This window comes from Halomonas sp. TA22 (genome assembly GCF_013009075.1).
GTDB lineage: Bacteria > Pseudomonadota > Gammaproteobacteria > Pseudomonadales > Halomonadaceae > TA22.
Map to the genome: position 1 here is coordinate 456,404 of NZ_CP053108.1, position 115,343 is coordinate 571,746.

Genomic DNA, 115,343 nt, shown 5'->3' on the forward strand with positions numbered 1-115,343 from the left:
CTGCAAGACGCTTACGCTCAGAGCGGCCCACTGAGCCGTTCGAGGCGCCTGCCACGGTGACAGCAGATCAGATTGAGATCGCAGGTGCGCGCGACTTCCACCGCCAGCGCCGAGGGCAGCGACAGCGTCGCCAGAGTGCCGATACCGGCACGTACGGTTTTCTGTACCAACTCGAGACTGCAGCGACTGGAGAGTAGAACCGCCGCTGGCGTCACGCCGCGCACCAGCGTATCGCCGATCACTCGATCCAGCGCATTGTGCCGGCCGATATCCACGCCACGCGCCAGCACCTGCCCCTCCTCGTCGAGCGCAAGCGCGGTATGCTGCCCACGGACGATGAGACGCTGCAGCGTATCCACGCCAAGCGCAAGCGCCGAAGGCGCCAGAGCCGGCTGAGCCGGCAGGCGCGTCAAGCCCAGCATCAGTTGCGACTCTTCGGCCACGCCACAGGCACCACAGCTCGATACCGAGGCCCCGGCACGCTGCAACGAGGCGGCCCGCTCCACCAGGCGAGGCGCAACGTCCAGGCGCACGGCCAGACCATGCCGAAGCCGGGAGAGGTGAATGCCTTCGACCTGATCGGCACGCTCGATCCAACCGGCGGTGAAGGCATGCCCCATGGCCAATGGCTCCAGCGCTTCGGGCGTGGCCAGCAGAGTCACCATCGCCGTGTCGTTGAGCGACAGCGTCAATGGCTGTTCGTAGGGCCCGTCAAGCGCGCGTAGAGGCCGCTTGCGTTGATCGTCGTAACACGAGACGGCGGGAGGCGCATGACGCATCATCGACTCTAGCGGCATGAGGATATCCAAAGGCAGTAGGTCCACTAACCCTAGCCTGCCCGCGCCGGCAGCGCCAGGAGAGCGGCCAAATGCGGTTAGCCTATCGAGCCATTCGCGCCCTTGTCCACCGCCTCGTCGGCAAGTTTGCTATGAGGTGCGATCGAGCAGCGACAGTGGGGGCTGGGTCTGCTTGACCGTCTTGGTGACGATGTAGGTGAAGTAGCGCTCGATGCCGATCTCCGACATCAGCCAGGCATCGATCAGCCGCTGGTAGGCGTCGATGGAGTCGGCCTCGATCTTGATCAGGTAGTCGACGCCGCCGCCTACCGCTACGCACTCGGTGACCTCGGGCGTCTCCATCACCACCGCCTCGAAGCGCTGGAAACTTTCGGCATTGTGTGTCTTGAGCTCGATCTGTACCCACACCGGAGTGCTCTTGGCCAGTGCGCTGGGATTGAGACGCGCGCCGTAGCCCTCGATGATACCGGCCTTCTCCAGGCGCCGCACCCGCTCCCAGCAGGGGCTGACCGAGAGGTTGATCGCCTCGGCCAGCCTCGACTTGGTGATACGACCGTCCCTGGCCAGAATCTCGAGAATCTTCAGGTCGTATCGATCCAGCTTCATGGTTCTCTCTTACCCCAGCGAGTCGACGATTTCCGCTACCACTGCAATGGTATCGCCCATGTTGACCAGCGAGGGGAAGCGCTTGGCCACCAGCATCCCGTCACGAGCGGCGCGATACTCCACCGGTTCGGCACCGCTGCGCGTCATATCGTAGATGCGCGCAATCACCTGGCCCTTCTCCACCCGATCACCCAGTACCAACTCCAGCTCTAGCAACCCGGTATGCTCACTCTGCAAGTAACAGCTGGCATCGGGCATGTCGAGATAGACCTGGGGCTCGGCGGGCATCTCGACCTCGCCGCCCACCAGGCCATAGTGAATCAGGAAATTGCGAATGCCGCGCTCGGCGATCGCCAGGCGCGCAGGGTCGGTACTGCCCCCGCCGCCCAGCTCGGTGGCCACGAAGATTTTGCCCTGGCTCTCCACCGCGGTATCGAACAGTGTCGCGGCGTCGAGCTCGTACATCATCATCGCGTAGGGGGCGCCGAACGCCTTGGCACCCTCCAGGGCCCGATGATGCTGCTGTGCATCGTCGAGGGCATGCGACGCTCCGAACGGCAGGATATCCAGGGTACGGCCGCCGGAATGCAGGTCAAGCACGACATCGCTCATCGGTACCATGACGCGGGTGAAGTAGTCGGCGATCTTCTCGGTCACCGTACCGTCCGGGTCGCCGGGGAAGCTGCGGTTGAGATTGCCGCCATCCATCGGTGAGGTACGCTTGCCGACCATTGCTGCCGGGGTGTTCATCATCGGCACGATAATCACTCGCCCCGTCACTTCCTCGGCCCGGAGCGAGTTGGCAAGCTTCAAAAGGCCGATGATCCCCTCATACTCGTCACCATGGTTGCCGCCGGTGAGCAGCGCCGTGGGGCCTTCGCCGTTGCTGATCACGGTGATGGGAATCATCACCGCGCCCCAGGCGGAGTCGTCGGTGGAGATCGGCAGCTTGAGAAAGCCGTGCTGTACGCCCTGGGCATCGAAATCGACGGTGGCGGAAATAGGGCTGGGCCGCATCCGATTGCTCACTGCTCGCTCTCCTCTCATTTGACAAATAGCTGGCGTGGAAAATGGGCCAGCGGTTCGGCACCGCTCTCGGTGATCAGGATGCTCTCGGTGATCTCCAGACCCCAGTCGTCCATCCACATGCCGGGCATGAAGTGGAAGGTCATGCCCGGCTGCAGGAGGGTCTCGTCCGAGGGGCGCAGACTCATGGTGCGCTCGCCCCAGTCCGGCGGATAGCTGATCCCGATCGGGTAGCCGCAGCGCGCACCACCCCGGTCGAAGCCATACTTGTCCATCGCCGCGCCCAGCGCCATGGCGATGTCGGCACAGCGGTTGCCCGGCTTGGCCACGGCAAGGCCGTTCTCGATGCCCTCGAGCAGGGCCGATTCGCCGCGCACGAAGTCCTGGGGCGGCTTGCCCAGAAACACCGTGCGCGACAGCGGCGCATGGTAGCGCTTGAAACAGCCGGCGATCTCGAAGAAGGTGCCCTCGCCCTTGCGAAACGGCGTATCGTCCCAGGTCAGGTGGGGAGCGGCGGCGTCGGAGCCGGTCGGCAGCAGCGGCACGATGGCCGGATAGTCGCCGCCGTGGGTCACGCCATGCTCGTCGGTCCATCCCTCGATACCAACCCGATAGATCTCCGAAACCAGCTTGCTCTTGGCCAGGCCAGGTTCGATCATCTCGAGGATTCGGGAATGCATGCACTCGACGATTCTCGCCGCCACACGCATATACTCGATCTCCTTGGGCGACTTGATTGCCCGACACCAGTTGACCAGGGCGTTGGCATCAAGGAAGCGGGCGTGGGGCAGTTCACGCAGCAAACTCTGGTAGGCCTTGGCAGAGAAGTAGTAGTTGTCCATCTCCATGCCCACCACGCCGGTGTGCCAGCCGCGGTCGGGCATCACCGTCTGGGCCAGGTACTCCATGGGGTGCATGTCCGGATTCTGCACGTAGTAATCTGGGTAGTAGGTGATGTTGTCCGGGTCCATCCAGCAGGTACGCAGTGCGCCGTTGCTGTCCTGACGACGGCCATACCATACCGGCTCGCCCTCCAGTCCCAGCAGTACGCACTGGTGCACGTAGAACGACCAACCGTCATAGCCCGTCAGCCAGGCCATGTTGGAGGGATCGCTGATGACCAATACGTCGATACCTCGACTGGCCATCTCCGCACGCACCTTCCATAGGCGTTGCGCATACTCCTCACGAGTGAAAGGCAGGGAAACCTGAATCATGGGCCATTCGCCACTGAAAAATCGCCGAAACCAGCCTAACTTCCCAAGGAAGCTGGCCGAGCCGTTGTTACTTGCCTACCTAGATGGAACTGGCGCGCTGCTGAAAGAATTGTACTGATTGATTATGAAAGAAAGCATGTCAATTGTCAGTCAATGCTCCAAGGGCGATACTAGCACCCACGCCAAGCTCGCCGTCAAAGGCTTTATTGCATCATGACAATTGATCTGACGCCCTACCTCTCGTCACAAGGGCCAAAATATCTGGCCATCGCCCGAGCGCTCTCCGAGGCGATCCGTCAGGGGGAGCTCGTCGTGGGATCGCGGCTCCCGCCCCACCGCCAGCTCGCCGACAGCCTGGGGGTCAGCGTTCAGACGGTATCGCGCGCCTACGCCCAGGCCGAGAAGATGGGCCTGGTACAGGCCCGAGTCGGCAGCGGCACCTGGGTCAACGCGCTCGATGATGGTCGCGAAGCGGCCTATCTGCGCAGCGGCGAGCCCCGTCGCGAAGAGACGTTGATCGATATGTCGATCGCCCACTCGGTATGCCCACCTCGCCACCAGCTTCTCTTCCGCGAGGCTCTGACCACCCTTGCCGAACATGCCAGCCCCGAGGTGATCGCCGCCTGCCGCCCGATCGCCGGCCTGGTACATCAGCGCGAACGCGCCAGCGAGTGGCTGGACCAGCGACTCGGCGTGCCCGGCGATGCCGACGATCGCGTGCTGTGCAACGGCGCGGCCCATGGCTTGATGCTGGCCATCGCCACGGTAGTCCAGCATGGCGATATCGTGCTCACCGAGGCATTGACCGACCATGGTTTGATCGCCCTGTCGCGCACGCTGGGCTTCCAGCTGCGTGGCGTGGCGATCGACGAGGAGGGCATCGTGCCCGAGGCGCTGGCGCAGGCCTGCCAACGCTTCCAGCCCCGTGCGGTGTGTCTGACGCCAACCCAGCTCAACCCCACCGGGGCGACCATGAGCGAGATACGACGCGACGCGGTGGCCGAGGTACTCGCCCAGCACGGCGTATGGCTGATCGAGGATGACGTGCATGCCCTGCTGGAGCCCCCGGGATTGACACCGCTGGCGGCCCGCCTGCCCCGCCACAGTTTTCATGTCACCAGTCTGACCAAGGCGACCCTGCCGGGGCTGCGCGCCGGCTACCTGAGCGTGCCGCGCGGCCAACTTCACCACACCCTGCCGAGACTGCGGGCGACCAGTTGGATGGCCACGCCACTGGTCTTCGAGATCGCTCACCTGTGGATGGCCGACGGCACGCTCGACTGGCTCGCCGGACAGCAGTGCCAGCTACTTCACGAACGCCAGCGGCTGGTCAGTCGCCACCTCGGTCGCCATGGCCTGGCCAGTCGGCAAAGCAGCCTGCATGTGTGGCTATCACTGCCCGCCACCTGGCGTGCCGAAGAGCTTCAGCAGCAGGCCGAGCAGGAGGGGCTATTGATCACCACTGCAGTCCCGTTCATGGTCGAGCAGACACCGCCGCCACGCCGGGTGCGGCTCAGCCTGGGGGCGGAAGCCGATATCGGGCGCTTCGAGGAGGGGCTGACACGCCTAGCCGCCTTGCTAGGCGAAGCGCCGCCACCGATGATGCAGATCGTCTATTGAGCTTTGCTACGGACGTTCGAACAAGCACAACGAGGAGAGACGATGCGAATCCTGATCCATATTGCCAATGCCGAGCAGTGGCGAGATGCCCTGGCGCAACGCCTGCCAGAGGCCACTCTATTCACCAGTGACGACGCACCTCGCGAGGTCGACTATCTGGTGGCATGGAAGCCACCGACCGAGCTGCTCGAGCGCCACGCTGGCGTACGCGGCATCGTCAATCTAGGCGCCGGGGTGGATGCCCTGCTCAACGATCCCGGCCTGCCCGCGGGCGTGCCTATCGTCAAGCTGCGCGATGCCGGCATGGCGGAGCTGATCGCCGACTACACCCTTTATGGCGTGCTGCACTTCCAGCGCGATTTCGACCGCTATCTGGCTCAGGAGCGCAGCGCCCGGTGGCATGAATTCGAGGTCGTGCCCAAGGCCGAGTGGCCCGTGGGCGTACTGGGGCTCGGTGCAATCGGCCGCAAGGTGGCGCAGCGACTGGCGGGAGCCGGCTTTCCCGTACATGGCTGGAGCCGCTCCCCCAAGCAGCTCGATGGGATGACCTGTCATGATGGTGAAGCGGGACTGCGCGCACTGCTCAGCCAAGTCACGACATTGGTGACGCTGCTTCCCGATACCCGCGAGACCCGACATATCGTCAACGCCGAGACGCTGGCCCTGCTGCCCGACGGTGCCAGCCTCATCAATCCCGGACGCGGCACGCTGATCGATGAGCCCGCCCTGCTCGAGGCGCTGGGCAGCCGCCTGCGTGGTGCGATTCTCGATGCCTTTCCCGAAGAGCCGCTACCTAAGTCGAGTGCGCTGTGGACTCATCCACGGGTGCGCATTACGCCCCACATGGCCGGACCGACTTCCATGAGCGAGGCGCTGGATCAGGTCGCCGAGACCCTACGCGCCTGGCAGGCTGGCGAGACGGTAGCGAGTGTCGACCGCGAAGCGGGTTATTGATAGCGAAGCGGGTTATTGGAGGCGTGCCGCGCTGACCCATGTGTCATATCGCGACACTCCAAACCCACGATTCGACGCCCGCTCAGCCCAGCCATCAATGCCGAATAAAATATTAAGTTTTTGATTTGTAATAAATAAAATATTTTTTGGCACAGCTTGGCACAGCCTCTGCAAAAGCTAGGACAAGCAAGACATACTGGCGAGTCGGCATATCAAGGCTCCAAGGTATGAATGTAAGAGAAGCCCCGCTTCTAAAATTCGAAGACCAGCAAGCCTACTAAGGATGGAGGTGCAGCATGATGTCCAAGGAATTTCTCAAGAAGATCGGTATTCTCGGTGTTTCTTTTGGCCTGATCGCCAGCCCGCTAGCGTTCGCCGCGCAAGATGACGAATACGAGCCGATGGATCCGGCACCGCAGGAAGAGCCTGCTCCGGACGTCGACACCAATAGCGAATTCGATAACGACGAATTCGACAACGATGACTTCGAAACCGAATACGAAGATGAAGAGCAGGAGGACACCCTCGACGATGACGAAGAGTGGGATGTTCCTGCCGAAGATGAAGAGCAAAGCTGGTAAGCGCAGCCAACGCTAGCCAAGGATGGCCACTTGCCCAAGGATGGGCAGTAAGCACCAAGGACGGGTTGATGCCTAGGGAAGGGCATGGGACGAATGACGGGAACGCTACCCAAGGATGGGTGACATTCACTTGACAGTCCCGCTAGCAGTGTTGGAAAGCCTTACCATGACAGCCGCTTCCGGCTTTGCCGGAAGCGGCTTTTTTATTTGCCAGCACAACTTGATCACCGGCACGACGCCTTTGCCAATTCCGCACAGCATGCAAGCGGGAACCTTGAAGATGGCTTGGCCTCACAGCAGTGTCGCTCATTGCCGCTCAGGAGTTCACATGCTCTCTTTCTCGAGGCATATCGCACGCTGGCTGTGCCTGCTGCTACCGATGCTGTTTCCTCCTCTGGTGCTCGCCGACCCCCTCGCCTCGCCCCAGCCCTTTTCGGCACGCTATCATCTGATGATCAGTGGCTGGCCCAATGCCAGTATCGAGCACGACCTGACGCGCCAGGGCGAACACTGGCAGAGCCACATGAAGGCGGCAATCGCCGTGGCCCGAGGCAGCGAGACGAGCCGTTTTCGCGTCAATGCCGACGAAACGCGCGCACTGACTTACCATAGCGGCTATTCGCTCTTGGGCATTGGCGGCAACTACCGGCTGGGACATGAGATGCTTGGCGAGCTACCGGACCGGCAGACCGCCCTCTTCGCCCTCTCCCGCCAAGCCATTGGCGGCGAGTGCAGCGGCAGCCGGGCCGCTCCGTGTGAAATGCGCTATGTCGATCATCGCGGGCGTGAGGAGACGCTGCACTACCGCATTCTTACACGTGGGGAAGTCTCGCTGCCCGCAGGTGACTTCGAGGCGGTGAGCATCGAATCATGGAATCCCGACAAGCCGGACCGGCAGCTCTACTTCAGCTTCCATCCCGAACTGCCAGGGCTGCTGCTTTCCGTCGACTACTATCGAGACGGCGAGCGACGCAGTCGCCTGATGCTTACCGAGCTTGCGCACACCTCCTCCTGAACGAGCACTAGCGGCAGTAAAAGTCCTTTTCGTCCGTATCGCCACACCGTAGAGTAGCCACCGGCAGCCCATGCGGCTGCCGTTTTCGTATGTGTAACTGGAACTGACGAGGAGTGAGTGCCGTGCTGTCCGGGCTATTGATCGTGCTATTGCCGCTGTTTCTGGGCTATCTGGTGCCCATTCGTCGCGGCGATCTCATGGCGGGGGTCAATCGCGCCGTGAATGGCTCGGTCTATGTGATCCTACTGATGATGGGAATCGGCCTTGCCGGACTCGATGACCTGGCCAACCAGTTCTCCCGCATGGGTGCTCAGGCAGGTCTCCTGTTCGGAGTCACTGCCGCCACCAATCTGGCCGGCCTATGGTGGCTGTCGCGCCGCCTGCGCCTAGAGGTCGCAGGCTCACCAGTGGTCAAGAATGCCCCGACCAGCAAGCTCGCCGCCATTGCCGGCTCACTGTCGCTGGTGGGCGTGGTCGCGGCGGGAGTGCCCATTGGCCTATTGCTTGGCTGGTTGATCGGCGATGCTGCCTTCAGCGGCGCCGAACGGCTCGCCGAGTGGACGCTCTACGCCCTGCTGATATTGATCGGCTGCCAGCTGCGCAACTCCGGCATGCCACTCAAACAGATCCTGCTCAACCGCCATGGCCTGGCCATCGCCCTTACCGTGGCGATCAGTTCGCTGCTGGCTGGGCTTGTGGCCGCCCCCCTGATGGGACTGGCCTGGAACGAGGGGCTGGCCATGGCATCGGGATTCGGCTGGTACTCGCTATCCGGCATTCTGATCGGCGATCAGTTGGGGCCTCTGCTGGGCGGGGTCGCCTTCTTCAACGACCTGGCCCGCGAACTGCTGGCCTTCGTGCTGATTCCGCTATTGATCCACCGCGCCGCGCCCTTGGCCATTGGCTATGGCGGTGCCACCTCGATGGACTTCACGCTGCCGGTCATCCAGCAGCACGGCGGAGTGGCCTGTGTTCCCATCGCCGTGGTCAGCGGCTTCATCCTGTCGCTGCTTTCACCGCCGTTGATCCTGTTGTTCCTGTCGCTCTCGCCTTGAGGTCAACGCCCTCCTTCCTCACCCAGGGGCTGCATCGTCATGTCGCCATCCCCTACACTCGGGATGGCAAGCCTCTGGGCCCATGTGGCCGTCCAAGCGGCTTGCACGCTTCTTGCACGATTCCTGACCAATAGCTGCATTGCAAAAGACGATGCTACCGATCCCCACCTCCGCCATGAGCCGCCCATGCCCGCTAACGAGGAATACCGCGCTTCACCTCGCCATACCGAGATTCATTGCCCTCGCCCACGCCAGCAGGGTCGCGTACGCATGGGTGCCGTCACCGCGCTGATTGTCCTGGCGATCGGGATGGCCATCGCCTACTGGCTGATCAGCACGCCTCCCCGGGTCGAGCGCCGCCCGGCCCCGGCGGCGCCAGCGCCGCTGGTGGATATCGTCAGTGTCGAGCGCGAAGCGGCGGCCCCGCAGATCCATGGCTACGGACGCGTGCTGGCCGAGCGCGACACCTTGATCTCCAGCCGCGTCTCCGGACGCCTCGAGGCGTTCTCTCCCCAAGCGATTCCCGGCCGGGTGGTTGACGCCGGTGCGTCGCTTCTGCGTATCGACGACAGCGACTACCGCCTGGCGCTGCGCGCCGCCGAGGCCGACCTGGCCCAGGCAGAGGCGGGCCTGGCCAGCGAGCGCGGGGAGCAGTTGCGCGCCCAGAGCGAATATCAATCCTTCGGTCGCGAGCTGCCGGCGGAGCGACGCGCCCTCGCCCTGCGCGAGCCCCAGTTGCGCGCCGCCGAAGCCGAGGTGGAGCGCGCCCGAGTCAACCGCGATCAGGCCCGCCTGGACTTGCAGCGTACCGAGATAGTCAGCCCCTACCGGGCCATGATCCAGGAGCGCTTGGTCGGCAGTGGTAGCGAGGTATCGGCGGGGGCCGACCTGATGCGGATCGTCGACGTGGAGCGCTTCTGGGTCCGCGTATCGTTGCCGGGTGAATCCCTGGCGTGGCTGGATGTAGCGGACCACGACCGCCTTGGCGCCCGGGTCACCCTGACCAGTCGAGGCTGGCCAGCGGGGGCCAAACGACAGGGTCGCGTACTGTCGATCCTGCCGGCACTCGACGAAAACGGCCTGCAGGCGCAGCTGCTGGTCGAGGTCGAGGACCCGCTGGCACTGAGCTCGTCCGGGCCGGCCCTGCATATCGGCGATATCTTGCGAGCCGAGTTCGAGGCCCGTCCGCGGGATGGCCTGATCGCCCTGCCCGCCACCGCTCTGCGTCCCGGCGATGAGGTGTGGCGCCTCGATGACGAAGATCGCCTGCGCCGCGCCAGGGTCGAGGTACTGCACCGTGGCGAGGAGCAGATATTGATCACCGCCGGGCTTGAAAGCGGCGACCGGGTGGTGACCTCTAATCTCGGCCAGCCGCGCGACGGCATGACGCTGCGTACGCGCACTGCGGGTGACGGTGCTGCCTTACGCGCGCCTGCGCTGAGTGACGCGCAACCAACAGAGGCGCGCCAAGGCGGCTCGAGGAGCCGCTCATGATGCGCCAAGGCCCGATCGCCTGGATGATCAACCATGGCGTTGCCCCTCATCTGCTGATGGCGCTGCTGATCGTCGGTGGCTTGATGACCAGCCTGACGATCAAGAAAGAGGTATTCCCCGACTTCGAGATCGAGGTGGTGCAGGTCTCCGTCAGCTACCCCGGCGCCACCCCCGAGGAGGTGGAGCAGAGCATCCTGCTTGCCGTGGAGGCGGAGCTTTCCGATATCGAAGGGATCGACGAGCTCACCTCCAGCGCCAGCGAGGGCAGTGCCAGCGTCTCGGCCACGCTGGTCGACGGCGTCGAAGTGATGCGCGTCTACCAGGACATCCAGCAAGCGGTCAACGCCATCACTACCTTCCCCCCCGCCGCGGATCCGCCACGCATCGCCCTTGCCGGGCGCTCTCGAAGCGTGCTGCAGTTGCAGGTGCATGGCAATGTCGGTGCCCGCGCCCTGCACGATGCCGCCGAGGACGTGCGCGGAGAACTTCAGGCGACCCGAGGTATCTCTCGAGTGGAGCTCTCCGGCAATCTCGAGCGCGAAATCCAGGTGTGGCTCGACGAGGAGGCGATACGCCGCTTCGGCATGAGCCACAGCCAGCTTGCCACACGTATCGGCGAGGAGGCGCTGGATCTCGCCGGGGGCCGGCTCTCCACCCACGAGGGTGAGTGGCTGATCCGCTACCAGGGCCGCCGAGACGATGCGCGCGGCTTCGCCGATCTACCCGTTGCCACCACCGCCAATGGTGGCGTGGTGCGCCTAGCCGACGTCGCCGAAGTGATAGACGGCTTCGCCGAAAGCGACCGGGAGGTGCAATTCAACGGCGAGCCGGGTCTCACCGTGCAGATCTATCAGGTTGGCGACCAGACGCCGCTGGGCATATCCGAGGCCGTGCACGGCGAACTGGAGCGGTTGCGTACCACCCTGCCCGAGGGAATCAGCCTTACCGTCGCCCGGGACAGCTCCGAGATGTATCGAGATCGCCTGGAACTGCTGCTCAAGAATGCCTGGATGGGTCTGGCACTGGTGCTGATCCTGCTCGCGCTGTTTCTCGAGGCGCGGCTGGCATTCTGGGTAACGCTGGGCATCCCCACCGCCTTTCTCGGCGCCATGCTGTTCCTGCCCTGGGCAAATGTCTCCATCAATATGATGTCGATGTTCGCCTTCATCCTGGCGCTAGGTATCGTGGTGGACGACGCCATCATGGTCGGCGAGAACATCTACAGTTATCGAGAGCAGGGTCATTCACTGCGCGAGTCGGCGATACGTGGTACCCGGGAGATGGTGGTCCCGATAAGCTTCGCCATTCTCTCGAACATCGTTGCCTTTTTGCCGCTGTTCTACCTGCCCGGTTTCATGGGCATGATCTACGGCGTGGTGCCTTTGGTGGTGATCACGGTGTTCGTCGCTTCCTGGGTCGAGGCGCTGTTCATTTTGCCCGCTCACCTCGCCCACGGCACCACCCGCCGCCCCACACCGGCCTGGCAGCGTCCCTTGGAGAAGGTGCGTCACACCATGCAGGCTGGCCTCAACCGCTTTACCTATCAGCGCTTCGAGCCCTTCCTGCAACGCACCCTGGATCACCGCTGGCTGACTCTGGCATTGGCCCTGGTGCTGCTTGCCGTATCGCTCTCCTACACCATGAGCGGACGGCTCGGATTTTCGCTAATGTCACGAATAGAGTCCGATCAAGTACAAGCCAGCGTGACCCTACCGGTCGGCAGCCCAGCAGCGGACGACCGGCGCATTCGAGACCAGTTGATGACGGCCGCTGCGCAACTCGCCGAGCGCGAGCAGGGGCTGAGCTTCTCCGGTTCCACCACCCGTCTCGATGGTGACAGTCTGCAGGTGTCGTTGGAGCTGGCGCCGGAAAGTCTCGATGCCTGGCCGCCCTCGCGCGTTGCCCGGGAGTGGCGGGAGCTTACCGGCGAGCTGACCAATGTCCAATCGGTGCGCTTCGAGTCGGACTTCGGCGGTCCCGGCGCAGGCGCCGCCCTGACCTTGCGTCTCTCCCACCCGGACAGCAACGTACTGGAAGCCGCCGCGCCCCGGCTGGCGGAGGAGCTCGCCCACTTCGGCCTCACCGATATCGACGACGGGCTGGGCGACGGCCTGCCGCAACTCGAAATTCGTCTCTCCGCCGAGGGCCGCGCACTGGGATTGAGTGGCGCGGAACTGGCCAGCCAATTGCGCGGCCCCCTGCAAGGCGCCACCGCCGTGGAGCAGCAAGCCGGCCGCAGCGCTATCAGCGTCGAAGTGCGCCTACCGCCCGACGCTCGCGATAGTCTCTCCGAACTCTACATGCTGCCTATCCGCACCCCGGAAGGCGAACTGGTTCAGCTCGCGCGTGTTGCCGATATCGAGGTGGGCCGAGCCGCTCGGGCCCTGCAGCGCCAGGATGGCCGGCGCATCATCACCGTCACCGCCGACCTGGAAGGCGGCGCTCAGATCAATCAGGTCTTGAGCACCTTGCAGGAGGAGGTCTTTCCCAGTCTGGTCGCTGCCTATCCCGGCCTGGAAGTGGGCCTCGGCGGCCGACAGCAGGATACCGCCGACAACGTCTCCTCGCTTACCACCGCCATGTGGCTGACGCTGATCGCCATCTACGGACTGCTGGCGATTCCGTTTCGCAGTTATTTTCAGCCGCTACTGGTGATGGCGGCGATTCCCTTCGGCGTGATCGGCGCCGTGGCGGGCCACGTCATCATGGGTTACAGCCTCACCGTGGTCAGTCTGATGGGTATGCTGGCGCTCTCCGGGGTGGTCATCAACGACGCCCTGGTATTGATCGATTACGCCAACCGGCGCCGTCGCGAAGGCATGGGCGCCCGGGAGGCCATCGTTGCCGCCACCACGCGTCGCCTGCGACCGATCCTGCTGACCACCTTGACCACCTTCTTCGGACTGGCGCCGATGATCTTCGAGACCTCGCGTCAGGCTCGCTTCATGATTCCCATGGCGATCTCGCTGGGCTTCGGGATCCTGTTCGCCACACTCATCTTGCTGGTCCTGGTGCCTTGCCTCTACCTGATGCTCGAGCGGCTGCGTGAGCGCTTCATTCAACCCGCCACCACCGATACGAGCATGGAGACTTCCTGATGCGTCTATCTCTCGACTTTGCCTCGCGTCCCGTGGTGTCGCGCCTGGGCATCAAACTCTTCATCATCATTTTGCTGGTCAATGTGCTGATCTCCGGCCTGGTATTCCTCGCGGTATCGAGAAGCCTGGATCGCGGCTTTCTGGATTACCTGGAAACCACTCAGGCCAGTCGGGCCCAGACGCTCGCCGAGGGGCTCGCCGAGGAGTGGGAGCGGCGCGGCGACTGGCAGTGGTTGCGCAACGACCCGCAGGCCTGGTCGCGGCTGGTGCGCCGCGAGCTGTGGCCCGGCGACGGCCCCTCGCCGCACGGCCTCGACCGGCGCCTCGGCGATGCCGGCGATTTCGTGCTGCACGATGCCCGCGGATTGCCGGTGATCGGCCTGCCGCCACCGCGCCGTAACGACGAGGCGACGCCGGAACTCAACTGGCTGATCATCGAGAGCGATGGCGAGCGCATCGGTGCCCTGGGCTACCGTCCGCCGCAGCAACTGATGGCGCGCATGGATCGTATTTTCCTGTCGCGACAGCAGCGCAACCTGGCGATCATCGTCGTCGCGCTGTCGCTCGCCTCGCTGCTACTGGCCGGCGGGCTCTCCTGGTGGCTGGGCCGCCGTACCGGCAGCATGGCACTGGCCACCCAGCGGCTCACCCAGGGCGATTACAGCATTCGCCTGCCCGAACGGGGCCACGACGAACTGTCGCGACTGGCCCACGACTTCAACATGCTGGCCTCCACCCTCGAGGCCAACCGCGAGGCCCGTCAGCGCTGGGTGTCGGATATCGCCCACGAGTTGCGCACGCCGCTGGCGGTGCTGCGCGGCGAGATAGAGGCGATGCAGGACGGCATCCGTCCCATGAACGAGACCAATCTCGACTCGCTCTCCCAGGAGGTCGGGCAGCTCGAACGTCTGGTTTCCGACCTGCGCCTGCTGGCGCAGAGCGACGCCGGTGTGCTCGATGTCTCCTTGGCACCGCTGGATCTGGCCGAATCGCTAGGCGGCAAGCTCGAGGATGCCAGAGGCCTGCTCGGCGACCATGGCATTACTCTCCAGACGCATATCGCGCCCTCGGTGCCGATTCGCGGCGACCTGCAACGTCTTCGTCAGTTATGGAATAATTTGCTCGACAATACCTGCGCCTATACCGATGCGCCGGGAACATTGCAGGTGACGCTCGACATGGTGGGCGACAAGGCCCGGGTGAGATGGGAGGACAGCTCGCCGGGAGTGCCCAGAAGCGAACTGCCCTACCTCACCGAGCGGCTCTACCGGGTCGAGGGCTCGCGCAACCGTAGAAGCGGGGGAAGTGGGCTTGGCCTCTCCATCGCCAGTGCGCTGGTCAAGGCGCACGGCGGCACCCTGCAGGCTTCCAACTCGGCGCTGGGTGGATTGTGCTGGACCTTCGAATTCCCACTGCTGCAGGACGATCACATGCGTAAGGACACTCCATGAACCATACGGAAGAGACCATCCTGATCGTCGAGGATGAACCCAAGATCGCAAGCCTGGTCGCCGACTATCTGCGCGGTAGCCACTTCGCGACTCACCATATCGACCATGGCGACGCCGTCATGCCCTGGCTCGAGGAGTCCTCGCCAGACCTGGTGCTGCTCGACCTGATGCTGCCGGGCACCGATGGGCTGACCCTATGCCGACAGATTCGCGAACGCTGGCCTCGCCTGCCGGTGATCATGCTGACTGCCAGGGTCGAGGAGGTCGACCGTCTGCTTGGGCTGGAGCTCGGCGCCGACGACTATATCTGCAAGCCCTTCAGCCCCCGCGAAGTGGTGGCGCGCATCAAGGCCGTGTTACGCCGTAGCCAGGCCGTACAGGGCGAGCCTGTCGAGAGCGCCGCCCTCACCCTCGATGACGATGGCTGGCGTGCCCTTGCCGATGGCCAGGACCTGGGATTGACGGCAGTCGAGTTCCAGCTGCTGAAAGTACTGATGAACGCGCCGGGGCGCATCTTCTCCCGCGACCAGCTGATGGATCACATGTATCGCGACCACCGCATCGTCTCCGAGCGCACCGTCGACAGTCACATCAAGAAACTGCGCAAGAAGATCGGTGACATCTGGCCCGAGCGCGAGATCATCCGCTCCGTCTATGGCGTAGGCTACAAGTACCAGCCCGAGGCATGACTGCCGCAAGAGATTAGCGAATTGCGAAATGGTTGCACGTTCTCTGCGCGTTGACTGCACAACCACAGGCGAAACTGATCTCGTACCCAGTCATTGTCCCTAACGGAGATTTCGCCATGATTCGACTGACCACTCGCAAGATGTTGATGCCGGCCCTTCTGGCACTGGCCATCGCTCCGCTGTCGCTTGCCGCGAGTGCCGCCCCCGGGGGGAGCGGCCCACACCACGGCCACGAACAACGCCAGGCCATCTATGAGCGGGCCGGCCTCGACGAAGAGACCCGCAACGCGCTCGAGGAGGTTCACGCCTCTCATCGCGAGGCAATGCGTGAACTGCACCGCGAGCACCGCGCGCAACTCGACGAAAACCTCGACGAGGAGCAGCGCGAAGCCTTGAAGAGCGCCATGCGTGATGCCCGCGAAGAACGTATGCAGGGGCATCGTCAGGCCATGCAAGAGCGCCTCGGCGCGCTGTACGATCGCTGGGAGCTCGACGATAGCGAACGCCAGGCACTCGCAGAGGCTCGCGAAGCAATGATGGCCGACGCCCGCGAACTACGCGAGCGTGAGTTCGAGAACCGTGAGGAGCGTCACGAGGCATGGAAGGAGATCCGCCATGAGCATCATGCAGCGCTGGCCGAGATTTTGAACGATGAGCAGCTCGAAGAGCTCAAGCAGGCGATGAAGCCACGCCACAAACCGCATCATGCCCCGCGCGGGGAAAGACCCAACGCTTGAGATAGCCAATCGGCACCACTGAGGTAGCGCCTCTTTCCTTGATTTGCCCGACGCCGTGTCGGGCTTTTTTATGCCTGCTCTTCCGACACGGCCACAGCGCATACCTATAGTGGGATATTGCTCCCCAAAGTTGCACTTCGATCCAGAAGCACGTATTTTATTTGAACGGTCAAACAATAAAAATTGATTATCAAATTATTAGTCAGCGTTTCCCTAGCGGCCGAATATGGGCCCGTGCGCGAACGCTACGGCTTCAAACCGTCTCGCACCGAGTTTGCGCCCCGGATCTAGGCAAGGATAGCCCCTATCGTTATTTTGATTGTCCGATCAATCAAAATAGCGACAATCATGCATTCACTTCCAAGGACGCCCATCTCCGGCTCGTTTGGCCGCTGCCCAATGGCGAGCGGTGCGTGACATGAGATCGACAATTATGGGAGTCAAACGCAATGGCGCATGATACTTCAGTGCCCGAACGAAGAGATCGCCTCAACCCGGTCGTGTTTCACGGTTCGGTGGCGGGCATCCTAATATTCCTGGTCATCACCATGACCTTCACCGAACAGGCCGGCGCCTTCTTCGATGCCGGCCTTGCCTGGGTGAGTCAGACCTTCGGCTGGTACTACATGCTGGCGGTGGTGGCCTATCTCGTCTTCGTGGTACTGATCGGCTGTTCGCGCTTCGGCAGCATCCGCCTCGGTCCAGACCACTCGCGACCCGAATTCTCGCTGCTCTCCTGGTCGGCGATGCTGTTCGCCGCCGGCATCGGAATCGACCTACTGTTCTTCAGCGTCGCCGAGCCGGTTGCCCACTACCTGGCACCACCCGACCTCGCCCCCGAAAGCCAAGAGGCGATACGCGCCGCAGTGGTTCAGACCTTTCTGCATTGGGGGCTCTCCGGTTGGGGCCTGTATGTCCTGATGGGCATGGCATTGGCTTACTTCAGCTATCGTCACCGGCTGCCACTGGCCATTCGCAGCGCACTCTACCCACTGCTCGGCAAGCGCATCTACGGCCCCATCGGCCATGCAGTGGATATCACGGCCGTGATCTCCACGGTCTTCGGCATCGCCACCAGTCTGGGCATCGGGGTAATGCAGCTCAATTACGGGCTGAATTACATGTTCGACATTCCCGAAGGCATCACCGTACAGATCATTCTGATCGTCATGGTCGTCATTCTGGCCACAGTGTCGGTGGTCAGCGGTGTGGAAAAGGGCATTCGCCGGCTGTCGGAATTCAACATGCTGCTGGCACTGGCGCTGCTACTGTTCGTGCTGTTCCAAGGCAATACCCTGCACCTGCTGGACATGGTGGTGAACAACGCAGGCGACTACTTCAGTGGATTCATCGCCAATAGCTTCGATACCTACGCCTACGCCGGTGAGGAAGCCAATGAGTGGAAGATGTGGTGGACCATCTTCTTCTGGGGCTGGTGGATCGCTTGGACGCCCTTCGTCGGCCTGTTCCTGGCGCGCATCTCACGTGGCCGTACCATCCGCGAATTCGTCGCAGGCGCCCTGGGCATTCCGCTGGCGTTCATGATGGTGTGGATGTCGGTGTTCGGTAACAGCGGGATCGACCTGGTAGCCAACCATGGCGTCATCGAGCTTGGCGAACAGGCCCTCAGCACGCCGCAGACCACGATCTACACGCTGCTCGAGTACTACCCCTGGATCGGACTGACCGCTGCCGTGGTCACCCTGCTGGGTATCGTGTTCTTCATCACGTCAGCGGACTCCGGTGCCCTGGTACTGGCGAACTTCACCTCGATTCTGTCCGACGTCAACCATGACGCACCGGTCTATCTGCGCATCTTCTGGTCGGCAGTGATCGGTCTGATCACCGTCGCGCTGCTGATGGCAGGAGGGCTGGCGGCCCTACAGAGTGCCGTGGTGATCACCGCGCTGCCCTTCTCGCTGGTGATATTTGCCATCATGGTCGGGCTCTATCGAGCCCTGCGTGTGGAGGGCAACAAGCTCGACGCACGCCGTCAGGTGACCGGCACCGCCGCAAGCGGCGACTGGCGCGAACGGCTCGACCGGGCGCTGGATACCTCGACCCGTGCCGGTGCCGCCGCGACCATCGAGTACTCGATCCGTCCGGCGCTGACGCAGTTTGCCCAGGAGCTCGAGAGCCGTGGCCAGACGGCCAACGTCAGCGAGGAGCAGGTGGAGGGCGAGCCTCTGCCACGCCTGACCCTGCAGGTCGATCTCGAGAACGCCGCAAGCTTCGTCTATCAGATTCGCCCGCACCGCATGCGCACGCCAAGCTTCCTGCCGGCCGACGATGACTACTATATGCGTCTTGACGTGTATCTCTCGGAAGGCGGGCTTGGCCAGGACCTCAACGGCTATACCCGTGCCCAGGTGATCGACGACGTGCTCAGCGAGTACGAACGCCATCTGCACTTCCTGACGCTCACCGGTGAAAGCGGCTCCGTTCACGCGATGCCGGGGTCGATCGGCAGCGCACCCTGAACGTTGACCAACCAGAAACGACAAGCCCCGGCCAATTGAGCCGGGGCTTGTCGTTTCTGGTGCCGAGAGGCTTCGCTACTACGTCAGCCGCACGAATTCCGCCAGTTGCGTCGGCTGCCCCAGGTAGGGGTGCATGTCACCGATACCGCTAAATGTCACCCGGTACCCCTTGCGCTTGGCGATACCGCTGGCCCACTGACGAAACTTGGCCCGATCCCACTCGAAGCAGTGATCTGGATCGCGATACTCCCCTGGCGCCAGGTCGAACAGCGGGTTGTACTCCCGATTGGGCGTGGTCATCACCACCACGCGGGGCCGATAGACACCGAATATCGACGACTCGACTTCGGAAAGCCGTTCGGAGGGCACGTGTTCGATGGTTTCCACCATGGCGGCTGCATCGAAACCGGAAAAGCGTGCCTGTCCTTCGGTATAGGAGGCGCAGACCAGCTCGAGGCATCCACCCTCGGTGGCTAGATATTCGCTCAGCCGCTGCTTGGCCTGGACCAGCCCCGCACCCGATTGCTCGAGCCCGAGGATACGCATGAATTGTGGCTCGCGAACCAGATACTGTAACAGGGCACCAGAGCCGCAACCCAGATCCAGTACGCTGGTGGCACCGGCACTCTTCAGCAATTGAGTAACGGTGACCAAACGCAGCTGATGCAACTCCCCCATCGGCATATCGCGATATCCTCTTATATAGGCGCATGTTACGCCCGAGCCGGGAGGGGGGAAAGCGCCGCTTGCGTGGGGCAAAGGGTCATGGAAGACTATCGTTAATTTACCGCTTTCAGACTCGCCAATTTCGGAAATCCTATGCAAAGTATTACCCTGCCACGTTCCAGTAGGGCCAGTGGCAAGCGTATGCATCTCGTCGGTCTGCTCCTGATCTCGTTGATGCTGACAGCCGCCGCCTTACATGCTGGCGAGGAAGAGCCCGAGTGGCCCCAGGGCCACTATCCGCTCGATGACGATACCCATATCGTCGGGGAGTACTACACCGTCGTGGTCGAGGGGGACGAGACCCTGCTCGATATCGCCCGCGACCGCGGCGTCGGCTACGAGGAGATACGCGCCGCCAATCCGGAGATCAGTATCTGGATACCTGGCGATGGCACGGAGGTGGTGATTCCCGCTCGGCACATCCTTCCCGATGCACCCCGTGAAGGGGTGGTGGTCAACTTGGCCGAGCTGCGGCTCTACTACTATCCCCGTGTACGTGACGGCGAAATAGCACGGGTGGAGACGTATCCGATCGGCATCGGTCGCGAAGGCTTCAATACCCCGCTTGGCATAACCAAGACCACCATGCGCCTGGAAAACCCTGCCTGGTACCCGCCCCGCTCGATACGTGAGGAGGCAGCCGCACGTGGCGACCCCGCCCCTGCGGTGGTACCGCCGGGTCCGGACAACCCCTTGGGCCAGCATGCCATCCTGCTCGATATCCCGGGCTACCTGATTCACGGCACCAACCAACCGGACGGAATCGGCATGCGCGCCAGCCGCGGTTGTATCCGCATGTTCCCCGAGGATATCGAATATCTCTTTGGGCGCATCCCCGATGGTACCCAGGTCAATATCATCGATGATCACTTCAAGATCGCCTGGGAGGAGGAGGCGCTCTATGTCCAGGCGTTCGCCCCCGCCGAGCAGCGCGACGATGGCCTGGCCCACCTGCTCTCGCCTTTCGACAGTCTGGTTCAGGCCTTCGATGAAGATCTCCCCGAGATCGACTACGCCTACCTGCGCCAGCTCATGGACACCGCCGACGGTCAGCTGAGCGTGCTCTACCCACGCGACGTGGAGCCGGAACCTGAGCCGGAAGAGGACGGTTTACCAGATATTTATCGCGAACTGGACGCGATGCCGCCGGGTGTTTATGCGGAGCTGCAGCAGAGCTGACCGCAAGGCGTGTTAAGCCGCGCTCACTGAAAAAAAGCATTCGCTTACCTGACGTTGCCCATAACTGCACCTATGTTGATAGGTGTAGTTAAGGGAAACTCACTACAGGGAGGTGAATCATGAAAGCACTATGTTGGCATGGAACCAACGACATTCGTTACGAAACCGTGCCGGACCCCGAAATCGAGCATCCGCGCGATGCCATCATCAATGTCAGCAGCTGCGCCATCTGCGGCTCCGATCTTCATCTCTTCCATCACTTCATACCCACCATGGAGTCCGGCGACGTGGTCGGCCATGAGTTCATGGGCGAAGTGATGGAGGTTGGCTCTGAGAACAAGAAGCTGAAGGTGGGCGACCGAATCGTCGTGCCCTTCACCATCACCTGCGGCGAATGCGATCAGTGCAAGCGCGGCAACTTCTCCGTCTGCGAGCGCTCCAACCGCAACAAGTCGCTGGCCGACAAGATGTTCGGTCATGCGGGCGCTGGACTCTTCGGCTATTCGCATCTCACCGGCGGATATGCCGGCGGGCAGGCGGAGTACGTGCGTGTGCCCTTTGCCGACAGTACCCATATCAAGGTGCCCGACAGCCTCTCCGATGAGCAGGTACTGTTTCTGGGCGATATCTTCCCCACCGGTTGGCAAGCCGCCGCGCAGTGCGATATCGAACCGACCGACACGGTAGCGATCTGGGGGGCGGGGCCGGTTGGCCAGTTCTGCGTCCGCAGTGCAGTGCTGATGGGTGCCCAGCAAGTGGTGGTGATCGACAACGTGCCCGAGCGCCTGGCCATGGCCGAGGCGGGCGGGGCGATCGCCATCAACTTCGACGAGGAGAGCGTACTGGGGCGCCTACAGGAGCTGACCAAGGGCAAAGGCCCGGAGAAGTGCATCGATGCGGTGGGCCTCGAAGCGCATGTGTCTCGCTCTCCCGACTCCGTTTATGATCGTGTCAAGCAGGCGGTAATGCAGGAAACCGACCGTCCCCACGTACTTCGCGAGATGATCTATGTCTGCCGGCCCGCCGGGATACTGTCGATTCCGGGCGTCTATGGCGGGCTGGTCGACAAGATTCCCATGGGTGCACTGATGAACAAGGGGTTGACGGTTCGCTCCGGCCAGACCCATGTCAAACGCTGGAGTGAGGATCTGCTGCGTCGCATCGATGAAGGCCAGATCGATCCCTCGTTCGTGATTACCCATACCGCTGACCTCGCTGAAGGGCCTGAGATGTACAACACCTTTCGCGACAAGCAGGATGGCTGCGTCAAGGTAGTACTCAAGCCTTGAGCGGCATTCCTGATCGCTCTATTTCCATCGACATGGAGGTCGCATATGCATCTTTCCCACAACTCGCATCAATCACGTGGCGCTGCCGACAAGCTGGCGCGCAATCTAGGCTGGCTCGGTATCGGGCTAGGCGTGTGCAAACTGGCAGCTCCTGGAATGTTCACTCGCTCGCTGGGCGCCAACGGTCATGAAGGCATGGTCAGAATGTGCGGCGGGCGCGAAATCGTGAGCGGTGTCATGGCGCTGTCCCACAACCCTAGCCCGGCCATCTGGAGCCGGGTGGCGGGAGATATCGGCGATCTGGTCGGCCTGATGGCGCTCTACAACGACCGCAATCCAAACAAGGCCAATGTAGGCCTGGCGTTGAGTGCGGTGGCCACGACCACGGCGTTGGATATCTATTGCGCCAAGGCGCTCGCCAAGCGGCATGCCTATCAGTCGGGCCCCACGCCTGACTATAGCGAACGCAGCGGCTTCCCCCGCCCGGTAGAGGAGATGCGAGGGGTGGCCAAGGATTACAGGAACGAGGCGTCGCAACAGCCCAAGGCTGCCCTGCCCTCTCCCGCCATGGTCGGCAAGACGCCCGCCGATAAATAACGACACGGAAGCAAGCGCCAGAAAGCCAACAGGTCCGGGCGAATCCGGACCTGTTGGCTGAATGGCACGCTGGCTGGATCGCCAGGCCTAGCCGCCGCCAATCCCCTCGATGATAAAGCCCGTCCCGCCGCAATCGTGACAGAGTTCACCATCCACCCGGCCAGAACCCTGGCACTTTCGGCATATATCCTCCCCGGTTCCCGGTGTTCCCGGGGGCGCTTCATCTCCCGGCTGCTGGGGCCGGTTCCCATCATGTGATGTCATGCTGCCCTCCTTCTACGGTTGAGGCCTGCCAACGGCAGGATCAAGGCATCTCCTTGCCTAGGCTTAACCTAAGCAGCTGAGCGGCATTCCAGCAAGCGGCGCAATACTTATCGATCAAGAGACGGGCTGCTGTCTGAGCCACGCCATATGGGAGTCGGCCTGTTGTTGCAAACGCGCCCGGGTCTCGGCCATCGCCTGCTTCTCCTCCCCCTCCTCCAGGCTTGCCAGGTCGGCATCGACAGTGAACAGTACCGCGCCAAGCCCCGAGTGCAACAATAAGCCGCCCGCAAGTACATCGCTGCGTAACGCTTGCTTGCTATGCGCCAGGCTCTCGACCGTCAACCTCAGGGCGTCGAGACAGGCCTTTGCGGTCTCAAGTGGCACCTCGTTCATCCGCCTAGCGGCCTCACTCGGGTCTCCCTTGGCCTCGCCGCGCTTACTCTGGGCATCGAGATAGGCTTCGAGTGCCTGGGCATCCTCATCGGCGTAACCGTTCAGCGTCTCGATCAGCGCCTGCGCCTCATCGATCAAGGTCTGCCGACGGGAGGCTTCCTCTGTCGACTTTTCCGACCCACGGCGGCCGCTTCCACTGCGCTTGAGTGCCTTGATGACCAGGCCGAGGCCGGACACCGCCGTTACTGCGGCCACGCTGCCGCATCCCGGCGTGGGTTTCGAGACGATCGCTTCTCGATAGTGGGTCAGTGGCATCGACCACAGACTAGAAGAAGCCCTGCCGGAACCGGCGTTGATCCGCTCAGCCTCCTCCAGCACGCCCTCCCGGGACAGACGGTAACGATCGAAGTCGTTGGCGAGAAACAGGTTGCCCTGGTAATGCGCCAACGCCTCGCGCTCGATATCGGTAATGGAGGGCGAGGCATTGCGCCGGTATACGTAGCGTGGGCTGAAGTGGGTCAGTACCAGATTGGCGATCTCCTGCTCGGCACCGAACGTGGCGACTGCCGCTGCGGTACTGTGCTGGTTGTCGGTCCCTAGCCGCTCGACGATCTCATGCGTGTAGGTTGCTTCGTGCACCAGCACGTCGGCGCCCTTGCAGAGCGTCGCGAGCAGGCGCGGAGTATCGTTGTCTCCCCCGACCACCACCCTCCTGGCCCGGCGGGCCGGCAACAGGTAATCGTCGCTTCGCAGCGTGGTGCCATCGTCCAGCGAAACGTCCTCGCCCCGATAGAGCCGGCCCCAGACCGGCCCGCGGGCGATCCCCTGTGCCTCGAGGCGCTGGGTGTCGAGACTGCGTTGCAGATTGCGCTCGGTGAAGGCATAGGCATAAGAGGCCACGCCGTGCGAGAGCGCGCCGGCCTCGAGCGTGAAATCGGGCAGTTCCACGGCCCCTGGCTGCGTATCGACTTCGCTGAAGAGCAGCGGAAAGGTGAGATGTAGTCCACTCGCGGCCTCGATGACCTCGAGAAACCCCTTCACGCTAGCTGGCCCGACGATGGACAATGCTCGCGTACGGCCCGCCATCGAGGCGCTCGCCAGCAACCCAGGCAAACCATAGCAGTGATCGCCGTGTAGATGGGTGATGGCGATGGCCTCTAGCCGATTAAGCGAGAGCGGCGTGCGCAGTATCCGGTGTTGGGTTCCCTCCCCGCAATCCACCAGATACCAACCCTTGGCATTGTGCTTTCTGAGTGCGGTCGCCGATACGTTGCGCGCTCGAGTCGGCACCCCCGCCGAGGTGCCCAGAAAGATGATCTCCATGCGACTCCTAGATCACGTCAACGGCCGTTCCCCTTTTGACAGCCACGCCGCTTCAAGATGGACAAGGCCGCAGCATCACCACAGCAAGTGCCGGTAGCGTCAGCGTCAGGCTGGCGGACTGGCCATGCAGCGGTGCATCTTGCGTATGCAACTCGCCCATGTTGCCGGTGTTGGCGCCACCATAATATTGTGCATCGCTGTTGAACATCTCCTGCCAGCGGCCCGGCGTGGGTACGCCAACCGAGTATCCGCTGCGCGTCACCGGGGTCATGTTGGCCAGCACCAGCAGTGGCTCGCCATCCGCGCTAAAGCGCAACCAAGCGAAGACACTGTTGGCCTGGTCGTCGCCGATCACCCAAGCGAACCCGGCGGGCTCGGCGTCACGCTCATGCAGGGCCGGTAGCTCGCAATACAGCCGGTTGAGGTCACGCACCAAGTGCTGAATGCCAGCGTGACGAGACTCGCCGAGCAGTGCCCAGTCGAGTTCTCGGTCGTGACTCCACTCACGCCACTGCCCGAACTCGCAACCCATGAACAGCAATTTCTTGCCAGGCTGGGTCCACATCACCGAGAGATAGGCGCGCAGATTGGCGAAGCGCTGCCACTCGTCGCCGGGCATCTTGCCAATCAGCGAGCCCTTGCCATGCACGACCTCGTCGTGGGAGATAGGCAGCACGAAACGCTCGGAAAAAGCGTAGACCATGGGGAAGGTCATATCGTGATGGCCGTAGGAGCGGTAAATCGGGTCGTTTGAAATGTACTGCAGGGTGTCGTGCATCCACCCCATGTTCCACTTGTAGGCAAAGCCGAGCCCCCCTTCGGAGGTGGGCTGGGTGACGCCGGGCCAGGCAGTGGACTCCTCGGCGATGACCGCCGCACCCGGTACCTCCTCGGCCACCACGTCATTGAGGTGGCGCAGGAAATCGATCGCTTCGAGATTCTCTCGGCCCCCGTGCTGATTGGGAATCCACTCGCCATCCTTGCGCGAATAGTCGCGGTAGAGCATCGATGCCACCGCATCGACGCGCAGCGCATCGACATGGAAATGCTTCAGCCAGTGCAGTGCCGAGGCGAGCATGAAGCCATGCACCTCGCGCCGCCCCAGGTTGTAGATGAAGGTATCCCAATCCTGATGGAAGCCCTCGAAGGGGTGCTCGTATTCGTAGAGCGCCGTACCGTCGAAGCGCGCCAGGCCATGGATGTCGGTAGGAAAGTGCGCCGGTACCCAGTCGAGAATCACGCCAATGCCGGCGAGGTGGCAGGCGTCGACGAAATAGGCGAAATCCTCGGGTTTGCCGAAGCGCCCGCTCGGCGCGAACTGACCCAACGGCTGATAGCCCCACGAGCCGCCGAAGGGATGTTCCATGATCGGCAGCAGCTCGAGATGGGTAAAGCCCATCTCCTTGACATAGGGGATCAGGTGCTCGGCGAGATCGCGCCAGCTGTAGAGCTCGCCATTGTCGCCGCCATGCTTGCGCCATGAAGCGGCATGCACTTCATAGATCGAGATTGGCCGGGTGGATTCATGCGACTCACCGCGCTGGGCGATCCACTCTTCGTCGTGCCAGGTGAAGGGGGTCGTGTCAGCGACCACCGAGGCGGTGTGCGGCGGCATCTCGGTGGCGAGCGCCACCGGATCCGCGCGGTGCCCAAGCGCCCCGTGCAGATCGAGTATCTCGTACTTGTAGGACTCACCGGGGCCGATGCGCGGCACAAACAGCTCCCACACTCCGGCGGGGTGACGCAGGCGCATCACATGTCGGCGGCCATCCCAGCTGTTGAAGTTACCCACCACCGATACCCGCCGCGCATTGGGCGCCCAGACGGCGAAGCGCACTCCACTTACGCCATCGATCTCCATTGGCTGCGCACCCAGGCAGTGCCCCAGGTTGCGGTGGTTGCCCTCACCGATCAGGTAGAGATCCATTTCTCCCAGCAACAGGCCGAAGCTGTAGGGATCCTCGCTCTCCTGCTCGCCACTCGGCCAGCGAATGCGCAACGAATAGGGGGCCGCATGCGGCAGCTGCGCGGCGAAGAGCCCGGGGATCTGTATCCCGGTCATGCTGCAGCGCACGGCACCGCTCTCTCGGTCGAGCACCTCCACGCCCACCGCACCGGGCAGAAAGACGCGTAGTACGCTGCCCCACTCCGTGTCATGAATGCCGAGAACCGAGAATGGGTTTCGGTGTGACCCGCGAGCGAGCGCCTCGGCATCGTCCGCCGGCAGCCACAGGCTACGGTCCAGCTTGGGGGTGGCGGTCAAATCATTCATTGGGCTCTCCCGCGTTCAGTTGTGCGACGATGGATGCCAGGCCACGCAGTGGCACGCCCAACCAGGCCGGACGGTTGGCGGCTTCGTAGGCGATCTCGTAAGCCGTCTTTTCCAGTACGAACAGGTCTACCGCTGCGGCTGCTCCACTCGCCTGCTTCCATTCGTGGGGCAGCTCGAGGGTGGCCTGCCAGTAGGCGTTCAAGAACTCCTGTCGCCCCTTGATCAGGTACTGCTCGGCGACTTCATGGCCGGTATCGATCTGAGCCTCGTCGCTATCACCTCCAGGGCGCGCCTCCTCTACCTTGGCGCAAGCGTAATCGAAGGAGCGCAGCATGCCGGCCACGTCCCTGAGCGGGCTATCCTTGGCGCGCCGCTCCTCCAGCGGCCTGGCCGGTTCACCCTCGAAGTCAATGATATAGGCATCATCATGCGCCACCAGCACCTGGCCGAGATGCAGATCGCCATGGATGCGGGTCACCATGCTGCCCTCGGCAAGCGCTGACATCTTCCCGATGGAGGAGAGTAGCGTATCGCGCTTGGCCAGGATCTCGCTGGCCAGCTGCTGCTCGGCTTCGCCAGCAGCGCTCTTGTGCCGTTCGAGAAGCGCCAGCGCCTCCTCGACGCGTTCAGTGACGCGTTGCGTCCAGTACGCTACTTGCGCTTCTCCGGCGAGTTCAGGAGTGAAGGCCGGATTATCGGTGGGAGACGCCAGCACCATATGCAATTCACCCAACCGGCGCCCCAGGGTGATGGCGAAGCGTTCGAGCTCATCGCGCGCGCCATAAACGGCATCCTCACGACTCGAGTCACGGCCCGTTTCGTTGTCGGTGACCGCTTCGCGAATCGCCCGTTCCAAGGTAGTTCGGGTCCACGACCAGGCATCACCCTGATTGTCGATGAAACCCTGCAGGATCATCAGCGTCTGCGGTGTGCCCTGCTCATCGAAGCGCGTCACTTCGCCATGCAGCGGTGCTACGTGCTCAAAGCCGTGCTCGGTGAGATAGCGGCCAATTTCGGCCTCCGGGTGGAGTCCCGGCTCCAGGCGCCGGAACAGCTTGAGGACGAGCTGATGGTCGATGATCACCGAGCTGTTGGACTGCTCAGCCGATTGCTGTACCACGCCGGGCTGCTCCGGCAGCTCCAGCTCTGAGAATGCAGACGTGGGAAGGAAGCGTATCTCGCCGACATCGCAGGGCAGGCTCGCCCCACTGCGCATGGCATTGAGTACCGCCAAGGCGAAGGCATCCAGTGTCAGGGCATCCGTCAATAGTCCCACTTCATGGAAGCGACGAACGCGAGCCATGGCGAGTTGCTGGGGCAAGGCACTGGTCTGCTGTTCCTCGCCGAGGAATGCCAAGGGAAGTTGATAACGCTCGATGCCATGGGCATGGGAAACCTCCAGCTCGCTGATCAGCATCGTCTGCTGACCATGCTCGAGCCGCGTCACATAAAGCATGTGCACCTGGTCGATGCGCTCCTGCTTGGCAGCGAACCAGCGCCGCTTGGGTAGGTAGTTGGGTAGCGTCTCGCTTTCGAGCAGATGGCGTGGCGTCGGCTGGAATATCTCATCGAGACGCCGCTTGATGATCAGAGTGACATAGTCCGGCATTGGTTCGGGTACTGGCACGTGCCACTCCGGCATCGCGCTCTCCGGTGCCAGCAGGAACCAGTAGAAGCCGTAGGGGGGAAGCGTGAGCAGGTAGGAGAGCTTGCCGATTGGCGGGAAGGCGCTGCCCCCTACCATCTCCACCGGCACCTGGCCGGCAAAGGCGGAGAGATCGAGTTCCACTGCCTGGGCGGTCCGCGCCACGTTGGCCACGCATAGCAACGCTTCCGTCTCGCCATTGTCGAGCGCCATCTCGCGCAGGTAGGCCAGGATATGTCGGTTGGCCGGATAGAGCGGGCGCATGGTGCCCCGGCTGAAGGCACGATGCTGGCTGCGCACCGCCAGCAACCGTCGCATGCTGTTGAGCAGCGAATGCGGATCGCGCACCTGAGCCTCGACGTTGACGGTCTGGTAGCCGTAGAGCGGGTCCATGATCGGTGGCAGTACCAGGCTCGCCGGATCGGCCCGAGAGAAGCCGCCATTGCGATCCACCGACCACTGCATCGGGGTGCGCACCCCGTCGCGGTCACCGAGATAGATATTGTCGCCCATGCCTATCTCGTCACCGTAGTAGAGTACCGGAGTGCCCGGCATCGACAGCAGCAGGCTATTGAGCAGCTCGATACGCCGGCGATCACGCTCGAGCAGCGGCGCCAGGCGGCGCCTAATGCCCAAGTTGATGCGTGCCCGTCGGTCGGAGGCGTAATGGCTCCAGAGATAGTCGCGCTCCTTGTCGGTCACCATCTCAAGCGTCAGCTCGTCGTGGTTGCGCAGGAAGATAGCCCATTGGCAGGTGGCGGGAATCTCCGGAGTCTGGCGCAGGATATCGGTGATCGGGAAGCGATCCTCCTGGGCCAGCGCCATGTACATGCGCGGCATCAGTGGGAAGTGGAATGCCATATGGCACTCGTCGCCATCGCCGAAGTAGGGGCGCGTATCCTCCGGCCACTGGTTGGCCTCGGCCAGCAGCATGCGGTCAGGATAGCGCTCATCGATCACCGCACGAATCTTCTTGAGCACCACATGGGTCTCGGGAAGGTTCTCGTTGTTGGTGCCGTCGCGCTCGACCAGGTAGGGAATCGCATCCAGGCGCAGGCCGTCGACCCCCATGTCGAGCCAGTACTCCATGACCCTGATCACCTCATCGAGCACTTGAGGGTTATCGAAGTTGAGGTCCGGCTGGTGGGAGTAGAAACGGTGCCAGTAGTAGGCATTGGCGACCGGATCCCACGTCCAGTTGGAGGATTCGGTATCGAGGAAGATGATCCGGGTGCCCTGATACTTCTGATTGGTATCCGACCACACATAGAACTCCCGCTCCGGGGACCCGGGCGGAGCCTGGCGGGCGCGCTGGAACCATTCATGCTGGTCGGAGGTGTGATTGATGACCAGTTCGGTCAGGACCCGCAGGCCCCTGCGGTGCGCCTCGTCGATGAAGCGCCTGGCATCCTCGAGGGTGCCGTAGTCGGGGCTGACATTAGTGTACTCGGCAATGTCATAGCCATCGTCACGACGTGGCGACGGGTAGAACGGCAGTATCCAGATCGTGTTGACCCCGAGACTGACGATATAGTCGAGCTTCTGGATCAACCCTTCGAAGTCACCTATGCCATCGTCATTGGCATCGAAGAATGCCTTGACGTGCACCTGATAAATTACGGCGTCCTTGTACCAGAGTGGGTCGTCAAGGAAATCCATTGTCTCGACGGCATGCGATTCGCTGCTGGCATCCATCATCGGCTTACCCTCTCTGCATGTAATTTGGTACGAATGGCTAACGCACCGGGCGAATACGCCAGATGGCGAACGGCTGCTGCCATGGTTCGAGGCGTATCGACTGCCACTTGCCCTGCCATGTCCAGCGGTAGCCACTCATCAGATCCTCGACATGTAGCGCAGCATCGCCGGGCAGTTCGAATTCCCATAGCGGCAATTCGAACGTACCCTCCTGCGCCTCGAAGGGATCGAGATTCACCATCACCAGAATGAAGTTGTCCCGCGCTTCGGTACGCTTGCCAAAGAGCAGCAGTCGCTCGTTGTGCACCGGGTAGAATGCCGTGCCCAGGTGCGTATGGAGCGCGGGATTCTCACGGCGGATACGATTGAGTTGAGTAATCTCGTAAATGATGTTGCCAGGCGCGGTGTAGTCGCGCAGACGAATCTCGTATTTCTCAGAGTCGAGGTACTCCTCTTTGCCGGGCACCGGCGCCCCCTCGCACAGCTCGAAGCCGGAGTACATGCCCCAAAGCCCCGAACCCATGGCCGCAAGAGCCGCACGTGACAAGAAGCCAGGTCGCCCGGAGGACTGCAGGAAGTAGGGATTGATGTCCGGCGTGTTGACGAAGAAGTTGGGTCTGAACCCCTCGCGCAGTGGCGACTCGTTCAACTGGGTGAAGTACTCGGTCAGCTCCGCCTTGGTATGGCGCCAGGTGAAGTAGGTATACCCCTGGGTGAAGCCCAGCTTACCCAGACGCAGCATCATCGCTGGCCGGGTGAAGGCTTCGGCGAGGAAGATCACATCGGGATCGCGGCTGCGAATATCGGCAATCAGCCACTCCCAGAATGGCAGCGGCTTGGTGTGCGGATTGTCGACGCGGAATATCTTCACCCCTTCGTCGACCCAGCCCTGCACCACGTTGCGCAGTTCGACCCATAGCGAGGGCACGGCATCCTCGGCATAGAAATCGACGTTGACGATATCCTGGTACTTCTTGGGCGGGTTTTCAGCATAGCGGATCGAGCCGTCCGGCCGCCACGAGAACCAGCCGGGATGCGACTTGAGCCAGGGGTGGTCCGGCGAGCACTGGATGGCGAAATCGAGCGCGATCTCAAGTCCATGTTCGGCGGCGGCACGCACCAGATCGTGAAAATCCTCATGCGTGCCGAGCTCAGGGTGGATCGCCTCGTGCCCCCCCTCTGGGCTACCGATGGCATAGGGGCTACCCGGATCGTCCGACCCCGCTTCCAGCGTATTGTTGGGTCCCTTGCGGTGCGCCCGTCCGACCGGATGTATGGGCGGAAAATAGAGCACGTCGAAGCCCATGTCGCGAATCATCGGCAAGCGCTTGTGGACGTCCTTGAAGGTACCGTGTCGATTGGGGTCATCGGTTTCCGAACGGGGAAACAGCTCGTACCAGCTGGCGAAGCGCGCCTTGAGCCGCTCGACGTCGAGCGGATAGCGCGTATCGCTTCTGGTCAGGTGCGGGCGGGCATCCGCTTCGTGCATGTAGTGCGAGGTGCCTGCATCAAGCAGCAGCGAAACTCGCTCGGCATCCGTCTCAAGTGCTTGATATCGCGCATGGATGCTCTCGAGCGCCGCGCGGAGCTCTCCCTCGCTGCGCTCGGCAGCGGCGTTCACAACGCGCCGCCCTTCCTCAAGCTCGAGCCCCACCGGCACCCCCGCCTGATGCTTCTTGGAGAGCTCGTAGCGGTAGGTGCCGTAGATATCCCACCAGGCCTCGATGATGAACGCGTGTCGTCCCACTCGGCTCGGCGTGAAGTGACCTTCCCAGATATCCCGGCCCAGCGGTTGCATCAGGTGCATGGGCTCGCGCCGCTGCTGGCCTTCATCGTCGTACCAGCAGATCGCGGCGGCCAGCACGTCATGCCCATCGGCAAATATCGTCGCGCTGACGGTCACCGGCTCATCGATGATAGCCTTGGCCGCGAAACGACCCTGGTCGAGCGAAGGGCGCACGGATTCGATGGCGATGCGCGGCGCCTGAACGGCCATCAGCACATTGCTCGGATCCTGCTCGTGCGTCGGGACGGCTCCTGGCGCGGGATGTGGAGATGAACTCATCACATGCTCCTCTTCTGGTAAACGGTCAGGCCTGGGTCATGCCTGGGCATCAGAAGACGGGGTGGTCTCCTGTACCAGTTCCAGTAGGGCCAGCGAACGGCCTTCCAGGCCATACTCTTCACCGAAGGAGCGGTGGAAAGGCTCCTCATCCACGGTACGACTGGTATCGAGTCGACACAGCCAACCGCTACCGCTTGGTACGTCAGGCAGATGAAAGCTCACAGGCTCGTGATAGACGTTGAAGATCAACAGCAGGGTGACATCGGCCCCCGCCTGGCGAATGCCCGAGGGCTGAGCGCGGCCATCGAGCAGCAGCCCGAGCGTTCTGGCCTCGGTATCCTTCCAGCGCTCGACATCCATTTCGTTTCCGTCCGGCGCCAGCCAGGTGACCTCCTTGAGTCCCATCTCCTCGTTGTACTCGCCGGAGAGGAAGCGACCGCGACGCAGGATCGGGTAGCGCAGGCGCAGCGAGATCGCACGGCGCACATACTCGATCATCGCATGGGCATCGCCACCGATATTCCAGTCGAGCCAGCTGATCTCGTTGTCCTGACAGTAGGCATTGTTGTTGCCCTGCTGGGTACGCAGCATCTCGTCCCCCGCCAGCAGCATCGGCGTGCCCTGAGAAAAGAGCATGGTGGCGAAGAAGTTGCGGATCTGGCGCAGTCGCAGTTCCTGGATATCGGCATTCTCGGTGGGCCCCTCCTCACCGTGATTCCATGACAGGTTATCGTTGTGGCCATCGTTATTGTCTTCGCCGTTGGCTTCGTTGTGCTTGTCGTTGTAGGCGACCAGATCATGCAGCGTGTAGCCGTCGTGCGCGGTGACGAAGTTGACCGACGCGAAGGGGCGACGACCGCGCCGATCGAAGAAGTCCGCCGAGGCCATCAGCCGCGTGGCGAGCTCGGGTAGTTGGCCTTCGTCGCCCTTCCAGTAGGCACGCACGGTATCGCGATAGCGATCGTTCCATTCCGCCCAGCCCGGCGGGAACCCTCCCACTTGGTAGCCCCCTGGGCCGCAATCCCAAGGCTCGGCGATCAGCTTGACCTGGCTCAGGACCGGATCCTGGCGGCAGGAGTCGAGGAAACCGCCACCCTCGTCGAAGCCGTGGGGTTCGCGCCCGAGAATCGTGGCCAGATCGAAGCGGAAGCCGTCGACGCGCATTTCCGTCGCCCAGTAGCGCAGCGAATCGGTGACCATCTGCAGCACCCGCGGGTGGCTCAGATTGAGCGTATTGCCGGTGCCGGTATCGTCGATATAGTAGCGCCGCTCCTCGGGCATCAGGCGGTAGTAGGAGGCGTTGTCGATCCCCTTGAGCGACAGCGTGGGGCCGAGCTCGTTACCCTCCGCCGTGTGGTTGTAGACCACGTCGAGTATCACTTCGAGCCCGGCGGCATGGTAGCGAGCCACCATCTGCTTGAATTCGTTGATGTTGTCGCCGGAAAGGTAGCGCGAGTGCGGCGCGAAGAAGCCCAGGGTATTGTAACCCCAGTAGTTACGCAGCCCCTGCTCGAGCAGGTGCTGATCGTCGACGAAAGCGTGGATTGGCAACAACTCCACCGACGACACTCCAAGTGAGCGGATGTAGTCGACCACCTCATTGACCATCAGTCCTGAGAAGGTGCCCCGTAGTGGCTCGGGCACCGAGGGGTGGCGCATGGTGTAGCCACGCACATGTGTCTCGTAGAGGATGGTACGATCCCAGGGCAACTGGAGTTCCCGCGACCGCCCCCAGGTGAAGGCGGGATCGACGACCCGGCAGCGGGGCATGAAGGGCGCGCTATCGCGCTCGTCGAAACTCAGATCGCCATCGGGATGGCCGATGGTGTAGCCAAACAGTGCTTCATTCCAGTCGATCTCACCGACGATCTGCTTGGCATAGGGGTCGAGCAGCAGCTTGTTGGGGTTGAAACGGTGCCCATCCTCAGGGGCATAGGGGCCATAGACACGATAGCCGTATAGCTGGCCAGGGCGGGCATCCGGCAGGTAGCCGTGCCAGATCTCGTCGGTGTACTCGGGAAGCTCGATGCGCTCGATTTCCTCCTTGCCCTCGGCATCGAACAGACACAACTCGACCCGCGTCGCATGCGCCGAGAACAGCGCGAAATTCACTCCCAGGCCATCCCATGTCGCCCCTAGGGGGAAGGGCCAGCCTTCACGTACCCGAGAGCGATTGAGCACTCCCGGAGATTCATCGGCAGCGACGATTTCTTTACTGACGCGTGGTGCATCCTTTGTCGACATCACTCTCATCCTTGATCAATCGGGCACGGCCGCTTGGCGGCATCGCCAATACACTCACTCTCTGGGCACCAGCCGGCACGCCATGGGTATCGCCTCGCACCTCCCTACCCCTTGGGCTTGGGTGTTCTCGACGTTCTGGTGGTCTTCTTTGCCGTGTCGGATTTCTCCGCGCTATTTTTACTGCTGCGACTACTGCTGCCCGCCGGTGATGTCGCCGCCTCGCTCTTGGCCGTCTTCTTCGCTGCGGCTTTTTCCGTGACAGGCTTCTTGGCAGCGCTTTTGGCCGTGCCCTTGGTAGCGCTCTTTCTTGACCGGCTAGTGGCTGCCGTCTTGCCCGGCACCTGGGAGGTATCCGTCGCGTCGGTCTGTGTCAGGGTATCTTCGGTACGCCGCGGGTGCTCGGTACGCTCGGCAGTCGCAGACCCCTCCGGCAACGGCTCCATCGAACCTGCGCCAGGATCGACTATGGGCGTCTGCTCAGGTGTCCCGCGATCCTGAACCGGCACATCCTGCCCCACCACCTGGTCGTCGCGAAAGGGCACTTCATCGAAGGGCGCCTCTTCGGGGTCATCCAGCGGCAAACGATTCTCCTGAATGCCGATCTCGTCATCCTCAAGCGGCAGGTCATCCTCGAAGATCGGCGTCTCGTCATGGGGCGCTCCTACCTCTTCGACATGTGCGTCGTGTCCCGAGGCTCGCTCGGCGGCAACGATCTTCAGCGCCATGTCCCAATGACGCTGCTGCTGCCCTTCGGGGCGCCCCTCGGATTCCCAGATACGGTACGCCAGCTGGCGTACCCGCAGTTCGTCGTCAGCCATCCCTTAGCTCTCCCTTGTGATCAAATAGCTCGTCTCGTCCTTCGCTGGCCGGCGTGTCGTCCCGTACAAAAACGCCAACGGGGATATCCGCCAGCAGCTCGGCAGGTGAAAGCTCTCCCTCGCTCAGACGCAGCGAAACATTCGTCAGCACACTTCGCCAGCTCCCCTGCAGCGAGGCCCGCACCTTGACGTGAGTCCCTTGCCAGCAGTGTGTCGCGAAACGAGGCAAGGCGGCGTCCAGCAGATTCGCCGTCAAGCGCGGCACGATGACGAGTAACGCCTGACTGCCATGCTCACGTGTGAAGGCCAGCAGATGATTGGCACGCTCCCCCTCCATCTCGAGTGGCACGTAGTCCCCTGACTCGAACAGCGCCGGGCTCGCTTGACGCAACGCCAGTACACGATTGATCACGGCCTGCTTCACTTCCCCATCCCGCCAGTGCGTCAAGGCTTCCTCCGGCATCCTGCAAGCTTTCAATGCCTCCTGACGTGCAGCGTAGTCGACTTCGCGACGGTTATCCGGATCCACCAGGCTGTAATCCCAGAATTCAGTTCCCTGATAGAGATCCGGTACCCCGGGAACCGTCAGGCGCAGTACCGTCTGAGATAACCCATTGACCGCCCCCGGCAAATCCAGCGCTCTGGCGGCGCCAGCAATGTCGGCGCGCAGCGCGGGATCGGCGAGGACACCCTCCAGATAGGCTCGACACGCCGCCTCATAGGTCTCATCGGGCCACAACCAGTGGCTGCGCAGCTTGCCTTCACGCAATGCCTTGAGCTGCCATTGGCCCAGGCGCTCCACGAACACCTGCATGGCATCGCGATCGTCGGGATCGAGTTCCGGCGACCAGGCACCCAGCATCAACTGATAGAGAATCAACTCATCACCTGGCGAAGGTGCCGTCCCCGAAGGCAGGCGCTGGCGCAGGCCACTCGCCTCTTCCTGCCAACGCCGTACATGCTCGCTGAAGCGATGCGACCATTCACTGATCACGGCGAGGCGTGCGCGAACGTCCTCGCCACGCTTGTGGTCGTGGGTCGCGGTGGCCAGCAGCGTGCCAGGAAAGTGCGCACGGCGCTCGAGGCACGCCGTATGGAAGTCCTGCCCGCTGCGACTGAAGTGTTCAGGATCGAAACCGACATCGTTGCGAGATATCAGCACCGCCGAGCGGTATCCGGCCGTATCTTCGACGGCCTTGGCGGCCACCGGCGAGGTGAGCTGCTGAAAGCGCACGATGGCGCGTCGACGCAGCCCACGAGCATTGGTGGCGGGGCAATCGATTGGCGCTTCGCCACCCAGCCACTTCTCGAGCTGGTCGAGTACCGCCACCTCGGGTGGGTTGAGCTCGCGTCGCGCTTCCTCCATCGCCTGATGGAAAAATGCTGCGTCCTGCGTAGGACGGCCTCCATCATCGGCATAGGTGCGGTAGATCGGAAAGTGGATCACCAGAGCTCTCAGGGCACGCTTGATTGCGCCCAGGGTAATGTCGCGAGTCGCAAGCTCGCTACGTGCGACGGCCAGCAGTGCCCTGCCGCAGGCATCGAACTCACTGGCAAGCGCACTCTCCAGCATCTCGCCACGCGCCTGACGCACCTCGGCGAGAAAGTCGTCATCCCGGCCACTGACGTCGCGCCACAGGGCAGCCAGAGGCTCGGCACCCGCAGGGTCATGCTGCAGACCAGACACTTCATTCATGAACTCGTAGCCGGTGGTGCCATCCACGTGCCAGTCGTCATGCAGCGCCTCGCCCGTCCCCAGGATCTTCTCCAAGTAGAGCGCGACCCGGCGCGGTACGTGGGGGGGACGCTTCTCTGCCAGCGCATCGAGACGCTGCCTAAGTCGACGGCAGTAGCCGGCGGGGTCGGCGAGACCATCGACGTGATCGACACGCAATCCATCCACCCAGCCCGCCTCGACGAGCTGGAAAATCAACGCATGGGTGGCCTCAAACACCTCCGGCACCTCGACACGCAACCCACCCAGCTCGGTAATATCGAAAAAGCGTCGCCAGTTGATCTCGTCCGAGGCGGTTCGCCACCACGCCAGCCGATAGTGCTGCCTTTCCAGCAGCTCGTGCAGGCGCCTGGCCCCCAGCTCATCGCTGCCATCGAACCTCGCCAGCGCCTCGGCCAGGGCATCGCGGGCCGGGACCTCGGCGAGCCGTTGGCGCAGCTGCTGACGCGTCTCCTCGACGGCGGTATAGGCATCGCTGCGTGACGCAAGCGCATCGAACCCCACTGCCATTTCACGCAGGGCGCCATGTTCGGCATGGCGCAGGATGTCGCCGTAGCTACTGGGATCGAGGGGGAAGCGGTGTTCGTGATAGTCGAGATGGAAGCTGGTCGTCTCCGTGGCGAAGTGCAGCGCCAGTTCGCCGCTGCGCAGCAGGTCGCCATACGGCTCTCCCAGAAACGGCATCAGCAGCTTGCCCTGAAGCAGTGGATCGGGGGAGTGCCAGTCGATATCGAAGAAGTCGGCAAAGGGGCTCTTGCGCCCCCAGGCCAGCACATCCTGCCACCAGCGGTTCTCCGACCCCCCCACTGCCACATGGTTAGGTACGATATCCAGAATCAGCCCCATCTCCCTGGAGCGAAGTTTGGTGACCAGACGCTCCAGGGCCTCCTCTCCCCCCAGCTCCGGATCGATGCGGGTCGGATCGATGCCATCGTAGCCATGCGGCGATCCGGCTCTGGAGGCCAGCAGTGGCGAGGCGTAGACATGGCTGATGCCAAGCTCGGCAAAATAGTCGACCCACTGCAAGGCATCATCGAGGGTGAACCCTCGATGAAACTGTAGGCGCACGGTAGCGCGAATCTCACTCATGCGCGGCATTACCCTCCCTGGTTTGCGGGTGCGATGATGTTCGTGTTTCATGCAGTAACGTCAGACGATGGCGAACTTCGGGCGAACCCAGCAATTCACTCGCTTCGCTATTCCAGCGTCGACGCCAGTTGGGATGTTCGTCAAGCGTGCCGGGCAGGTTGGCCTGTTCCTCGAGGCCCAGCGCATCCTCGACCGGAAGCAGGACCAAGGGAGCTGCCGTCGCACCGATATGCCGAGCGCAGGCGTCGAGCACGCGAGACACCGGATAGTCCGCCGCTTCGAGCGTGACAGGCCCCTTGCCATGACCGGCAAGGCCTACCGTCGCCGCCAACTTGGCGCGAGCCTCACGACGCGCCTGCTGCTCGGTGGCGGCAGTCTGCTGCTCGTCAAGCAGCTTCAGCCGGCTGCGCCACTCGATATCACGCCCGGCCCACCAGCCGGCCACGGTCGGCAGATCGTGGGTCGAGGTCGTCGCCATTGCCTCGCCGGTCCAGTCATCGGCGGCCAGGAAATCTCCCTGCTCATCCTGCTCGAACCACAGCACCTGCATGCCCAGTATCCGACGCGACGCCAGCTCCTCACGGAAGCCGGGAGCCACGGTGCCAAGATCTTCGCCGATGACAATGCCGTGATGGCGCCAGGACTCCAGCGCGACTAGACGCAGCATCTCCTTGAAAGGGTAGCGCAGGTAGGCTCCTTCGGTGGGTGGCGCACCATGCGGCACTAGCCATAAGCGCAGCAGGCCGAGAATATGGTCGATCCTCACCCCCCCCGCGTGAGCAAAACTGGCGCGCAGCATGTCGATGAAACTGCGAAAGCCGGAGCTCACCAGCCCCTGCGGAGAAAAGGCCGCCAAGCCCCAGTCCTGGCCGTGCACATTGAAGGTATCGGGTGGCGCTCCCACCGAGACACCCTCGAGCATCTCCCGCTGGCGGCTCCAGGTCTGGCTGCCGGCTCCGTCAGCGCCCACCGCAAGATCGGCAATCAGCCCAATCGACATACCGGCTTCGCGGGCCGCCGCCTGGGCGCGCGACAACCCCTCCGCTACCAGCCACTGCAGGAAGGCGTAAAATCCCACGTCATGCGCGTTGTCCTCGGCGAAGCGGGCCACCTCCGGGCTGCGCGGATCGCGTAGCGCTTCGGGCCAGTCGCGCCAGTTGCCCTCCGCACGCTGGGCCTGCAGTGCCTCGAAGCGGCAGTGATCCTCGAGCATCTCGCCAGCCTGTTGGCGAAAGCGCCTCCACTGTACTTTCCGCGTCTCGCTGTCGGCCCCCTGCTCGGCGATGAAGTCATCGTAGAGCGCTCGCAGCCAGGTGAGCTTGATGCGTCCCGCCACAGGCCAGTCGAGAAAGTCATCCGCTTCCAGCTGACACAGCTGCGTTTCGAGGCCGCAGCGAGCAATGGCGGCCTCGACTCGCGCCTTGCCCAGCAGCGCTTCGGGAGCGGCATAGAGCACGTTATGCAGCAGTCGGCTGGAGGGGGAGTAGGGGCTATAGCGATCAGTGTCGTTGGTAAACATGGCATGCGTCGGGCTGATCGCGAGTGCTGCCGCTCCCTGCTGGGCAGCCTGGCGAGCCAGCATCTCGAGCGCCTGCACATCACCAATCCCGCCATCGCCGGGACGGCGCAGCGCATAGAGTTGTGCTGCCAGCCCCCACAGCCGCGGATGGGCTTGGTTGGCGGCCTCCATCAGGGAGTAGCAGTGCCGCGGGGAGACGGCGAGGGTTACCTCTACATTGGCAATCGCCAACCGGTGGTAGCCCATGTCCGTCACGCCTGGCAGACAGCCCTGGGCATCGACTTGCCCCTCGTGACGCTCGCCCTGCTCGAGATGCAGCGTAAAGGGCGTACCTGGTTCAAGCGCCGTAGGCAGCGCGACCGGGTAGTCGCAATCGGCGGTGACCAACGGCGGCCACTGCGCAGGGCTATCCGGTTCATTCAAGCGCTTCAGGCGTTGCAGGCTATCGCTACGTGTCGCTTCGTCATCGGCGGGGAAACCTAAAATGCCGAGCAAGTCTCGCTGAACCTCCTCGCTCAGCCGGCAGGTTTCTCCCTCGCTATCTTCCCACTCCACAATCAATCCGGCTGCCTCGGCGAGTTCTTGCAGCCCGGCGCTCATACACTCACCTCATCTTCACCGGGATTGTGCCGCAGCCAGGCTGCGGCTGCGCGTGGCGCAAGCTCGCCACTCTCTGCCGCAACCGCCACGCCTTTACGGGTTTCATAGAGACAACGCCCGACACCGAAGGCACTGGTCGGGGCCACCTCATCGCTCAGGTTCAGGGCAATGACCAGGTGGGAGTCGTCGTTCATCCTCCAGCGTGCCACGACGGCCTTGTCGCCTAGCACCTTGGCACCGAGTGGCTTGGCCCCCTTCAGACGCGGCACGATCTCGCGGTGGCGCAGGCCCAGCAGGGTGCGGTAGCGCTCGAGCCAACCAGCGTGAGGCGGCGTCTCGCGATTGTCGAAATCTGGAATCGAGTCCTCGAAGGTTTGGCGGGCATTGGGATCGGGTATGCTGCGGCGTGTCTTTTCGTCGCAAAACGCGCTGAAGTCGGCGAACTCCCCGCGGCGTCCTTCGCGCACCGCCTCGGCCAGCTCTTCACGATGCTCGGTGAAGAACAGAAAGGGGCGCGTGGAGCCCCACTCCTCGCCCATGAACAGCAGTGGCACCATCGGTGAAAGCAGCAGCAGCACCGTTGCCGCCTCTAGCGCCTCTGGATCGGCAAGCACACTCAAGCGCTCGCCCAAGGCGCGGTTGCCGATCTGGTCGTGATTCTGCAGGAACGCGACGAAGGCCGTGGGAGGCAACTTGCCGCTGGGCTCGCCCCGGGCGCGCCCATGACGCGACTGCTCGCCCTGGTAGATGAATCCCTCGCTCAGGCAGCGCGCCAGACGAGAGGTGGCGTTCTCGACGAAGTCAGCGTAGTAACCCTCGTGCTCACCAGTGAGCAGCACATGCAGAACGTTATGCCAGTCGTCGTCCCACTGGGCATTGAAATGCTGCCGATTGAGCAGACTCGAGAGATTGCCTTCGTTTTCCAGCACCAGATGAACATGGCGATGCGGCCTGATGCGCTGACGGATCTCCTCGGCCATGTCGGTCAGGAAGTCGCGTTCGCTAATGGCGTGTACGGCATCGAAGCGCAATCCATCGAGACGATACTCCTCGATCCACATCAGGGCGTTCTCGATGAAGTAGCGACGCACGGCCGGCTCGCGAAAATCGATGGCGAGTCCCCAGGGAGTGACCAGGTCGTCGCGAAAGAAGGAGTCGGCGTAGCTGGCGAGATAGTTGCCATCCGGTCCGAAGTGGTTGTAGACCACATCGAGAAAGACCATCAGGCCGAGGCCATGTGCCTCATCGATCAGCGCCTTCATGTCGTCGGGGCTGCCGTAGGAGGCTTCCACCGCATAGGGCAGCACACCGTCATAGCCCCAGTTGCGCGCACCGGGAAATTCGGCCACTGGCATGAGTTCGATGGCTGTGACGCCAAGCGATACGAGATAGGGCAGGCGATGGCGCACCCCCTCGAAGCCACCCAGTGCGCCGACGTGCACTTCATAGAGCACGGTTTCATGCCAGGGTCGCCCCTGCCACTCGACATTTCTCCATTCGTAGTGACAGGGGTCGATGACCAGGCTCGGACCGTCGATATCGCCGAACTGGGCGCGTGCGGCGGGGTCGGGCACGAGAGAACCCTGTTCATCGTCCTGCATGAACACACGATAGCGATAGCGCGCCCCGTGGCCGCACGACACATCGAGCTGAAAGTGCCCACCGTCTCCGGCCTGCATGGCTCGGCTCGGCTCTCCTTCGACCTCGACACTGACAGCACGTGCGCTAGGCGCCCAGAGCACGAAGCGCGTGGTCGCACCATCGAGAACCTGGGCGCCATAGGTGGGCTGGAAGTACCCTTGCATGTCGTTACCACTCATGACGGCCAGTCTCCCTGTCGCAACAGCAGTGTGGAAAGCGGCGGAAGTATCAGCTCCAGCGAGGCGGGATAGCCATGGCTTGGCGAGAGCTGGGCTCTCACGCCGCTGGCATTGCCGACATTGGTACCGGCATAGAATTCGCTTTCGGTATTGAGAATCTCGCGCCAGGTACCGAGGGCCGGCACGCCGAGGCGATAGTGGTGATGCTCGACGGTGCCGAAGTTGGTCACCACCAGCAGCGGAGCGGTGCCCTCGGCGCCATAGCGCATGAAGGCGATTACGCTATTGGTGACATCGTCGCCCACGATCCAGGCGAAGCTGTCCGACTGGGTGTCACAGTAGTGCAGCGACGGCTCGTTACCGTAGATTCGGTTGAGATCCGCCACCAGGCGCAGCACGCCAGCGTGACCGGGATGATCAAGCAGGGACCAGTCAAGCTCTCCCGTCTGATGCCATGCTTTGTCCTGGGCGAATTCAGCGCCCATACCGAGCAATTTCTTGCCGGGATGCGCCCACATGAAACCTAGGCACGCACGCAGCGTCGCGAAGCGCTGATCGTCCGCGCCAGGCATCCGGCCGAACCAGGTCGTTACACTTTCGCCGTGCTCACCATCCGAGCCATCGATCTCCCTATCGAGAATGGGCAGCACGTAGTGGGCATCGAAGGCACCCATCAGCTCATCGGTCAGCCGTGCATGATGGTGTCCTCGGAGCTCAGGGTTCTCACTCAAGTAGGCGAGCACTGAGTGCGACCAGCCGGTGTTCCATATCAGCAGGCGGGGTGAGATTCGGGACACAGCGGCAGGCCAGTGATATTGGCAGAACAGCAGAATCTGCTGGTTCTGGCTGGCCAGCGCCTCCATTACCCGACCCAGCATCGCGATGGTCGCCTCATCTTCATGAGACGTCACAGGCATCAGTCGCAGACCATCGAGGTGAAAGCTCTCAAGCCAGTCGCGAGCCGCATCAAGAATTTGATGCTCCCTCATGGGGGGTTCGGTAAGTGTCAGCGGCCATTCAACGATGATCCCGATACCGCCAATATGGCAGGCATCGACGAAACGGGCAAAAGCTGGACCCGCCTCCTCCTCGGTCAACCCCATGAGCTCGACATGAGTGAAGCCGAGATCGGCCACGTAGGGCACCAGTTGTACTGCGAGCGCCTCCCAAGCCAGCGACTCGCCCTGCTCATTGTGACGCCAGGCCTTGGCATATAACCGATAGATCGAGATCGGCGATGCGCACGGATCGTCACGCATCCGGTGACTCATCCATACCTCATCATGCCACTGATGTCCCACCACCTTGCTCTGCTGGGTTCCACCCCCTGGAGGAGCAGAAACCTCATCGCCAGGCAAGACATGCAGCGGCCATGAATTGCCACTCATGCCGTGCGATGGCTTATCAATCGTGTTGTCCGATCCGCTCTTCACCAAGGGAAAATGGCTGGTCATCGTTACATTCCTTGTTCATGCATCCTTACCTCACCAGCCTCGACGCCGTCCGGCAGGTCAAGACAGCTATTCTGCCTGTTGCAGGGTGGCAGCTCCCTCCTCCTCATGAAGCACCTTGTGATAGAGCTGGCTATAAGGCTCGATCGACTGACGCCAGTGATAGCGTCCCGCCATGGCGGCACGACGCATGGCGTAGAAGAGATCCGTTGCCTGGAAGATGGTGAAGGCGCGCTGAATGGCGTGCATATAGCTAGCAAGAGTCATCTCATCGAACAGGAACCCCGTCACGCCATCCTCGATGGTATCGGCGAGCCCCCCGGTGCGGTGCGCGATGGGCAGCGACCCGAAGCGCTGTGCATACATCTGGCTAAGGCCGCAGGGCTCGAAGCGCGAAGGCATCAACAGGAAGTCGCTGCCGGCATACATGCAGCGAGCCTCTCCCTCGTCGAAACCGATGTTGACCCCGATGGCACCAGGAAAGCGCGCCGCCAGGTTGCACAAGGCGTTCTCGACGGGCAGCTCACCACGCCCGATGAAGACGATCTGGCCGCCAGCGCGCACGATCGATTCGGCCGCCCCAATGGTAAGATCCAGACCCTTTTGATGTACCAGCCGCGATACCACGGCGAATAGCGGACCATTGCTCACCGCCAGTCCAAACATCTTGCGAACATGGGCGGCATTGGCGCGCTTGCCGCGCCAGTCGTTCATGGCGAAGGCGCGGGCGAGGTGAGCGTCGGTGCGAGGATCCCAGGAATCATCGATACCGTTGGGAATGCCGCTCAAGCGCCCCTGTCGCGCCTTGTCCCGCAGCAGCCCATCGAGACCGCAACCAAATTCCGGTGTCGTGATCTCGCGCGCGTAAGTCACGCTGACAGTGGTAATGTGAGAGGCGTAGGCGATTCCGGCCTTCATGAAGGAGAGCTGCCCATAGTACTCCACCCCGTCCATCGTCATGGCATCAGAGGGAATACCTAGCGCGGCAAGCCGCGAGGGATCGTAAAGCCCCTGATAGGCCAGGTTGTGAATGGTGAAGACACTCGGCGTGTTCTGCCCACGCCAATGCATGTATCCCGCCGCCAGCGCGCTCGGCCAGTCATTGAGATGAAGCAGCTGCGGACACCACTCGATATCAGCTACACCGGAAGCGATATCGGCAGCGGCAAGCGCCAGCCGGGCGAAGCGGATGTCGTTGTCTTTCCAGCCGATGCCCAGCTCGTCGCAGTAGGGGCTCCCCTCGCGTTCGTACAGAGCCGGGCAGAGCAGCACATAGACGATCAGGCCATCGGAGCAAGTGATCTGCCCCAGGTCACAAGCCGGCAAATCGGCATAGGCAGCGAGATGGCCAACGACCTCGATCGGCTGGCCGGATTCGATCATCTCGCGATAGGCAGGAATGAGCACACGTACATCGTGATCGCCGCTAAGTGCACGCGGCAATGCCGAAGAGACATCGCCAAGCCCACCGGCCTTGACGAAATCGGCGATTTCTGAAGTGACGAAGAGAATTCTAAAGGGAGAGTCACTCCCCCCTTGATGAGAGCTGTCGCTAGGAAGCGAGTGCTGGCGGGAGGAACCCGCAACCGATGTTACGGCATCTACCGCTACACTAGCGTCAGAGGTAGTGCTAACGCCCTGCAATGCCACACTGCCCATGATCGACCTCCCTGCCCGATAGCCATGGTCAATGATTCCCCTTGGGGATCATCCTTATCCGTTCTGTAACCACTCATCCAATTGAGTCCGATCGTGACAGGTAAATAGGCAAGTGCTCATCAAAGACACTTTTTGAAGTTTCAAGCCACCCTGGCTACTTCAGCGCCTACCTGCCCACCCCTCTTTATACCTACTTACTTTATAGCTGTGTATTGAATTTTTAGCGAAGCACCATCACTCCGGACTGAGCTTGTTGTTCATATCCGCCTTTTCTACGCTAAGGTCAAGAGGGCATAAAAAATTAATCCCTTAACCTTAATTATTGCAGCTGGCGGGGCGCCAACGAGGCCTCGTGGCAAACATTCCCTGAACCTATCTCACGCAAGGAGCAACACGATGATTCAGCATGATCGTCCCGCCTGGAAAAAAGCCCCCCTGCCAGTCGCTATTGGCTTGGCCATAACCACCATGAGTCTCTCTCTAGCCCACGCCGACGTGGAGAAGAGCGACGACATCGTCGAGTCAGGCATCGAAAGCGAGGAGGTCACCTTCAATGTGGTTCAGGTGGTAAGTGGCCTTGCGCATCCTTGGGCAGTCGCTTGGCTTCCCGATGGAAGAATGCTGGTGACCGAGCGGCCGGGCCGCATGCACCTCATCGATGACGATGGGGTAACGGAGCTCTCCAATCTGCCCAAGATCGATACCGACGAGGATCAGCTCACCGCACCGGAAGGCGGCAACCAGGGTGGGTTGCTCGATGTCGCCGTGCATCCGGATTACGAGGAGAATGGCTGGATCTACTTCACCTACTCAAGCCCCGGCGATGATGACTCGGTGATGGGCGACGATGAGTACGGTACCGGCACCGCGCTTAGCCGTGCCCGCCTGAGCGACGATGGCACTGAACTCGTCGATCTTGAGCCGATCTATGCCCAGGTGCCACGTACCGCCCCAGGCCGCCACTACGGCTCACGCATCGTCTTTCCAGGCGACGGCAGCGTGATGTTCTCCATCGGCGATCGCGGCATTCGCTACCCCTCCCAGGACCTTACCGATCCGGGCGGTTCTATCATTCGCTTGAACGAGGATGGCGGCGCTTTCGAGGAGAACCCCTTCGTCAACATGGAGCCCGGCAACCTGCGCCCCGAGATATTCTCCTTCGGACATCGCAACAATCAGGGTCTGGCCCTGCATCCTGAAACCGGCGAGCTATGGGCAGTCGATCACGGCCCCTCGGGGGGTGGCGAGCAGCTCTACCGGATCGAGGCGGGTAATAATCACGGCTGGCCTCAGGTCTCCTTCGGTCGTGAATACGACACTGATGAATTCATCGGCATCGGCCAAGAAGCCCCAGGCGTCACCCCTCCCGTACACTGGTGGGACACTACACTTGCCCCGTCGGGCATGGCGTTCTATACCGATGGTGATATCGCTGGCTGGCAGGGTAACTTGTTCTTTGGTGCCCTCTATGCCGAGCAGCTACATCGCATCGTCCTGGATGGCAACGAGATCGCCCATGAGGAAGTTCTACTGACCGAAACGATCGGACGTATTCGTGACGTGCGCCAGGGACCCGATGGCATGATTTATGTCGTGACCGACGAGGAAGATGGTGGCATATATCGCCTGGAGCCTGAAGAGTCCCAATAGTTGCGGAACTACAGGGGTGCACTTTATAGGTGCACCCCTGCCTCGCTGACACTATTATGAAATACTTATCAGCAAACAAACATAGTTTATTTCTATTTGATACCGATATGCCATGCTCATTGAGAAGTTCCTAATAGAGTCTTCAGTAACAAGGAGGTTACTATGCGCTTTATCTCGACTCGCACTCACGGAATGGTCGATTATATAGTCGGCCTGTTTTTGATCGTCTCTCCCTTTCTGTTTGGCTTTGCCGATGGCACGGCGGCACAGTGGGTACCCATCGTCCTAGGCGTGGCCGCGCTCATCTACAGCGTCTGCACAAAATATGAATTGGGCCTGGTACCAATGATTCCGATGCCGATGCATCTGACGCTCGACGTAATGAGCGGCATCCTCTTCGTTATCTCCCCTTGGCTATTCGGTTTTGCCGACCGGGTGTTCCTCCCTCATGTCATTTTTGGGTTATTCGAGATTGTTGCTGGCTTGACCACCAAGACAGGCCCTGACGTTCGGCGCCCCAGCCATCACCATTGAGGTACCAGCATGGAAGACGACACTCTCGACTGCCTGGTTATCGGTGCGGGACCTGCCGGCCTTACCGCCGGCCTTAACCTTAATCGATTCTTGCGCCGTGTACTCATCATCGACGCGGGTCACAGCCGTGCCTCGCTGATTCCCTGCACGTACAACTATCCCGGCTATCCCGATGGGATAAGCGGGAACGAACTATTGGACCAGCTCAGGAGGCAGCTTGAGTTCAATGGAGGCAGTGTTTCGCAGGGAAAGGTCTTGCGGCTGCTACGAGATAATGACCAGGGCGTTTTTCTGGCAGAGACCGAGAAAGAGACGCTACGTGCCAAAACCGTCGTATTGGCCACCGGGGTGATCGATATCGAGCCTAAGCTCGACGGCTTCGACGAGATAAAACACAAGGGACTGGTACGCTACTGTCCCATTTGCGATGGCAAGGAGTTCATCAATCTGCGCATCGGCGTGATTACCAATGGCGATGATCACGGCGTCAACGAGTGTCTGTTCATCAAGCATTTCAGTGCTGAGCTGACCATGATCGGAGTGACGGGTGATTGCCAACCCGACCAGCGCATGACCGACCGACTCGACCGTGAGCGTATCTCGCTGGTACAGGGCCAGGCCAAGCGCATCCGGGCCGACGAACATGATGTGCTCCACCTGGAAATGGAGGGGGGGCAGAGCCATGAGTTCGACGCACTCTACTGCTCCCTTGGGACCAGCGTACGTAGCGAGCTGGGCAGGGAGTTGGGGGCAAGGCGAACCGAGGATGGCAACCTGATCGTCGATGCTCATATGCAGACCGGCGTCGAGGGCCTTTATGCCGTCGGTGACATGACCAATCACTTGAGCCAGATCACCGTCGCCACCGGCCAGGCCGCCATCGCCGCCACGGCTGTGCACAATAGGCTGCTGAAAGAGACCTATCGACATGCCAAACGATAAGGGCGGGGCTAGCTTGGTATCGTCGTTATCCACGGCGGCGACATTGAGCCCCATCGTCTTGGCACACTGCTCATCTAGGACCTCATCGACTCCAATCCATGGCCAAAGCGAAGCGGATGCTCGTTAACGGCACCCTACATGATCGGCATCAAGTGATCGAGATCGAGCGAAACGAGAAGGGGCGACTCATCGCCCCTGGTGGTGACTCTTTCGGCAAAACGAGGCGTTAGAAGAAACCCAGCGGGTTGGTGTCATAGCTGACCAGAAGATTCTTGGTCTGCTGGTAGTGGGCCAGCATCATCTTGTGGTTTTCGCGGCCGACACCGGACTTCTTGTAGCCACCGAAGGCGGCATGTGCGGGATACTGATGATAGCAATTGGTCCACACACGCCCGGCCTGAATGCCACGTCCCATGCGGAAGGCGACATTGATGTCGCGGCTCCACACTCCGGCGCCAAGCCCGAACTCAGTATCGTTGGCGATTGCCAGCGCCTCCGCCTCATCCTTGAAGGTGGTCACCGCCACCACCGGACCGAAGATCTCCTCCTGGAAGACGCGCATGCTGTTATTGCCCTTGAGTAGCGTCGGCTGGATATAGAAGCCGCGGCCGAGCGACTCCTCCATGCGCTCCTGACCGCCACCGGTGAGGAACTCAGCACCCTCCTCACGGGCAATGTCCATGTACGACATGATCTTGTCAAACTGCTCCTGTGAGGCCTGGGCCCCGACCTGGACATCGGTATCCAGCGGATTGCCGCGCTTGATCATCTTGACCCGCTCCATGACCCGTGCCATGAATGCCTCGTAGATGCTCTCCTGGATCAACGCCCGGGAAGGACAGGTACACACCTCGCCCTGGTTGAAGAACGCAAGTACCAGCCCCTCGGCGGCCTTGTCAATGAACTCCGGTTCGGCATTCATGATGTCGGCGAAATAGATGTTCGGTGACTTGCCACCCAACTCCACCGTGGAGGGAATGATGTTCTCGGCGGCACACTTGAGAATGTGCGCACCCACCGGCGTCGAGCCGGTAAAGGCGATCTTGGCGATACGTTTACTGGTCGCCAGCGCCTGGCCGGCTTCGGCCCCATAACCGTTGACGACGTTGACCACGCCCGGCGGCAGCAGATCACCGATCAGCTCCATCAGCTTGAGGATCGAGGCGGGCGTCTGCTCGGCGGGCTTCATCACGACGCAATTGCCGGCCGCCAGCGCCGGCGCCAGCTTCCAGGTCGCCATCAATAATGGAAAGTTCCAGGGGATGATCTGCCCCACCACCCCCAGCGGCTCATAAAAATGGTAGGCCACTGTATGGGCGTCGATATCCGCCGCGGTGCCCTCCTGAGCACGGATGCAGCCGGCAAAGTAACGGAAGTGGTCGACGGCAAGCGGGATATCGGCATTGAGCGTCTCGCGTACCGCCTTGCCGTTGTCCCAGGTCTCGGCAACCGCCAGCACTTCCAGGTTCTGCTCGATACGATCGGCAATCTTCAGCAGCAGATTGGAGCGCTCGGTGGCGGAGGTCCTGCCCCAGGCGGGTGCCGCCTTGTGCGCGGCATCCAGTGCCAGCTCGATATCCTCGGCCGTGGAGCGCGGTATCTCGCAGAACACCTCGCCATTGATGGGAGTGACATTATCGAAATACTGCCCCTTTACCGGGGGCACGAATTCACCGCCGATGTAGTTGCCATAACGTTTTTCGAAGGAGACGACGGCACCGTCGCTACCGGGATTGGCGTAGATCATGACAATGCTCCTGGGGTGATGCTGTTGTTGGATTCGCGGCCCCAATGAGCTTAGTGAAAATCGAGCGGACGCTCATGCACCAATTGCCGGATGTTGCGGTTCTTTGGTCGTAGCCGATAAGAGATAAAAGCCATGACAACGACTACGCTGAGACACATTTGCCGGTAAACCAAGGTGGTCATGACCGAGATACCCGATCCTCGTCCCGAACGTCATTACTCCCCCGAACCCAGCGTGCTGGAGCGCTGGGCAGCACGCTATTTGCAACGCCTGAACCCCGGCGAGTCGCTTCCCCGGCGCGAGCGCAGCGATGAGGAGATCGCCACGCTGCAGCGGGTGAAGCGGCGTATCGTGATCTGGTCGGCAGTCGCCGGTGTGCTCTCTGGCGGCATCATCGGTGGCATTGAAGTCTTCATCCGCCAGGGGCTGCTCGATGGCATGGAGGGGATGGACTGGCGCGAGCAGTTGCCCTACTGGGCGGCCTTCACTGTCGTGGCCGGGGTCGTCAGCGGGATCGAGATCCTGTTCCTGTACTGGAACGCCCTGCGCGGTATCGCCCGGATCTCATGCATCGCCGGAGTTCCACTGCAGAAGAGCCCCGAGGCGCGCCTGGTCGTGCGCGGGCTTTCACGTGTCGCCCTGGAGTTCCCGAGCCCTCGCGATCGAATCTACGGCATCGACCCCTTCGCCTACATGCGCAACTGGAAGCTCACGCTGCGTGCCCTGCTCTACCGAGCCAAGGTAGGGGCGAGCAGTTTCATCCTGCGTATCCTGCTGCGTCGTATCCTTGGGCGCGTTGCCCTTCGCGGACTGGTCCCACTCTTTACCGCGCCCTTATATGCGGTGTGGAATGCTGTCATTACCTGGCGCATCATGCGCGAAGCGCGTGAGAACGCCATGGGGCCGTACGCGGTGGAAACCTTGATCACTCGGTGGAGTGAAAAACGCGATGAGCTGGGCCCTAAATGCCGCGAAGCACTGTTACAGGGCACCGGTGAGGCGCTGATGCGCAATCAGGATGCCCACCCCAACCATGTGTTGCTGCTCGCCCGGCTGATGGCGCTATTCGAGTCTCCCGAGCAGAGCATCAAGGTCGACTGGTCCCGCCAGCGTCAGGTGATCGCCACGCTCGAGGGTGAGGAACGTCAGGCACTGCTCGAGACGCTCACCCTTGCAAGCCTGCTGGGAGGCAAGGTGCGCAAGGGCAAGAAGCACTTCCTCGAAGAGGCCTACTCGAGCCTGGGCGGTGTGCTCGAAAAAGCCGCCATCGATCAGCTGCGTAACAAGATGCTCGATGGCCAGCCGCTGACCTCGAGAGATCTGGCCTCAGCCATGCACAGGCAAAAGGACGACTGAACCGCTATCATGCTCGACGATGGTGCAGCAAGCGCCCCAGGCGCTCCAGCACGGATGTCTGTCCCTGCAGCCAAGGCGCCAGCAAGCGCGTCGAGAGCGGAATGAAGTAGAACACCATGATGGGGGTCAGTATCAACGTGCTGATCAGCACCTTGGGCACCAGCGGCCAACTGGACAAGACGCCGCCGAACAGCCACTGAAACATCAGCGAGACGGGAAAGAATGCCAGCCAGACCGCCACGGCTTGCTTCCAGCGGGGCGGCGTATTGCCCGCGGCGTCGCGAAACCAGCTGTCGATCCCGCTGGCACGATGCTCGCTGGGCTCGGCATAGAGCCCCTGCCCACGCGCGAGCCAGGCACGCCTCGAGGCGGAGTGCTCCCATGCGGCCAGAGTGGCCTCGTCGGTAAAGCGAAAGATGATCTGATGCTCGTCTTCGCCGGGTGGCGGTGCCAGTACGCCCGAGCCCAGGTAACCGTGGAAGTCGGCGGCAAGATGGCGACCCTCATCGAGCCATTCATGAAACGCTCGGTAGCGCCCGCGGGCTACGCGGCGCGCCACCATCAGGGTGACGGGGGCGGTAGACATTGTGTATCTCCTCGATGTTATCCGACTGCCCGGGTAGGGTCTGTCGAAACACGAACGGCCCGGGTAAGAGCCATCCGTAAAATGATGCAAAAACTACTCCATCTCGACCAGTATAGCCACTCCGAGCGTGGCGAAATTGTCCTGCCAACGACGGCCAAGCCATTCGCCCCGATGAAACCGCACAAAAAAACCGGCGCCAGAAGGCACCGGTCAAGGGAGAGAGACAGGGGCTATTGCGCCGGAGCGACCACCACCGGGGCGGCACCGCGCTTGAGCAGCGCATAGCCAAGCCCGGTGACCAGCGAGCCGACGGCGATGGCGCCCAGGTAGAGCAGTACATGGTTGACGGCCTGGGGGATCAGCAGCACGAAGACCCCGCCATGGGGCGCCATCAGCTGGGCCCCGGCCAGCATCGAGAGTGCACCGGTGATCGCTCCACCTACTATACAAGCGGGAATCACCCGCAGCGGGTCCTTGGCGGCGAAGGGAATCGCCCCCTCGCTGATGAAGCACAACCCCAGCACGAAGGAGGCCTTGCCCGCCTCGCGCTCGGGCGCGGAGTACTTGTCGCGGGCCACGAAACTAGCGATCCCCATGCCCAGTGCCGGCACCATGCCGGCGGCCATGATCGCCGCCATCGGCGCATAGGTACCGGAAGCCAGCAGACCCACGCCAAAGGCGTAGGCGGCCTTGTTGACCGGTCCGCCCAGGTCGAAGCACATCATGGCGCCAAGCAGAATTCCGAGCAGCACGGCATTGGTGGCGTCCATTCCGGCAAGGAAGCTGGTCAAGCCTGCAAGCAACGCCGCCACCGGCTCGCCGATCACGTAGATCATTACCAGGCCGGTGACGAGACTCGCCAGCAGCGGGATGATCAGGATCGGCTTGAGCGACTCGATGCTCGAGGGCAGCTTGACGTAGCGGGTTACCGCCAGGGCCGCATAGCCGGCCAGGAAACCGGCCAGAATGCCACCGATGAAGCCGGCTTCGATGGTCGAAGCCAGCATACCGCCGATCATGCCCGGCGCGATGCCCGGCCGGTCGGCAATCGAGTAGGCAATGTAGCCGGCGAGCACCGGAATCATCAGCGCGAAGGCGGTACCGCCACCGATCTGCATCAGCGCCGCGGCGAGCGTCCCCTCCTCCTCGAAGGCTTCGATGCCGAAAGCGAACGACAGCGCGATCAGAAGCCCCCCCGCCACCACCATCGGTAGCATGAAGGAGACGCCCGTCAACAGGTGCTGGTAGACGCCCTTCTCCTTGGCGCCCTTGCGGCGCTCGCCGGTGCCGGCACTGGCGTCGCTCTCCACCTCGGCCTCGGCAAGTGCCGCCTCGAGGGTCGGACGCGGTTTCTTCAGCGCACTGCCGGTCGAGGTGCGGTAGATGCGCTTGCCCGCGAAACGGGTGGAATCGACCTCGATGTCGCAGGCCAGCACCACCAGGTCGGTGGCCTCGATCTCCTCGTCGGTGAGTTTGTCCTGAGCGCCCACCGAGCCTTGGGTCTCGACGCGAATCTTGTGGCCCATCGCCTTGCCCGCCTCCGCCAAGGCCTCGGCCGCCATGAAGGTATGCGCCACGCCGGTCGGGCAAGCGGTCACGGCGACGATGCGTTGACCGCTAGTTGCCGGCGTTGCGCCAGGTGCCGGTACGTGGACGCCATCGCCGGCCGGGGGCTGGACGGCCTGCGCATCGAAGGGTTTGGCCTCGCGCTCGGCGCGCTCGAGAAAGGCCGCCGGGTCGGGCAGCGCCTGGTCTATCGGCGCCTGGAAGAGGCGCTTGCCGTCGAAACGCTGCGGCTCGGGAACCTGCTCTGCGGCAACCACGATCAGCTCGGCAGCCGCGATCGTCTCGGCACTGACCGGCGTGAACGGCTCGAGCTCGCCATGCATCTCCACACTTGCCTGCCATTGACGACGCGTCGCGGCCTGCTCCATGCGCCGTGCGGCGAGAAAGGTGGTGGCCATGCCGCTTGGGCAGGCGGTGATCACGACAATCTTCATTGGGGCGCTCCCTCTTCCGCGACATCAGCGTCATCGAGTCGACGCACACGGGTCTGTTGCTTGAGTTGATCGAAATCTTCGGCATGGGGATCGCCCACCCCGATATGGCGCACCGACTCGGCGGAGAGTGCGGCAGCAAATCCCAGCGCCTGCTCGGCATCATATCCCTCGAGCAGGCCATGCAGCATGGCCGCCACCAGGGTGTCGCCAGCGCCTACGGTACTGGCCACTGTCATGCGGGGGGGCGTGGCCAGCCAGCTGCCGCGTGGCCCGACCCACAGCACACCATCGGCCCCGGAGGAGACGAGCGCCTCCTCGATGCCGCTAGCATGCAGGCGGCTCGCCGCGGCGAGCCGTTCGGCAACACTGACAAGGGCCTGCCCCGCCCACTCGGCCAGTTCGTGCTCGTTGGGCTTGACCGCCGTCGGGCAGGCACCGATGGCTGCGCTCAGCGCCTCGCCGCTGGTGTCGACCCACACTGGCAGTCCCTGACCGCGCAGCTGACGCACCAGTGCCGCCAGATCGCCAGGCGTCACGCCAGGCGGCAGGCTGCCGGCGATCACCACGGCATCGGGGCGGGTGGCCGGCGCATCGATCACTGCCTCCAGGCACTCGATCAGGGCCGCGAAGGCCTCCCGGCCGATGGCGAGCCCCGGGCCGTTGATGTCCGTCACCCGCCCCGCCCGCTCGGCAAGCTTGGCGTTGATGCGCGTCTCGCCGGGCAGGCGGATGAATTCATCATCAACCCCCATCTCGGCGAAGGCGTGCCGAAACGGGGCATCGTTGTCGGCACCGAGGAAGCCGGAGACGCGCACCTGGTGGCCAAGCGCCACCAATACCCGTGCCACGTTGACGCCCTTGCCGGCGGCCGCGAGCTGGGTCGACTCGGCGCGGTTGACCTCGCCTGGTGCAAGCGACGTCAGGCGGATCGACAGGTCGAGCGCCGGATTGAGCGTGAGGCACAGAATCTTGGCCATCAGCGAGCCTCCAGCGCTTCGCGCACCGCTTCGCCGGTGGCCTGGGCCAGTGCCAGCTCGGCCTGGGCCCGCGCCTCGGCGAGATCGAATTCCCGCAGCCGTGCCTTGACCATGGGTACCTGGCGGGCGCTGACCGACAGCTCGTCGACCCCAAGCCCCACCAGCACCGGCACCGCCTGGGCGTCGCTGGCCAGCTCACCGCACACTCCAACCCACTTGCCCTGGGCATGGGCGGCTTGCACGGTCATCTGGATCAGCCGCAGCACCGCCGGATGCAAGCCATCGGCCTGGGCCGAGAGTTCCGGGTGGCCGCGGTCGATGGCCAGGGTGTACTGCGTCAGGTCGTTGGTGCCCACCGAGAAGAAGTCGACCTCGGCGGCCAGGCTCGGCGCAAGCAGCGCGCTGGAGGGGATCTCGATCATCACCCCAAGTTGCACGTTGGTGGTCCGCTCGGCGGCGGGAATGCTATCGAGCAGGCGCGAGTAGATCGCCTTGACGGCCCGGAACTCGGCAATGTCCTTGATCATCGGCAGCATGATGCGCAGCGGTTGGCCACAGCCAGCGATCAGCAGCGCACGCAGTTGGGTCTCGAGGAGCTCCGGCTGGGTCAGCGCCAGGCGAATGCCACGCAGGCCGAGGAAGGGGTTGTCCTCCTGGGGCACCGGCCAGTAGGGAAGCGGCTTGTCGCCCCCCACATCCAGGGTGCGCGCCACCAGGGGGCGACCGTCGAGGGCATCGATGGCCTGGCGATACTCGCGGATCTGGGTATCGAGATCCGGCGCACTGGCGTGGGCCATGAAGATGAATTCGGTGCGCAGCAAGCCAACGCCTTCGGCACCGCGCTCCACCGCATCGGCGGTATTGGCGGTATTGCCCAGGTTGGCGGCGACTTCGACACGATGGCCGTCACGGGTGCGCGCTTCCTCGAAGCGTGCCGCCCAGGCCGCACGCTCGAGCTGCTCACGCTCCTTGAGACTCAGTTCGGTGCGATTACGCCGCTCCAGGGAGGGAGTCGGCACCACCCGACCACGCTCGCCGTCGAGGATCATCTCGACACCGTTCTCGAGTGTCATGACGCGAGGGCCGGCACCGACCACGGCGGGAATGCCCAGCGCCCGGGCCAAAATGGCACTGTGCGCGGTGGCACCACCACGCGCGGTGAGCAGACCGCGCACCCGGGTAGTGTCCAGGCGTGCCACGTCGGAGGGACCAACGTCATCCATCACCAGGATATAGGGGTGATCCGGCGCGCTGGGCAGCTCGATATTGCACAGTAACCCCAGCACCCGACGCCCGATATCGCGCAGGTCGGCGGCGCGCTCGGCGAGCAGGCGGTCGGCAAGCATCTCCTGGGCGCGGGCGGCCGTCTCGATGGCACCCCACCAGGCAGCCTCGGCGGAGAATCCCTCGTCGATCCCCTCCCAGGCAGCCTGCTTGAGCTCAGGATCCTCGAGCATCTCCTCATGCATCGAGAGAATCTCGGCGACTTCGCCGCCCGGCGCACGGCGCACCAGCTCCTTGAGCTGCTCGCGCCCCTCCTCGATCGCCGCGGAGAGACGCTGTTTTTCACTGGCGGCATCCTCGCTGCGCTCGGGGTAATCGAAGCGCGGGGAGCGCATCACGAAGACCGGAGCAATGGCCAATCCCGGGGAGGCCGCCACGGCCGGGTGCGGGGTATCGGCTGCCAGCGGCTCAAGCGCCGGGGGCGTATCGCTAGCCACCTCCTCGCGACTATCTTCGAAGGGCGCCTCGAAGGGTACGACGCGCTCGCCCAAGCCGCCTCGAACGGCGTCGCATAATGCCTCGAGGGCCTGCCGCGCTCCCTCCCCCTCGGCGGAGAAGAGCAGACGCTGGCCGCGTCGCGCACCGAGCCCGATCACCTTGGTCAGGCTGGCGGCGGAGACCGCCTCGCCACTACCTTCGAGCAGGCGCACCTTGATCGGCACCGGCTGGCCACGTGCTATCTGTACCAGCTGTTTGGCCGGACGCGCATGCAGGCCATGGGCATTGAGCACCCGCGCCTGGGCCGTCTCGGCACTGGCGGATTCACCGGCGAGGCGGGCCAGCACACCGGCGGCATCGAGTGTCGGCAGGCTCGTTCCCGCGCCACTCTCAAGCAGTCCGACAAGCCGCTCCAGCAGACCACGATGGGCATCGCCCTGCGCCGCCAGACAGAATACGCCACCCAGCGTATCGCCGGCATCGCTAAGCCTGGCCTCTGGGGTGGCCAAGGCGAGTGCCGGCGTAATCACCCCACGCTCGCTCGAGACCAGCCACAGCCCTTGGCCCAACGCGACCGGCGTCTGACCGGCCACGGCGGCGATGAAATCGCTCTCCACGCAACCGGACTGGCGTAGCCTGGCGGCGGCGGCCAAGGCCAGCTCGTGGCGGTCGCGTGCGGGAAAGCGCAGACACAGCGTCTCGGCGTCGAGACGCGCCTCGACCACCGCTTTGGAGAGCAAGCTTGCCACGTGCTCCGGCGAAGTGGCGCCAGCCAGGCGTTCGGCGACGCCCTCATGGTCGAGGACATGCGTCAGTTGACGCAGGATATCGAGATGTTCGTCGCTCTGGGCAGCGATAGTCACTAGCACGTAGACGCGATTGCCGTCATGCCACTCTACCCCGTCGGGGAACTGCAGCACCCGCACGCCGGTGCGCACGACATGTTCGCGGCTCTCGGGCGTGCCATGGGGAATGGCGATGGCATTGCCAAGGTAGGTGGAGGATTGCGTCTCGCGGGCCAGCAGCCCCTCGCGGTAGCCGGCGTGGGTCAGGCCGGCATCGACCAGCGCCATGGCCGCTTCATCGAGGGCCTCGTGCCAGCTCGCGGCGTGACACCCGAGCAGTACGTCCTGTTGGCCTAGTGTCAGCATCATGCCTCCTGTAGCTCCGACGCGTGATGGTCGGGCGTAGATTGGGGTCCATGTGAGCCATGATAGTTTTCTAGCTGAATCGTGTCACCTTGGCTAAGGTATGCTGGAGTCAATGTCTGGTTTTATCAAGCGATACTCGCCAGTGGCGGATACGACTTTCGCAGAAGAGAAGTCACGCAGGCTTCACCGCAACACAGCGGGCGACAGCCTGACGTAGAATGGAGCGCGAATGCCGAAAGCGAGGAAACCGGTCATGACATTAGCGGAAATCGCCCGGCTCGCCGGAGTCTCCCGTACCACCGCCAGTTACGTGATCAATGGTCGGGCGCGCGAGCAGCGCATCCGTCAGGCGACCGTCGAGCGGGTCATGGCAGTGGTCGAACAGCATCACTATCGGGTCGATGCCCAGGCGGCGGCGCTGCGGCGTGGCACCAGTCGGACACTTGGACTGATCATTCCCGACCTGGAAAACGCCAGCTATGCGCGACTGGCCAAATTGCTGGAGCGTGGCGCCCGGGAGCACGGTTATCAAATGCTGATCGTGGGCTCGGACGACGAGCCGGCAAGCGAGCGAGGGCTCGCCCACTCGCTGCGGGCGCAGCGCTGCGAGGCATTGATCGTGGCCAGTTGCCTGGGCATGGACGCCCCTTTCTATGCAGAGATCATGGCGGAGGGGGTGCCGGTGATCGGTATCGATCGCAGCCTCGACCCGCGACGCTTCGTCAGCGTGGTCAGCAACAACCGTGCCGCGGCCTGTGCCCTGACCCAGTCGGCCCTCTCCCCCGAGGTCGCGCGCATCGCCTGGTTCGACGCGGTGCCACATCTGTCGGTCAGCGTCGAGCGGCGTGCCGGGTTTCTAGATGCGGTGGAGAGTACCGATGTATTGTTCTCTACCCACAGCGCACAGCGTTACGATCGTGCCGAGGGGGCACGCTTGATGCGCGAACTGCTCGCCTGCGAAAGGCTCCCCGATGCTCTGGTGACAGCCTCCTACACGCTGCTTGATGGGGTATTGGATGTACTGATGGAGTATGGCGCCCTGCCCGAGCTGCTGCGCCTGGCGACCTTCGGTGACGACAGGTTGCTCGATTTCCTGCCTGTCGCGGTCAACTCGCTGCCCCAGGACCATGTCCGTATCGCCGAACGCACCCTTGAGCGCGCCCTGGCTGCCTGCCAAGGCGACTACACGCCGGGGCAGGACGTGATCGAGCGCCGCCTTCGTCATCGACTGCCCTCGAACCTGCAGATGGCCTGAATGGCAGCGCGATATCGTCATCAGGAGGTTGGTGCTAGGCGGGAGTATCGAGCAGGCCAGCGAGCCTGTCGTTGAAGGCCTCGAGCGAGGGGCTGAGGCTTTCACGCAACAGCGGGAAGAGCGCCTGCTGGCGCGCCACATCGGCCGCCTGGGCCGCCTGCTCCAGCGCGTGCGCCAGCCGCATCATCCGCCTGAGTCCGAGGCTGCCCGCCTCGCCCTTGAACAAGTGCGCAAGCTGGCGAATCCGTCCATGCTCACAGGCGGCGATGGCCTCTTCGATCACCGTCAGCCGCTCCTCGAGACTGGCCATGAACAGCTTTTGCAGCAGCTGCATGCCCTGATGACCCAGCGCCTGGTGAAGCTCCGCGAAGGTCGTCTCATCCAGCCAGGGTGCCGCCTCGGTGGGCATGCACTGGAAGGCGCTTTCGCACTCGCTCTCGCAAGCATTGCTCCGGAAAGAGCCCTCCGCTTCATCTTCTAGCCTCGGCGATTCGGGGGTAGAGGCCGACACGTCGAGCGATGGCACATCGCGAAGAAGGTAGCGGTCGAGCATGGTCGAGAGCGCCTCATGGTAGAGCGGCTTGGCGAGATAGTCGTTCATGCCTGCCGCCCGGCAGCGCTCCTCGTCGCCACCAAGCGCGCCGGCGGTCATCGCCACGATGGGCACCTCGCGCATCCAGCCGGAGCGTTCGCGCATGCGCCGGGTCACCTCCAGGCCATCCATGTCCGGCATCTCCACATCCATGAAGATCAGGTCGTAGTGACGCGCCTTCGCTTTCTCTAGCGCCTCGCGGCCACTCGCCGCAATTTCGACATGACACCCCAGACGCTCGAGCATGGCTGTCGCTACCTGCTGGTTGATGGCATTGTCTTCAACCAGTAGCAGGCAGGCATGCTCGCGGCTTGCCAGGGGCAGGCGCGACAGCCGCCCAGCCTGAATCACATCGCGCTCGTCACTCTTCTCGGCCTCCTCCAACGGCAGACTGAACCAGAAGCGGCTACCCTTGCCAACCTCGCTTTCGAAGCCGATTTCGCCGCCCATGGCCATGACCAGCCGCCTGCAGATGGCCAGGCCCAGGCCAGTGCCGCCGTAACGTCTCGCTGTCGATGCATCGCCCTGCCGGAACGGTTCGAACAGATGCCCCTGCTGCTCAAGGGGTATCCCGCAGCCCGGGTCGATCACCTCGATCAGCAGCCGCTCATCCGTCAGCGGGGAGGCAGCCAACACGATCTCGCCCCGCTCGGAGAACTTGATCGCGTTGGAGAGCAGATTGAGTACCACCTGTTGAAAGCGCTCAGGGTCGCCGACAAGCGAATCGGGAAGCCTGGCATCGACATGTACCGTCAACTCGAGCCGCTTGTCGGCAGCTCGTGCACCGAAGAGCGCCACGGTACGCTCCAATAGCGCGCACAGGGCAAACGGTAGCCGCTCCAGCTCGAGCTTTCCGGCCTCGATCTTGGAGAAGTCGAGCAGATCGTTGATCAGACTGAGCAGCACCCCGGCACTGTCATGGATGATCTGCGTATAGCGGCGTGTGGTCTGGTCCAGCGGCCGCCCCCGCAACAGCTCGCTCATGCCGATGACACCATTGAGTGGCGTGCGGATCTCATGACTGACGGTAGCGATGAACTCACTCTTGGCTTGATTGGCCATTTCGGCTCGCTGTGCCGTCACTTCCAGCCTGCGCCCCAAGGTCTCCATATGCCGACGCGTCTCGGCGCTCTCCCGCGCCTCACGAAACAGGAAGATGACCACCAGCGTGCCGGCCAGGCTCATGGCCAGAATCAATGCCAGCAACAGCCGATAGAAGCTCTGCAGCATGGCCCTTTCGCGCGTCGCGGTCTCCCCCAGGTGGGTGTTGATCGCCACGACCAGCTGTTCGCTGTAGGTGGTCAGCGGCTCGAACTCATCGAACAGCCGCTGACGCTGTTCCGGCGAGAGCGATTCGAGTCGGTAAAGTTGCTCATCCAGCGCCTCGAGGCGCGGCACGAGCTCGGCAATGACGGCCTGGGCACGCGGAATCGACTGCACCAGCTCGGCAAGCTCGCCGCGACGCAGCAGATTCACGCGGCTGAAGAGCAACTCGAAGCGCAGCCGAAACTGTCCCAGCGCTTCCGGTGACTCATCGGCACGCATCAGCTGGGTGCGCAGCTGCACCGTCTCGCGATCGACCTTGTAAGCTGCCCACTGCGCATCGCCTCCCACACTCTGGGCCAGACTGTCCTGACGCCACAGGGCCAGGCCAACCACGACGATGGCAGCGATGAAGAAGAACAGCGCCGTGAAGGTGCCGAACTTGAGGCGCAGCGGGTAGCGAAACATCGTTCGCGAAGTCTCCGGCAGGCTAATTCACATGGATATTCGCCACCTGCCAGACAGACCGGAAGCGAATCGTCATGTTGAGCAGCTCAGGGTGCTCGTCGAAGGGGTAGAGGATGAAGATTGGTCCGCTATCGCGTATTGGCATCGGCTCGCCATCCAACGTGAGGGCCAGGATCACATCGTAATCGTAAAAGTCGGACACCGGCACCTCGGCACTGAAGCCATCCAAGGCCTGTATCGTCAAGGTCTCCCCCTGCGCTTCCAGGGTATCGAGCAGCGTACGCCCGAGTGGCCCTTCGTATCGCCTCAGGCCGTCCAGCCAGGGAGTGTGGGTCTCGACCACGTGAGGATTCAACTCCATCAGCATGGCATGGTCGAACTGCGCCTCTCCATTGACGTTGGTGCGCTCGATAGCGCCGGTCACGGTGAGAATGACGTCACCTTCCGGCTGTGGCAAGGCCAGAGCCGTTCTCGACTCCAAGGTCAGTGCCACACTCAGCATCATGAGGCCCACCTGACGAAGATACGTAACCATGCCAGTATTCCATGTAAGAGATTACTTACACGATACGTCATCTTTCTCCTCGGGTCAGTCATGTTGTGACTATCTTTACACGATCAATATGGGTGAGTGATTGATCCAGCGCAGCGTTGTGCATTGTCACTCCTGCTAGGCGTCGCGCTTTTGATCACGTTCAAGACGACTAGCCCATAAGAGACCTTCTTGACCCAGCCGTTGAAGGATTTTGCGCTGGCCTTTGTATGCTTTGAACAATCTGATGCCGATCATCGTGAGCGAGTTATGCCTTCAGCCGATGATCTCGACAGGGGCACCGACCTGAAGGGTCCCACCCTTGGCGACGATCAGGTTCTGGCCGAAGTAGACCTTGCCATCGACCCCGCGCCGATAGCCGGCAAGGGTGCGCAGCGGCTCACCCTTGTCGGCCATGAAGCGCCCCGTGTCGGGGTCCACGGTGATCATTGCGCAGCGCGAACAGGGTGCGTCGACGATCAGTTCGACCTCGCCGATACGCAGCACATGCCACTCATCCTCGGCATAAGGCAGGCTACCGGTGACCACCAGGTTAGGACGGAACTGCGCCATGCGGTGCGGCTGTCGCAATCGCGTATTCAACTCATCGAGCGAGGCCTGTCCAATCAGCAGCAGCGGATAGCCATCGGCAAAGCTGACACGCTTGCCGATCGCCTGGCGGTAGCGTGGCGAGCGTTCCCCCAGCCATAGCAACTTCACCGACTCACCCAACGCCTGGCTGCACCACTCGTCGGCTTCACGAGTGGTGGCAAGCCCCACAAAGCTGTCCGACCACACCTGGGCGGGCGACGGTAGCGCGGAAAATTCCTCGTGAGTGAGCGAGAGATCCGGCAACGCTGGGTGATGCAGCGTCACGCCACCGGTTCGCAAGGTGGTGCTCACGCGCTGAAGATGCGGATGGGTGCGCGCCGTGACGAAGCTGCCGTCCGGGCGAGTCACCATGTAGCGCCGATCCCCCTCCAACCCCTCCTCGCCGGCCACGGCCTCGGTCAGTGCCTCACCCGCGGTGGACTTGATCGGGTAGCGGTAGAGCGCAGAGAGGCGCAGCGACTGATTCATGGGAGATCCTTGCAGCAGCATATCGGGGCGCATGCGCCCCGATATGTCATCGACTTTGTCGCTGGCTCAGGTTTTCGGCATGTCCTCGAACCTCACCAGATCCTCGTAGGCGTGCCAACTGGCATGGCCAAGTACGGGAAGGATAATGGCCAGGCCGATATAGAAGGTCAAGACGCCAACTACCACGCACCCCGTCAGAATGGCCGCCCATAACAGCATCGGCCGGAAGTTGCGTGCCACCGATCGTACACTGGCCTCGATCCCCTCCATGAAGGTGAGATCCTGATCCATGAGCGTGGGGACGGCCACCACACTGATCGCGAACGCCCCGAAGGCCAGTCCCGCCCCTGCCACGGCACCTACCGCCAGCATCCCGAGCCCCTCGGGAGTGGTGACGAGTGCGGTATAGAGCGTATCGGGACTTGGGATGTCGTGACCGAAGAATAGCGCGAAGAGCAGTGTGGCCAGGCGAATCCAGGCAAGAAAGAAGATCATCATCATCACGCCCATCATCGCCAGTTGCCCGGCATGCGGCGTCCAGGCACCGAAGGCGTCGCCCAAATTGGGCGCCCTCCCCTCTTCGAGGCGGCGGCTGATGCCGTAGGAGCCCACGGCCACCAGCGGCCCGAGGAACATGAAGCCAGCAATCAATGGCAAGAGCCAGTGCCAGAAGCCCAACGTCATGGCACCGGCGGTGACGGCAATACTCAGACCTACCCAGAACATGCCGTAAGCCAGGCTGACCGCCGTAGCCTCACGAAAATCCTTGAAACCTGACAGCAGCCAGGCACGCGGCCGGTCCATACCCACGGGGTTGATGATGATCTTGTAGATCGGATCGTTACGATGGTTCGTTTCAACGGCGTTCATGGCATACCCCTTTTCCCCTTGCGTCAGTCATGACGACTTACCATTCTCCAACGGGAGGCTTAAGCCGAGCCTCGCGATTAGAGCTCCAACGCAGGACAAGATGCTTGTTTTTGTCTTACCGATAACGCTCTTTCAATGTAGACGAGAGAGAGGCTGGAGGTAAGCACTCCCGTCGCATTGAGGGCCATGAGCGACTAAAAGATGAGGGGAAACAGAAGGCCAGCCGCCGGGCGGCGACTGGCGCGAGGCTATCAGGACTAACGCACGATCATCACGGAGATTTTCGAGTGGTGCACCACATGCTCGGCGTTGGGGCCCAGCACGTAGTCGGCGAACTTGCGCTTGTTGTGCGAGGCCATGACGATCAGATCCGCATCGATCTTCTTGGCCGCCTTGATAATCGCCTCCCACGGCGAGCCATCGATGATCGCCTGCTTCACCTTGACATCGTCCGGCACCTCCCTGGCGACGAACTCGCGCAGCGTCTCGGCCAGCGCCCGATGCGCCTTGGTGGCGAAATCCTTGGGAAAGAAGGAGCCCACCATCGGCATGCGATAATCCGGCAGTACCGTGACGATCTGCAGCGCGGCATCGAAGGTACGGCATAGCGTCAGCGCCGTGGGTAGCGCCTTGGCCCACGACGTCTCCTCGTTGAGATCGATTGGCAACAGTATCTTGTCGTACATGACGCTCTCCTCCCTAGGCCGAAGCGGTGGACGTAGGCGCCGGCGTTTCGCGCCGACCACGCTGAAGCATGACGACCAGCCCGAACAGCAGGAAGCCGGGGATCCACATCCACTCCTTGGCCCAGCGATCCACCGGTGCCAAGATCTCGATGATCTCCTGGTCGAAGTCGAAGCCGACCTGCTCGGCCAGACTGCCGAACTGCACGAAGTCGACAATCGCCTGGTCGCCATCCACAAAGAGCTCGAGCCCCAGGTTCTCGAGACGCTCCGCGCCCGTCTCACCGCGCGGCACCGGCACCAGCAGGTAGGTGGTCATCGGGTCGCCAAAGGCATCCTCACCGGCGATCTGCACCCGTATGTTACTGCCATCCTCGATACCGTCCAGTGCCTGCTCGAGCTGTGCCGGAGGAATCGACTCGTAGGGGTCGTGAATCTGATCCATCCAGTAGCCAGGACGGAACAGCGTGAACGCCACCAGCAGCAGCAGCAGGCTCTCGTACCAACGGTTGCGCACGATCATGTAGCCCTGGGTACCGGCAGCGAAGATCAGCATCGCGATGGTCGAGGCGATGAAGATCACGATCCCCTGCAGGAAGGAGACATCGATCAGCAGCAGGTCGGTATTGAAGATGAACAAAAACGGCAATGCCGCGGTGCGCAGGCTGTAGTAGAACGCCTGGAAACCGGTACGGATCGGATCGCCTCCGGAGACAGCCGCCGCTGCGAACGAGGCAAGCCCCACCGGTGGCGTGACATCGGCCATGATGCCGAAGTAGAAGACGAACAGGTGTACCGCGATCAATGGCACGATCAGGCCGTTCTGCTGACCCAGCGCCACGATCACCGGCGCCAGCAGCGCCGAGACCACGATGTAGTTGGCAGTGGTCGGCAGCCCCATGCCGAGAATCAGGCTGAGCACCGCAGTGAGCAGCAGGATCAGCATCAGATTGCCCATCGAGAGGAACTCGACCACGTCGGCCAGTACCAGGCCCACACCGGTCTGGGAGACTGCGCCGACGATGATTCCCGCCGTTGCCGTGGCGATACCGATGCCGATCATGTTGCGAGCGCCGGTGACTAGGCCGTCCCACAGGTCCAGTACCCCCTCCTTGATGTCGGCCCCCAGATTGCTGCGCTGGCGGAAGAGCGCCATGATCGGGCGCTGCGTCAGGATGATGAAGATCATGAATACCGTGGCCCAGAACGCCGACAGCCCCGGCGAAAGTCGCTCGACCATCAGGCACCACACCAGCACGACCACCGGCAGGATATAGTGCAGTCCGACCATCACGGTGGGCTTGGTCTGAGGCAGCTTGACTACCTTGGATTGGGGGTCGTCGAGCTCGAGTTCCGGATAGTTGGAGCCCAGCTTGAGCAGCGCCACATAGATCACCACCAGCGCCACCGCCACCACCCAGGGGGTGGAGTCGCCAAGCACCGGCTTGAGCCAGCCAAGTCCGTAGTAGACAGCGAAGGACAACGCCATCAACAGCAGCAGGCCAGTCAGAAAGCCAATCGCCTTGTTGAGCAGCGGACGCACCGGGTTGCTCGAGGGCAGACCGGTCATGTTGGCCTTGAGGGCCTCCAGATGGACGATATAGATCAGCGCGATATAGGAGATCAACGCCGGCAGGAAAGCGTGACGGATGACCTCAACGTAGGGAATACCGACGTACTCGACCATCAGGAAAGCCGCAGCACCCATGACCGGCGGCATGATCTGGCCATTGACCGATGATGCCACCTCCACGGCGCCGGCCTTCTCCGAGGAGAAACCCACGCGCTTCATCATAGGAATGGTAAAGGTCCCGGTGGTCACCACATTGGCGATGGAAGATCCCGAGATCAGACCGGTCATGCCCGAGGCCACAACCGCCGCCTTGGCCGGTCCGCCCCGGTAGTGGCCGAGCATCGAGAAGGCCACCTTGATGAAATAGTTGCCCGCGCCGGCCTTGTCGAGCAGTGCGCCAAACAGCACGAACAGGAACACGAAGCTGGTCGAAACCCCAAGGGCGATACCGAATACCCCTTGTGTGGTCAGCCACTGATGGTTGACCAGGCCGTTTAGACTCACGCCGCGGTGGGCAAGGATGCCCGGCATATAGGGGCCGAACAGCGAATAGAGGATGAACACTGCCGCAACGATCATCAGTGGCGGCCCCAGCGCACGCCGGGCGGCCTCGAGCAGCATGACGATACCCACGACCCCGACCACGACGTCCTGGGTCAAAGGCCGTCCGGGTCGCTGGGAAAGCTCGGCATAGAACATGAACATGTAGGCGCCACAGAACGCCGCCACTGCCGCAAGAACCCAGTCCTGGAGAGGAATGCGGTCACGCGGTGAACGCTTCAGTGCCGGGTAGGCCATGAATGCCAGGAACAGCGCAAAGGCCAGGTGGATCGAGCGCGCCTCGGTGGCATTGAATACCCCGAAGCGAAACACATAGGGTAGTGGCGAGGCGATCCACAGCTGGAACAACGACCAGGCCGCGGCAATGCTCACCAGCAACTTGCCAGGCATGCCAAGCGGTTTTCGTGCTCCCGAGTCGCTGGCGGCGACCATCTCATCCAGATCCACTTCGCTCGCTGGAGATGTCTGCTTGTCATTAGTCATAGGTTCGCCTGCTTGCCATCATCGCCCCCATTGGGATTCCGACCTTCGCCATCTCGAGTCTCGATTGTGCTCGTTACCCACTCGGATACATACAAAACTATGATGCGCGGCCCCCGAACAGGAGGCCGCGCATCGTTGTGTAGCGTCGCTAGCTCCGCTTACACCTGGATCACTCGTCGATCCAGCCGCGCTCGACATAGTAGCGCTTGGCGCCATCATGCAGCGGTGCGGTCAGGCCGTCGGAGATCATGTCCTCCTCGTTGAGGTTCTCGAACGCCGGGTGCAGACGCTTGAAGCGATCGAAGTTCTCGAAGACTGCCTTGACGGTTTCATAGACGATCTCTTCGTCTACATCAGCGGAGCTGACAAAGGTCGCCGCTACCCCGAAGGTCTCGACATCTTCGTCGTTGCCACGATACAGGCCGCCAGGAATAGTGGCGCGGGTATAGTAGGGATACTCCTCGACCAGCTCGTCGATCTCGGGGCCAGTCACCGGAATGAGACGGGCGTCGATGGTGGTGGTGGCTTCCTGAATCGACCCGTTGGGGTGGCCGACGACGTAGACCATGGCATCGACGTTGTTGTCGGAGAGTGCCGCGGCCTGTTCAGCGGCATCCAGCTCGGACGCCAGCGAGAAAGTGCCGGTGTCCCAACCCTTGACGTTCATCACCACATCCATGGTGTTGCGCTGGCCGGAGCCAGGGTTGCCGATGTTGACGCGCTGGCCGGCCAGGTCATCGAACGTCTCGATACCGGCATTGGCGCGGGCGACTACGGTCAGCGGCTCGCCGTGCATGGTGAAGACGGCACGCATGTCCTCCCAGGCGCCATCGCCTTCGAAGTTGGCTTCGCCATGATAGGCGCGGTACTGCACGTCGGACTGCACGACGCCCATGTCGAGCTCGCCGCTCTTCATGCCGTTGACGTTGGCTACCGAGCCGCCGGTGGAGGGTGCGTTACAACGGATGTTGTGCTCGCTGGAACCGCGGTTGACCATCCGGCAGACCGACTGGCCGACGACATAATAAACACCGGTCTGACCGCCGGTTCCAATGGTGATGTAGCGTTCCTGCGCAACCGCCGGAGCGGCGAAGACTGCAGCGCCGAGAAGCGCACCCGAGAAGGCTGCAGCGGTGAAGGCGTGGCGTTTCATGAATACACCTCTTGTGTTGTTGGCATCGTGGCGGTCGGCTGACCGGCAACAGGCAGCTACTTTAGCGAAATTTCCTGAAAAAAGCAGGTAGCAAGGAGTGAACGGGCCGATGTCATCCACTGCCTTTTCATTCTAGGCGTGTAGAACGTTTAGTGACCGTTAATTTTGCCGACATGTTCTGCGATACCTAGACGTTTGTAGCCCAATATGCGCGGAAGCTCCCGATGGTGCACGATAGTACCAAAGAATCAATCACCTTGAAGGCATCATGTAATGAATGAATCGCTAAGGGCTAGGCCGCTTGGCCCCCCACCGCTCCAGCAACATATCGATAAATAGCTGAGCCGTGCCTGATAGTGTGTGGTTGTTACTGGTGACCAACCCAATGGTGCGCTGAATATGGGGTTCCGGCAGCTCACGAGAGCAGAGAATGTCGTGATCGTTCCCTGGCATGGTCATCCTCGGCAGAATCGCCACACCCAGCCCGGATTCGACCAGACCTAACGATGTCGACAAATGCTGCACTTCATAAAAGCTATTAAGGCGGATGCCCTCAGCAGAAAGCGTATTATCAAGCAGGATACGATTACCGCTGTCACGGCTGACGGTAATCAAGCGCACATCCTGTAGATCGCGCCAATGAATCTCGGGCTTGCTGGCCAATGGGTGATCCGAGCGCAGCGCGAGTACAAAAGGATCTTTCAAAAGCGGGGTAAAAGAGACCTCTGAGCTTTGAGCACTAATCATGTTGATGCCGAAGTCAGCATCACCATTGATCACGCGCTCCAAGCCTTCTGCGGCACTGACGTCCAAAATTCGGATGCGAATCCCTGGCCAGGCCTCACTGAAACCCCGAATCACACTAGGCAAAAAGTAGAATGCCGCCGTTGGCAGACAGGCAATGGTCACGGTGCCTTTCTGGTGTGTGGCGAGCTCCCGGATACCCAGGATCGAGGAATCATATTCCTCGACCATGCGCCTTGCCCGCGGCAAAAACTCAAGACCGATATTAGTTAGCCGTGTACGTCGTGTCGTACGTTCTAACAGACTGACTTCCAAGGCTTCTTCTAGCTTCTGAATTCGCCTAGACAGAGCTGGCTGCGACATGTGCAAGCGCTTTGCTGCCTGGTGGAAACTGCCTAGTTCGGCCACATGGATAAATGCCTGCAAATCGAGAAATTCAACACGATGAAGCATGGAGGTCTCTTGCATCATATGCATACCGATAATTTGCCACACGCATTAATTCGCAAATTATATCATCGATCGAAAATATTTGCATTTGAGACATCAAACATGCAGTGACAAGCTTCTTTCACGTCAAAACGTGGAAACCTGCACATGTCCAACAGCATACCTTGCATGATCATGAGAGGAGGCACATCCCGAGGGCCTTTTCTCCATATGAGCGATCTGCCTGATGACGAGGCAGCACGTACCGAACTACTGCTGAATCTGATGGGATCAGGGCACGCGCTTCAAATCGACGGCATCGGTGGAGGCAACCCACTAACCAGCAAGGTTGCTATTGTAGAACGCTCTACAATCCCCAACGTTGATGTGGACTACCTGTTTGCTCAGGTCGACGTGCTTGAACGACGCGTCGACTACAACCCAAATTGTGGCAATATGTTATCTGCGGTAGGGCCATATGCCATCGAAACTGGACTAGTCGAAGCTTGCGACGGCATCACCCAGGTCCGCGTTCGCAATCTTAATACGCAACGCCTAATCGAATGTCAGGTCCCCACCCCGCACAGACAGGTTAGCTACGAAGGCGAAACCCATATCAGCGGTGTCCCTGGCAGCGCAGCAGGTATTCGTCTGAGTTTTCTCGATGTAGTCGGTGCAAAAACGGGGCAGCTACTCCCTACTGGGCACGCCTACGAGGAGATCGATGGCATTTCGGTCACCTGCCTGGATGCTGCGACCCCGACAGTCATGCTGGCGGCAAAAGATCTGGGCATAAGCGGCAATGAGTCGGCTGCGGAGCTTGATAATAATCAAGCAATGTTGACTCGCCTGGAGTTGATCCGGCGCGAGGCTGGGCTACGCATGGGCATGGGAGATGTCAGCCAAAGCGTTCTGCCCAAGCCCCTTCTGCTATCCGTATCCGATGATCCCTCTTGTACGCTTCGAGCCCGTTACTTCGTTCCGCAGCGTTGCCACAAGTCCATCGCCGTTACCGGCGCGATTGCACTTGCCTCGGCAGTCAGCGTACCTGGCACCACGGCAAACCAACTTGCTGTTGCCAGCCACCGCTTCGATGACTGCACTCTTCTAGCGCGCGTACGATTCGAACACCCCTCTGGCGTTATCGATCTCGAGGTCGAGCATCGTGAAGGAAATGCTCACGATATATCGCGTGTATCACTGATACGGACCGCACGTAAGATCATGAGAGGCACGATTTTCTATAAAGCCAAAGAGCACAGCACCTCTCTAACCGGCAGTACAGGAAAACAATCCACGAGCAGCTGAAAACGCAATACAAACAACACAACAATCGAGGAGTCACGCCATGACACATGATCATCCCAAGAACTGCGTACTGCCAAAAAGATTTTTCGCTTTCGGCCTTATCGCATCTGCATTAATGCTTAATGGGCTAGTCGGTTCCGCCCAAGCTGATGAAACGACGCTGCCAGGGAACATCACATTCACCGTACCCTTTGGAGTAGGTGGCGGCACAGACGTCTGGGCAAGATTCTTTGTACCATGGTTCAGCGAGCATCTACCTGGTGAACCCACCATCATGATCGACAACGTTCCTGGCGGCGGATCGATCAATGGGGCCAATCTATTCGCCACACGAGCCCGCAGCGACGGTAGCGCTATATTGGCAACATCAGCATCCACTCAGTTTCCTGCCATGCTGGATGATTCTCGCGTTCGATACGATTATGCCGACTGGACTCCCATCCTGGCCTCACCCACCGGCGGCGTTGTCTATGTCAGCGGAGGGATGGGCGAGAATCAAGAGAGTGCCCTGGAGACGCTGCTTGAAACTCCAGTCCAGTTCGCTGCACAGACTCCTACAGGCCTTGAGATGCCGGTTCTGATCGCACTTGATCTACTCGGCACGGAGGTCACCCCTGTCTTTGGCATGCGGAGCCGTGGTGAAGGACGACTTGCTTTCGAACGTGGTGAAGCTGAGATCGACTTTCAAACGACATCGGCATATTTAAATAGTGTGGTGCCGATGGTTGAAGCAGGCCAGGCGATTCCTCTCTTCTCTCTCGGCATGTTGAACGAAGATGGCGAATTGGTACGCGACCCAGCCTTTCCTGATCTACCCACGTTCAATGAAGTTTATGAACGGGTGCATGGAGAAGCTCCCACGGGTCCCGGCTACGATGCCTTTCGCCAGTTCTTCGCTTCCGGTTATGCACTACAGAAGCTGATCATGTTGCCCAACGATACCCCGACTGAAATTATCGAGGCTTACCGGAATGCAGCAAGTGAGTTCATTAGCAACCCACGCTTCACTGATGAATCCGACGCACAACTAGGTCCCTATGAGCCCGTTATCGGGAATGTGGTGGAACGACACTTGGCGAATGTCATGACCTTGGAGGATGCCACGCGAGACTGGCTGGCTGAATGGCTAGACCGCCAGTATGGCGTCAGCCTCTAGCGCCCTTTACGGGAGGCAGTATTCTCACCCAATGCTGCCTCCGCTTGGTCTAAAGACTAACCAAGAGTCATGCCAATGATCGATATTCTGCTCTCAAGTCTCGGACAAGTCTTTACCCTACCGCACTTACTCTACATGATGCTTGGCGTCGTTATTGGCCTGATCGTAGGAATCATTCCTGGCCTCGGTGGTATCGCCGGCATGTCTCTGCTGTTGCCTTTTCTGTACGGCATGGACACTACCATAGCGCTAGGCATGTTGATGGGGTTAGTGGCGGTAATCCCCACTGGCGATACCTTCGCTTCCGTCTTGCTCGGCATCCCTGGCTCTAGTGCATCTCAAGCGACTGTCCTGGATGGCTTCGCACTAGCCAAGCGCGGCCAGGCAGCACGTGCTTTATCCAGTGCCTTTCTTGCATCAATGATCGGCGGTCTAATCGGTGCCGTGATATTGACCGCCTTCATCTTGATAGCAAGACCCTTGGTACTGTCTTTCTCATCTTCCGAATTATTCATGCTCACGTTACTCGGCCTATCAATGGTGGCGGTGCTTTCCAGCGGCGACATGTTCAAGGGGATAGCGGCTTGTGGACTAGGTCTCTTGGTAGGTGGTATCGGGATGGCGCCCGCTACCGGAGAGTTCCGACTCAACCTGGGCATCGACTACCTCTATGATGGCATCCCTCTGGTCGTTATTGGCCTAGGGATCTTTGCCCTACCAGAAATAATAGATCTGCTCGCTAAACGTGGCTCTATTGCAAATCACCCCTGTGAATTGGGAAAAGGCTGGAAGCAAGGGATACGTGATGTCAAACAGCAGCGCGGTTTGTTGGCACGCTGCGCGGCTATCGGCAGTCTCGTGGGTACTGTGCCGGGACTCGCCGGCTCGGTAGTCGACTGGCTCACCTACGGCCATGCCGTGCAGAGCGCCAAGGATAGGTCCCAATTCGGCAAGGGGGATATTCGTGGCGTGATAGCCCCTGAGGCGGCTAACAACGCCACGGCCTGTGGCGCCATGGTGCCCACACTATTGTTTGGCATCCCTGGCTCGGGTACCGCAGCGGTATTTCTTGGCGGCCTCATGCTTTTAGGTCTACAACCCGGTATCGGCATGATCGAAACCCACCTCGATCTGACCTATACCATTATCTGGTCGCTGGCACTTGCCAATATTCTCGGTGCCGTTTTATGCCTAGGCCTGGCCGGCCCAGTGGCCAGCCTGACCCGGATACGCTTCGCCATTCTGGCACCTTTGATCACTGTGCTAATTTTGTTCGCGGCTTTCCAGGCAACACGCTCTGCTGGTGATCTCTTGGCCTTGGGCCTGGTAGGTACCCTGGGTGTTCTTTTCAAACGAGCGGGCTGGTCACGACCTGCATTCCTGATTGGTTTCGTGCTAGCAGCAGGGGCTGAAACCTATTTCTATCAGGCCTATCAGTTTCAGGGCGTCGGCGCTTTTGCGCGTCCAGGAGTTGCCATCATTGGTCTCATGATACTGGCAGCGTTCTTGCTTCCCTGGATCAAAGGGCTCTTGCAATCCCGTCGACAAAGTCAGACTAGTGATTTGGGTGCTGCAGTGACACGCTCCAAGAGCTCCTTGCCTACACTTGGTGCTATTGATCTTCTTATCTTTTCTGGCTTGTTACTCATCGTAATTTTCGCTTGGTTTGATACGCGCGAAATGACACTGCTCGGTCGCGTATTTCCAGTACTGGCAATTGGCATCATCTTGGTGGCGGGTGGCGCTGAAATACTCAGAATGTGCATTCGCAGCGTAAAATGGGAAACACAGCCCATGCGCGAGGAGATAGTTTGGCTCGGCGGGTTTTTCTCTCTGGTTGGCCTTGTCCTCACTATCGGCTTTATTTCTAGCGCAACGCTATTTAGCCTCGCATTTCTCCTTTTTTTCGCCAAAATAAAGCCCTGGTTGGCATTGGGACTTGCGTCAGGCGTCTGTATTTTCTTGCTCACCATGGCCCACTTCATGAGCCTGACCTATCCCTCAGGCATTCTGGACAGCTGGTTGTTTGGCTAATAACCACAACATTCCGGTGGCACACCTACCACCGGAATGCTTCTTTTACGCATTTTGAGTGGCGTGTTTGCACCTACAGCTAGGCATGTCATTTCAAAGCCCATCTTTGAGTTGGTCCACATTTGCATCGATAAACTTGACACTTGGTACAGCCATACTTTCGTAGCAGCTGGTATGCTGGCAGGAAGAATCATGATCAAGGATATCTTGTGCCACTTCGCGATCTGCTGCTGGGCCTGGGCGTCATTGCCATCTGGGCGCTGAACATCATTGTCATCAAGCTCGGCGTGGCGGAAATCCCGCCGCTCTTGCTGACCACCCTACGCTTCATTCTGGTCGCCTTGCTGCTGGTGCCCTTCTATCCGGTGCCACGTCATCAGCTGCCGTTCCTGCTCATGCTGTCGGTGACGTTCGGCACGCTGCACTTCGCCCTTCTATTCATTGGCCTCGAGCAGGCCGAAGCAGGCACCGGGGCCCTGCTGGTCCAGATGGGTACGCCTTTCGCCACGCTGCTGGCCGTGATCTTTCTCAAGGAGCGGCTCGGCCCCAAGCGGCTGATCGGCCTGTTGCTCTCCTTTGCCGGCGTGCTGGTGCTGGCCGGCGGCCCCACCCTGCCCTCACCGCTGCCGTTGACCATTCTACTGCTCAGTGCGCTGGGCTGGGCCGTCTCGCAGTTGTTGATCAAGCGTGGGCCGAACATAGCGCCACTCGCCCTGGCCGGCTGGGTCGCACTGTTCGCCGTACCCCAGGTAGCGCTGGGTTCCTGGCTGTTCGAATCCGACCATCTCGAGGCATTGACGCATGCCGGCTGGGCCGGCTGGGGAGCGGTGGTCTATACCGCCGTGATGTCATCGATCGTCGGCTACGGTATCTGGTATGCCCTGCTGCGCCGCCATCCGGTCAATCGCGTGGTGCCGATGACGCTACTGGTACCGGTACTGGCCGTACTGCTCGGGACACTCCTGCTGGGCGATAGCCTCGGTTTCCACAAGCTTGCGGGCGGCGGGCTGGTGGTTGCTGGTATCGCGCTGATCATCTTGCGCTTCGGGCGCGCCAGGGTGCCTTAAAACTGACACATTCCTTCTCGCCCCGGCAGCACGACGCAGTCGCCCACCGCTATGCCGTGTTCGGCGAAGTAACCCGCGTTGACTTCTAGCGCCGCGATATAGGTGACGCCTGCGTGGGTCACCGGGCAGTGGTTGGGATCGCTTGAAGCGCAGGGGGCCATGGTAGCGATATTGAGGATGCTGCCATCCTCGCCGATAAAGGCGATATCCAGCGGAATACGAGTGCGGAACATCCAGAACCCCATGCGGGGAGGCTGCGGCCGACGATAGAGAAACAGCATCCCGCTATCGGGATCGAGTGCGTCACGGTCCATCAAGCCCCGGCCACGCTGGGCAAAGCTCTTCGCCACTTCGACCTCGAGACGATGCGGGCCTTGATTGCTGTGAATCGCCAGGACCGCACGCTCCCAGGTCATCTCTCCCGTGTTGCTCCCCGCAGCCAGCAGCGTCTTGGGCATAACCAGGGTAGCGGCCATGGCGGCCAGTACTTCTCGACGAGTCAGGGACATGCATGAAACTCCGCCAATCGATAGGAAAGCGATATCCTACCCGGAATATTTCACCGCAGTCGTCACGATGTTGTCACCGACCTGCAGTTTTTTTGACGCTGGCCGATAACGTGTCAATGCGTTAACGAAATGGAGCTTTGTGCATGCATTATCGACTAGAGTGTATCTTTGCGTTTTTAATGTTACTTGTGGCAGTACCACTTTCCAGCCACGGTTTGGCCGACACCCCCTATCCGCGCGACATGCCGATATTGACTCTGGTGAGCGCCGAAGGGGCTCGTCATCACCTTAGCCTGGACATGCTGGAAGTGCTGCCGCTCAGGACGGTGGAAGGCCGACTCCCCAATGTCAGCGATACTACCGCCCTATGGCAGGGGGTATCGTTGCGCGTACTGCTTGCACATTACGACTTGCCCCTTCCCAGCCGCTTCAAGGCCAGTGCGCTAAACGGTTACAGCGATATCATTCCCGTTCAGGATATCGATGACTATGATCCGATCGTCGCCTATCAACGTAAGGGAGAGTACCTCTCGATCAGCGAACTTGGACCGCTGGTCATCATGTACCCCTATGGCGACCATCCCGAACTCTCCGTGAGCCAGTATCACAGTCGCACCGTCTGGCAACTCAATGAGCTGTACCTGAAGTGACGCCCACCGAGGTCACACGGCGTATCACGCGGCGTCCCACCTTCATTTTCATGCTGATGGGGGTGATGGTGAGCATGATCATCGCCATCCTGGCAGGCTTGTGGCTGGTGAACACCATGTACGCCAAGTACTCCTCTCCCGGCCAATACAGCGATGTGTGGCGCAGCTATCTGCTGCACTCCTCGGTGCGTGAGTTGATCGATACCTCACAGGACGTGCTGGAGGGTCGCTCAACCCCCTACGACTTGATCAAGCAACTCGAGGTGATGCAAAGCAGTATCAGTACACTTGAGTCGACCAAGATCTTTTCCCATCTCAGCGGGCTACGTCCGGAGGTGAATGACACGCTTCGACGCCTTCAGACGGTGAACGAAGAGTGGCAAGCACAAATTTCCTGGCACGAGACCGACAAGGCAGCGCAGCTTGCCGCCGAGATCGTAACGGCGCTGCCGCCCCTCCTTGCCGATACCCATGAAGTGGTGGTCGCCACCAATATCGCGGTTGCCAATCAGTTCGACAGCGAACGGCAGAAACTTCGGGCTACTTTCCAGTATCTCGCCTGGACGCTATTGGCATTGGGACTGAGCTGCATCCTGCTCACACTGAAACTGATTCGCGATCATCGCAATACCCGACGCCTGGCGCTCGAGCTCAGCTCGCTCAATGCCTCGCTCGAGCAACGTGTCGTGGATCGCACCCGCCGCCTCTACGAGCGGGAAATCCTGCTGCGCACCATCCTTGACTCCAGTCCCAGCGATATCGTCCTGATGGATGTCATAGACGGACGCATTCACTACGTCAGCGAGAGGCTTCTCACCGAGTACCGACAGAGAGGTAGCAGACACTTTTCGCTACGCGAGCTGTTCGTCGACGAGCAGCAGTACGACGCCTTTCAACAACGCCTGAAAGCCCAACCCCGGCTGGACAATTGGGAAGCGCGCCTGGGACCGGGCGCCCCCTACTGGGCGCTGCTCTCGACGCGTGAGCTGAGCATCGAAGATCGGCAGGTGGTACTGATCTGGAGTCTCGACATCAGCGAGCGCAAGCAGATGGAGGGTGAGCTCAAGCGACTCGCGGCCACCGACCCCCTCACCAACCTGAACAATCGCCGCAGCTTCCTGCGACAGAGCATCACGCTGTTTCGGCGAGCGGCCCGGGAGGGGGAAGCCTGCACCGCGCTGGCAATCGATATCGACCACTTCAAGCAGGTCAACGACACACACGGCCACCAGGCCGGTGATGCCGTGCTGCAGGGCATCGCCGAGCTGATGAAACGGCACATCGACAGGCAGGGCGTGCTAGGACGTCTGGGAGGAGAGGAGTTTGCTGCCATCTTGCCTGGCATGACGGTTGACGACGCCTGGGCGGTCGCCGAGGAGCTCAGGCGTGCGGCTGCCCGACAGCCGCATAGTATCGGCAATGACGAGACATTGAGCGTCACCATCAGCATCGGCATCGCAACCGCGCTTGCCGATGACAACATGTCATCCAAGGAGCTGCTGGGACGTGCCGACAAGGCGCTCTACCAGGCCAAGGCCGACGGACGCAATCGTTGCGTACACCTGGCGGGTGTCGAGGCGGCTGTCACTTCCGTGTGAGCCGACTCAGTGCGTCATGACATGCAGCCCTTCGGCGAGTAGCGAGACGCCTACTGCTTCGCCCTCCCTCAAACCGTTACGGCGCGCGGCGTGGGTGGCAACCTCGAAACGCAGCGTCTCCTCGGTATGCACGAAGGCAAGCGTGATGTGGGTGATTCCGCCGAGAACCACTATCTCGCGGATCTCTCCCTCGATAGGATTCTCGCGCTCGCCGCGCGACGGGCGACCACGTCGATGCAGCACTACATCCGCGGGAGGCACGTACCAGTGCACCTCCGCGCCGGCCGGTGGCACGGCCACCGCTTCGCGCAGCTCCAGGCAGTGGTCCCCCCACTCGAGCCGGGGACCATGAGGCGTAGCGATCAGTCTGCCGCGAAACACATTGTTGCGATCGAGCAGCCTCGCCACCTCGGGCGACGCAGGGCGGCGGAAGAGCGTCTCCGGCGGCCCGGCCTGAAGCGTCCTCCCCGCCTGCAACACGCACAGCCGATCGGCCAGGGCGCTCGCTTCCTCCAGGTCGTGGGTCACCAATAGCATGGGGATATCGATCTCGCGACGCAGTAGCGCCAGCTCGCGCTGCAGACGCCGCCGGGTGACCTGGTCGACGGCGGAGAAAGGCTCGTCGAGCAGCAGCACCCGTGGTTCTCGAGCCAGGGCCCGGGCCACCGCCACACGCTGGCGCTGTCCCCCCGAAAGCTCGCCAGGATAGCGTCGCTCCAGCCCTTCGAGACGCACCCGAGCAAGCCACTCTTGTGCACGGGCCAGGCGCCGCTGTGGAGGGAGATGCTCCATCCCCGCCGTGACGTTCTCAAGCGCGGTAAGGTGTGGAAACAGCGCATAGTCCTGAAACACGAAGCCGATATGTCGCTGCTGCGGCGTGAGATAACGGCCCGACTCGGTGTCCAGCCAGGTCCTCCCGGCGCAGGTGATGCGTCCCCATGCGGGGCGATAGAGCCCGGCGATGGCGCGTAGCAGCGTGGTCTTTCCTCCCCCCGAGGGGCCAACCAACGCCAACAGCTCGCCCGAGGCGCAGGAGAACGTCGCGGCCAACGGAATCGGTCCCGGCTGATGTACTTCCACCTCGAGATCAGACACGCAGCCCCCTCCCGCGACGCGCCATCCCATAGACCACGCCGATGGTCACCAGCGAGATCAGCAGCAGCATCGCCGACATGGTACTCGCACCGCGCTCGTCGAAGGCCTGGACGCGATCGTAGATGCTGATCGCCAGGGTGCGTGTCTCGCCCTCGATGGAGCCGCCCACCATCAAAATCACACCGAATTCACCCAAGGTGTGGGCGAAGGTCAGCGCCATAGCCGAGACTAGCCCCGGCCACACTAGCGGCAACTCGATGCGCAGCAAGGTGCGCCATGGCGACATGCCGCTGCACCAGGCCGCCTCGCGCAGATTGGCGGGTACGTTCTCGAAGGCGCGCTGGATCGGCTGCACGGCGAAGGGCAGGTTGACCACCAGCGAGGCTAGCAGGATGCCGGTGAAGGTAAAGTTGAGCCCGCTCCCGGTGAAACGCTGCCATAGCGCGCCGAACGGTGCGTCGATGCCGAACGACAGCATCAGATAGAAACCCAGCACGGTAGGGGGCATCACCAGCGGCAGCGCCACCAGCGCCTCGCACAACGCGCGGCCGCGAAAGCGCGCCACGGCAAGCGCCCGTCCCAGCCACAGTCCCACCGGCAGCAGCAGCAGGCAGGTGAGCGTCGCCAATTGCAGCGAGACCGCCAGGGCACTCCAATCCATCAAGGCTCCTCTGCCGAAGAAGCATCCGGCAGGGCGAAGCCGTAACGCGCCAGGATCTCGCGCGCTTCGTCATCCTGGAGATAGGCATAGAAGGCACGGGCCGTCTCGCTCGCGCCGCGGATCAAGGCCATGCGCTGATAGAGCGGAGCGTGCCACGAGTCGGGAATCAGCAAATGCTCGCCGCGTTCCTGCAAGGGTCCGGCAAGCGCCAGAGAGTAGGCAACCAGCCCGCCCCGCGCATCGGCAGAGAGTGCGAACTGCGCCGCCTGGGAGACATTTTCGCCAAGGATCTTGAGCGGTTGCATCTCGTCCCACAGTCCGGCATGTTCCAGCGCCTGCTGCGCTGCCACGCCGTAGGGAGCGTGTTCGGGATTGGCCAGCGCGATGCGCAGTCGTCCGCGTCCGTCACGCAGGGCGGCAAGCGCTTCCTCTAACCCCGCCATCGGGTCATCCTCCGTTGGCAGATCGCCACGCCCGGTGCGCTGCAGCCATACCAGTCGGCCGATCGCATAGCGCACCCCGGCATCCTCGGTGCGCCCCTCCTGGTGCAGTGCCTCGACATAGGCCTCGTCGGCGGAGAGATAGAGCTCGAAGGGGGCACCCTGGGCGATCTGACGGCGAAAGTTGCCCGATGAACCGAAATTGAGGCGCACCTCCAGGCCCTGTTCAGCCTGGAAGCGCTCGGCCAGCTCGCTCAGCGCGAACTGCAGGTCGGATGCCGCCGCGACGGTGGGTACGCCAGCATGGGCAAAGGTGGGTAGACAAAGCATGGTCAGCAACACCCCTCGCAGCAACTTGAACATCTCGACTCCTGGTAGTGTAGAAATGGTTGGCACGACAAAAAATAGCCCGGCCGACAGGCAGTTCCAGCGGGAGTAATGATTGTCAATCAAGTGTCTAGCCTTGGCAAAGCCGATCCATTGTTATACATCATGCTGCTTGCCAATTCTTCCTTTCATCCGGAGTCCTCGTGGTCGACCAACCCGCTCTACATTTGATGGCGAGAGGGGCTAGAATTCACTCCATCATTCATCGAGAAGGGTCACGACATGCTCGGCGCGATTGCCGGCGATATCATCGGTTCAGTGCACGAGGGCACCGCCACCAAGCACCGCGATTTCGACCTGTTCACGCCGCACAGCACCTTCACCGACGACAGCGTGCTGAGCATCGCGGTGGCCGAGGTGCTGCTTGACGGTGGCGACTACGTGGAGCGCTTTCACGACTACTACCATCGCTACCCGCATGCCGGCTTTGGCGGCGGCTTTGCACGCTGGGCCAAGCGTCGCGAGCGCGACCCCTACTACAGCTGGGGCAACGGCTCGGCGATGCGCGCGGCACCGGTGGGTTTCGCTGCGCAGTCGCTCGAAGAGGCGCTTTCCGAGGCCAGGCGCAGCGCCGAGGTCACCCACGATCATCCCGAAGGCATCCGCGGTGCGCAGGCGATTGCCGCTGCCGTCTTTCTCGCCAGGCATGGTGCCGACAAAGGCGAGATCAAGGCGCAGATCGAAACTCGCCTGGGCTACTGCCTGGATCAGCGGCTCGATGAGATCCGCCCCGCTTATCGCTTCGATGATTCATGCCAGGGCTCGGTGCCGCCCTCGATCATCGCCTTTCTCGAAGCCGACAGTGTCGAAGAGGCGATTCGCAACGCCATCTCGCTGGGTGGCGATGCCGACACCATGGCTTGCATGGCCGGGGCTATCGCCGAAGCGTTCCACGGCCTGCCCGGTGCCCTTGCCCAGCAGACGCTGGCCCGGCTCGATGCGCCACTGGGTGACGTAGTGGAACGCTTCAACGAGCGCTTCATCAGATCGTGATCGAGGAGAAGAGATGCAGCGCTATGCCAATCCCTCGGGAAGCTCCGGTATCCAAGGCTACGAGATCGGCGGTGACACGATTCGCATCCGATTTGGGGATGGCTCCGTTTATCGCTACAGCTACGCCAGTGCCGGCATGGACAACATCGAGCGAATGAAGACCCTGGCCCGGAAGGGACAAGGGCTCAATACCTTCATCAACACCACCGTGCGCGAGGAGTACGCCGAAAGGGAGCGCTGATCGCCGCCTCGGCAGGAGCGCCCACCTCTCAAGTTGTCGTTCGCCTGGCCGATAGTCCGCTTACATGGAATAAACCGCTGTCGCCGATCGACGGCCGCCAGTAAGGAACCCAAGGTGTCACGATTTCGACTCGCCTCCCCGGCCCGCCTGAGCGCCTGCAGCTTGATTGTCGCCGCGCTGCTTGGCGGCTGCACCTACAATGCAAGCCAGGCTCCCGTCGCCACGACCTACCCCTACAGTGAACAGCAGCGCATGCAGGCGGCACACCACTGGGAAGTGCTGGCGCAGTATGAAGTCGAGCGCATGATGCGGCGCGAGCGCCTGCGCAACCTTCCGCTATATGTGGTGGGCGACAACGACTCGCGAGAGTTCCAGCGCAATTACCGTACCCTGCTGACCAGCCACCTGGTGTCGCGGGGCGCCCAGGTGGCGACCGTACCCGGCCTGGGCGGCGAAGTGCATGTCGATGTCAATGTGATACGCCATCGCGATCGCGGCTTCGTGCGTCCTCGGCATGGCTCGATAACCACGCTTGCCGCCGGCGTGCGCGTGGCGGCCTTTACTCTTGAGCAGTGGAGCGACCCGACCCTGACGCTACTGCCACTGGCCGTCGCGGCGGATGTCTTCAGTGGCGGCTGGACCCATACCGGCAATGAAGAGGTCGTCATCACCACTCAGGTGATCAACAACCAGCAGATTCTCTACTCGTCATCGCACATTTATTACATCAACGCTGGCGATATCGGCCACTACATGGTGCCGCCCGCACCGCCTGCCCCGCCCAGCATCTCCTTGAGCAACGAGTGGTGATCGCCATGTCCATCAATGTCGTGCACATGCGCGCCATACTGCGTCTGCTGCTACTGTTCACCGTATTCATCGTGGCGCTGCTGCTCGCCGGCTGTGCCAGCAACGCCCAGAGCCGGGCTCCGGTGAAGGAGGAAACCGACCTGGCCGTACTGGTCGAGGAAGCCGCACAGCGCATGTTCGTCGCCTCGCCGGAACTTGCCCGCTACAACCCGATGATCGCCGCAACCTTCGTCAGTATCGACAACCTCAACCAATCCTCGACCCTTGGACGCATGGCCTCGGAGCTGTTCGCTTCGGCGCTGTCTCGGCAGGGCATGCAGGTGGTGGAGGTCAAGATGCGCAACAGCCTCTATCTCGAGGAGTCAATTGGCGAGCTGATTCTATCCCGTGAAGTGCAGCGCCTGAGCATGACCCACAATGCCCGCTCGATCCTGATGGGCACCTACGCCCAGGGTGAAACCCATGTCTATATCAGCGTTCGGGTGGTACGCACCGGCGACGCCATGGTGCTGGGCACCGCCAACATCAAGCTACCGCTCAACAACAATATCCGCGCCCTGCTGAGGGAGTGGTAGAAGACGAACATCCTCAACCTGACGATGCCTGCTAGCTCGCACTCAGAACGTCCCGGGATAGCTTCCCCCATCCAGCAGCACGTTCTGACCCGTCAGGTAACCGGCATGCACGCTGCAAAGAAAGGCGCATAGGGCACCGAACTCGTCGGCCGTGCCGAAGCGTTGGGCCGGAATGCCGTGGCGACGTTGTGCGCTGAACTGCTCGATGCTCTCCCCCGAGGCGCTCGCCGACGAGGCCCTGCCTCGGTGAGGCATTGGGGGTCCCCTTGGTGCTATGGTTATCGCCTGACCATAACGCGATGGAAGGAAACGCCCCATGAAATACCTCGGAGCCCATGTCAGTGCAGCGGGCGGCCCGGACCAGGCGGTGCTGCGCGCCTGCGAGATCGGCGCCAACGCCTTCGCGCTATTCACCAAGAACCAGCGCCAATGGAAGGCCAAGCCGCTCACCGATGATGCCATCGAGGCGTTCAGGAAGGCATGCAAGACGCACGGGTTCGCCTCCGAGCAGATCCTTCCCCACGACAGCTATCTGATCAATCTCGGGCATCCGGAGGCCGAAGGGCTCAAGAAGTCCCGCGACGCCTTTATCGATGAGCTCCAGCGCTGCGAGCAGCTGGGTCTTAGCCTGCTCAACTTCCACCCGGGCAGCCATCTCAACAAGATCGACGAAAGCGAATGCCTCAAGCGCATCGCCGACTCGATCAACGAGGCGCTGGCCCGGACACGGGGCGTGACGGCAGTGATCGAGAACACCGCCGGGCAGGGTTCCAACCTGGGCTGGCGCTTCGAGCATCTGGCCGAGATCATCGAGCAGGTGGAGGACAAGTCGCGGGTCGGGGTGTGCATCGATACCTGCCACGCCTTCGCTGCCGGATACGACCTGCGTACGGCCAAGGCCTGCACCGCCACGCTCGACGAACTCGATGCGGTGGTAGGCATGAAGTACCTGCGCGGCATGCATCTCAACGATGCCAAGAGCACGCTTGGCAGCCGCGTCGATCGACACCACAGCCTGGGGCAGGGCAATATCGGCCTGGAGGGGTTCACCACCCTCATGCGCGATCCGCGTACCGATGGCATTCCGATGATCCTTGAGACCATCGACCCCGACATCTGGTCGGAGGAGATCGACTGGCTGCGCAAGCAGAGCGAGGAGAAGCACGCCTGATGCGCCTGAGGAGAACGTTGCGGACGGCGTTGTGCTCAGCGCTTCAGCCAGGACTCGAAGGCCTCGGGCAGCAGCGGTCTGGAGATGAAATATCCCTGAATCTCGTCGCAGCCGAGCTCGCCAAGTCGTCGCAAGGAGGCTTCGTTCTCCACCCCTTCGGCCACCACGCTGTAGCCCAGGTCATGGGCCATCGAGATCATTGCCTTGACCAGCGTCTCGGTGCGCGCCTCCTGGTCCAGGTGGGTAATGAAGCGACGATCGATCTTCACGGTATGGGCGGGAATTTCATGCAGGTAGGAGAGACTGCTGTAGCCGGTACCGAAGTCGTCGATGGCAATGCGCAGTCCCGCCGCGACCAGGGCGTCGAGCTGGGCGGCAGCAGCCTTGCCCGTCCCGATCAGCGCGCTTTCGGTAAGCTCCATTTCTATTGCATCGCACGGCAGGCGGGCGTGTGACATCTCCTGTAGAAAACGTTCGGCGAAATCCCCCTCCTCGAGGTTGGTCGCCGAGACGTTGATCGAGATACGCAGCACATGCCCCTGATGATACCAATGGGCCGCTTGGCGTATCGCCTGTCGCATCACCCACTGCGTCAGCGGCTTGGCCATCGGCGTATTCTCGATCAGGGGAATGAATTCCCCCGGCGAGACCTCGCCCAGGATGGGGTGGCGCCAGCGCAGCAGGGCTTCCGCCCCCAGGCACTCGCCACTTGCCTGAGCGACACGCGGCTGGAAGACCAGATGGAGCTCCTCGGCACTCTCAAGCGCCCGGCCAATATCACCCAGCAGGGTGAATCGACGCCGAAAGAGGGCATCCATCTCTGGTGAGAACATTCCCACCCCTTGCTCGATCTGGCGAGCATCCAGGCAGGCGGCGTAGGCGCTGCGCAGCAGGTCGGCCGCTGACGCCTCACCAAGCCGGAAGGGCGCAAGCCCCAGCGTCGGGCGCACATGCACCGACACCGCCCGGGCGCTTTCGAGATCCAGCAGCGCCTGGCGCAAGCGCAATGCCTCCTTCATCAGTCCATCGCCATCGATTGGCGAGGCCAGGTGAATGAACTGACAACTTCCCAGATAGTAGAGCCCCTGCGAACCGATGGCCTGCTGCAGGCAACGGGCCGCGACTCGCGCCAGATCATCCAGGAAGCCGGGCCCCATGGTGCGCTGCAGGAGGCTTAGCTCCCGGGCATCGATTATCTCGGTAAACATGGCGACCCGGCTCTCCCCGGGAGCATCACGCTCCAGGTCCTGCAAGTCCTCATCGAACTGGTTGCGATTGGGAAGTCCGGTCAGCGGGTCGATGCGCCCGAAGGCATGCTGGAGCTCTATCTGCGCCATGACCATGGCGGCGAGATCACGCAGCGTCGCCTGCTCCTGTTCGCTCACTTCCCGAGGCTGGGTGTCCAGTACGCACATCGCGCCCAGAGTATGACCTTCCCGAGTCATCAACGGTGCGCCGGCATAGAAACGAATGCCCGATTTCGCCAGGTAGCTGTTGCGGTAGCAGTTCGAAGCGAGGAGATCGGGGATGACCAGCATTTGCGAGGAGTCGCAGACATCGGCACAGGGCGCCGTTTCACGGGGAATCTCCCAGTGATCGACCCCCACTCTCGACTTGAACCACTGGCGGTTCTCGTCGGTGAGCGACACCGCGGCGATCGGCATCCCGAACAGCTGGCTCGCCATCCGCGTGATGCGATCGAAACTTTCACTGGGCGCCGTATCCAGCAGATTGAGCTGACGTAGCGCGAACAGGCGCTCTTGCTCCATGGCATTCATTAGTGAAGTCATTCACTCTATGGTTATTTTTTTCACCCCTAGAATGCAAAACATACCATTCTCTGACAAAACAAAGAATTAACCTAAACTAGTAAATTAGTTCCGATTCCTCATCTCAAGCCCCAATTATCGATCTCGCCGAGCTTTATGCTGTATATAGTGGCTTCTTTCGGGACATCGATCACAGCTCCAATGACAACAATATAGGCGGGAAGATGAAGGTTTCTCATTCCATCAGAGTGGCCCTTGTGCTACTGGCCGCAGGCTCAGCGGCAATGGCACTGGCACTGGCCGATATCGAAGGCTCCGCCGACCACTCCCTGCTCGGCCGCTTCGGCGATGCCACCATCAGTGCCTATCAAGCCTCCAACTACGATGCCGCAACGCTACCCAGCGGACCGATCGCGGACGCCAGGGCCGTCGACAATCGACTCGAGCTCGAGGGTCGCGTGACCCGCATCGGCTACCGACTTCCCGTCGAGCATACCGCGCTGGAAGTCGCCCGAAACTATGAAGCCGCCCTGACCGAAGGGGATTTCGAGTTCCTCTTCAGCTGCGCCGGGGCCGCCCAGTGCGGGGCGGGATTCAACCGCTACGTGCTCAACGAAGGGGTGGTCTTTCCCTCGGCCTTCGACCGCGCCGCGTTCAACGACAGCTCCCGTGCGCTTCTGGCAACACGCGCCGACGAACAAGGCACGGCCCATGTCTTCCTCTACATCATGGAGGACAGGTCGAACAACCGGACACTAGTCCGCCAGTTGGTGGTCGAGAGCGAACCGCTGCAGCTCGGCCAGGTCAGCGTCAAGGATGCCGGCGCCCTGCAGGCGGCACTCGATACCGACGGCAGCGTGATCGTCGATGGCATCTTCTTCGCCACCGACAGCGCCACCGTCGAGGCGGAGTCGGCCGCAGCCCTCGAACAGATGGCCGAGCTTTTGCGCAACACACCGGAACTCGCCGTCTATATCGTCGGCCATACCGACAACCAGGGCAGCCTCGACCACAACCTCGCGCTCTCGCAACGGCGCGCCAATGCCGTCGTCGAAGCTCTGGGCGCTCTCGACGGCATCGACGCCGTCCAGCTGGATGCCCGCGGCGTGGCATCGCTTGCCCCGATCGCCAGCAATGCCAGTGAAGCGGGCCGCGCGCAGAACCGTCGGGTCGAGCTGGTCTTGCAGTAACAAGGAGGCAGCATGAATTTTCTCGTCAACCTGGACGTGGACGATCTCGAGCGTGGCATCGAGTTCTATGTGCAGGCTCGAACGCCACCGCACCGCTCAGGCCCAGGGCCGAGACGTGGTCTTTGAAGATTACCGCCTGCGCGTGGCCGGGGTGCTGCGCGACTACGGCATGCACGAGCGCGAACAGGCGCCCGCCGACAGCCGCAACCGCCATGACCAAGCTTCATAGGGATGAAAGCACGGACCGGTCGCTGGGCGGCTGATCACACGCTCTCGCATTCCTGTGATGAGGAATATAGATGCGAATTGCTTCAAGACTGACAAGGCTTTCCGATGATTACATGGCAGGCCTATACCCAGTAGAAAGCAACCACATGATGAGGCTGCAAGAAGCGGGTGGCTGCCATGAATCTTGATCTGATCGGCTTCCTGGTCGTCGTCACGGTGGCCTATCTGGTGCCAGGGCCGGATTTTCTGATCGTCACCCGCTTTGCCGCTCGCCAGCGCGCCCTTGGCCATGCCGCGGCCCTTGGGGCTCAGACCGGCCTATGCTTCCACATGCTGGTTGCGGTTTTCGGTCTCTCGGCCATTGCCGCCCATTCGACGGCCATCTTTTCCCTCATCAAGCTCGCCGGTGCCGCTTACCTCATCTTGCTGGGCGGGAGAATCCTCCTGTCCAGTTTTGGTGGGCGTGATCGGCCCAGCAGGACCTGCGCCGACGCGCCTGAAACGCACCAAGCCAATGGCGGGAAGGGATACGCCTTTCGGACAGGTCTGCTCACTAACGTCCTCAACCCCAAGGCCGCGCTGTTCTTCATGAGCGTACTGCCGCAGTTCATCGACAACACACTACCCGCCGGCCCGCAGATTCTGTTGCTCGGCGTGATCGATATTGGCGTCGGCGTGCTCTTCTGGCTGGGGCTTGTGAGCCTGCTTAACCGGTTTCTCCCCGGCCTCGGCAAGCCGCACCTTCAGGCCTGGCAAAACCGGGCGACCGGCCTGCTGCTGGTTGTGGCGGGCATGCTCCTGCTGCGCACGAGTGCCGAGCGGCCATGAGTCATTGCGCGCGGGATTTCGGGTCGTTGCCGTGGAGAGGGGTCATTTCCTTACCTACCACGACGAACCAATCTTTGAGAACGGCATTCAGCACAAGGACAGGCTGCGGCTGGCCCTCGAATATTAACAGGGCCGTCTCCTCAAGGAAGATGGCCAAAACAACACCAAGAAATGACTGGAGAGCGCAGTGTCTGAAACTATCGAAGCCAGAATGAAAACCCTGGGCATTGAGCTGCCGGCACCGAGCATGCCGGGAGCCAGCTATGTCCCCTACCACCTGACGGGAAACCTCCTTTTCGTGACCGGTCAGCTATGCCAGTGGAACGGGGAGCGGCGCTTTCCCGGCAAGCTTGGCGACGCCTACGGTCTCGAACAGGGTCAGCAAGCCGCCCGCTTGTGCGGCCTGAATCTGATCGCCCAGCTCAACGCCGCTCTCGACGGCGATTTGAAGCGCCTGGTCAGCACAGTCCGACTGGCGGGTTATGTCAATTCTATGCCCGATTTTCACGGACAATCCCAGGTCATGAACGGGGCATCCGATCTTTTCCTCGAAGCGTTCGGCGACAAGGGGCGCCACACGCGCCTGGCGGTGGGCGTCAGCGCGTTGCCGTATGACCTGGCCGTCGAGGTAGAAGGAGTCTTCGAGGTTCGCCCCGCGTAAGCTCAGCATCTGTGCGGGGAATAACGCCTGGAATCGCCTGGTGATCAGCTTCGCTGCTGACGCGGGGAGCTACCAGCCCGCGTAAACGAGCTCAAGCGTCCAGCGAGACCGCCTGCCCGGTCACCACGATGCCGCCTGAAAGCGGAATGTCCACCTGCAGGCGACTAGGCCGGCCCATCGCCTCGCCCTGCAGGAACGTCAGCTGCGCAGGCGCCTGGAGCAGGCCGGCATCGCGCAGATAGCCGCCCAGCGCCGCGGCCGCCGCACCGGTGGCGGGGTCCTCCACCACGCCTCCCACCGGGAACGGATCGCGGGCGTGGAAGCGGTTTTCAGCCTCGCGCCACACCAGTTGCAGTGTGGTCAGCCCCTCGCGCAGCATCAACGCCTTGAGCCGTTCGAAGTCATACTCTAGCCGCTCAAGGCGCGCCTTCGTCTTGCATGTCAACACCAGATGCCAGGCACCGGCGTAGGCCCGCGCGGGCGGAATTTCGAGATCGAGTTCCTCGTCCAGCCAACCAAGCAGTGCAAGGGCTTCTTCCACCAGCTCGGGCTCGGCGGGGCGAAACTGCGGCGAGATCGACACCAGCGAGGCCTGCCACTCCCCTTCCACCTGCTTGACGGTGACCATCACCTCACCCACTGCCGTATCCAGCAGATAGCTGCCCGCACCACTCAGCCGACCCATCTGCACGCCGCCGGCCACCGTGGCGTGGCCGCAAAAGCTCACCTCCGCCTCGGGGCTGTAGTAGCGCACCGTGCGCCGCTCGCCCTCGGTCGGGACAATGAAGGCGGTTTCGGAATAGCCCACCTCGACGGCGATACGCTGCATCTCCGCCGGCTCGGGCAGCGCTTCGCCCAGCCACACCCCGGCGGGGTTGCCGCCGTTCGGGTCATCGGTGAAGGCCGCAAGACGATAGAGAGTGCCGCTCATGGGAAGTCCTTAATACTGGAACGATAGCCTGCATTATTGACTGAACCTTGAGAGAAAGCAGGCCAATAACGGACACCAGGCGACTTAGCCATGCTCAGTCAAGCGTGCGAATAGCGGCATGAGCAGCGCAAACAGCTCCGCCTGGGAGGAGATATTGCACTTGGCATAGAGCTGACGGCGAAAGACCTTCACCGTCTGCAGGCTGACTGCCAAGTGCAAGCTGATGGACAGGGATGAGTGGCCGCGCAGGAGGTACAGCGCGACTTCCGCCTGTCGCGGACTCAGCTTGATGCCATGCTCCTGCTCCAGGGCCCCGCGCAGACGCTCTCCCAGTGGCGCCAGTGCGGTCTGGGTATCGCTCTCGGGACGATAGTGCCGCCAATGGGCTTGCATCAGGGCACTCAGCACTCCCTCGTTGTGACGCAGCACCTGGATCTCGCGCTTGCCGAAAGGCTTGCCGCTGGAGCGGTCCCTGCCCAAGCAGGCCGTCAGCATCATGTCATCGCCGAGGCTGGCAAACACCGCCACCTCATCGAGCAGCGTGGTCTGCTTGTAATAGTTGTTGTAGTAATGCGTTCGACGGAAGTGGTCCGGCGCCACTTCCATCAGCCGGCGCACACCCACGACACCGCCCTTGAGGTGTTCGCGGTAGAACGGATCGAGCAGATAGGCCCCTCCCAGGTATTGACCATCCATCGGCAGGTAGACCACCGGATCGGTGTACTCCCGGTAGAGCACCGCCGGGCGCTGTTCGCCATGGTAGGCGATGACGATCAGGTTATCGAAGGCAGCCAGCCCCCTTACCAGCGTCGATAACCGGCGGGGAAAGTCGGGCGTTGCCAGAGCCTTGATGGTATTGGCAAGAAGCTCGTCGCGATTACTGTGTGTCACCGATTCACACCCGCAAGGTCATACCACGCTGACCGAAGAGACCATCGATCCTAAGCGCAACATTCCCCAGGCGATCATGCTCACCGCCCTGATCGGCGGCGGTATCTACGTGCTGGTGGGCTACACCACCCAACTGGCACACCCGGGCAGCGATTTCATCGACGCCGATTCCGCCGCCTTCGAGATCGCCAGGATGATCGGTGCGGACCTGTTCGGCGCCATCTTCCTGGCCGGCATGATACTGGCGCAGTTCACCTCCGGCATCGCCGCCCAGGCCAGTGCCTCGCGCCTGCTGTTCGCCATGGGCCGCGATGCGGTACTGCCGCGCAAGCTGTTCGGGGCGCTGCATCCGCATTTCCGCACGCCTGTCTTCAGTATCGTGCTGACCGGCGCCATCGGCATCATCGCCCTGTTTCTGGATGTGCTGTCCGCCGCCTCGTTCATCAACTTCGGGGTATTCATCGCCTTCACCATGGTCAACCTCCCGGTCATCTTCCTGGTCAACAAGGACGCCGACGCCAGACGCCGTTATGGTGTACTCAGGGGCATGGTGGCGCCACTGATCGGTGCCCTGATCAACCTCTGGCTGATGAGCAAGCTCGATATCAACGCCGTGATACTGGGTTCGATCTGGCTTGCGATCGGGTTGGCACAGCTGATCTACCTGACCCGTTTCTTCCGCCGCGACCCGCCGGAAGTGGACTTCGACGAATCGGAGCCTGAGCCAGCGCCAGCCCCGGCAAAAGCCAGCCTGTAACGGAGACACCATGCCCAGATACTTGCCCATCCTGGTCGTTCAGGAAGCCTCTCGAGAGCCCGGCACGGATGCCGAGCTGCGTGCCTTCGAAACCGAACTGGCGGTTCACCTGAGCGACTTCGCCGCCGGGTTCGAGCAATCCCGAATGGTGATCTACCCGGAGTTTTATCTCTGCGGGGCCAACGGCACACCGGAGCAGCGCACTGCGCAACTCGAGGCTGCCGCCGAGCCGATCGACGGCCCCCGCGACCGGCACCTGTCACGCATCGCCCGCAACCTGGGTATCTGGCTGATGCCGGGCACGGTCTGCGAACGCGGCGGGGATGGCCGCCTGTACAACACCGCCCCGGTCTACTCACCCGAAGGCGAGCGCGTGGCCGCCTACCGCAAGTGCTTCCCCTGGCGCCCCTATGAACCGTTTCGGCCAGGCAATCGCTTCGAGGTGTTCGATATTCCCGGCGTGGGCCGGCTGGGCCTGGCGATCTGCTACGACATCTGGTTTCCCGAAGTGGTACGGCAACTGGCCTGGATGGGAGCGGAAGTGATCATCAACCAGGCCGCCACCTCGACCTGCGACCGCGCCCAGGAGCAGGTGCTGGTGCAGGCCAACGCCATTTTCAATCAAGTCTTCATGGTGAGCGCCAACGCGGCCACACCCACCGGCGAGGGCCAGAGCCTGATCGTCGACCCCGAAGGCCACGTGCGCACGCGCATGCCCGGGGCGACCTCGGGCATTCTTACCGACGTGCTGAACCTGGATGAAGTGGAGCGTGTGCGCACCTTCGGTACCGCCGGCTTGAATCGGATGTGGTCCCAGTGTCGGGATGACGACCCGATGCTTGAGCTGCCGATGTATGAAGGCCGGATAGACCCATGGCAGTGGGGCCCGAAAAGGAAGAACACCTAACCCGGGGCGCTTGCGAATTACCTCTATCCGGATATCAATGCTTTACCGCCGACGAGAGCGTCCCGCTTTTTCGCAACGACTCAACCTAAGCACATCGCCGCTGGCAACAGTCGCGGTGTGCCACTCCAGCACCGAAGGCCACGCTTGCACCAAGGTCGTAAGCCATTCCCCACCTACCGCGTAAGCCAAGACGTAATCATCAAGCATTAAGTCATTCCTAGCTTATTGCTGTCGCTTTCTCGATACACATGGATTACGTTTTGTAAAAATAGAGGGAGCCTATCTCCATACTGGTAACACCTCACTACTAGGTTCTATTAGCACCATGTGACGTCCTTAGCACGCATACCTAATGGATCTGGTGGGATGTAGTGGACCAGTTTGGGGATATTGATCTTACCCAGCATTGGTGGACACCGATCTAAGCGATCATTCGGGCCTCGAAGGCCTCCGGGCTGATCATCCCAATCGCACTGTGCCGGCGTTGCCGGTTGTAATCCATCTCTATGTACTCGAACACTTGCCTCCGCATGGCATCCCGAGTCTCGTATCGCTCACCATGGATCGCCTCCACCTTGAGGCTGTGGAAGAAGCTCTCGGCACAGGCATTGTCGTAGCAGTTGCCTTTGGCACTCATGCTGCACCGGAGATGGTGCCGGGTCAGCAGTGACTGGTACAACGTCGAGCAATATTGGCTGCCACGGTCACTATGCACGACCACCCCCTTGGGCATCTTACGGCGCCACAGGGCCATCGTCAGGGCATCGCCGACCAGGTCGGCGGTCATCCACTCACTCATCGCCCAGCCAACCACCTTGCGTGAGTACAGGTCGATCAATACCGCCAGATAGAGCCACCCCTCGCCGGTTGCCAGGTACGTAATGTCGCCGACCCACTTCTGGTTCGGCGCCGTCGCGGTGAAGTCCTGCACCAGCAAGTTCGGTGCCACTGGCAGCGTGTGCTGAGAGTTCGTCGTGGCCTTGAACTTGCGGGCTGCCTTGGCACGTAGGCCTTGGCGCTGGAGGCTGGCGGCGACGGTCTTGCGGTCTACTGGCAGGCCCTCGTCACGTAGGTCCAGCGCCAATCTGGGGGCGCCTGAGCGCCCCTTCCGAAGGTGATAAGCCTCGGCCACACGCTGGTCGAGAACCGCCTGCTGACGGCGCCTGGATGACGGCGCGCCATCGCGCTTTCGCCAGGCGTAGTAGCCGCTGCGGGCGACGCCGAGAAACGCGCACATCCGTTGAATGCTGAAGGCCTGACGATGCTGCTCAATGAAGGCGTACTTCACTTCAGGCTCTTGGCGAAGTACACCGCAGCTTTTTTTGCGATTTCAAGCTCTTCCGACTTCTCAGCCAGCTGTCGCTTGAGCCTCGCGTTCTCTTCAGCCAAGGCGTGCTCACGAGCCGAGGCACTCTGCTGCTGCTGAGCCTTGGCTCGCCATTGATAGAGTTGGCTGGGCTGAAGACCCAGCTCACGCGCGGCGGCACTGGCACCAACACGGTCAGCGAGTGCCAGGGCCTCGTCCTTGTAGGCCTGGGAGTAACGGGTACGGGTCTTCTTCATCGACGTTGCTTGCCTTGCCATGGGTCACCTCGTTCAGTGTACTGCCTTAACGGGGTGTCCACTGCTGCTGGGCAAGATCATATTGACTCCTTACGACCCAAAACAGACATGCTGGCAATTTCGGTCGAGAAAATCATAGATCGCACTTGGTCATTAAAAATATTAGCGCTTAAAGGAAGTGCTTTATAAAAACAAATTCTTGAGTGGAGCAGTCATGATAAGCAGTATAAATATTTCAGGTGTTGCGAGCTACGATGATGATGGTGTTGAGATATCTGATTTAAAAAAAGTTAATTTTTTCTATGGTGCTAACGGCTGTGGAAAGACGACAATTTCAAACTTTCTAGCAAATTCCGGTGATGTACGGTTTGAGAATTGCTCAGTACGCTGGCTTGGTGACCGCCCAATAAAATCTTTGGTTTATAACAAAGTTCCGCGAGAATAACTTTAGCGCTGGAAATATTGCTGGTGTTTTCACCTTAGGCAAAGCTACTAAGGAAGATCTTGGTAATATTCAATATAAAAGGAGTGAGCTTTCAGGACTTGAAGGCTCTCAAGATCAGCAGAAGATTGCTTTAAACAACCAAAGAAACAAACTTCAAGAGCATGGCGAAAAATTTACAAGCGACTGCTGGGTGATTTATAAGCGGTATGAGAGAGATTTCAAAGATGCTCTTCGTGGATCAATTAGTTCCAAGATGATATTCAAGGATAAAATACTTAAAGAAAGGGCGAGCAATACATCTGATTTGCTTTCATTAGAAGAGCTAAAAGATAAAGCGAATACCTTGTTGAGGAGAAAGCCCGATCGAATAGATGTTATCCCAACAATAGATATTTATGAAGATATTTCGAGCATTGAGAAGGATGGCATATGGGGGGACATTATTGTTGGGAAGGCTGACGTGGATATTGCAAGCTTGATTGCCAAACTGAATAATAGTGACTGGGTAAATCAAGGCAGGAAATATTTGGATGGTGACGAAACCTGTCCGTTTTGCCAACAAAGCACAATTGATAATAACTTTAGAGCCCAGATTGAAGATTACTTCGATGAGAGCTTTGAGAATAACAGAGAGAAGATTCAGTCCCATAAGGACAAATATTCAACTCTTAGCAATAAGCTTTTAACCTCTCTTTATCAGATAGAGGAATAAGAAAAAGCGAATTTAGAGCGCAAGCTGGATATTGATAATTTTTCAGCCCATTTAAAGGCTCTTCATAGCCAGATTTCAAAAAATAGTATTCTGATCAAAGAAAAGCTAGAAAAAACAGGGCAGATAATTGAATTAACAGATACCAGATCAGAACTGGATGCTCTATTGAGACTTATCGGAAATGCCAACATATAATAAATGAGCATAATAAGTTGGTGGCAAATTATGATCAAGAGGTTGCCAGCCTCAAACATTCTATATGGCGATTCCTTGTAGAAGAGCTCAGTGATACCATCACAAAATATGAGAATTTGAGGGATGGTTTGCAGCGGGGCATTGATAACATCGCTAACCAAATTGAGATTAGGACGCAGTCTGTTCGCACACTCGAAAATGAGATTGTAGGACTCAGTAAGAATGTCACTAGCGTACAACCAGCTGTCGATGAAATAAATCGAACACTTCGGTCATACGGTTTTACTAATTTCGAAATCGTGCGCTCACTTACTCTTGAAAATCATTATTCGATTAAGCGAGAAAACGGCGAGCACGCTCATGAGACTCTCAGCGAAGGTGAAGTTACTTTTATAACTTCCTTTACTTTGTTCAGCTTGCCAAGGGGGCTCTTGATCAAGACTCCGTGACAGATGACCGGTATTTGGTGATCGACGATCCTATTTCCAGCTTAGATAGCAATGTACTCTATATGGTCAGCACCATTGTAAAAAGTCTGGTTAGAGATATAAAAGAGGATTCTGCAGGCAATATAAAACAACTTATATTACTGACGCATAATGTGTATTTCCATAAAGAAGCATCTTTTCAAGGTAGTCGATCAAATGGTTGCCGAGATACTCATTTCTGGATGCTGAGAAAAAGTCGAAATATCACTTCCATTAAGCCTTATGGGCAAGAAAATCCGATTGAATCTTCCTATGAATTGTTGTGGCGTGAAATAAAAGAATGGCAGCATAACTCTGGAATTACCTTGCAAAATACAATGCGCCGAATTGTTGAAATTACTTCAAGATTTTGGGGAAGTACACTGATGATGGCCTTGTTGAGAGGTTTGAAACTCTGGAGGATCAGCAAATATGTCGATCATTGATTAGCTGGATCAATGATGGCTCGCATACTATCCCTGATGACCTATACGTGCAGGCTCCAGGGGATTCCGCAGAGAAGTATATCGATGTATTCGAAAAGATTTTTAAGTACACTGATAATCATGGCCACTACAAGATGATGATGGGAATGGAATCCTAGAGAGTTTGGAGTTAAGGACTCATTGCATGATGCAGAAGTGATATTCGCCGTCCGCTTCTGGCCGGTAACAGCCTTATCTATACGTGCCTTCTAACTAGTGCTGTTTCTTTGTTGCTCGCATCCTGACTATGTGCCGAAGAATCTGACATTCTCGCTCGGTAAGAAATAACTCGTTAGTTGAGAAAGCCTCCTTGAGTCGCCACGAGCGGCTGCGACCGTTGCTGAGCATCTGCCGATGTACTTCACAACAGCACGACAGTATCTGGCGTCGTTACTGACTGTAGTAGGGGTAACCACAGATCTCTAATAAGGCGGGCTTCTGCCGAGCCTGCGAGTGGGTGTGTTGCCAGCATTCGCCGTCCCTATTACGGGCTTTGGTTCGCGGGGATTGAAGCAGCTCTGTTTGACTCTCCGAGGTGGGAGCGAGCCAAATCGGTGAAGGCCTTGAGCGCGGCAGAAGGGTTGCGTCGGTTCGGATAGTAAAGGCAGAGCGGATCTTTGGGAGGTGTCCATTCTTTCAGTACTTGTTCGAACTGTCCGGTCTCGATCTCTCGCAGCACGTCGCGCTCCATAAAAAAGCCGAGCCCCACCCCCTCCTGCACAGCCGCTTTTGCCAGGCTGGTCTCATCAAGCGTGAGTTGGCCGTTGACATCGATCCTGATCACCTCTCCATTACGTTCAAATTGCCATGGATAGATAGCGCCATTGGGTAGGCGGATACGTATGCAATGGCACTGGAATAGATCAGCAGGCGTGGTAGGCCGACCGTGCTTGTCCAAATATGCAGGCGAACCGACTACTGCATAGCGCTGCGGCCGTCCGAGTGAAATCCCGATCATGTCACTAGGGACAAGGTTCGCTGACCGTACACCGAGATCGAACCCCTCAGCGACAATGTCTACCAGGCGACCTTCAGTAACGAGTTCGATATGTACCAGCGGATGACGTTTCAGAAACTCCAATACCAGCGGCAGAAGCGCTTCGCGGGCGGCGCTGGCAAAAGTATTGATACGCAACACGCCCGAAGGTCCGGCGCTGTGGGATCGCACCGCTTCGAGTGCACCGCGTAACTCCTGCAAGGCCGGGCCTACCCGGTCCACGAACATTCTGCCTGCTTCGGTCAGAGACACGCTGCGTGTCGTGCGATTGAAAAGCCGCGTGCCGAGATTTGTTTCCAGTTTGGCAATGGTATTACTCAAAGCGGTGGTTGAAACGCCGAGTTCGATAGCTGCCTGTCGAAACGAGGCCCTGCGTGCCACGGCCATTGCTGCTCCGAACTCATTGAGACCAAGGCGATGTTCTGGCATTCAATTATCCTGTTTTACGGGATACTTTATCAACCTCTGTACCGATTGAGACAATTATCGGCCGCACTTATCTTATCTGCAAGGTTGCATGTTTAACCCAGCCACCCTCAGACAGGAGATCCGGAGATGAACCTTCAACTACCTGAAGTCGTCGAAACGTACTTTAGAATCAGCAATGGCGGCGACAACTCGTGTGTTGTGGACTGTTTTTGTATAGATGCCACGGTGATCGACGAGAACCAGACACACCAGGGGATCGACGCCATCGAAATCTGGCAACGGAAGGCTAAGCAAGCATTTACCTACCGTGTCGAGCCTCTGAACACGTCGCAAGAAAACGGCAAGTTAAACGTCAAGGCGCGTGTGGTGGGTAACTTCCCAGGTAGTCCAGTTGAGCTGGACCACGTGTTCTTGATTGAGCATGATTTGATACGCTCGCTGGAGATTGCACCATGATGGATCTCGAACTGGCGAACAAGCGAGTATTGGTTACCGGTGGTACTAAAGGTGTCGGACGAGCCGTAGTCGACCTGTTCCTTGCTCAGGGAGCGAAGGTGGTTACCTCTGCCCGGCAGACGACCGTCGACATGACGGAGGGGGTATTCGTTACGGCGGATCTCTCGACCCAAGAAGGTTGTGACACCCTGGCGACCGAGGCAAAACGTCTCCTAGGCACGTTGGACATAATCGTGCATGTGTTGGGTGGTTCGTCGGCCCCCGGCGGCGGGTTCGCTGCGCTGAGCGACAAGCAGTGGCAGAGCGAACTCAACTTGAATCTGTTCCCTGCCGTGCGTCTGGATCGGGCCTTGCTCCCGGCTATGTTGGAGCGAAACGAAGGTGTCATCATCCATGTGACCTCCATCCAGAGCAAGCTGCCCCTGCCTGAAGCAACGACGGCTTACGCCGCTGCCAAAGCAGCGCTCTCGACCTACAGCAAAAGTCTGTCGAAAGAGGTTTCGCCAAAAGGTGTTCGAGTCGTGCGGGTTGCGCCGGGGTGGGTCGAAACCGAATCATCCGTGGCGCTGGCCGAGCGACTGGCGAAGGAGGCGGGTACGGATTACGAAGGGGGTAAACAGATAATCATGGATTCAATCGGAGGTATTCCGCTTGGCCGCCCCTCCGCACCGTCCGAGGTTGCCAATCTCATTGCCTTCCTGGCTTCGCCTCGCGCCGCATCCATCACCGGGGCCGAATTTGTCATCGATGGAGGAACCGTTCCAACAGCCTAGTACCGCTGCCTCATAGATGCGTCAACGACTGACAAGTGAGACTAACGCGAAGCTGCTTTCGGCCGAGGCGGATATTCGCCAGGCTCCGCTTCTGGCCGAAAGCTGCCTTCCATTTTCTTCTCTCCCGATCGCTACCTACCCGTCTGCTTACCAAGCTGCCTGCCGCATTGGTTTCTAAAAGGCGCCACCATACGGGCCGAAGGGGTGAAAAATTTATGGCATTAAAGCTGGCAGGATATAAATGAGCACGACGGTATGAGCGCAACCATCATTCATCAAAAGCGGAATCACTTAAACGGACCGGCAAGCCAGGCGAGAGCGCGAGCCGTGCCTTTTCTAGTCGACGGCTTTCGATTACCGGCTAAGAGCCCTTGAGCGTGTTAGTCTCGGCTGCGCCAGTGGCATAGGTCGGTTTTCGCCAAGCCGGCGCAGCTCCCCTTCGGGGCATAACTCGAACAACACAGGCAATTACATGCGCGTTTTCTGGCTAGTGGGCTGGTTGTCCCTCGCGCTACCCGTCGCAGCGGCTGGCGCTTCTTCCCAAGTGGAGGAAGCGGTGCGAAAGGCCGAAGTGCTGGAGCAGGTCATGGCTCCCGATATCGAGGTCACCGAAGCGGCAGAGCCGATCGATGAGCAGGAGGCACAGTCGGTCGATCCGCAGGGCAGCGATCCCTTGGAAGAACCGCTCACTTGTCTTGCACGCTCCATCTACTGGGAAGCGAAAGGTGTGCCGGGCCACGACATGGAGTCGGTGGCCAATGTGGTGATGAACCGGCTCGCCGACGAGCGTTTCCCCAATACCATTTGCGATGCCGTGAAGCAGGGCTCCGAGCAGCCCCCCTGCCAGTTCTCATGGTGGTGCGACGGTCGGCCAGACGAGGTGGTGGAAGGCGAAGTCTACGAGGCGGCCAAGGAAATCGCGCGCCAGGCTCAGAACTTGCGGAAGGCTTCCATCACATGCCCTACCAGCGTCTCGCAGGCCTGGCTGGCACCGGGCCGCTTGACCAGCTCCAATTGGTAGTCACCAAGCGGTGGAAGCAGGCTCGAGTCGATACGCCGCAGCGGTGGGCGTACCAGGCTCAGCGGAAAGGGCGCCACCGCCAAGTCGGCGAGCATGGCTGCCTCATGACCGGCACAATGCTCGCAGGTATAAGCGATGCGATAGCTCATCCCGGCATGGTCCAGCGCGTCGAGAGCCATTCCCCGCCAGGCACAGCCTTGCTGAGCCAGGGCCACCGGCAAGGGTGAACGCTGTGCGGCTACGCCCCCCTCCCGCCCAGCCCATACCAGCGGCTCGCTGTGCACGATCTCGCCGCGTACTTCCTGCCCCGGATTGCCGGCGGTAACCAACACCAGGTCGAGCTCGCCAGCGTCCAGGCGGGCGAGCATCTCTCGGCTGCTGCCCACCACCACATCGACCTGAACCGCCGGGTGGGAGCGGGCAAACTGCGCCAGCACGCCAGGCAGGATACGTGTCCCCACGTCATCGGTAGTACCGAAGCCCAACCGCCCCGCTACGCTGGGCGCCAGGAACTGTGCCACCGCCTCCTCGTTGAGCTTGAGCAGGCGCCGCCCATAACCAAGCAGCACCTCGCCTTCTGGGGTAAGCCGTACTTGGCGGGCTTCACGCACGAACAACGCCTGGCCGAGCGTTTCTTCCAATCGTTTGATCTGCATGCTGAGCGCCGAGGGCGTGCGGAACACCTGGCGAGCGGCCCGAGTAAAACTGCCGCACTCGGCAATGGCAACGAAGGTGCGCAGCACATCGGTATCGAGCAGCGGCGTGACAGCATTCGAGAAGACAGGCTGGTTCATCGATCTACTCTTCAATTTATCTTAATAGATAATGTAGATCTTTTCGTTGGATTGATCCATTAGGCCAGGCCAAGCTCTTGGACAAGAGGGCGCGACCGTTTGCGCGCCTGATTCTCGGGAGATGCCTGATGTGCCAGCACGAACCGCTACGCCCGCCCACCCCAGCGGACGACAAACGCCCCACTCCACCGCCCCGACCGGACTTCTTCATGCCGGCCATGCCTCCGCTGGGGCTGATTCATTGGCTCGAGACCAAATGGTGGGAGTATCGGCGCCGCCGGCAATTTCGCCGGCGTTTCCTCCCGCTGCTGGTCCACGACGACCACAAGCTCGACGACATGGGCCATTGCCGCGATGACATCCTGTGGGCCTCGCGGCTGCCGCTGAAGGAGGACGCCGAACAGGCGTTGGCGACGCGCAGGGCGGAGCGCAAGGCGGCAATCTGCCCGCAGTAGGCAAGAACAATGGTATTAGCCACGCGGCGCATCCATTAACGAACGAGGTAGCCCCATGTATTAGTGTCTTACTTCGTGCGCGAGGAGATCGCGCCAGCGCTCCTGAAGATCATCGCCTCGTTACGCAACGGGAGCTGAGGCAATAATCCTCGGCTGTACCGAAATCGCCCTGCTGGTGCAGCAGAGCCACACCGCGGTGCCGTTCTACGACACCACGGCCATTCATGCCGAAGAGGCGATTAAGTGGGCGCTCAGGAATTGAGGGAGGAGGTCAGGCGTAAGTGTTGATCTGGGTGCCCACCATCCCGTCATTGGCCAACTGCGGCTGCAGCGAAGCCGAGGCCATCAGCGCGGCAACCTGATCCTTCTGCATGTCCAGCGCTTCCTTGTAGACTTCGAGCTGCACCTGCTGCGCGGCCTGGGCCTGCTGCATGACCAGGGCCTGCCCCACGATGGTGTTGACGGCTGAATCCATATTTTCGCTCCTGTTATTGGTTCTTTTAATGGCCCACGCTAACAGCGAAGAGGAGCAATGGCAAAAGCGCACCTCAGAAAGCCCATGAACAACGCCCAGTCACTGGAGTATGATTCCGCCTGGCCGGATGGACGTCTTGGCCGGCGTTGCCTCCATGGCCATCGCCGACACCCTGTTCGACCCACTGCTCGATTACGGCTACGTGACAAAAGCGCCGCCACCCTAGGGTGGTGGCTGCACATGCAGTATTCAATCTGCAAAATAGCTTGAGTAGAGAGCATCGAAGGTGCCGTCTTCCTTGAGCTCGGCCATGGCGCTGTTGAATGCCTCCACCAAGTCCGTGTCGCGCTGGCGGAATGCGGCACCGATGCCGGGCCCATAGATCGACTCAGGACCGGTCACCAGCTCCCCCTGACGGGCAAAACGATCATCACTGAGCATGGTTTCCTGAGCCAGGGGAAATGCGGTGAAGACCAGATCGAGGCGTCCGGCATGCATGTCGACAACCACCGAACCCGAATCGCCATAGCGCTTGATCTCGGCCTGGGGATAGAACTGGGTCACGTATTCATCCTGTATGGTCCCCTGTTGCACGCCGATGGCCTTACTCTCGAGCGTGCCCTCCAAATCATGCTCGGCCCCGGCCTTGCCTACCCAAACCGATGGCACCTGGTAATAAGGTTCGGAGAAAAGGACCTGGCGCGACCGCTCCTCGGTAATGTTCATTGCCGAGGCGATGAAATCGTATTTGCGTGCCTGCAGCCCCGGGATGATGCCATCCCAAGGCTGTTCAACCCATTCACACTCACGCTGCATGCGCTCGCAAGCGTGGTTGACGAGCTCGACCTCGAAGCCGGCCATGGTGCCGTCAGGCAATTTGTACTGATACGGCTCGTAGGGAACATCTACACCGATACGCAGCGGCCTTTCATCGGCGTTCGCTATGCCCCCGAGCAGCGCAGCGGATAGAAACAAGGCGGTAGATGTCTGAATTCTCATAATATTGTCCTCGCTGGTTATTGTGTTTGTGAGCGTGCGTGTTTGGGGTCGCGTTGTTTTAGGGAGGAGCGAGATAATCTCGCCTGGAAAACTCACCGAACTCCTCGCCGAGCCGGTCGTTCAGGATCGAGTCGGCCAAGGGGCCGGCATGAAGGGCCGCCAAGCTGATACCGCTATGGCTACTGACCCCATACGCCCCAGGACACACCTGCGCGGCTTCGTAAAGCGGGTTGCCATCGGTCGTCATGACGCGTAGCGCCCCCCAGGCGCGCACCACCTGGGCTTGGGCGAGAAAAGGGAAGATACGCACCGCGCGCTCGGCCAGACGCAGCATCACATCGTTCGTCACGCCCCTATCACATCCAACTTCTTCCTGGGTGTCGCCGATCAGGTAACCGCCACTTGCCGTCTGTCGAATCTGTGGCGTGGGGAGCAGTTCCCGCCTTGGCATACGCTCGGTGATCAGGACTTGGCCACGTACTGGACGAACAGCTCCACTGAGACCGACCATCGGCGCCAGCGATGCACTGCCGAGGCCAGCGGCAACAACAACTCTTTCAGCCTCGAAGGCACCTTTGGTCGTCTCGGCGCGAAAGCCATTCGCGAGAGGGACGAGCCGCTGTACTTCGGAGCCAGGTCGGTAGTCGAGCCCAAGTCGATGGGTGGCCGTGAAGAGTGCACGCAACAGGTAGAGAGGATTGCAGTGGCCATCGTGGGGGGACCAGGTTCCGCCATGCACCCTTTCCCCAAGCCCAGGCAGAAACGGCGCCAAGGCATGGCGGTCTAGATACTCCCACTGAAAGCGACGAGCAAGATAGGGGGAGGCTTGCTGAACAAGGGCATAGTCGCGCTTTCGCGCCTTGGCCTCATCCGCGTCGAAGCAGAGGTCGACGCCCCCCCGGCATTCATATTCGAGGTCGATGCCGGTGCGCTCCCTCAACTCCCGGGCAAAAGCTGGCCAGGCCAGGCTTGCGTCAAAGCTAAGCTCGGCATAGCGAGGCATTCCGGTGCCCTTGCCCTGTACCCAAGTCAAGCCAGCGTTGCCACGCGAGGCCCGCAGGGCATCGTCACTCCCATCGAGGAGCGTCACGCGCTGCCCGGCGCGCAGCAGCCCATAGGCCACTGCCATGCCGACGACGCCTCCACCGATGATCAGGAAATCCCGCTGCATGCCATTCGCTTCTTGATGGGCTTGCCTCGACGATAACGACGCAACAGGTATACGATCCAATACCAATGATCATCCGATCGATGCGTAAACGTTATGTCCACACCCCATCTTCGCGACAAGCAGGTGCTTGCCTTCAAGCACGTCATGGATTGCGGCACGGTTTCCGGCGCCGCCAGGCGGATGCTAGTTGCGCAGCCCGGCGTTACCCGGTTGCTCAGGCAGCTCGAGCACGATGTCGGCTTCCCCCTGTTCGAACGGGTACGCGGTCGCCTGGTGCCGACGCCCGAAGCACGTCTCTTCTATCGGGAAGTGTTGCGGGTATGGGGCGGCCTCGATCAGCTACGCGATACCGCAAGGCGCATTCGCGAAAGGGAAGTGGGTGGATTGAGAATCAGTGCCATGCCGTTGCTGGGCATGACCTTCCTGCCTGACGTGCTGGCAGAATTTGCTCCGGCCCATCCGGATGCACGCATTGAGCTAGTCACCTTTCGTTCCGCCCAGGTGATCGAGGAGATCATCACCCAACGCAGCGACCTGGGATTCGCTATCGTTGCCGAAAACGATGAGCGCGTGGACACTACCCGTTTCCGCCTCGACAGCCTCTGCGTACTGCCCAACTGCCACCCCCTGGCGGCATGCGAACGTATCTGCCTGACGGATCTGCATGACCAGAGCTTGATCTGCTTCGAACCGCAGGACCCGCTACGCATGGAGCTCGATAGGCTACTGAAGGAGCAAGATGTGCAGCCACGTCGGCACCTCGAGGTATCGCTGGCGCTTCAAGCCACACGCATGGTTACCCAAGGGCTAGGCATTGCCATTCTCGACCCCATCAGCGCAAAGGCCTTCGGTGGAGGCTCACTCACGCTACGCCCATTCGAACCCAATCTGGGGGAAGAATTCGCGCTCCTGACGCCCCGCGACCAACCACTCTCACGGCTCACCCAGGACTTCATCGCCACCTTCCGCCGGTGCTTGGCACGGGTTACTTCAGTCGACCAGACGGGTCACAAATGATTAACCTTCGCCAGATCGAAGCGTTTCGTGCTGTCATGATCCACAAGACCGTGACGCGTGCCGCCCAAACGCTACATGTCTCGCAACCTGCCGTCAGCCGACTGATTTCGGATCTCGAGTATTACGTCGGCTTCGCGCTCTTCAAGCGCCATAAGGGGCGGCTCATACCCACCCCCGAGGCCCAGGCCCTCTTTGAGGATGTCGACCGCGCCTTCGTCGGGCTGGACAAGATCACCGACACCGCGCGGGAGATCAGAGAGTTCCGTACCGGCCGGCTGTTGCTGAGCTGCATGCCGGCGTTGGCCTTGGGTGCATTGCCCTCGGTGGTTGAGAAATTCTCGGTGCGTCATCCCGGCGTCACCATTTCGCTGCAGGCACACAGCTCACAACGTGTTCTCGAGTGGGTCGCCACCCAGCAGTGTGATGCCGGGCTGATCGGAATGAGGCTGGAGGACCCATCGGTGACCATCGAGCCAATCGCTTGCGGAACGCTGCGCCTAGTAATGCTTCCTGGCCATCGTCTGGCCCGGAAGGAGACAGTTACTATCCAGGATCTCGAAGCGGAGTCCTTCGTGTCGCTGGGCCAGGCACAGGACGTGCGCCCGATCATTGATGAGGTCTTTCGTGACTCCGGCATCAAGCGCCGCATGCGTATCGAAACGCAGCTCTCCAGCGTGGCCTGTGAACTGGTACTGTCGGGTGCCGGCGTATCACTCATCGACCCGGTAACTGCCGACTGCTATAGCCGCCGTGGTCTTGTATCACGACCCTTCACACCAGAAATTCCTTTTCATTACAGCGCTGTACTGCCCGCCTTTCGCCCCCCCTCACGGCTTGCACTGGAGTTCCTGGAAGAGGTAAGGCTCGACCTAGAGAAACGCTTGTCGCCACAACCCCATAACATTCACGGATAGGTCACCCAACAAAAGGCATTAGTTTTCATACCTGCACGAATGCTAGCTTCAACAAAGGTCGCATACCCTTCTTCTGCAAGGTGTTGGAACTACGGTATGCGGTTCTAGCCACAACAACAAAACAGGTGAAAGACTGATGAAGCGACTGACGTGCCACACCGTGACACTGGCGGGCCTAGTAGGTCTTGGCATCACCCCGGCCCTGTCCGCCCCTCTCTATATCGGCTCCTATGGCGGCTCCACCGAACAAGCCATGAGAGACATCATCATCCCTGCCTTTCTCGAACAGCATGAGGCAGAGATCGTTTACGTAGCGGGCAATTCCACCGATACGCTGGCCAAGCTGCAGGCCCAGCGCGGCAATCAAGAACTCGACGTAGTACTGATGGACGACGGTCCCATGTACCAGGGGATCAACCTTGGCTTCTGTGCCTCCTTGAATGGCATGGAAGGGCTTGATGAGGTCTACGACATTGCACGTTTTCCTGACGACAAGGCAGTCGGCATCGGCCTGGTCGCCTCCGGCTTCGCCTATAATGCCGAGCTCTTCGAGCGCAACGGCTGGGCGCCACCCACTTCCTGGGGTGATCTGGCCGATGAGAAATATGCCGGCAAGCTCGTGGTGCCCTCCATCAGTAACACTTATGGCGTTCATGCCCTGGTCATGACCGCACGCCTCAATGGCGGCAGCGAGACCGACATCGATCCGGGCTTCGAGTTCATGCAGCAACAGGCCGCGCCCAATATCCTCTCCTTCGAGCCTTCGGCCGGCAAGATGTCGGAAATGTTCCAGAACGAAGAGATCGCTCTTTCGGTATGGGGCAGCGGCCGCCTGCAGGCACTGGCCGATACCGGCTTCCCCGGGGCTTTCGCCTACCCGGAAGAGGGAGCCGTAGCGCTGATGGTCGCCGCCTGCGCCATTGAAGGCAGCGAAAATCCCGAGCTTGCCCAAGCGTTCATTACCCATCTGCTCTCGCCGGAATCCCAGCGTCTACTGGCGGAAACCCAAGGTTGGGGGCCCGCACAGCGCGCCACCGAGCTGCCCGAAGCGTTGGCAGAGAAGCTCCCTTACGGTGAAAGAGTCGACCAGTTGGTGGCGGTGGACTGGGATGTGATCAACCCCAATCGCCTCGAGTGGACAAATCGTTGGAATCGCCAAGTCGAGCGCTAGCCGTCGCCCCGATTCCCACCCCTCCATTCATCGTGATGCGCTCTCCTTCGTGGAGAGCGCGGGAGATCCGCCTATGAGTTTCCTTCGCCTTGAGTCGCTGACCAAGCGCTACGGCTCGAGCAATGCCGTCGAAGACATCACCCTGGATGTCGCCAAGGGCGAGTTCGTCTCGCTGCTGGGGCCCTCGGGCTGCGGCAAGACCACGACCCTGCAGATGATCGCCGGGTTCGTCGAGCCGACACGCGGTCGTATCCTGATGAACGGTGAAGACCTTACCGACCGCAAGCCGAATCAACGCGGCATCGGCATCGTTTTTCAGAGCTATGCCCTGTTTCCACACATGACGGTAGCCGAGAATGTGCGCTTCGGCTTGGAGATGCGCCGTGTGCCCGCCGAAGAGAGCCTACGGCTCGTCGGTGAGGCACTTGAGCTGGTACGCCTCGAACACCTGGAGAACCGCTACCCGCGCGAACTCTCGGGCGGCCAGCGCCAGCGCGTGGCCCTGGCCCGCGCCTTGGTCATCAAGCCCCCGCTGCTGCTGCTCGACGAGCCTCTCTCCAACCTCGACGCCAAATTGCGCGAGAGCATGCAAATAGAACTGCGCGCCATCCAGCAACAGGTCGGGACCACCACGCTGATGGTGACCCACGATCAGTCCGAGGCGCTTTCGCTCAGTGACAGGGTCGTCGTCATGAACCAGGGACGCGTCGTCCAGGTAGACGATCCCTTTGCCGCCTACGAACGCCCCAACAATGCCTTCGTATCGTCATTTGTTGGCAAGACCAACCTGCTGGCAGGGCGCCTCGACCGGCATGGTGAGGAACCCCCCGCTATTCGCCTGGGTGAGCAGCGTATCGACCTGCCGGTTCCTCCCGGGCTCGGTGACGGCGACATACAGCTATCGATTCGCCCTGAGAGGCTCGAACTGACCGACCACGAATCCGGCCTGTTGCAAGGGCGTGTTCGTACACGCCTGTTCCTCGGTAATCATTGGCTTTATCAGGTCGACAGCAGCGCCGGTGAGTTGCTCATCACCCAGCCCAACCTCGGCCCCATGGAGGTGGCGGTCGGCGATGACGTCGGCGTACGCTGGCAACCCGGCGCGATGCGAGTGCTGGAGGATCGTCCCCATGGCTGAACTCGCTTCGACGCTGCGCCCCAGCCTGCCAAGAACGCAGCGCCTCAATCCTACCCCCTGGCTATTGAGCGCTCCAGGCACCTTTTTCTTCCTTGCGCTGTTGGGTATGCCGCTGTTGATGACGCTGATACTGAGCTTCAACAGCTTCGACTATGCCGGCGGCATCATGGCCACCTTCAGTCCCGACAACTACCTCGAGGTGATCAGGGACGACTACTTCCATGAGATCTTTCTGCGCACTTACGGCATCAGCTTGGCAGTCGTGATCCTATGCATCGTCATTGGCGTGCCCGAGGCCTACATCCTGTCACGCATGCGCAACCCATGGCGTTCGCTGTTCCTTGTCGTGACTCTGGCTCCGCTGCTGATCTCGGTCGTGGTGCGCACTCTCGGCTGGGTGTTGCTGATCGGTGGCAATGGCCTGCTGGGCAAGACGCTTGCTGCCCTTGGCATCGCCGAAGCAAGCGCCGGCAACCTGATGTACACCCATGCCGGAATCATCATGGCGCTGGTGCATGTCCTGGTGCCCTTCATGGTGCTCTCAGTATGGGCGGCACTGCAGAAGCTCGACCCCGCCGTCGAACATGCAGGCCTGTCGCTGAATGCCAGCCACTTCACCGTGTTTCGCCGCGTGGTGATTCCCCAGATCCTGCCCGGGATCCTTTCCGGGAGCCTGATCGTCTTCGCCCTGGCGGCCAGCGCCTTCGCCACGCCGGCGATCATCGGCGGGCGTCGCCTCAAGGTGGCCGCCACGGCCGCCTATGACGAGTACCTCAGCACCATGAACTGGCCGTTAGGTGCTGCCATCGCGATCGTGCTGCTAGTCGTCAACGTGGCCGTGGTAATGACCTACAACCGTCTGATGGAGCGGCGTTTCCGCCGCACCTTGGGATAGGAGGCATCATGCAACGCAACGGTAAGTCTGCCTTGGCGTTTCACACCCTGTTCGTGCTGTTTCTGGTCGCACCTCTTGTGGTGGTAATGCTGGTGTCCTTCACCCCGAATGGCTACCTCTCATATCCCACGGACGGTCTCTCACTGCGCTGGTTCTGGGCGATTCTCGACAATCGTGACTTCATTCGCGCGTTCTGGAATAGCCTTTATCTCGGCATTGGCGCGGCGAGCGTCTCGGCATTGCTAGCGGTACCCGCGGCGTTGGCCATCGTGCGCTATCAGTTTCGCGGGCGCGATGCCTTGGTTGGGCTATTTCTGTCGCCCTTGATGATTCCTCATGTGGTATTGGGCGTGGCCTTCCTGAGTTTCTTCTCGCGTATCGGCATCTACGGCAGCTTCTGGGCCCTGGTCGCCGCTCACGTGATTATCGTCATGCCCTATACCATGCGTCTGGTCATGGCTTCGGTGTTCGGCATGGACCGCACCGCGGAAATGGCAGCTCTGTCGCTAGGCGCCTCGCAATGGACGATGTTCCGCCGCGTCACCCTGCCCATCATCATGCCCGGCGTCGCCGGTGGCTGGATTCTGGCCTTCACCACTAGTTTCGACGAGTTGTCGATGACCATCTTCGTGGCTTCACCCTCCACCACCACCCTGCCCGTGCAGATGTATAACCATATCGCCCATACCGTCGATCCTCTGATCGCTTCGGTTTCCACGGTACTGATCGTGATGACGGTACTGTTGATGGTCCTTCTCGATCGGCTTTACGGGCTCGATAAAGTTCTGATCGGTAAAGGCTAAGGAGCCTCTATGCTGCAATGTGATTTTGCCATCGTCGGCGGCGGCCTGGTCGGAAGCGCCATTGCCTATGGTCTGGCCAAGAGCGGTCACCGAGTGACGGTGCTGGACGAGGGCGACATCGCCTATCGCGCCTCGCGCGGCAACTTCGGCCTGGTGTGGGTACAAGGCAAGGGGCAGGAAATACCGCTCTATTCGAACTGGAGCATGAGCTCGGCCTCGCACTGGGCGACGCTTGCCGAGGAGCTCCTCGGCATCAGCGGCGTGAGCGTACAGCACCATAATCCCGGAGGGGTGCACCTGTGCTATAGCGAGGAGGCGCTGCGGGTACGCCAAGCCGAACTCGAAGGCCTCTCACACGCTACCCAGGGGCGTTTCGAGTTCGCCATGCTCGATCATGAGCAGCTGCGCGACTTGATTCCCGAGATCGGCGAACAGGTCACTGGCGCCTCTTGGTCGCGCTGGGATGGCCACGCCAACCCGCTCTATTTGCTACGTGGATTGCATGCCGGCATTCGTCACCATGGAGGACGTTTCGTGCCCGGAGGCAAGGTTCAGCAGATCCGCCGCGAAGGACAAAGCTTCGTCATCGAACGCCCACACGAGCGGATCCACGCCTCTCGCGTGGTGCTCGCAGCCGGGCTCGGCAACCGTGACCTGGCTCCCCAGGTGGGACTATGCGCCCCCCTAGTACCGAACAGGGGAGAGATATTGGTGACCGAGCGCGTACGGCCGCTGCTCAAGCTGCCCACTACCTATCTGCGCCAGACCGGCGAGGGTTCGATCCTGATGGGAGATTCCCATGAGGATGTCGGTTTCAACGACGGCACCAAGACGCCGGTACTGGCCATGATCGCCCAACGTGCGGTAAGTGCCCTGCCAGCCCTGAAGGGAACGCGGGTGGTACGTACCTGGGGGGCGCTGCGTGTGATGACACCGGACGGCTACCCCCTCTACCAAGCCTCGCAAACCCATCCCGGCGCCTTTCTCGCCTGCTGCCACAGTGGCGTGACACTGGCTGCCGCCCATGCCCAACGCCTGGCGCCCTGGATCGCCGGTGCCGAACCCCCTGATGAGATTGCCCCTTTCACTGCGGAGAGATTCGATGTTCCAACGTCTATCCCTGCCTGATTCGACGACTTCAGACGAGATCGCTTTCAGCTTCGAGGGCCGCCCGCTGCAGGCACGCCAGGGCGATACCGTGGCAGCCGCCCTACTGGCTTCCGGCGTGCTGACATGTCGGACCACGCCGATCAGCGATTCACCCCGCGCACCCTACTGCATGATGGGAGTGTGCTTCGAGTGTCTGGTGGAAATCGATGGCGTTCCCAACATGCAGGCCTGCCAGGTTCAAGTGCGTAATGGTATGCAGATACGCGCCCAGCAGGGCGCGCGGAGGTTGGCATAATGGAAATCCGTGATGTAGTGATCTTGGGCAGTGGTCCCGCCGGCATGGCTGCTGCAGTCACCGCTGCGGACTACGGCATCACGCCGCTGGTCATCGACGAGCAGCCCACCCCCGGTGGCCAGATCTACCGTGCCATCGAACGCACGCCGCTGCGCGAGCGTTCACTTCTCGGCCTGGATTACTGGTACGGCGAAGCACTGGTGAAGGGGCTGAAAGACACACGCATCGATTACCGACCCGCGACCAGCGTCTGGCAATTGACGCGCCAGCGCGAGCTTGGCCTCCTGCAGAACGAACATGCCGACATGCTGCAGGCACGCTACGTGATTCTGGCCACCGGCGCCATGGAGCGCCCCTTCCCGATCCCCGGCTGGACGCTACCAGGTGTAATGACGGCAGGCAGCGGGCAGATACTGCTCAAGAGTTCGGGCGTGGCACCCCAAGCGCCACTGGTGCTCGCCGGAACGGGTTCCCTGCTGCTGCTGCTTGCCGCCCAGTTCCTGCGCGTTGGCGTACCCATAGCCGCGCTCCTGGACACGACGCCTCCAGGCCGTTATCGCCAAGCACTGCCGCACTTCCCCGGGGCGCTGCGTAACTCAAGAACCCTGGTCAAGGGGTTGGGCCTGCTACGTGAATTGCGCCGAGCCGGCGTGCGCCACGTCAAGCATGTCACTGCGCTACGTGCCGAGGGCGAGGGAAAGCTTCAGTCCGTCACTTGGCAGTGCCATGGCCAAGGAAAAGGGGAGACACTGGAGGCGTCTACCTTGCTGCTGCACCAGGGCGTGGTACCCAATACGCAAATCACCCGGGCGCTCGACTGCGTTCATGAGTGGGACACGCAGCAACTTGCCTGGCGTCCCCGGCTCGATGAGTGGCTGCGCACCGATGTCGAAGGCATTGCCGTGGCCGGTGATGGCGGCGGCATCGTCGGGGCTCGGGCCGCCGAGCTACAGGGTCGGCTGGCGGCCCTCGGAGCTGTACTCTCACTGGGGTGCATCCAGCCCGATCAGATGGTATCGGAAGCGAACAGGCTGCGTCGTCGCCTGGCACGGGAAACTGCCATTCGGCCCTTTCTCGATACGCTCTACCAACCGACATCCCAATGGCGGCTACCGGCTGACGATACCCTGGTGTGTCGCTGCGAGGAAGTCAACGCAGGTGAGATTCGTCACATGGCCGAGCTTGGCTGTCGTGGCCCCAACCAGACCAAATCTTTCACTCGCTGCGGCATGGGCCCCTGCCAAGGACGCATGTGCGGTCTGACCGTCAGTGAGCTGCTCGCCGATGCCAACGGCCAGAGCGTCGAGGAAACCGGCTACTATCGCCTGCGTCCACCTTTCAAGCCGATCACCTTGGGACAGTTGGCCGGGGCAGTGAGGAAGGATGAATGCCAGCGCGAATCGTGATCATCGGCGCTGGGCTGCATGGCTGCAGCGCCGCCCTGTATCTCAGCTCCCGTGGCTACCAGGTGACGGTGATCGACAAGACCTACGCCGGACGCCACGCCTCGGGAGTCAATGCCGGCGGCGTACGACGCCTGGGCCGGCACCCAGCGGAAATTCCTCTGTCGATGGCGGCTTGGGAGCGCTGGCAAAACATGGCACGCCTGGTCGGCGATGACTGTGGATTTCGCCCCGTGGGCCAGATCAAGGTCGCCGAGAACGATGCCGACCTGGCGGTTCTCGCCGAGCGCGAGCGCCAGATGCGTGCACTGGGCTACAGGCATGAACGCCTGATCGGCCGCGATGCGCTTCGCCAGGCTCTGCCGGCCCTTGCCCAGCATTGTCCAGGGGGGCTTGCCTGCGACGGCGATGGCTACGCCAACCCCTACCGTACGGTTACCGCTTGGCGCCGCCAGGCCGAGCGTTGCGGCGCTCGCTTTCATGAGGGCCTGGAAGTCACAAGCCTGACGCCTGGCAACGGCTGGGAGGTGGTGGCCGGCGAGAGGCGTTTCACCGCCGATATCCTGGTCAACTGTGCCGGCGCCTGGGCGGGGAAGCTATGCGAGTGGCTCGGCGAACCGGTACCACTGCGGGCCGAAGCACCGATGCTGATGATCACCGAACGTATCGCTCCCTTTCTCGTGCCAGTCGTTGGCGCCACCTCACGACCGCTCTCATTCAAACAGTTCGAGAACGGCACCGTGCTGATTGGCGGTGGCGTACGCGGCAGCGTCGAAAGCGACCGACAAGTCGCCGAAACGCGCCTGGGCGGCCTGGCCGAGAATGCCGATACCGCGGCCAGCTTGTTCCCGTTCATCGAACGGGCCCGCATCGTGCGTACCTGGGCCGGTGTAGAAGCCGTCATGCCCGACCAGATCCCTGTACTTGGCCGCAGCGCTATCCATGGCACCGTTATCCACGCCTTCGGCTTTTCTGCCCATGGCTTCCAGCTCGGCCCCATTACGGGGGAGATCGCAACCGATCTCGTCATGGAACGAGAGCCGACGCTACCCATCGAGGCCCTCTCCATCGAACGCTTCACCAAGCAGAACCCGCCGCTTCCCCATGATTCGGGAACAGGCTTCACCCATGCCTGATACAGGCTTCACAGGAGTAACCAATGATTCAACGACATATCCGTACCCCCATCATGCATCGTGCCGTCGAGGCCAACGGCTTCGTCTTCTTCGGCGGCATAATCGCCGATGATTGCACGCTGGACATGGCCGGCCAGACGCGCCAGGTCCTGGAAAAGCTAGAGGGTTATCTCGCCGAGTCCGGAACCGACAAGACGCGTATCGTTTCAGCCACGGCATACGTCTCGGACCTGAACCTCAAGCAAGGCATGAACGAGGTATGGACGGCCTGGTTTGCCCCCGAGCACTTGCCGGCCCGGGCTACCCTGGGAGTGGCTGATCTCGGTGATAATGTGCTTCTGGAACTGGTAGTAACGGCAGTCAAATAAACAAATGACATATCCACAAAAAAGCGCCGCCACCCTAGGGTGGCGGCGCTTTCGCAATAGCGGCCTTTCAGTCACTCATGTCCTGCCATTCACGCCGCAGCAGGCCATGGCTTACTTGGCTGCCTTGGTGGCGGTAACCGATGCGGACTTCATGTTCTCTTCGGCCAGCTTCTGACCCTTCTGAACGAAATCCTGGTTGATCGCCACCACTTTCTCGGCATCGCCCTTGACGCGCTCGCTCAGGTCCTTGGCGACTTTCTGCTGGCCTTCGACGTAAGTGCGCAGGCCTTCGGCATCCTTGATGTCGAGCATCGCGCGGGCCTGGCCCATGCTGACATCGGTGTAAGCCTTGAAGGCCTCGTACTGGGTGGCCATCAGCTTTTCGGTGTAGTCCAGGCTCAGGGCGGCATAGGCACGTGCCGGGCCGAAGAACATGGATTCGAATTGCTTGGTTGCCTGATCTGTTGCGTTGCTCATGGAGCACCTCCGTTGGTTCAAGATCGAAGGCTTGATGTCCTTCGTTGCATTGCAACATAGCAAAGCCTTTGCTGCATTGCAACATCGACTGGACGAATTTTGAACAACGCAACTATCACTTAAAAGTCGATATTCAGTCCCACCCAGTAACGGCGACCATCTTCGACGTAGCCGTACTCGTCGTAGTTCACGTCTTCGTCGAGCAGGTTGTAGACCCCGAACAATAGCTGGGTGGAATCGGTCAGGCGCCAGGCGCCACCGGAATCGACGATGGTATAGGAAGGCGCAACCAGGGTACTGGAGGATGGCGCGGTGATCGGCTGACTCTCCTCGCCGCGGTAAGTCACGCTCGTCCAGGCATTGAGCCGCGTATTGGGACGCCAGTCGAACTTGCCGACGACCTGGTGCTTGGGCAGTTGGGTCAGCGGCCGGCCGGCGTACTCGCCCGACTTCTGCTCGGAGTCGGTATAGGTGTAGCTGGAGGTAAAGGTCAGGGTATTGGTCAACGGTGCGGTTAGGCTCACTTCCGCCCCCTGGGTCACCGCTTCGTCGACGTTGATGCGGTAGGTGGGATCGGAACCGAACTGGTTGGGACCAGCGGTACAGATGTCGATGGGACACGCCACGCGGGTGATCTTGTCCTTGAAGTCGTTGTGGAACACGGTCAGGCTGGCATCGATGCCTCGCGGGGCATGATAGAGCAGCGCCAACTCCTTGTTGACCGAGGTCTCGGGCTCGAGATCGGGGTTGCCATAGATATTGCCG

At 61.1% G+C, this 115,343-nt stretch carries 96 protein-coding genes and 3 pseudogenes (1 of these 99 cut by a window edge); 54 read left to right on the forward strand and 45 right to left on the reverse strand.

The window, feature by feature from the left end; all coding sequences use genetic code 11:
* Window positions 1-17: 17 nt before the first annotated feature.
* From HJD22_RS02065 to doeA, 4 genes are all read right to left on the reverse strand, one after another.
* Entirely contained in the window at window positions 18-797 is a 780-nt protein-coding gene (locus HJD22_RS02065; RefSeq protein WP_208655527.1) for a formate dehydrogenase accessory sulfurtransferase FdhD, read from the reverse strand.
* A 129-nt stretch (window positions 798-926) separates the two neighbouring features.
* On the reverse strand, window positions 927-1,403 hold the full coding sequence (locus HJD22_RS02070) for an Lrp/AsnC family transcriptional regulator (protein ID WP_208655528.1): 477 nt from the start codon (window positions 1,401-1,403) through the stop codon (window positions 927-929).
* Between the two features lie 9 nt (window positions 1,404-1,412).
* On the reverse strand, window positions 1,413-2,420 hold the full coding sequence (gene doeB, locus HJD22_RS02075; RefSeq protein ID WP_208656872.1) for a N(2)-acetyl-L-2,4-diaminobutanoate deacetylase DoeB: 1,008 nt from the start codon (window positions 2,418-2,420) through the stop codon (window positions 1,413-1,415).
* A gap of 26 nt (window positions 2,421-2,446) precedes the next feature.
* A complete protein-coding gene (gene doeA, locus HJD22_RS02080; RefSeq protein ID WP_208655529.1) occupies window positions 2,447-3,646 on the reverse strand; it encodes an ectoine hydrolase DoeA in 1,200 nt (399 codons plus the stop codon).
* A gap of 213 nt (window positions 3,647-3,859) precedes the next feature.
* On the opposite strand from doeA, the gene HJD22_RS02085 reads away from it, so the two are divergent.
* The 11 genes from HJD22_RS02085 to betT all read left to right on the forward strand — a co-directional run bounded on the left by HJD22_RS02085 (window position 3,860) and on the right by betT (window position 18,820).
* The gene (locus tag HJD22_RS02085; RefSeq protein ID WP_208655530.1) at window positions 3,860-5,266 is read left to right on the forward strand and encodes a PLP-dependent aminotransferase family protein; all 1,407 of its coding nucleotides are present in this window, start codon (window positions 3,860-3,862) and stop codon (window positions 5,264-5,266) included.
* A 42-nt stretch (window positions 5,267-5,308) separates the two neighbouring features.
* On the forward strand, window positions 5,309-6,220 hold the full coding sequence (locus HJD22_RS02090; protein WP_208655531.1) for a glyoxylate/hydroxypyruvate reductase A: 912 nt from the start codon (window positions 5,309-5,311) through the stop codon (window positions 6,218-6,220).
* Between the two features lie 296 nt (window positions 6,221-6,516).
* Window positions 6,517-6,801 carry a hypothetical protein gene (locus HJD22_RS02095; protein WP_248730059.1) on the forward strand — a complete coding sequence of 95 codons (285 nt, stop codon included), beginning with the start codon at window positions 6,517-6,519 and terminating at the stop codon, window positions 6,799-6,801.
* Between the two features lie 328 nt (window positions 6,802-7,129).
* Window positions 7,130-7,816, forward strand: coding sequence for a hypothetical protein (locus tag HJD22_RS02100; RefSeq protein WP_208655532.1), 687 nt, complete (start codon window positions 7,130-7,132; stop codon window positions 7,814-7,816).
* 122 nt (window positions 7,817-7,938) lie between these two features.
* Window positions 7,939-8,871 (forward strand): lysine exporter LysO family protein, encoded by a 933-nt coding sequence (locus tag HJD22_RS02105; protein ID WP_208655533.1) that lies wholly within the window; start codon window positions 7,939-7,941, stop codon window positions 8,869-8,871.
* A 186-nt stretch (window positions 8,872-9,057) separates the two neighbouring features.
* A complete protein-coding gene (locus tag HJD22_RS02110; RefSeq protein ID WP_208655534.1) occupies window positions 9,058-10,365 on the forward strand; it encodes an efflux RND transporter periplasmic adaptor subunit in 1,308 nt (435 codons plus the stop codon).
* A complete protein-coding gene (locus HJD22_RS02115; protein ID WP_208655535.1) occupies window positions 10,362-13,463 on the forward strand; it encodes an efflux RND transporter permease subunit in 3,102 nt (1,033 codons plus the stop codon). Before HJD22_RS02110 ends, HJD22_RS02115 begins: the two co-directional genes overlap by 4 nt.
* Window positions 13,463-14,914 carry an ATP-binding protein gene (locus tag HJD22_RS02120; RefSeq protein ID WP_208655536.1) on the forward strand — a complete coding sequence of 484 codons (1,452 nt, stop codon included), beginning with the start codon at window positions 13,463-13,465 and terminating at the stop codon, window positions 14,912-14,914. The genes HJD22_RS02115 and HJD22_RS02120 overlap by 1 nt, the downstream gene beginning before the upstream one ends.
* Entirely contained in the window at window positions 14,911-15,603 is a 693-nt protein-coding gene (locus HJD22_RS02125; protein WP_208655537.1) for a response regulator, read from the forward strand. The genes HJD22_RS02120 and HJD22_RS02125 overlap by 4 nt, the downstream gene beginning before the upstream one ends.
* Before the next feature lie 116 nt (window positions 15,604-15,719).
* A complete protein-coding gene (locus HJD22_RS02130; protein ID WP_208655538.1) occupies window positions 15,720-16,340 on the forward strand; it encodes a hypothetical protein in 621 nt (206 codons plus the stop codon).
* 449 nt (window positions 16,341-16,789) lie between these two features.
* Entirely contained in the window at window positions 16,790-18,820 is a 2,031-nt protein-coding gene (gene betT / locus HJD22_RS02135) for a choline BCCT transporter BetT (RefSeq protein ID WP_208655539.1), read from the forward strand.
* Between the two features lie 78 nt (window positions 18,821-18,898).
* On the opposite strand, the gene HJD22_RS02140 is transcribed toward betT, so the two are convergent.
* Window positions 18,899-19,504: a methyltransferase gene (locus tag HJD22_RS02140; protein ID WP_208655540.1), complete on the reverse strand. Its 606-nt coding sequence runs from the start codon at window positions 19,502-19,504 to the stop codon at window positions 18,899-18,901.
* 135 nt (window positions 19,505-19,639) lie between these two features.
* Between HJD22_RS02140 and HJD22_RS02145 the strand changes: the two genes are divergently transcribed.
* The 3 genes from HJD22_RS02145 (at window position 19,640) to HJD22_RS02155 (ending at window position 22,611) form a co-directional block, all read left to right on the forward strand.
* Window positions 19,640-20,725, forward strand: coding sequence for a L,D-transpeptidase family protein (locus HJD22_RS02145; protein ID WP_340163033.1), 1,086 nt, complete (start codon window positions 19,640-19,642; stop codon window positions 20,723-20,725).
* A 119-nt stretch (window positions 20,726-20,844) separates the two neighbouring features.
* Window positions 20,845-22,014: a zinc-dependent alcohol dehydrogenase gene (locus tag HJD22_RS02150; protein WP_208655541.1), complete on the forward strand. Its 1,170-nt coding sequence runs from the start codon at window positions 20,845-20,847 to the stop codon at window positions 22,012-22,014.
* 45 nt (window positions 22,015-22,059) lie between these two features.
* Window positions 22,060-22,611, forward strand: a complete 552-nt coding sequence (locus HJD22_RS02155; protein WP_208655542.1) for a hypothetical protein — start codon at window positions 22,060-22,062, stop codon at window positions 22,609-22,611.
* A 378-nt stretch (window positions 22,612-22,989) separates the two neighbouring features.
* Here HJD22_RS02155 and HJD22_RS18060 read toward each other — a convergent pair whose 3' ends face one another.
* The 11 genes from HJD22_RS18060 to glgA form a co-directional block, all read right to left on the reverse strand.
* Window positions 22,990-24,591 carry a cyclodeaminase/cyclohydrolase family protein gene (locus HJD22_RS18060; RefSeq protein WP_208655543.1) on the reverse strand — a complete coding sequence of 534 codons (1,602 nt, stop codon included), beginning with the start codon at window positions 24,589-24,591 and terminating at the stop codon, window positions 22,990-22,992.
* Window positions 24,592-24,643: 52 nt separating this feature from the next.
* Entirely contained in the window at window positions 24,644-26,863 is a 2,220-nt protein-coding gene (gene glgB / locus HJD22_RS02165; RefSeq protein ID WP_208655544.1) for a 1,4-alpha-glucan branching protein GlgB, read from the reverse strand.
* Window positions 26,856-30,206, reverse strand: coding sequence for a maltose alpha-D-glucosyltransferase (treS, locus tag HJD22_RS02170; protein WP_208655545.1), 3,351 nt, complete (start codon window positions 30,204-30,206; stop codon window positions 26,856-26,858). Before treS ends, glgB begins: the two co-directional genes overlap by 8 nt.
* A gap of 37 nt (window positions 30,207-30,243) precedes the next feature.
* Window positions 30,244-32,271: an alpha-1,4-glucan--maltose-1-phosphate maltosyltransferase gene (locus HJD22_RS02175; protein WP_208655546.1), complete on the reverse strand. Its 2,028-nt coding sequence runs from the start codon at window positions 32,269-32,271 to the stop codon at window positions 30,244-30,246.
* 36 nt (window positions 32,272-32,307) lie between these two features.
* Complete coding sequence (glgX, locus tag HJD22_RS02180) at window positions 32,308-34,515, reverse strand: glycogen debranching protein GlgX (protein ID WP_208655547.1); 2,208 nt, start codon at window positions 34,513-34,515, stop codon at window positions 32,308-32,310.
* A 104-nt stretch (window positions 34,516-34,619) separates the two neighbouring features.
* Window positions 34,620-35,333, reverse strand: coding sequence for a DUF2934 domain-containing protein (locus HJD22_RS02185; RefSeq protein ID WP_208655548.1), 714 nt, complete (start codon window positions 35,331-35,333; stop codon window positions 34,620-34,622).
* Window positions 35,326-38,157: a malto-oligosyltrehalose synthase gene (gene treY / locus HJD22_RS02190; protein ID WP_208655549.1), complete on the reverse strand. Its 2,832-nt coding sequence runs from the start codon at window positions 38,155-38,157 to the stop codon at window positions 35,326-35,328. The genes HJD22_RS02185 and treY overlap by 8 nt, the downstream gene beginning before the upstream one ends.
* The gene (gene malQ / locus HJD22_RS02195; RefSeq protein ID WP_208655550.1) at window positions 38,150-40,276 is read right to left on the reverse strand and encodes a 4-alpha-glucanotransferase; all 2,127 of its coding nucleotides are present in this window, start codon (window positions 40,274-40,276) and stop codon (window positions 38,150-38,152) included. Before malQ ends, treY begins: the two co-directional genes overlap by 8 nt.
* Window positions 40,273-42,096, reverse strand: coding sequence for a malto-oligosyltrehalose trehalohydrolase (gene treZ, locus HJD22_RS02200; RefSeq protein WP_217267804.1), 1,824 nt, complete (start codon window positions 42,094-42,096; stop codon window positions 40,273-40,275). Before treZ ends, malQ begins: the two co-directional genes overlap by 4 nt.
* On the reverse strand, window positions 42,093-43,355 hold the full coding sequence (locus HJD22_RS02205; protein ID WP_208655551.1) for an alpha amylase C-terminal domain-containing protein: 1,263 nt from the start codon (window positions 43,353-43,355) through the stop codon (window positions 42,093-42,095). Before HJD22_RS02205 ends, treZ begins: the two co-directional genes overlap by 4 nt.
* Window positions 43,356-43,616: 261 nt before the next feature.
* Window positions 43,617-45,206, reverse strand: a complete 1,590-nt coding sequence (glgA, locus tag HJD22_RS02210; RefSeq protein WP_208655552.1) for a glycogen synthase GlgA — start codon at window positions 45,204-45,206, stop codon at window positions 43,617-43,619.
* A gap of 396 nt (window positions 45,207-45,602) precedes the next feature.
* Between glgA and HJD22_RS02215 the strand changes: the two genes are divergently transcribed.
* The 3 genes from HJD22_RS02215 (at window position 45,603) to HJD22_RS02225 (ending at window position 48,332) form a co-directional block, all read left to right on the forward strand.
* Entirely contained in the window at window positions 45,603-46,856 is a 1,254-nt protein-coding gene (locus tag HJD22_RS02215; protein WP_208655553.1) for a PQQ-dependent sugar dehydrogenase, read from the forward strand.
* Window positions 46,857-47,018: 162 nt separating this feature from the next.
* The gene (locus HJD22_RS02220) at window positions 47,019-47,390 is read left to right on the forward strand and encodes an SPW repeat protein (protein WP_208655554.1); all 372 of its coding nucleotides are present in this window, start codon (window positions 47,019-47,021) and stop codon (window positions 47,388-47,390) included.
* A gap of 9 nt (window positions 47,391-47,399) precedes the next feature.
* Window positions 47,400-48,332, forward strand: coding sequence for an NAD(P)/FAD-dependent oxidoreductase (locus HJD22_RS02225; protein ID WP_208655555.1), 933 nt, complete (start codon window positions 47,400-47,402; stop codon window positions 48,330-48,332).
* 226 nt (window positions 48,333-48,558) lie between these two features.
* On the opposite strand, the gene HJD22_RS02230 is transcribed toward HJD22_RS02225, so the two are convergent.
* A complete protein-coding gene (locus HJD22_RS02230) occupies window positions 48,559-50,079 on the reverse strand; it encodes an aldehyde dehydrogenase family protein (protein ID WP_208655556.1) in 1,521 nt (506 codons plus the stop codon).
* Between the two features lie 180 nt (window positions 50,080-50,259).
* Here HJD22_RS02230 and HJD22_RS02235 point away from each other — a divergent pair, with 180 nt between their 5' ends.
* Complete coding sequence (locus HJD22_RS02235) at window positions 50,260-51,435, forward strand: hypothetical protein (RefSeq protein ID WP_208655557.1); 1,176 nt, start codon at window positions 50,260-50,262, stop codon at window positions 51,433-51,435.
* A gap of 7 nt (window positions 51,436-51,442) precedes the next feature.
* On the opposite strand, the gene HJD22_RS02240 is transcribed toward HJD22_RS02235, so the two are convergent.
* From HJD22_RS02240 to ptsP, 4 genes are all read right to left on the reverse strand, one after another.
* The gene (locus HJD22_RS02240; protein WP_208655558.1) at window positions 51,443-52,021 is read right to left on the reverse strand and encodes an antibiotic biosynthesis monooxygenase; all 579 of its coding nucleotides are present in this window, start codon (window positions 52,019-52,021) and stop codon (window positions 51,443-51,445) included.
* Window positions 52,022-52,251: 230 nt separating this feature from the next.
* Window positions 52,252-54,021 (reverse strand): PTS fructose-like transporter subunit IIB, encoded by a 1,770-nt coding sequence (locus HJD22_RS02245; RefSeq protein WP_208655559.1) that lies wholly within the window; start codon window positions 54,019-54,021, stop codon window positions 52,252-52,254.
* Complete coding sequence (gene pfkB, locus HJD22_RS02250) at window positions 54,018-54,998, reverse strand: 1-phosphofructokinase (RefSeq protein WP_208655560.1); 981 nt, start codon at window positions 54,996-54,998, stop codon at window positions 54,018-54,020. Before pfkB ends, HJD22_RS02245 begins: the two co-directional genes overlap by 4 nt.
* Complete coding sequence (gene ptsP, locus HJD22_RS02255) at window positions 54,998-57,871, reverse strand: phosphoenolpyruvate--protein phosphotransferase (RefSeq protein ID WP_208656876.1); 2,874 nt, start codon at window positions 57,869-57,871, stop codon at window positions 54,998-55,000. The genes pfkB and ptsP overlap by 1 nt, the downstream gene beginning before the upstream one ends.
* 253 nt (window positions 57,872-58,124) lie before the next feature.
* Between ptsP and cra the strand changes: the two genes are divergently transcribed.
* Window positions 58,125-59,126, forward strand: a complete 1,002-nt coding sequence (gene cra, locus HJD22_RS02260) for a catabolite repressor/activator (protein WP_208655561.1) — start codon at window positions 58,125-58,127, stop codon at window positions 59,124-59,126.
* A 34-nt stretch (window positions 59,127-59,160) separates the two neighbouring features.
* Here cra and HJD22_RS02265 read toward each other — a convergent pair whose 3' ends face one another.
* The 8 genes from HJD22_RS02265 to HJD22_RS02300 all read right to left on the reverse strand — a co-directional run bounded on the left by HJD22_RS02265 (window position 59,161) and on the right by HJD22_RS02300 (window position 69,581).
* On the reverse strand, window positions 59,161-61,449 hold the full coding sequence (locus HJD22_RS02265; RefSeq protein WP_208655562.1) for an ATP-binding protein: 2,289 nt from the start codon (window positions 61,447-61,449) through the stop codon (window positions 59,161-59,163).
* Between the two features lie 22 nt (window positions 61,450-61,471).
* Window positions 61,472-61,954, reverse strand: a complete 483-nt coding sequence (locus HJD22_RS02270; RefSeq protein WP_208656877.1) for an oxidoreductase — start codon at window positions 61,952-61,954, stop codon at window positions 61,472-61,474.
* 303 nt (window positions 61,955-62,257) lie between these two features.
* Window positions 62,258-63,061, reverse strand: a complete 804-nt coding sequence (locus HJD22_RS02275; protein WP_208655563.1) for an MOSC domain-containing protein — start codon at window positions 63,059-63,061, stop codon at window positions 62,258-62,260.
* Window positions 63,062-63,127: 66 nt separating this feature from the next.
* The gene (locus HJD22_RS02280) at window positions 63,128-63,931 is read right to left on the reverse strand and encodes a DUF2189 domain-containing protein (RefSeq protein ID WP_208655564.1); all 804 of its coding nucleotides are present in this window, start codon (window positions 63,929-63,931) and stop codon (window positions 63,128-63,130) included.
* Window positions 63,932-64,188: 257 nt separating this feature from the next.
* Window positions 64,189-64,617 carry a universal stress protein gene (locus HJD22_RS02285; protein WP_208655565.1) on the reverse strand — a complete coding sequence of 143 codons (429 nt, stop codon included), beginning with the start codon at window positions 64,615-64,617 and terminating at the stop codon, window positions 64,189-64,191.
* Between the two features lie 13 nt (window positions 64,618-64,630).
* A complete protein-coding gene (locus HJD22_RS02290) occupies window positions 64,631-67,231 on the reverse strand; it encodes a TRAP transporter permease (protein ID WP_208655566.1) in 2,601 nt (866 codons plus the stop codon).
* Between the two features lie 169 nt (window positions 67,232-67,400).
* Window positions 67,401-68,384 (reverse strand): TAXI family TRAP transporter solute-binding subunit, encoded by a 984-nt coding sequence (locus HJD22_RS02295; protein ID WP_208655567.1) that lies wholly within the window; start codon window positions 68,382-68,384, stop codon window positions 67,401-67,403.
* 285 nt (window positions 68,385-68,669) lie between these two features.
* Window positions 68,670-69,581: a LysR family transcriptional regulator gene (locus tag HJD22_RS02300; RefSeq protein WP_208655568.1), complete on the reverse strand. Its 912-nt coding sequence runs from the start codon at window positions 69,579-69,581 to the stop codon at window positions 68,670-68,672.
* A gap of 165 nt (window positions 69,582-69,746) precedes the next feature.
* Here HJD22_RS02300 and HJD22_RS02305 point away from each other — a divergent pair, with 165 nt between their 5' ends.
* From HJD22_RS02305 to HJD22_RS02320, 4 genes are all read left to right on the forward strand, one after another.
* A complete protein-coding gene (locus HJD22_RS02305) occupies window positions 69,747-70,865 on the forward strand; it encodes a 4-oxalomesaconate tautomerase (protein ID WP_283101542.1) in 1,119 nt (372 codons plus the stop codon).
* A 40-nt stretch (window positions 70,866-70,905) separates the two neighbouring features.
* Window positions 70,906-72,021: a tricarboxylate transporter gene (locus HJD22_RS02310; RefSeq protein WP_248730061.1), complete on the forward strand. Its 1,116-nt coding sequence runs from the start codon at window positions 70,906-70,908 to the stop codon at window positions 72,019-72,021.
* A 75-nt stretch (window positions 72,022-72,096) separates the two neighbouring features.
* A complete protein-coding gene (locus tag HJD22_RS02315) occupies window positions 72,097-74,055 on the forward strand; it encodes a tripartite tricarboxylate transporter permease (RefSeq protein WP_208655570.1) in 1,959 nt (652 codons plus the stop codon).
* A 209-nt stretch (window positions 74,056-74,264) separates the two neighbouring features.
* Window positions 74,265-75,122, forward strand: a complete 858-nt coding sequence (locus HJD22_RS02320; protein ID WP_208655571.1) for a DMT family transporter — start codon at window positions 74,265-74,267, stop codon at window positions 75,120-75,122.
* Here the strand turns inward: HJD22_RS02320 and HJD22_RS02325 are convergent.
* The gene (locus tag HJD22_RS02325; RefSeq protein WP_208655572.1) at window positions 75,119-75,631 is read right to left on the reverse strand and encodes a DUF192 domain-containing protein; all 513 of its coding nucleotides are present in this window, start codon (window positions 75,629-75,631) and stop codon (window positions 75,119-75,121) included. The genes HJD22_RS02320 and HJD22_RS02325 overlap by 4 nt on opposite strands.
* A 188-nt stretch (window positions 75,632-75,819) precedes the next feature.
* Here HJD22_RS02325 and HJD22_RS02330 point away from each other — a divergent pair, with 188 nt between their 5' ends.
* Both HJD22_RS02330 and HJD22_RS02335 read left to right on the forward strand, forming a co-directional pair.
* Entirely contained in the window at window positions 75,820-76,281 is a 462-nt protein-coding gene (locus HJD22_RS02330; protein ID WP_208655573.1) for an oxidoreductase, read from the forward strand.
* A complete protein-coding gene (locus tag HJD22_RS02335; protein ID WP_208655574.1) occupies window positions 76,278-77,879 on the forward strand; it encodes a sensor domain-containing diguanylate cyclase in 1,602 nt (533 codons plus the stop codon). The genes HJD22_RS02330 and HJD22_RS02335 overlap by 4 nt, the downstream gene beginning before the upstream one ends.
* 6 nt (window positions 77,880-77,885) lie before the next feature.
* Here HJD22_RS02335 and HJD22_RS02340 read toward each other — a convergent pair whose 3' ends face one another.
* From HJD22_RS02340 to modA, 3 genes are read right to left on the reverse strand one after another with little or no spacing between them, the layout of a single operon-like run.
* Complete coding sequence (locus HJD22_RS02340; protein ID WP_248730062.1) at window positions 77,886-78,974, reverse strand: ABC transporter ATP-binding protein; 1,089 nt, start codon at window positions 78,972-78,974, stop codon at window positions 77,886-77,888.
* Window positions 78,967-79,635: a molybdate ABC transporter permease subunit gene (gene modB / locus HJD22_RS02345; RefSeq protein WP_208655576.1), complete on the reverse strand. Its 669-nt coding sequence runs from the start codon at window positions 79,633-79,635 to the stop codon at window positions 78,967-78,969. Before modB ends, HJD22_RS02340 begins: the two co-directional genes overlap by 8 nt.
* On the reverse strand, window positions 79,635-80,438 hold the full coding sequence (modA, locus tag HJD22_RS02350; protein WP_208655577.1) for a molybdate ABC transporter substrate-binding protein: 804 nt from the start codon (window positions 80,436-80,438) through the stop codon (window positions 79,635-79,637). The genes modB and modA overlap by 1 nt, the downstream gene beginning before the upstream one ends.
* A 246-nt stretch (window positions 80,439-80,684) precedes the next feature.
* Here modA and HJD22_RS02355 point away from each other — a divergent pair, with 246 nt between their 5' ends.
* The 4 genes from HJD22_RS02355 (at window position 80,685) to HJD22_RS02370 (ending at window position 83,081) form a co-directional block, all read left to right on the forward strand.
* A complete protein-coding gene (locus tag HJD22_RS02355; RefSeq protein ID WP_208655578.1) occupies window positions 80,685-81,455 on the forward strand; it encodes an ADP-ribosylglycohydrolase family protein in 771 nt (256 codons plus the stop codon).
* A 13-nt stretch (window positions 81,456-81,468) separates the two neighbouring features.
* Window positions 81,469-81,696, forward strand: coding sequence for a hypothetical protein (locus HJD22_RS02360; protein WP_208655579.1), 228 nt, complete (start codon window positions 81,469-81,471; stop codon window positions 81,694-81,696).
* A gap of 114 nt (window positions 81,697-81,810) precedes the next feature.
* Window positions 81,811-82,506: a hypothetical protein gene (locus tag HJD22_RS02365; RefSeq protein ID WP_248730063.1), complete on the forward strand. Its 696-nt coding sequence runs from the start codon at window positions 81,811-81,813 to the stop codon at window positions 82,504-82,506.
* A 5-nt stretch (window positions 82,507-82,511) separates the two neighbouring features.
* A complete protein-coding gene (locus HJD22_RS02370; RefSeq protein ID WP_208655580.1) occupies window positions 82,512-83,081 on the forward strand; it encodes a FlgO family outer membrane protein in 570 nt (189 codons plus the stop codon).
* A gap of 42 nt (window positions 83,082-83,123) precedes the next feature.
* Here HJD22_RS02370 and HJD22_RS17750 read toward each other — a convergent pair whose 3' ends face one another.
* Window positions 83,124-83,336 (reverse strand): SDR family oxidoreductase, encoded by a 213-nt coding sequence (locus HJD22_RS17750; RefSeq protein WP_248730064.1) that lies wholly within the window; start codon window positions 83,334-83,336, stop codon window positions 83,124-83,126.
* A gap of 61 nt (window positions 83,337-83,397) precedes the next feature.
* On the opposite strand from HJD22_RS17750, the gene nfo reads away from it, so the two are divergent.
* Window positions 83,398-84,252 carry a deoxyribonuclease IV gene (gene nfo, locus HJD22_RS02380; RefSeq protein ID WP_208655581.1) on the forward strand — a complete coding sequence of 285 codons (855 nt, stop codon included), beginning with the start codon at window positions 83,398-83,400 and terminating at the stop codon, window positions 84,250-84,252.
* Window positions 84,253-84,287: 35 nt separating this feature from the next.
* Here nfo and HJD22_RS02385 read toward each other — a convergent pair whose 3' ends face one another.
* Window positions 84,288-86,042, reverse strand: a complete 1,755-nt coding sequence (locus tag HJD22_RS02385) for a sensor domain-containing phosphodiesterase (protein ID WP_248730065.1) — start codon at window positions 86,040-86,042, stop codon at window positions 84,288-84,290.
* 203 nt (window positions 86,043-86,245) lie between these two features.
* Here HJD22_RS02385 and HJD22_RS02390 point away from each other — a divergent pair, with 203 nt between their 5' ends.
* The 4 genes from HJD22_RS02390 (at window position 86,246) to HJD22_RS02405 (ending at window position 88,928) form a co-directional block, all read left to right on the forward strand.
* The gene (locus HJD22_RS02390) at window positions 86,246-87,211 is read left to right on the forward strand and encodes an OmpA family protein (protein ID WP_208655582.1); all 966 of its coding nucleotides are present in this window, start codon (window positions 86,246-86,248) and stop codon (window positions 87,209-87,211) included.
* A 52-nt stretch (window positions 87,212-87,263) separates the two neighbouring features.
* The gene (locus HJD22_RS02395; protein WP_217267805.1) at window positions 87,264-87,440 is read left to right on the forward strand and encodes a hypothetical protein; all 177 of its coding nucleotides are present in this window, start codon (window positions 87,264-87,266) and stop codon (window positions 87,438-87,440) included.
* A gap of 176 nt (window positions 87,441-87,616) precedes the next feature.
* The gene (locus HJD22_RS02400) at window positions 87,617-88,267 is read left to right on the forward strand and encodes a LysE family translocator (RefSeq protein WP_208655583.1); all 651 of its coding nucleotides are present in this window, start codon (window positions 87,617-87,619) and stop codon (window positions 88,265-88,267) included.
* A 187-nt stretch (window positions 88,268-88,454) separates the two neighbouring features.
* The gene (locus HJD22_RS02405) at window positions 88,455-88,928 is read left to right on the forward strand and encodes a RidA family protein (RefSeq protein WP_208655584.1); all 474 of its coding nucleotides are present in this window, start codon (window positions 88,455-88,457) and stop codon (window positions 88,926-88,928) included.
* Window positions 88,929-89,019: 91 nt separating this feature from the next.
* Here the strand turns inward: HJD22_RS02405 and HJD22_RS02410 are convergent, their stop codons facing one another.
* On the reverse strand, window positions 89,020-89,859 hold the full coding sequence (locus tag HJD22_RS02410) for a PhzF family phenazine biosynthesis protein (RefSeq protein WP_208655585.1): 840 nt from the start codon (window positions 89,857-89,859) through the stop codon (window positions 89,020-89,022).
* Window positions 89,860-89,943: 84 nt separating this feature from the next.
* Window positions 89,944-90,750: a LuxR family transcriptional regulator gene (locus HJD22_RS02415; RefSeq protein WP_208655586.1), complete on the reverse strand. Its 807-nt coding sequence runs from the start codon at window positions 90,748-90,750 to the stop codon at window positions 89,944-89,946.
* Between HJD22_RS02415 and HJD22_RS02420 the strand changes: the two genes are divergently transcribed.
* Both HJD22_RS02420 and HJD22_RS02425 read left to right on the forward strand, forming a co-directional pair.
* Window positions 90,710-91,507, forward strand: a complete 798-nt coding sequence (locus HJD22_RS02420; RefSeq protein WP_248730066.1) for an APC family permease — start codon at window positions 90,710-90,712, stop codon at window positions 91,505-91,507. The two genes, HJD22_RS02415 and HJD22_RS02420, sit on opposite strands and share 41 nt — an antisense overlap.
* A gap of 10 nt (window positions 91,508-91,517) precedes the next feature.
* On the forward strand, window positions 91,518-92,414 hold the full coding sequence (locus tag HJD22_RS02425; protein ID WP_208655587.1) for a carbon-nitrogen hydrolase family protein: 897 nt from the start codon (window positions 91,518-91,520) through the stop codon (window positions 92,412-92,414).
* Window positions 92,415-92,835: 421 nt separating this feature from the next.
* Here the strand turns inward: HJD22_RS02425 and HJD22_RS02430 are convergent.
* Window positions 92,836-93,998, reverse strand: a protein-coding gene (locus HJD22_RS02430; protein WP_208655588.1) for an IS3 family transposase whose coding sequence is annotated in 2 segments (ribosomal slippage) — window positions 92,836-93,728 and window positions 93,728-93,998 — 1,164 coding nt in all. Because the reading frame shifts where the segments join, the coding sequence is not laid out codon by codon here.
* Window positions 93,999-94,191: 193 nt separating this feature from the next.
* Between HJD22_RS02430 and HJD22_RS02440 the strand changes: the two are divergent.
* A pseudogene (locus HJD22_RS02440) lies at window positions 94,192-95,134 on the forward strand (AAA family ATPase).
* 215 nt (window positions 95,135-95,349) lie between these two features.
* Window positions 95,350-96,400 (forward strand): annotated as a pseudogene (locus HJD22_RS18065) (AAA family ATPase).
* 365 nt (window positions 96,401-96,765) lie between these two features.
* Here the strand turns inward: HJD22_RS18065 and HJD22_RS02455 are convergent.
* Window positions 96,766-97,707 carry a LysR family transcriptional regulator gene (locus HJD22_RS02455; RefSeq protein WP_208655591.1) on the reverse strand — a complete coding sequence of 314 codons (942 nt, stop codon included), beginning with the start codon at window positions 97,705-97,707 and terminating at the stop codon, window positions 96,766-96,768.
* A gap of 126 nt (window positions 97,708-97,833) precedes the next feature.
* Here HJD22_RS02455 and HJD22_RS02460 point away from each other — a divergent pair, with 126 nt between their 5' ends.
* The 3 genes from HJD22_RS02460 to HJD22_RS02470 all read left to right on the forward strand — a co-directional run bounded on the left by HJD22_RS02460 (window position 97,834) and on the right by HJD22_RS02470 (window position 99,957).
* Window positions 97,834-98,163 carry a nuclear transport factor 2 family protein gene (locus tag HJD22_RS02460; protein WP_208655592.1) on the forward strand — a complete coding sequence of 110 codons (330 nt, stop codon included), beginning with the start codon at window positions 97,834-97,836 and terminating at the stop codon, window positions 98,161-98,163.
* The gene (locus HJD22_RS02465; RefSeq protein WP_208655593.1) at window positions 98,160-98,936 is read left to right on the forward strand and encodes an SDR family oxidoreductase; all 777 of its coding nucleotides are present in this window, start codon (window positions 98,160-98,162) and stop codon (window positions 98,934-98,936) included. Before HJD22_RS02460 ends, HJD22_RS02465 begins: the two co-directional genes overlap by 4 nt.
* Before the next feature lie 472 nt (window positions 98,937-99,408).
* Entirely contained in the window at window positions 99,409-99,957 is a 549-nt protein-coding gene (locus HJD22_RS02470; RefSeq protein WP_208655594.1) for a cell wall hydrolase, read from the forward strand.
* Here the strand turns inward: HJD22_RS02470 and HJD22_RS02475 are convergent.
* On the reverse strand, window positions 99,867-100,751 hold the full coding sequence (locus tag HJD22_RS02475; protein WP_208655595.1) for a LysR family transcriptional regulator: 885 nt from the start codon (window positions 100,749-100,751) through the stop codon (window positions 99,867-99,869). The genes HJD22_RS02470 and HJD22_RS02475 overlap by 91 nt on opposite strands.
* A 128-nt stretch (window positions 100,752-100,879) precedes the next feature.
* On the opposite strand from HJD22_RS02475, the gene HJD22_RS02480 reads away from it, so the two are divergent.
* A complete protein-coding gene (locus HJD22_RS02480) occupies window positions 100,880-101,206 on the forward strand; it encodes a hypothetical protein (protein WP_208655596.1) in 327 nt (108 codons plus the stop codon).
* Between the two features lie 130 nt (window positions 101,207-101,336).
* Window positions 101,337-101,468 (forward strand): annotated as a pseudogene (locus HJD22_RS02485) (aspartate/glutamate racemase family protein); the annotation flags it as partial.
* A gap of 9 nt (window positions 101,469-101,477) precedes the next feature.
* Here the strand turns inward: HJD22_RS02485 and HJD22_RS02490 are convergent.
* The 3 genes from HJD22_RS02490 to HJD22_RS02500 all read right to left on the reverse strand — a co-directional run bounded on the left by HJD22_RS02490 (window position 101,478) and on the right by HJD22_RS02500 (window position 103,851).
* Window positions 101,478-101,681 (reverse strand): putative motility protein, encoded by a 204-nt coding sequence (locus HJD22_RS02490; RefSeq protein ID WP_208655597.1) that lies wholly within the window; start codon window positions 101,679-101,681, stop codon window positions 101,478-101,480.
* Window positions 101,682-101,930: 249 nt separating this feature from the next.
* Window positions 101,931-102,680, reverse strand: a complete 750-nt coding sequence (locus HJD22_RS02495) for a transporter substrate-binding domain-containing protein (RefSeq protein ID WP_208655598.1) — start codon at window positions 102,678-102,680, stop codon at window positions 101,931-101,933.
* A 58-nt stretch (window positions 102,681-102,738) separates the two neighbouring features.
* A complete protein-coding gene (locus HJD22_RS02500) occupies window positions 102,739-103,851 on the reverse strand; it encodes an FAD-binding oxidoreductase (RefSeq protein WP_208655599.1) in 1,113 nt (370 codons plus the stop codon).
* 93 nt (window positions 103,852-103,944) lie between these two features.
* Between HJD22_RS02500 and HJD22_RS02505 the strand changes: the two genes are divergently transcribed.
* From HJD22_RS02505 to HJD22_RS02555, 11 genes are all read left to right on the forward strand, one after another.
* Complete coding sequence (locus HJD22_RS02505; RefSeq protein ID WP_208655600.1) at window positions 103,945-104,868, forward strand: LysR substrate-binding domain-containing protein; 924 nt, start codon at window positions 103,945-103,947, stop codon at window positions 104,866-104,868.
* Window positions 104,865-105,782, forward strand: a complete 918-nt coding sequence (locus HJD22_RS02510; protein WP_208655601.1) for a LysR substrate-binding domain-containing protein — start codon at window positions 104,865-104,867, stop codon at window positions 105,780-105,782. The genes HJD22_RS02505 and HJD22_RS02510 overlap by 4 nt, the downstream gene beginning before the upstream one ends.
* A gap of 136 nt (window positions 105,783-105,918) precedes the next feature.
* Window positions 105,919-106,953 (forward strand): ABC transporter substrate-binding protein, encoded by a 1,035-nt coding sequence (locus tag HJD22_RS02515; RefSeq protein WP_208655602.1) that lies wholly within the window; start codon window positions 105,919-105,921, stop codon window positions 106,951-106,953.
* Between the two features lie 73 nt (window positions 106,954-107,026).
* Window positions 107,027-108,091 carry an ABC transporter ATP-binding protein gene (locus tag HJD22_RS02520; protein WP_208655603.1) on the forward strand — a complete coding sequence of 355 codons (1,065 nt, stop codon included), beginning with the start codon at window positions 107,027-107,029 and terminating at the stop codon, window positions 108,089-108,091.
* A complete protein-coding gene (locus HJD22_RS02525; RefSeq protein WP_208655604.1) occupies window positions 108,084-108,986 on the forward strand; it encodes an ABC transporter permease in 903 nt (300 codons plus the stop codon). Before HJD22_RS02520 ends, HJD22_RS02525 begins: the two co-directional genes overlap by 8 nt.
* 8 nt (window positions 108,987-108,994) lie before the next feature.
* The gene (locus tag HJD22_RS02530; protein ID WP_208655605.1) at window positions 108,995-109,789 is read left to right on the forward strand and encodes an ABC transporter permease; all 795 of its coding nucleotides are present in this window, start codon (window positions 108,995-108,997) and stop codon (window positions 109,787-109,789) included.
* A gap of 9 nt (window positions 109,790-109,798) precedes the next feature.
* Window positions 109,799-110,917 carry an FAD-binding oxidoreductase gene (locus HJD22_RS02535; RefSeq protein ID WP_208655606.1) on the forward strand — a complete coding sequence of 373 codons (1,119 nt, stop codon included), beginning with the start codon at window positions 109,799-109,801 and terminating at the stop codon, window positions 110,915-110,917.
* Window positions 110,892-111,194, forward strand: coding sequence for a (2Fe-2S)-binding protein (locus tag HJD22_RS02540; RefSeq protein WP_208655607.1), 303 nt, complete (start codon window positions 110,892-110,894; stop codon window positions 111,192-111,194). The genes HJD22_RS02535 and HJD22_RS02540 overlap by 26 nt, the downstream gene beginning before the upstream one ends.
* Window positions 111,194-112,600 (forward strand): NAD(P)/FAD-dependent oxidoreductase, encoded by a 1,407-nt coding sequence (locus tag HJD22_RS02545; RefSeq protein WP_208655608.1) that lies wholly within the window; start codon window positions 111,194-111,196, stop codon window positions 112,598-112,600. The genes HJD22_RS02540 and HJD22_RS02545 overlap by 1 nt, the downstream gene beginning before the upstream one ends.
* Complete coding sequence (locus HJD22_RS02550) at window positions 112,582-113,733, forward strand: FAD-binding oxidoreductase (protein WP_208655609.1); 1,152 nt, start codon at window positions 112,582-112,584, stop codon at window positions 113,731-113,733. Before HJD22_RS02545 ends, HJD22_RS02550 begins: the two co-directional genes overlap by 19 nt.
* A 23-nt stretch (window positions 113,734-113,756) precedes the next feature.
* Window positions 113,757-114,101: a RidA family protein gene (locus HJD22_RS02555; protein WP_208655610.1), complete on the forward strand. Its 345-nt coding sequence runs from the start codon at window positions 113,757-113,759 to the stop codon at window positions 114,099-114,101.
* Window positions 114,102-114,212: 111 nt separating this feature from the next.
* On the opposite strand, the gene HJD22_RS02560 is transcribed toward HJD22_RS02555, so the two are convergent.
* Both HJD22_RS02560 and HJD22_RS02565 read right to left on the reverse strand, forming a co-directional pair.
* On the reverse strand, window positions 114,213-114,578 hold the full coding sequence (locus HJD22_RS02560; protein WP_208655611.1) for a phasin family protein: 366 nt from the start codon (window positions 114,576-114,578) through the stop codon (window positions 114,213-114,215).
* Window positions 114,579-114,697: 119 nt separating this feature from the next.
* A protein-coding gene (locus HJD22_RS02565; RefSeq protein WP_248730068.1) for a ligand-gated channel protein crosses the window boundary here: on the reverse strand, window positions 114,698-115,343 show its 3' portion. Its footprint extends 1,286 nt past the window's final position; only the last 646 of its 1,932 coding nucleotides appear in the window; its start codon lies off the right edge, out of view; it ends in the stop codon at window positions 114,698-114,700.

What these genes read in the sequence shown, in the direction of transcription:
- HJD22_RS02065 (WP_208655527.1), bottom strand. Translation starts at nt 797, where the DNA reads ATGCCGCTAGAGTCGATGATGCGTCATGCGCCTCCCGCCGTCTCGTGT.
- HJD22_RS02070 (WP_208655528.1), bottom strand. Translation starts at nt 1,403, where the DNA reads ATGAAGCTGGATCGATACGACCTGAAGATTCTCGAGATTCTGGCCAGG.
- doeB (WP_208656872.1), bottom strand. Translation starts at nt 2,420, where the DNA reads ATGCGGCCCAGCCCTATTTCCGCCACCGTCGATTTCGATGCCCAGGGC.
- doeA (WP_208655529.1), bottom strand. Translation starts at nt 3,646, where the DNA reads ATGATTCAGGTTTCCCTGCCTTTCACTCGTGAGGAGTATGCGCAACGC.
- HJD22_RS02085 (WP_208655530.1), top strand. Translation starts at nt 3,860, where the DNA reads ATGACAATTGATCTGACGCCCTACCTCTCGTCACAAGGGCCAAAATAT.
- HJD22_RS02090 (WP_208655531.1), top strand. Translation starts at nt 5,309, where the DNA reads ATGCGAATCCTGATCCATATTGCCAATGCCGAGCAGTGGCGAGATGCC.
- HJD22_RS02095 (WP_248730059.1), top strand. Translation starts at nt 6,517, where the DNA reads ATGATGTCCAAGGAATTTCTCAAGAAGATCGGTATTCTCGGTGTTTCT.
- HJD22_RS02100 (WP_208655532.1), top strand. Translation starts at nt 7,130, where the DNA reads ATGCTCTCTTTCTCGAGGCATATCGCACGCTGGCTGTGCCTGCTGCTA.
- HJD22_RS02110 (WP_208655534.1), top strand. Translation starts at nt 9,058, where the DNA reads ATGCCCGCTAACGAGGAATACCGCGCTTCACCTCGCCATACCGAGATT.
- HJD22_RS02115 (WP_208655535.1), top strand. Translation starts at nt 10,362, where the DNA reads ATGATGCGCCAAGGCCCGATCGCCTGGATGATCAACCATGGCGTTGCC.
- HJD22_RS02120 (WP_208655536.1), top strand. Translation starts at nt 13,463, where the DNA reads ATGCGTCTATCTCTCGACTTTGCCTCGCGTCCCGTGGTGTCGCGCCTG.
- HJD22_RS02125 (WP_208655537.1), top strand. Translation starts at nt 14,911, where the DNA reads ATGAACCATACGGAAGAGACCATCCTGATCGTCGAGGATGAACCCAAG.
- HJD22_RS02130 (WP_208655538.1), top strand. Translation starts at nt 15,720, where the DNA reads ATGATTCGACTGACCACTCGCAAGATGTTGATGCCGGCCCTTCTGGCA.
- betT (WP_208655539.1), top strand. Translation starts at nt 16,790, where the DNA reads ATGGCGCATGATACTTCAGTGCCCGAACGAAGAGATCGCCTCAACCCG.
- HJD22_RS02140 (WP_208655540.1), bottom strand. Translation starts at nt 19,504, where the DNA reads ATGCCGATGGGGGAGTTGCATCAGCTGCGTTTGGTCACCGTTACTCAA.
- HJD22_RS02145 (WP_340163033.1), top strand. Translation starts at nt 19,640, where the DNA reads ATGCAAAGTATTACCCTGCCACGTTCCAGTAGGGCCAGTGGCAAGCGT.
- HJD22_RS02150 (WP_208655541.1), top strand. Translation starts at nt 20,845, where the DNA reads ATGAAAGCACTATGTTGGCATGGAACCAACGACATTCGTTACGAAACC.
- HJD22_RS02155 (WP_208655542.1), top strand. Translation starts at nt 22,060, where the DNA reads ATGCATCTTTCCCACAACTCGCATCAATCACGTGGCGCTGCCGACAAG.
- HJD22_RS18060 (WP_208655543.1), bottom strand. Translation starts at nt 24,591, where the DNA reads ATGGAGATCATCTTTCTGGGCACCTCGGCGGGGGTGCCGACTCGAGCG.
- glgB (WP_208655544.1), bottom strand. Translation starts at nt 26,863, where the DNA reads ATGAATGATTTGACCGCCACCCCCAAGCTGGACCGTAGCCTGTGGCTG.
- treS (WP_208655545.1), bottom strand. Translation starts at nt 30,206, where the DNA reads ATGATGGATGCCAGCAGCGAATCGCATGCCGTCGAGACAATGGATTTC.
- HJD22_RS02175 (WP_208655546.1), bottom strand. Translation starts at nt 32,271, where the DNA reads ATGAGTTCATCTCCACATCCCGCGCCAGGAGCCGTCCCGACGCACGAG.
- glgX (WP_208655547.1), bottom strand. Translation starts at nt 34,515, where the DNA reads ATGTCGACAAAGGATGCACCACGCGTCAGTAAAGAAATCGTCGCTGCC.
- HJD22_RS02185 (WP_208655548.1), bottom strand. Translation starts at nt 35,333, where the DNA reads ATGGCTGACGACGAACTGCGGGTACGCCAGCTGGCGTACCGTATCTGG.
- treY (WP_208655549.1), bottom strand. Translation starts at nt 38,157, where the DNA reads ATGAGTGAGATTCGCGCTACCGTGCGCCTACAGTTTCATCGAGGGTTC.
- malQ (WP_208655550.1), bottom strand. Translation starts at nt 40,276, where the DNA reads ATGAGCGCCGGGCTGCAAGAACTCGCCGAGGCAGCCGGATTGATTGTG.
- treZ (WP_217267804.1), bottom strand. Translation starts at nt 42,096, where the DNA reads ATGAGTGGTAACGACATGCAAGGGTACTTCCAGCCCACCTATGGCGCC.
- HJD22_RS02205 (WP_208655551.1), bottom strand. Translation starts at nt 43,355, where the DNA reads ATGCGTGACGATCCGTGCGCATCGCCGATCTCGATCTATCGGTTATAT.
- glgA (WP_208655552.1), bottom strand. Translation starts at nt 45,206, where the DNA reads ATGGGCAGTGTGGCATTGCAGGGCGTTAGCACTACCTCTGACGCTAGT.
- HJD22_RS02215 (WP_208655553.1), top strand. Translation starts at nt 45,603, where the DNA reads ATGATTCAGCATGATCGTCCCGCCTGGAAAAAAGCCCCCCTGCCAGTC.
- HJD22_RS02220 (WP_208655554.1), top strand. Translation starts at nt 47,019, where the DNA reads ATGCGCTTTATCTCGACTCGCACTCACGGAATGGTCGATTATATAGTC.
- HJD22_RS02225 (WP_208655555.1), top strand. Translation starts at nt 47,400, where the DNA reads ATGGAAGACGACACTCTCGACTGCCTGGTTATCGGTGCGGGACCTGCC.
- HJD22_RS02230 (WP_208655556.1), bottom strand. Translation starts at nt 50,079, where the DNA reads ATGATCTACGCCAATCCCGGTAGCGACGGTGCCGTCGTCTCCTTCGAA.
- HJD22_RS02235 (WP_208655557.1), top strand. Translation starts at nt 50,260, where the DNA reads ATGACCGAGATACCCGATCCTCGTCCCGAACGTCATTACTCCCCCGAA.
- HJD22_RS02240 (WP_208655558.1), bottom strand. Translation starts at nt 52,021, where the DNA reads ATGTCTACCGCCCCCGTCACCCTGATGGTGGCGCGCCGCGTAGCCCGC.
- HJD22_RS02245 (WP_208655559.1), bottom strand. Translation starts at nt 54,021, where the DNA reads ATGAAGATTGTCGTGATCACCGCCTGCCCAAGCGGCATGGCCACCACC.
- pfkB (WP_208655560.1), bottom strand. Translation starts at nt 54,998, where the DNA reads ATGGCCAAGATTCTGTGCCTCACGCTCAATCCGGCGCTCGACCTGTCG.
- ptsP (WP_208656876.1), bottom strand. Translation starts at nt 57,871, where the DNA reads ATGCTGACACTAGGCCAACAGGACGTACTGCTCGGGTGTCACGCCGCG.
- cra (WP_208655561.1), top strand. Translation starts at nt 58,125, where the DNA reads ATGACATTAGCGGAAATCGCCCGGCTCGCCGGAGTCTCCCGTACCACC.
- HJD22_RS02265 (WP_208655562.1), bottom strand. Translation starts at nt 61,449, where the DNA reads ATGTTTCGCTACCCGCTGCGCCTCAAGTTCGGCACCTTCACGGCGCTG.
- HJD22_RS02270 (WP_208656877.1), bottom strand. Translation starts at nt 61,954, where the DNA reads ATGATGCTGAGTGTGGCACTGACCTTGGAGTCGAGAACGGCTCTGGCC.
- HJD22_RS02275 (WP_208655563.1), bottom strand. Translation starts at nt 63,061, where the DNA reads ATGAATCAGTCGCTGCGCCTCTCTGCGCTCTACCGCTACCCGATCAAG.
- HJD22_RS02280 (WP_208655564.1), bottom strand. Translation starts at nt 63,931, where the DNA reads ATGAACGCCGTTGAAACGAACCATCGTAACGATCCGATCTACAAGATC.
- HJD22_RS02285 (WP_208655565.1), bottom strand. Translation starts at nt 64,617, where the DNA reads ATGTACGACAAGATACTGTTGCCAATCGATCTCAACGAGGAGACGTCG.
- HJD22_RS02290 (WP_208655566.1), bottom strand. Translation starts at nt 67,231, where the DNA reads ATGACTAATGACAAGCAGACATCTCCAGCGAGCGAAGTGGATCTGGAT.
- HJD22_RS02295 (WP_208655567.1), bottom strand. Translation starts at nt 68,384, where the DNA reads ATGAAACGCCACGCCTTCACCGCTGCAGCCTTCTCGGGTGCGCTTCTC.
- HJD22_RS02300 (WP_208655568.1), bottom strand. Translation starts at nt 69,581, where the DNA reads ATGCTTCATCGTGTTGAATTTCTCGATTTGCAGGCATTTATCCATGTG.
- HJD22_RS02305 (WP_283101542.1), top strand. Translation starts at nt 69,747, where the DNA reads ATGATCATGAGAGGAGGCACATCCCGAGGGCCTTTTCTCCATATGAGC.
- HJD22_RS02310 (WP_248730061.1), top strand. Translation starts at nt 70,906, where the DNA reads ATGACACATGATCATCCCAAGAACTGCGTACTGCCAAAAAGATTTTTC.
- HJD22_RS02315 (WP_208655570.1), top strand. Translation starts at nt 72,097, where the DNA reads ATGATCGATATTCTGCTCTCAAGTCTCGGACAAGTCTTTACCCTACCG.
- HJD22_RS02325 (WP_208655572.1), bottom strand. Translation starts at nt 75,631, where the DNA reads ATGTCCCTGACTCGTCGAGAAGTACTGGCCGCCATGGCCGCTACCCTG.
- modB (WP_208655576.1), bottom strand. Translation starts at nt 79,635, where the DNA reads ATGGATTGGAGTGCCCTGGCGGTCTCGCTGCAATTGGCGACGCTCACC.
- modA (WP_208655577.1), bottom strand. Translation starts at nt 80,438, where the DNA reads ATGTTCAAGTTGCTGCGAGGGGTGTTGCTGACCATGCTTTGTCTACCC.
- HJD22_RS02355 (WP_208655578.1), top strand. Translation starts at nt 80,685, where the DNA reads ATGCTCGGCGCGATTGCCGGCGATATCATCGGTTCAGTGCACGAGGGC.
- HJD22_RS02360 (WP_208655579.1), top strand. Translation starts at nt 81,469, where the DNA reads ATGCAGCGCTATGCCAATCCCTCGGGAAGCTCCGGTATCCAAGGCTAC.
- HJD22_RS02370 (WP_208655580.1), top strand. Translation starts at nt 82,512, where the DNA reads ATGTCCATCAATGTCGTGCACATGCGCGCCATACTGCGTCTGCTGCTA.
- HJD22_RS17750 (WP_248730064.1), bottom strand. Translation starts at nt 83,336, where the DNA reads ATGCCTCACCGAGGCAGGGCCTCGTCGGCGAGCGCCTCGGGGGAGAGC.
- nfo (WP_208655581.1), top strand. Translation starts at nt 83,398, where the DNA reads ATGAAATACCTCGGAGCCCATGTCAGTGCAGCGGGCGGCCCGGACCAG.
- HJD22_RS02385 (WP_248730065.1), bottom strand. Translation starts at nt 86,042, where the DNA reads ATGACTTCACTAATGAATGCCATGGAGCAAGAGCGCCTGTTCGCGCTA.
- HJD22_RS02390 (WP_208655582.1), top strand. Translation starts at nt 86,246, where the DNA reads ATGAAGGTTTCTCATTCCATCAGAGTGGCCCTTGTGCTACTGGCCGCA.
- HJD22_RS02400 (WP_208655583.1), top strand. Translation starts at nt 87,617, where the DNA reads ATGAATCTTGATCTGATCGGCTTCCTGGTCGTCGTCACGGTGGCCTAT.
- HJD22_RS02410 (WP_208655585.1), bottom strand. Translation starts at nt 89,859, where the DNA reads ATGAGCGGCACTCTCTATCGTCTTGCGGCCTTCACCGATGACCCGAAC.
- HJD22_RS02420 (WP_248730066.1), top strand. Translation starts at nt 90,710, where the DNA reads ATGGTATTGGCAAGAAGCTCGTCGCGATTACTGTGTGTCACCGATTCA.
- HJD22_RS02425 (WP_208655587.1), top strand. Translation starts at nt 91,518, where the DNA reads ATGCCCAGATACTTGCCCATCCTGGTCGTTCAGGAAGCCTCTCGAGAG.
- HJD22_RS02455 (WP_208655591.1), bottom strand. Translation starts at nt 97,707, where the DNA reads ATGCCAGAACATCGCCTTGGTCTCAATGAGTTCGGAGCAGCAATGGCC.
- HJD22_RS02460 (WP_208655592.1), top strand. Translation starts at nt 97,834, where the DNA reads ATGAACCTTCAACTACCTGAAGTCGTCGAAACGTACTTTAGAATCAGC.
- HJD22_RS02465 (WP_208655593.1), top strand. Translation starts at nt 98,160, where the DNA reads ATGATGGATCTCGAACTGGCGAACAAGCGAGTATTGGTTACCGGTGGT.
- HJD22_RS02470 (WP_208655594.1), top strand. Translation starts at nt 99,409, where the DNA reads ATGCGCGTTTTCTGGCTAGTGGGCTGGTTGTCCCTCGCGCTACCCGTC.
- HJD22_RS02475 (WP_208655595.1), bottom strand. Translation starts at nt 100,751, where the DNA reads ATGAACCAGCCTGTCTTCTCGAATGCTGTCACGCCGCTGCTCGATACC.
- HJD22_RS02480 (WP_208655596.1), top strand. Translation starts at nt 100,880, where the DNA reads ATGTGCCAGCACGAACCGCTACGCCCGCCCACCCCAGCGGACGACAAA.
- HJD22_RS02490 (WP_208655597.1), bottom strand. Translation starts at nt 101,681, where the DNA reads ATGGATTCAGCCGTCAACACCATCGTGGGGCAGGCCCTGGTCATGCAG.
- HJD22_RS02495 (WP_208655598.1), bottom strand. Translation starts at nt 102,680, where the DNA reads ATGAGAATTCAGACATCTACCGCCTTGTTTCTATCCGCTGCGCTGCTC.
- HJD22_RS02500 (WP_208655599.1), bottom strand. Translation starts at nt 103,851, where the DNA reads ATGCAGCGGGATTTCCTGATCATCGGTGGAGGCGTCGTCGGCATGGCA.
- HJD22_RS02505 (WP_208655600.1), top strand. Translation starts at nt 103,945, where the DNA reads ATGTCCACACCCCATCTTCGCGACAAGCAGGTGCTTGCCTTCAAGCAC.
- HJD22_RS02510 (WP_208655601.1), top strand. Translation starts at nt 104,865, where the DNA reads ATGATTAACCTTCGCCAGATCGAAGCGTTTCGTGCTGTCATGATCCAC.
- HJD22_RS02515 (WP_208655602.1), top strand. Translation starts at nt 105,919, where the DNA reads ATGAAGCGACTGACGTGCCACACCGTGACACTGGCGGGCCTAGTAGGT.
- HJD22_RS02520 (WP_208655603.1), top strand. Translation starts at nt 107,027, where the DNA reads ATGAGTTTCCTTCGCCTTGAGTCGCTGACCAAGCGCTACGGCTCGAGC.
- HJD22_RS02525 (WP_208655604.1), top strand. Translation starts at nt 108,084, where the DNA reads ATGGCTGAACTCGCTTCGACGCTGCGCCCCAGCCTGCCAAGAACGCAG.
- HJD22_RS02530 (WP_208655605.1), top strand. Translation starts at nt 108,995, where the DNA reads ATGCAACGCAACGGTAAGTCTGCCTTGGCGTTTCACACCCTGTTCGTG.
- HJD22_RS02535 (WP_208655606.1), top strand. Translation starts at nt 109,799, where the DNA reads ATGCTGCAATGTGATTTTGCCATCGTCGGCGGCGGCCTGGTCGGAAGC.
- HJD22_RS02540 (WP_208655607.1), top strand. Translation starts at nt 110,892, where the DNA reads ATGTTCCAACGTCTATCCCTGCCTGATTCGACGACTTCAGACGAGATC.
- HJD22_RS02545 (WP_208655608.1), top strand. Translation starts at nt 111,194, where the DNA reads ATGGAAATCCGTGATGTAGTGATCTTGGGCAGTGGTCCCGCCGGCATG.
- HJD22_RS02550 (WP_208655609.1), top strand. Translation starts at nt 112,582, where the DNA reads ATGCCAGCGCGAATCGTGATCATCGGCGCTGGGCTGCATGGCTGCAGC.
- HJD22_RS02555 (WP_208655610.1), top strand. Translation starts at nt 113,757, where the DNA reads ATGATTCAACGACATATCCGTACCCCCATCATGCATCGTGCCGTCGAG.
- HJD22_RS02560 (WP_208655611.1), bottom strand. Translation starts at nt 114,578, where the DNA reads ATGAGCAACGCAACAGATCAGGCAACCAAGCAATTCGAATCCATGTTC.